The following is a 114,332-nucleotide window of genomic DNA, read 5'->3' on the forward strand; positions in this document are numbered from 1 at the left end:
CACCGTCAGATCATCGGCGAAGCGCCGGTCACCCGTGGCATCGGGCACATACTTCACACAGACAACGATCCTCAAGCTCACGCCGGCTCTCCTACTGCATCGTCATTTCCGGGGCTGCCCTGTTGCACGCAGCATAGGCGCCTGATGGGGCGATTTCCGGTCGGGGCGACCCGCGCTCCGACAGAAATATTACTAGCCAGTACACCCAGTGGCCCACCCGTGGGCAAGCGCTCGGAACTGTGATCTGCCCAACGCGCGCCCTCGATATCCCGCAGCGGAGTTCTCAGTCCCGCAGCGCGTTGAAGCGGCCCTGGTGATAGAGGAGCGGGCGCCCGCCGCCCGCCGGGTCCCCGGCCACGGCCTCCGCGATCACGATGCGATGGTCCCCCGCCGGAACACGCGCCACCACTCGGCAGACCAGCCACGCCGACACGCCGTCGAGCACCGGAACCCCCTCGGGCCCACTGCGCCAGGAGGTGGCGGGTCCGAACCGGTCGGCACCGCTGCGGGCGAACGTGGCGGCCAGCTCCCGCTGGTGCTCACCGAGTATGTGGACGCCTATGTGCTCCGCCTCGGCGATGACCGGCCAGCTGGAGGAGGCGGTGCCCACGCCGAAGGAGACGAGCGGGGGTTCGGCCGCGACGGAATTGAGGGAGGTGGCGGTGAAGCCGACGGGCCGGTCGCCCGTGGCGGTGATCACCGCCACGCCTGCGGCGTGCTGCCGGAAGACCGAGCGGAAGAGCTCGGGAGAGACCGTACGAGCGATGCCGAGCCCGGGCGATGCCGTCATGGGAATGTCCTTCTGCGCGAGGAATACAGGGGCTGTGGGTGCTCAGGCACCCGGACAGCGCGCACTCGCGTTGCGGGCGAGGTCCACATGGACCCGGCCGTGGAGAAGGAGTTCCGGCGGCATGCCGTCAGACTGACGATACGTGGTGGGTGCGGTCAAGGTCGGACCGCAATGTGGGAGATGCGTCACGGTCCGTCACATCGCCCGGCCCAGCGCGGCGACGACATCGGCGGTGCGCGGCTGTCCGACGGCGCGGCGGACGATCCGGCCGTCCGCGTCGAGGACCAGCACCGTCGGCGTACGGCTGATCTCCAGCTCGCGCACGAGAGTGAGATGTGCCTCGGCGTCGATCTCGACGTGGGCGACGCCCTCCACCATCCGCGCCACCTCCGCGAGCACGCGACGGGTGGCACGGCAGGGCTGGCAGAACGCGCTGGAGAACTGCACCAGGGTCGCCCTCTCCCCCAATTCCGCGCCGAGTTGGACGGCGTCCAACACGTTCCCTCGTATCCGCCCGTCCACGCTCGCCCTCCCGTCGGAACTCCCCCGGAAGTCAGCACCGCCGGACACCTGGGCATTCCCGGACCCATCGCACGTGACGAGAATCTCGCGCCCCACGCCCTCCGGGACTGGCCACCGCGTCGCGCATGGGGCACGATCGGCCCGATGCCGAAAACCTACGGCTGCGTAACTTCCGCCGGGAGACCCCTCCCCAGGCGCTGAAGAAGGGGCTCCCCTCAGATGGCAGAACTCGTCTATCGACCGGTCATCGGCGCCGCTCGCACGTTTTTCAAGGCGCTGGACCTGAAGATCGACGCTCGGGGTTCGGAGCACATCCCGAAGACCGGTGGCGCGGTCCTGGTCAGCAATCACATCAGCTACCTGGACTTCGTCTTTACCGGTCTCGCCGCGCTGCCGCAGAAGCGGCTGGTCCGCTTCATGGCGAAGGAGTCGGTCTTCCGCCACAAGATCTCCGGGCCGCTGATGCGCGGGATGAAGCACATTCCCGTCGACCGCAAGCAGGGCGAGGACGCCTACGCGCACGCGCTCGCGTCATTGCGCTCCGGCGAGATCGTCGGGGTCTTCCCCGAGGCCACCATCTCGGAGTCGTTCACGCTGAAGAGCTTCAAATCGGGAGCGGCCCGGCTGGCCCAGGAGGCCGGAGTACCGCTGATCCCGACAGCGGTGTGGGGAACGCAGCGGTTGTGGACCAAGGGCAGGCCGCGCAATTTCAAGCGCAACCACCTGCCCGTGACGATCCGGGTGGGCGAGGCGGTCGAGGCACCTGCCGACCAGTACGCGGGCGCCATCACCCGACGGCTGCGGGAACGGGTGCAGGAACTGCTCGAAGCGGCCCAGCGCGCCTACCCCGTGCGCCCGAAGGACGCGGGCGACACCTGGTGGGTGCCCACGCATCTCGGGGGTACGGCCCCGACGCCGGCCGAGGTGCGCGCCAGGGGCTGAGGCAACCGGTCCGCGGGCACAGCTGAAACGTCACTCCGGGTGCCGACGGTGCTCTTCGCCCCGGAGTCCGGTTCCGTGCGGGCCGTCGGCCGCCCCCGCCCGGGACATCAGAGCTCCATGGGAAGCGTGCGCCACAGTTCCGCGCGGTCGGCGGCGGCCCGCAGGCCCCTCAGCACCGCCGGATGCGGTGCCGCGTGGAGCACCGGACAGTCCGCCTCACCGCGCTCGGGCCGGACGGGCCAGGCAAGACGCTCGCCGTCGAGCGAGAAGTGGGCATCGACCCCGGGTTTGTTGCCGCGGGGGTCCTGGCGGTCCCAGCGATCACGGCCGGGCATCCGGACCGCGACGAGGCCGTGCACGGGCCCGGGCTCCCCGTCGTCCCCGACGAGCTTCTGGTAGCAGAAGGCGGTCGGGTTGCCGGCTGCCCGAAGGAGTGCGGCCAGAGCGTGGGACTTGGCGTGGCAGATGCGGTTGCGCGTCGCGAGGACGTCTGAGGCGCGCCAGGAAACCCGGACATCGCCGGAGTCGGCCAAGTGCGGGATGGCGTCCCGCACGAAGCCGTAGGCGGCAGCCGCGTATGCATATGCATCGACGGCACCTTCTTGAAGACGGGCTGCCGTCTCCCGGACACGTGCGTGCTCGTGGTCGACGACGTCATCGGCGGCGAGATAGGCGGACAGTTCCGGGACTTCCTGGATCAGCTCCATGGCAGCCGACCCTAGGTATGCAACCGACCGGAGTCAATGATTTTCCGATCAGCCGCATACCCATTCATCCCTCGAATCGGGCTACCCGGCCATCTCTTCCTTCAGCGCCAGGACGAACGCGTCGACGTCGTCCTCGGTCGTGTCGAAGGAGCACATCCAGCGGACGTCGCCGGCCGCCTCGTCCCAGAAGTAGAAGCGGAAGCGCTTCTGCAACCGTTCGCTCACCTCGTGCGGCAGCCGGGCGAAAACGGCGTTGGCCTGGACCGGGTGGAGGATTTCCACGCCGTCCACCGTCCGCACGCCCTCCGCGAGCCGCCGGGCCATGCTGTTGGCGTGCCGTGCGTTGCGCAGCCACAGGTCCCCGGCGAGCAGCGCCTCCAGTTGCACCGAGACGAAACGCATCTTGGAGGCGAGCTGCATCGACAACTTGCGCAGGTGCTTCATGGCACGGACCGCGTCCGGGTTCAGCACTACCACGGCCTCGCCGAAGATCGCACCGTTCTTGGTGCCGCCGAAGGAGAGGACGTCGACGCCGACGGTGTTGGTGAAGGTGCGCATCGGCACGTCCAAAGACGCCGCGGCGTTGGCTATCCGGGCACCGTCCAGGTGGACCTTCATGCCGTGGCCATGGGCGTGATCGCAGATGGCGCGAATCTCGTCGGGGGTGTAGACGGTGCCCAGCTCGGTGTTCTGGGTGATCGAGACGACCTGCGGCATGGCCCGGTGCTCGTCGTCCCAGCCGTACGCCTGCCGGTCGATGAGCTCGGGCGTGAGCTTGCCGTCCGGGGTGGGCACGGTGAGCAGCTTGAGTCCGCCCACCCGCTCCGGGGCACCGCCCTCGTCCACGTTGATGTGGGCGGTCTCGGCACAGATCACCGCGCCCCAGCGGTCGGCCATCGCCTGGAGGGAGACGACGTTCGCGCCCGTCCCGTTGAAGACCGGAAATGCCTCGGCGGTGGGACCGAAGTGGCTGTGCATGACGCGCTGGAGGTGCCCGGTGTACTCGTCCTCGCCGTAGGCGATCTGGTGACCGCCGTTGGCGAGGGCGATGGCCGCGAGGATCTCCGGGTGCGTGCCCGCATAGTTGTCACTGGCGAAGCCGCGTACCCGCGGATCGTGGTGACGTCGCGCGTCGGTCCTTACGGTTGCGGGGTCAGCCACAGGCGCTTTCCGTTCACTTCCGGGGCGGGCCGGTCCCAGACGCCGACGATGGCGTCCGCCAGGTCCTTGACGTCGGTGAAGCCCGCGAATTTCGCATTCGGGCGCTCGGCGCGCATCGCGTCGTGCACCAGTGCCTTGACGACCAGGATGGCAGCCGCGGTCCTGGGGCCCTCCTCGCCCCCCGCCTTGCGGAAGGCGTCCGCGAGGGCCAGCGTCCACGCCTCGGCCGCCGCCTTGGACGCGGAGTAGGCGGCGTTTCCGGCGGTGGGCTTGCTCGCGCCGGCAGCGCTGATCAGCACGTAGCGCCCCCGATCGCTGCGCTGCAAGCCTGCCTGGAAGGCCAGCGAGGTGTGCTGGACCGTGCGGATCAGCAGCTTCTCCAGCAGGTTCCAGTCGGCGAGGTCGGTCTCGGCGAAGCCGGCACTGCCGCGCCAGCCGCCGACGAGGTGGACCAGGCCGTCGATCCGGCCGAATTCCTTCTCCGTCTTCTCCGCCCAGTCGCGGGTCGCCGCGAGGTCGAGCAGATCCACCGTGTCGCCGGTGACGGTGGCTCCGCCGTGGGCGTAGCGCGCGGCGTCGACCGCCTCCGCCAGGCGGGCGGCATCCGCATCGGAGGCGACGACGGTCGCTCCGGCCTCCGCCAGCCGCAGCAGCGCGGCCCGGCCGGCCGGGCCCGCGGCCCCTGCCACCGCGACCACGGCACCTTCGAGGGCACCGCTCCTGTTGCCGTTTCCGTTCATGGCCACCGCCTCCTCGTGCCCGGCGCTCACGCGGCTGCCTGCTCTGCGTCCGCGGCGGTGATCCCCTTGGTCGAGGCGATCACGTTCTTCAGCTTCTTGGAGAGCGCCTCATAGAACATGCTCAGGGGAAACTCGTCCGGAAGCACATCGTCGACGAGCTTACGCGGCGGCTGCGAGAGATCCAGTGCTTCCGGACCCTTCGCCCAGCGCGAGCCCGGGTGCGGGGCGAGGTAGGTGGAGACCAGCTCGTACGCGGCGAACCAGTGCACGAGCTTGGGCCGGTCGATGCCGTCGCGGTAGAGCGTCTCGATCTCGGCGCAGAGCTGGTTGGTGACCTGCGGGGCACGGTCCCAGTCGATCCGCAGCGTGTTGTCCGTCCAGCGGACCACGTCGTGCTTGTGGAGGTAGGCGAACAGCAGCTGCCCGCCCAGGCCGTCGTAGTTGCGGACGCGCTCCCCGGTGACGGGGAAGCGGAACATCCGGTCGAACAGCACGGCGTACTGCACGTCGCGGCCCTGCGGGAAGCCGTCGGCCTCCAGCTTCACGGCCTCCTTGAAGGCGGTGAGGTCGCAGCGCAGCTCCTCCAGCCCGTACATCCAGAACGGCTGCCGCTGCTTGATCATGAAGGGGTCGAAGGGCAGGTCCCCGTGGCTGTGCGTCCGGTCGTGGATCATGTCCCAGAGCACGAATGCCTGCTCGCAGCGCTGCTGGTCGGCGACCATCTCACGGATGCTGTCGGGCAGCTCGACACCGAGGATCCCGACGGCCGCGTCGGTGACGCGGCGGAACCGGGCGGCCTCGCGGTCGCAGAAGATGCCGCCCCAGCTGAAGCGCTCGGGCGCCTCGCGCACGGCGACGGTCTCCGGGAAGAGCACCGCGGAGTTGGTGTCGTAACCGGCCGTGAAGTCCTCGAAGGTGATGCCGCAGAAGAGCGGGTTGTCGTAGCGCGTGGCTTCGAGATCGGCCAGCCACTCGGGCCAGACCATCCGGAGCACGACTGCTTCGAGATTGCGGTCCGGGTTTCCGTTCTGCGTGTACATGGAGAAGACGACGAGGTGCTGCATCCCGTCGGCACGGTCCCTGGCCGGCTGGAAGGCGAGCAGCGAGTCGAGGAAGTCCGGTATGCCGAAACCGTCCCCGGCCCAGCGGCGCAGGTCCGCGACGAGCGCACGGTGGTAGGCGGCGTCGTGCGGGAGCAGCGGGGAGAGCTCCTCGATCGCGGCGACCACGCGGTTCAGCGTGGCCTCGACGATGGCGGCAGACGGCGCGCCGTCGGCGTCGAAGTCGATGGAGCCGTCCTTCGACTGCCAGGGACGGATCTCCTCCACGGCATTCTTGAGCAGCGGCCATGCCGGGTGGTCGACCACCCGCCGGGCCGTAGCCATGTCGCCTGCGGCAACGTCGTGCACAAGAATTTCCGTCATAACACTTCCTCCACAGGAGAACCTTCCGTCAAATAACCGTATCCATGCTCGGTTCCTCCAGACAAGTGGGTCTCAGTAAATTATCCTGCGCCACCTCAAGGAGACCGTGATTCTTCCTGCATGAAACCGTGATGACAGCCACTTCCGTCAGCTGGCGTGAGTGCGGCGCTCGGCGGCCACGGAGTTCGCACGCGCGAGCGGCAACCCGCGCGCACGGCTCGCCCACCCATGGGTGAGAGGTCTCGCGGGCGCGGATGCCCGCCGGTAGGACGGACCGTGTCCGCCCTCCGTCCCACCTCGGGAGATCCGCCGCGTGAGTATGCGCGCCGTTCTTGTCGCCGCTGTCGTCACCGGGTTCCTGCTCGGCGCCGCCCAGGTCCGCGGACACGCCCACGCGGCCGTGCCCGCGGACGGCCGGTCCCCCGCGTCGGCCGGCCGGACCGCCGGGGCTCCGTGATGGCGCGGCGCCTCATGGGTAGGAGGCGCCCAGGGGGAACACCGCCGACGAAAGCGAGTCGCCTTGTCTTTTCTCACCATCGGTCATCGCGGAGTGATGGGTGTCGAACCGGAGAACACCCTGCGGTCGTTCGTCCACGCGGAACGGGTCGGGATGGACATGGTCGAACTGGACCTCCATCTGAGCAAGGACGGCGCGCTGGTCGTCATGCACGACGCCGACGTGGACCGCACGACGGACGGCAGCGGCCCGATCGCCGAGAAGACCCTCGCGGAGCTGCATGAGCTCGACGCCGGCCGGGGCGAGCGGGTCCCGGTCTTCGAGGAGGTCCTCGACGCCGTGCGGTCCCCCGTGCAGGCGGAGATCAAGGATGCGGCCGCCGCCCGCGCGCTGGCGGACGTGATGCTGCGGCGCGGCCTCGTCGGGCGGGTCGAGGTGTCGTCGTTCCACGACGAGGCGGTTGCCGAGATCGCACGGCTGGTGCCGGACGTACGGACCGTGCTCATCGCGAGTCGCTGGCGGACCGACGTGGTGGACCGGGCGAAGGCAGTGGGCGCGGCGACGCTGGCGCTGAACATCCGCCGCCTCACCCTGGAGGTGGTCGAGCAGGCACACGCCGAGGGCCTGAAGGTCATCGGCTGGGTGGTGAACACCCCGGACCATCTGCGGCTGGCGCACGCGCTGCGGCTGGACGGCGCCACCACGGACCACCCGGAGATCCGCCGCGCCGGCCGGACCCCGGTCCGGCCGGACTCCTGATCAACGCTCCGACGCGACCAGGTCCTTGACCAGGAGTTCGAACACGAGGCCGTCGCGCTGGGGGATACCGAAGCGCTCGTCGCCGTACGGGAAGGGACTGAGCTTCCCCGTACGGCGATAGCCGCGCCGCTCGTACCAGGCAACGAGCTCCTCCCGTACGGAGATCACGGTCATATGCATCTCCGTCACCCCCCAGCCCTCCCGGACGCTGCGCTCGGCCTCGGCGATGACCACCTTGCCCAGACCGGCGCCCTGCAGTGCGGGGCGGACCGCGAACATCCCGAAGTAGGCCGCGTCACCACGGTGTTCCAGCTGGCAGCAGGCGACGAGGGCACCGTCGCGCTCCACCAGGAGCAGACGGCTGCCGGGGGCCTCGACGACCTGACGGACGCCCTCCGGATCGGTTCGCTGCCCCTCCAGGATGTCCGCCTCGGTGGTCCATCCGGCGCGACTGGAGTCGCCGCGGTACGCCGACTCGATCAGCTGGACGAGGGCGGGCACATCGGCGTCGACCGCGTCGCGGAACGTCAGCCGCCCCGATTCCCGGGCAGGGGCTATGTCCATGGCGTTGGCTCTCCGTCTCTGCGCTGTGGCCGTGCCGCAGCAGCGTATCCCGGGCGTCGCCACGCCGGATCGCGCCCTCGAACAGCCGCTGCGGGACAATCCTCGCGTTCCCGCCCGTGACGGGCGGCGACATCGCGGCACTCGGCGACTGCACCTCGAAAGCGCGAGCCCCGGACACCACCGCTCGCTCCGCCGCCCGCGACGGGGGAAGTCATGACGGCCCGGGGAGCAACAGGGAACGGATCGGCGAGCGACGCGCCCCATTTCCCACCAGGCCACCATTGCCCACCAGGTCGTTAGAGTCCCGCTCATGGTTCACGTACTGAGCAGCCGGATCCTGTTGCGCCCGACCGATCCCGATCGGTCACGGACCTTCTACGGCGACTCCTTGGGACTTCCCGTCTACCGGGAGTTCGGGACCGGGCCCGAACGGGGCACGGTCTATTTCCTCGGCGGCGGCTTCCTGGAGGTCTCCGGGCGGGCGGCCGAGCCGCCGGTACCCGGTCTCGCGCTGTGGCTGCAGGTCGCGGACGTCCGGGCGGCGCACGAGGAACTGTCGGCCCGTGGGGTGGAGGTGTCGAGGCCGCCGTTGCGCGAGCCATGGGGACTCGTCGAAATGTGGATCCGCGATCCGGACGGACACCGGATCGTCGTGGTGGAGGTGCCGGAGGACCATCCCCTGCGCCACCGCGCCTGAGAGGACCTGCCCGACCCCTTCGCCACGCACCGGACGGAGGCCCGTCGTCACACATTGGCATATGCCAATCGACAACCATGGTTACCAAATGAGGCGGCGACAACTACAGTTGTCATCATGGTGAACGGTGAGATCACGAACACGGAAATCCGGTCCCTCGACAAGGCCCTCCTCGACGCACTCACGCCTCTGGTGTCGGCGATGCGTGCCGAGGAGACGGGGCTCTCCGCGGACCGCATGTGGGATGCGGACCCCGTGGAAGTGACGTTGTCCGTCGTCGCCGCCTGGAAAGTGGTGGCCTCGGCGGTCGAGCGGTTGACGGCCGATTCCGCACGGACGGCCGGCTCCTACGGCGCGAGCTACGAGCAGTTGGGGGCCGCCTGGGGCATCACCCGGCAGGGGGCGCGCAAGAAGTGGCCGGACGCGGTAAGGAGACCGACCACGGGCAAGGAACCCAGCACCCTCGAACTGTTCGGCGGGACAGCCGAGTTGTCCTGGGAGCCGGTCCCCGGCGGCTGGCGGTGGACCGGGCACGGGGCCGACGGGATACCCGGCGGGACCGAGGGCTCACTCCGACTCGGCACGAAGGAGGAGGCCGCCGCCCATGCCGGCGCCTTCCTCAAGGAGCATGCCGTCGAGCAGGGGTAGGCGTTCGGTCCGCAATGCTCCGATGCCCTCGCCCCGTCGCGGTCCGGATCGTGCGCCCGTCCCGCATGCCACGGGTCACCGGGCCGGGGGGCAGCGTCGCGCGGGGCGCGGGATCAGTGCGGGGCGCGGCTTCGTTCGGCGCAGTCGACGAGCACGGGCAGGGCCTTCTCCAGGCGGCCGTCGTGATCGGCGAAAGGGAGGCGGAGGTGGTGCCGGAAACCGTCCACGGCGGAGAACGCGGGTCCGGGAACGACGAGCACGCCCGCGCGACGGGCCAGCTGGGCGGTGGCCTCGGCATCGGCACCGGGCATCTCCACCCAGAGCGCGGAACCTCCGGCGGGCCGTTCCCACCGCCATCCGGTCGGCCGTGCGCGCAGAAGCCGTTCGGTCTCCGTGAGGCGCTCGCGCAGCCGGGACCGGCGGCGGGCGCGGGCCTCGGGCAGTTGCTGGAGCAGTTTCACGGCCAGCATCTGCTCGACGACCGGGCAGGACAGGTCGACGGACCTCTTGATGTCGGCAAGTCGGCGGATGACCGTGGTGGAGGCACGGATCCAGCCCAGCCGCAGGCCGCCCCAGAAGAGCTTGGACAGGGTGCCGACGGTGGCGGCGCCGGCGGCGGGCAGCCGGGCGGCCAGCGAGACCGGTGCCTCGTCGTGGTCCAGTGACAGTTCCGCGTAGGCGTTGTCCTCGACGGTGTACAGGCCCTGCTCGGCGAGTACGGTCGCCCAGGCCCGGCGGGTGCGTTCGTCCATGCTGCGTCCGGTGGGGTTGTGGACGGACGGTTGCAGGTAGACGAGGCGGGGGCGGATGTGCCCGGCCAGCCGGGCCAGGGCGGCGGCGCTCTCGCCGTGGGCGGTGTCGGCCGTCAGCGGGACGAGGCGGGCGCCGCGGGCTCGCAGCGCCTCCAGCGCGCCCCGGTAGGTCGGGTCCTCCACGATCACGGTGTCGCCGGGCTCGATCAGTCCCTGCGTGATCAGCCAGACGGCCTGCTGGGAACCCGCGGTGACCAGAATCTGTTCCGGTGAGGTCGGCAGGCCGGCCGCGCGGTGGTATTCGGCGACGGCCTCGCGCAGTGCGGGCAGGCCGTACGGCTGGTACCCGTCGTCGGCCAGGGCCGGGGCAAGATCTCGGGCGGTCAGCGAGCCGACCGCCGCCGCGACCGACGGCAGGCCGTCCAGCGCGCCGCTGGACAGATCGATGACCCCGTCCCTGGTCCCGAAACTGGCCAGGCGGCCCTCGGTCGCCGGTTCCCCCATGCCTCCCGATCTCCGCAGCCGGGAACCGCTGCCCTGCCGGCTCTCCAGCCATCCATCGGCCTCCAGCAGCCCGTACGCGGCCGTCACTGTGGAGCGGCTGACGCCCAGCGCCGTCGCGAGGGCACGCTGGGAGGGCAGCACGGTGCCCGGCGCGACGTCCCCGCACCGGGCCAGCTCGCGCAGTGCCTGGGCGAGAAGCTGCGGCAGCGCCTCCGCGCCGCCCTTGGACCACCCGGTCAGCAGGCGCGACAGACGAGTGGGAGGAATGCGGTCCATGCCCCCATCATCACCCGCCACAGGCCAATTGCCGCCAAGTGGCCTTTGCCGCCCCCGGACCCCGGGCACATGATCGGGAGAAGGCCATTGCAAAGGAGCAAGAACATGGCGACGGTGGTACTCGTCGGGACACTCGACACCAAGGGGGCGGAGTACGCGTGGCTGTCCGCCCGGCTGCGCGAGGCGGGATGCGAGGTCGTACTCGTCGACGCGGGTGTGCTGCCGCCGCCGCAGGGCAGTCCCACCGGTGACGTCGATGCCGCCGCCGTCGCGCGGCGGGCCGGGCACGATCTGGACGCACTGCGCGCCGCCGGGGACCGCGGCGCCGCCGTGACCGCCATGGCCGAAGGGGCGGAGCTGGTCGTCGGGGATCTGCACCGGGAGGGCCGGCTGCACGCGGTCCTCGCGGTGGCGGGCAGCGGAGGGTCCTTCATCGCCGCCCGCGCCATGCAGGCCCTGCCCGTCGGCGTTCCGAAACTGCTGGTATCCACCATGGCGAGCGGGGACGTCTCGCCGTACGTGGGCAGCAGCGACATCACGATGATGTACAGCGTGGTGGACGTCGCGGGCATCAACTCGGTGTCGTCCCTGATCCTGGGGAACGCGGTGGCGGCGGCCGTCGGCATGGCCGCCCACCACGAGCGGAGCACGAGCAGTCCGCATCCGCAGGGGCGGCCGCTGATCGGGGCCAGCATGTTCGGCGTGACCACGCCCGCGGTCGACGCCGCCCGTCGGCGCCTGGACGAACTGGGCTACGAGGTCCTGGTCTTCCACGCCACGGGAGCGGGGGGACGAGCCCTGGAGAGGCTCGCCGCCGGCGGGTTCCTCGCAGGCGTCCTGGACCTGACCACCACCGAACTCGCGGACGAACTGGTCGGCGGCGTGCTGAGCGCCGGTCCGGATCGGCTGACCGCGGCCGGCTCGGCGGGGCTGCCGCAGGTCGTCGCCCCGGGAGCCCTGGACATGGTCAACTTCGGTGCCCGGGAGACGGTTCCGGAACGCTTCGCCGACCGCCATCTGCTCGTGCACAACCCCACCGTCACCCTGATGCGCACCACGGCCGACGAGATGACGGAGCTCGGCGCCCTCATGGGCCGGAAGCTGGCCGCGGCGCGCGGCCCCGCAGCGGTCCTGTGGCCGCTCGGAGGCGTCTCCGCCGTGGACGCACCCGGCGGCCCGTTCCAGGACCCCGAGGCCGACGCGGCCGGGCTGGCCGCGCTGCGCGGGACGCTGGAGGGCGGCGCGGTGGAACTGCGCGAGGTCGACGCGCATCTGAACGACCCGGCCTTCGCCGTGGCCGCCGCCGACCTTCTCCACCGGCTGATCGGCGACCGCGGGCGCGCCCACCCGAACACCTGATCCTCGACACCGCACGGCACGGGCACCCGGTCCCTACGGCCGTCCGTGCTCCCCCACCACACCATTCCGATCGAACGGGAGCCTTCCGTGAACCGCAACCAAGCCCTGGCACGCCTCACCGAACAGGTACGTGCCGGCAAGGCCGTCATCGGCGCAGGCGCGGGCACCGGCCTGTCCGCCAAGTGCGCGGAGGCCGGTGGCGTCGACCTGCTGATCATTTACAACTCCGGGCGCTACCGGATGGCCGGCCGCGGCTCGCTGGCGGGTCTGCTGCCCTACGGCGACGCCAACGCCATCGTGCTGGACATGGCCGGAGAGGTCCTCCCCGTGGTGCGGGACGTCCCGGTGCTCGCCGGGGTGTGCGGCACCGACCCGTTCCGGATCATGGGCAACTTCCTCGACCAGTTGAAGGCCGTCGGCTTCACCGGGGTGCAGAACTTCCCGACGGTCGGTCTGTACGACGGGAAGTTCCGCGAGAACCTGGAGGAGACCGGGATGGGCTTCGGCCTGGAGGTCGACATGATCCGCCAGGCCCACGAGCGAGACCTGCTGACCGCGCCCTACGTCTTCGATCCCGCGCAGGCCGCCGACATGGCGCGGGCCGGTGCGGACGTCCTCGTGCCGCACGTCGGGCTGACCACCAAGGGGTCCATCGGCGCCGCCACCGCGCTCACCCTCGATCAGGCGGCGACGGCGGTGCAGGAGATGCACGACGCCGCCAAGCGCGTCAATCCCGACATCATCGTGCTCTGCCACGGCGGGCCCATCGCCGAGCCCGAGGACGCCCGCTACGTCCTGGAGCACACCACCGGAATCGCCGGGTTCTTCGGCGCCTCCTCGATGGAGCGGCTCCCCACCGAGCGCGCCATCACCGAGCAGGCCCGCGCCTTCAAGGCCCTCACGACCGGCTGACCGAAGCGGGGCGGCACGTCCCCGAGCCGGAACCGGTGGAGCGCGCGGCGGGAAACACCCCGTCCGCGCGCTCCCCGTTTGCCCCAATGCGCCGCGTACGCGTGTGCGTGCCCGGGCATCGACCCGGGAGACGACTGGTACGTCCAGGGGGAGGTGCACCGTGCACGGACCGGTGATGTCCGGCTGGCTGCTGATGGCGTTGTGCTCGGCGACGGGCGCGTACTGCCTGCTGCGCACGCGCGGCGAGACCGGGGAAAGACGCAGGACGGCCCGTGCGGAGGCGCTGATGGGCTTCGGCATGGCCGCCATGGCGGTGCCTGCGGCCGTCATGACACCGCCCGCGTGGGGATGGGCGGTGTACGCGGTGCTGTTCGGCGCCGCCTCGTTGCGCGCGTTGTGGTTCTCCCGGCGCAGCAGCCACCATGTGCATCACCTGGTCGGCTCGGCGGCGATGGTCTACATGGCGGTGGCGATGGCACCGGGCATCGGGGGCGCCCCCGGCGGCCACGCGGGTCACGGCGGTTCGGCACCGGCCGGGGGCATACCTGTGCTGACCGGTCTGTTGCTGGCCTACTACGCGGCCTACGTGCTCCACTCCGGGGCCCGGCTGATACCGGTGGCCGCCACGGCCGGCGACGTGGCCGGGGAGTCGGCCGGGGGCGGCTGGGCCGCACGGCCCGAACTCGCTCTCGCCTGTCGGCTGACGATGGGCATCGCGATGTTCGCGATGCTGCTCACGCTATGAGGCGCGGCTCGGGCCAAACCGTGGCGTGCGTCACTTGCCGTGCATGGCCATACCCGTGGGTACCGCACCGCTCATAGGCTGACGCCATGTTGGTCTCCCTCGCGCTGCTTCTGCTCGGTGCACTGGCCGCTGTCGTGACCCCGCGGCTGATGGCACGGGCGCGGTGGCCGGAACGGGAGCCCGTCGTCGCGCTGTGGGTGTGGCAGTGCGTGGTGGCCGGGGTGCTGCTGTCCTTCGCCCTGTCCATGACGTTCAGCGCGGCTGCCGCGTGGCAGGCGGTGCGCGGGCACGTGTTCGCCCCGGCACCGCGTGCCGTGGTGGAGGCGTACGCACTGGGCGGGCACGGGCGGTGGTCCGCGGCCATGGCCGTCCTGCTGGCTCTCGGCGGGGTGTGGACGGTGGCGATGCTGGCCCGCGAGATCCACCGCGCCCAGGTACGTCGCAGGCGACGCCGGACCGAATTGCTGGTGCGTTCCCCGCTCCTGCCCGGGGAGGAGCCCGGCGGCGGACGGCTGGTGGTGCTGGAGGGAGAGCGTCCGGACGCCTGGTGGCTTCCGGGTGCGGCACCTCAACTGGTCATCACCACCGCGGCGCTCGGCCGGTTGAAGGGCCGTCAGCTGGATGCGGTGCTCGCTCATGAGCAGGGGCACGCGAAGGCCAGGCACGATTGGCTGCTGCACTGTTCCGACGCGCTCGCCACCGGATTCCCGCAGGTACCGGTGTTCGCGGCCTTCCGCGACGAGATGCACCGACTTGTCGAACTCGCAGCGGACGACATGGCGTCGAAGCGGTTCGGGCGGCTGACGACCGCGCTGGCCCTGGTCGAACTCAACGAGGACCGGGGAGTGTTCGGGCCCAGCCCGGCGCCCGATGCCCAGTTGCCGCAGCGGGTGAACCGGCTTCTGAGTCCGACGGAACGGCTCACCGCGGGCCGTCGGCTCCGGCTGACCGCCGCGGCGTCCCTGGTGCCGGTGATTCCGCTTCTCGTGGCTTTCCTTCCGGGACTCAGCGCTCTGCGATAGCCGGGGACCGCGGTCTTCCGCGAAGATCCCCTCATGTCGTCCTCGTCATCCGCCCCGCCGCCCCGTACGAGCACGCGCGTGACGCCGTTCGGCACGGCGGTGGTCTGCTCCGTTCTCTTCACCGTGCTGCTTGTCCTGGTCACCACACGTTGGTCGCCGCTGATGGCGCTGGACCGTTCGGTGGCACGGAGTCTGCACCGCAACGCCGTCGCGGAACCCGGTCTCGTCCGCGCGAACCGGATCCTGACCGACTGGGTGTGGGATCCGTGGACCATGCGTGCGCTGGTCGCGGCGGCCGTGGTGGCGTTGTGCTGCCGTGGGGCCCGGATGCTCGCGGCATGGATCGCCGCGACCGGTGTCCTTGCCGCCGTTCTTCAGCAGGGCCTGAAGTCCGCGGTCGGCCGGGAGCGCCCTCGCTGGCCGGATCCGGTGGATTCGGCCCACTACGCCGCGTTCCCCTCGGGCCACGCGATGACCGCGATGGTGAGCTGCGGTCTGCTGCTCTGGCTGCTGCATCGGCACGGCGCGAGCCCTGTGGTGTGGCGGGCCGCGCTGGTGGCGGCGGGAGTCTCGGTGGTCGGGGTCGGCGTCACCCGGCTGTATCTCGGGGTGCACTGGCCGAGCGACGTCCTGGGGGGCTGGCTCCTGGGAGCAGCCCTGGTCGGGTTCGCCGCCGCCGGGTACGCCCGGTACGAGGGGCGTGCGGGGGCGGTCTTGTCGCGTCGCCCCTGAACCGGGGAGGATCGCGGTCATGCGGATCAAGGGTGCGCTCTTCGACTTTTCCGGAACTCTCTTCCGTATCGAATCGGTCCGGTCCTGGCTGCACGCGGTCCTCGCTGAGCGGGGGCCGATGATGGACGAGGCCGAGTTCGAACGGTGCGCGCGGGAGCTGGAGGCCGCCGGGGCCCTACCGGGCGGCCCGCTCCCCCAGCAGGTTCCCACCTCGCTCGCCACGCTCTGGGCCGCCCGGGACGAGAGCGCGGAGCTCCACCGGCAGGCGTACACGGCACTGGCCCGACAGGTGTCGCTGCCGGATCCGGAGCTGTACGACGCACTGTACGAGCGGCAGATGTCGCCCGATGCCTGGCAGCCGTATCCGGACGCGGCGGAGGTGCTGAGCGCGCTGCGCGGGGCCGGCACCCGCATCGCCGTGGTCAGCAACATCGGCTGGGACCTGCGCCCGGTCTTCCGTGCACACGGCTTGGACTCCCTGGTGGACGCCTATGTGCTGTCGTACGAGCACGGCATCCAGAAGCCGGACGCACGACTCTTCCACACGGCCTGCACACTCCTGGGGCAGAAACCGGCAGATGTGGTGATGGTCGGTGACGACCGTCACGCGGACGGCGGGGCGGCCGCACTGGGCTGTGACGTGCGGTTCGTACGCCATCTTCCTGTGGCGGAGCGGCCCGATGGACTGCGGATGCTCGGACTGGTGCCCGACGTTGCCTGAGGAACATGTGAGAGATGTCCCTGACACACAATGGGTCGGATTTTCACATCGTGGCCTTAGCCTGTATGCATGTCCCGTTCTCCTTGCCGCTCCGATGCCACGCGTACCGCCGCCGTGGTGAACAAAGAGATCCGTGAGCTGTGGCAGCGCTCGGGCGGCTGCCTGTCCCCGGAGGACGAGGAGCAGTATCAGCGGCTGCTGGTGGAGTGGGCCGCGGCGACCGGCGGGAGTTCCCGGCCCGCCGCATGACATGTGCCGGTGCCCCGAGCAGCGCCCGGGCGACTGCCGGGCAGTGGCGTTCCGAGTCGCTGCGCCGAGGCGGGCGTCCCGCCCACCGCTTTTCCGTGATCCCGTAGCCGATCTGCACCCGGAGTGCATCGAAAGGGTCTCAAGACCTGTCGTCGCACGCGGATCGTCGGGACCCTCGCTTCCTTTCCGGGGCGCGAACCCGGCATCGGACTCGACCGCCGTGGCCGGTGACCGTCCGTGCCCGTCCTGTGCCCGGTCCCGTCGGGCAGTACCGTCCGCACATGGCCATTGACCAAGAACTTGTGGATGCGGCGATTGAGCTGACGCGCACGCGCTTTCCGGGACAGGACGGGGCCGGGGCCGCAGCACTCCGTCTCGACGACGGCTCGGTCATCACCAGCACGGCGCCGTACGTGCCCAACACCGTCGTGAGCCTGTGCCACGAGACGGGAGCGATATGCGAAGCGTTCAAACGTGGGCGTCGAGTGGTGGCGTCGGTCTGCGTGACTGCCGTCGATGACCATCGCGGGTACTGGGTATTGGCCCCGTGCGGCGTCTGCCAGGAGCGGTTGTTCGCATACGGCCCCGACGTGGAGGTCGCGGTGCCCGAACCGGCGGATCCGCGCCGTTGGCGCACTCTGCGGCTGCGGGATGTCCAGCCGCATTGGTTCGCACGGGTCTTTCCGGACGATGTCTGGCCCTTCACGCCGGGCCACTCGTAGCCCCAGCACGCCCGCTCCTGCACCCGAACCCGGACCTGGGACCTGCGCGTCCAGTAATGGGAGTCACGAACCCGGGGCTGCCGGCGGAGTCTCGTGAGCCGCCCCTACGATCGGCTTCGTGGCCACCGATGCTCCTGTACCCACCGACATCGTCCGATACGTCGCCGAGGTCTCGGCTGCCCTTGCCGGAGTACGCCCCGACCTGGTCGGTGTCTACTTGCACGGCTCCGCCGTACTCGGGGGGTTCCACGGCGCCCGCAGTGATGTGGATGTGCTGGCCGTTGTCGCCGAGCCGGGCACCGAGGCCGACCAGCAGGCCATGGGCGCGGCGGTGACAGAGGTCGAGGCGCGGTGTCCCGGCACGGGGCTGGAGATGAGCGTCATCACCGCGGCGACCGCGGCCGACCTCGGTTCCTGCCCGTTCGAGGTACACATCCGCACCACCGCTGCCGAGACCGTCGTCATTCCCGGGGCCGGCCATGCCGGTGACACGGACCTGGTCCTGCACAGCACCGTATGCCGGGAGCACGCGCTCGCCGTCTGCGGTCCACCGGCCCCTGCGGTCTTCGGACCGGTTCCCGCCGACCGAGTCGGCGCCGCGATGGTCGGTGAGCTGCGGTGGGCGCTGGACCACGCGACCCCGACGTATGGGGTGCTCAATGCCTGCCGTGCGCTGCGATTCGCCGATGACGGGCGGCTGTGCTCCAAGCTCGACGGCGGCCGTTGGTACCTGACCCGGCACGGTGACGATGCAGTCGTCGCGGCGGCCGTCGCTCACCAACGCGATGGACACGCAGGGCCGACGACGCCCGCCGCCGCCGCATTCGTCGCAGCAGCATGTGACCGACTGAGCACGCCCGGCCCGGCCTCGGACTCCCGGTAGGCGCGGCCGGCCCACGCCGCCCTGGAAATGCTCTCGGTTGCGGCCGGCGACGGTGTCCGCCACCGCGTGCTCGGCATCTCCCGCCTGGGCAACCAGAAAGGAGCAGGCCGACAAGCACATCCGAGATCGTTCACGAGGCAGCCCATCAGTAATGGGACGCCACCACGACGTAGAGGCAGGCGAGCACGGCGACCGCACAGATGACGGCCGCGGCGATCAGCACACAGCCGAGCCCTCCCGCGATCCCGGCGATGGCCGCCCAGCCGAACCGCGTCGCTCGTTCGGCCTGCCGGACCGCGTCGTGGTGGTCACTGTCGTCGTACCAGCCTCGATCAGCCATGATCAAATCCTTCCATGGCCTGTGGCCCGGCCGACACGTCCGGAAGCCGACGGAGCCGGTCCGAGGGCGATGGCATGATCGTCCGGACGGCTCCCCGTGGTGCGGACCAGCGGACTACCGAGTCCCGTCGCCCCGGTGTGCCTGCCTGTTCGCGGCGTCGAGAACGCTGTCGAGAAGCCCCGGGAACAACGCCTCCAGATCGTCGCGGCGCAGACCGTTCATCTTGGCCGTGCCGCGGTAGAACTGCCGCACGATGCCGCTTTCGCGCAGCACGCGGAAGTGGTGTGTGGACGTGGACTTGGACACCGGCAGATCGATGTGGGAACAGGTCAGCTCGGATTCCGCCGCGGCCAGCTCGCGGACCACGCGCAGCCTCATGGGGTCGGCGAGCGCGTGAAGGACGCCCTCGATACGGATCTCGTCCCGTGCGGGGTGATCGAGCACGCGACCGCCGACCGCGGCACCGGCGGTGGGGATGCTTGTTGGGGTCACGACGACTTCACTCCCTGGCTCGCTCCGGCCCCGCCTCGGGTCCGGCGGCCATGATACGAGATCCACCGTAATATGACGTTCACCGTACGACGAGCCCGCCGCACATCGGCGGGCGCCGCAGCGCCGGACACCGGAACGCCGCGGGGGCCGCATCCCGTGCAGGTCCTCGGTCGCGTGCAACGTGCCGGACATGATCCGCGGGTGGCCCGGCCTCCGCCGCTCTCCGCGGCTCACGCGTGCCGCAACGCCACGGACGGCAAAAGGCCGGTCGGCCGCCGAGCAATTCCGGGTCTTCCACGAGCGGGACGACGCGCCCGACCGGTTCGGCGCTCGGCCTGCGACTCCGGACATGGCCGGAGCCGCAGGGCACGCCGCTGTCAGACCGCGCGGAGGTACTGCTCCGGCCTGCGGAGCTCGGCACCCAGTCGACGGGCCGCGTACTGGGCCCACGACGGGTTGCGGAGCAGCTCGCGACCGAGGAGGACGGCATCCGCCCGGCCCTCGGTGATGATCTTCTCGGCCTGCTGCGGCTCGGTGATCAGACCCACGGCCGCCACCGGGAGCGAGGTCTGCGACCGAACGCGTTCGGCGAAGGGGACCTGGTATCCCGGAGCGGTCTCGATACGGGCGCGAGGGGCGTTTCCCCCACTGGACACGTCGAGCAGGTCGACGCCGTGCGCCCGGAGCTCCACCGCCAGCCGCACGGTCTCGTCGACGGTCCAGCCCTCCCGCTCGTCCTGGTCGTTCTCGGTGAGCCAGTCCGTCGCGGAGACCCGGAAGAAGACGGGCAGCCCGTCCGGCCAGACCTCGCGAACCGCGTCGACGACCTGGAGCGCGAAACGGATGCGGTTCTCGAAGCAGCCGCCGTACTCGTCCGTGCGGCGGTTGCTGTGCGGGGAGAGGAACTGGCCGATGAGATAGCCATGCGCTCCGTGCACCTCGGCCACCTCGAAGCCCGCGTCGAGCGCACGACGGGCGGCCTCGCGGAACTCGCCGACGATGTCCTGGATCTCGTCCGCGGTCAGCTCGTGCGGCACGGGGTAACCGTCGTCGAACGGCAGCGGGCTGGGGGCGACGGGCGTCCAGCCGTGCTCGTCCGGGCCGACGGGGCCGCCGCCCAGCCAGGGTGCCGCCGTCGATCCCTTGCGCCCGGCGTGGGCGAGTTGAATGCCGGGAACCGAGCCCTGGCTCTTGAGGAAGTCCGTGATCCTTCGGAGACCCGCCACCTGGACGTCGTTCCAGATGCCGAGGTCCGCGGGGCTGATCCGGCCCTCGGGACCGACGGCCGTCGCCTCGGTGAGGACGAGTCCGGTCCCGCCGACGGCTCGGGCCGCGAGGTGGGCGAAGTGCCAGTCGGTCGCGACGCCCGTGTTCGGCCCCACCGGTTCGGCGCTGTACTGGCACATCGGAGCCATCCAGACCCGGTTGGGAATGACGAGCGACCGCAGGGTGTAGGGCTCGAAGAGGGCACTCACGTCGGACTCCGTTTCGGCAGGCGCGAAAAGACCACTAGTACGATACAACTCGTACTACGAGACTCGTCAAATTACCGTGCGCCTCGACGTCAGGAGCGGACGCGGTCGTCCGGTGCAAACGCGGTCGTCCGGTGCGGACATGCGAGAGAGCCGACCCCGGCCCCGACCCCGGCCCCGGCCCCGGCCCCGACGGGAAGCCGGACCGGCAACCGGCCCCGCACATCCTCCGGCCCGTCGCTCGCGCTCAGGCAGCACGCTTCCTGAGCGCGATGGCGGCGTCCGCGTCATACGCCTGGGTCCAACTGCGTCCGGCGCCGGACCTCCACGTGATGTGGGCGGTGGCTCCGTCGACGCGCACCCCCTGCACCGTCATCGCCCGGTCGTCGTCCCGCACGTCCCCCCGGCGCAGCTCACGCGCCGCGACGGTCACCGGCCCCGACGCGTGCGCGCACTCCGCCTCGTCCGCCGCGCGGACGAGGGCCGTCGCCAGCTCCCGGGCCCGGTCGGGAGTGCAGACCAGGGACAGCTCCCCCGATCTCGCCGCCGCCCGGACCTCGACCCCCGGCCCGGCGGAGGCCACCTCCAGCATCGCCGGACGTCCGTCACGGTCCTCGACACCACTCGTCATCGCTCCGCGCTCCTCACCGATGCGTCCCCATGCCCCGGCCCGGCGCACTCTGCCACCCGGCGCCCTGCCCGCGGTCCCCGACTCCGGCGCCGGGCAACGCCGATCGACCGGCACCGCGCCGCGTCGTAGCCGGACCGGCCACCCGGAATTCCAGCACACACCCGCCGGCCCCGCGCATCCGATGTGCCGCGCCGACGCCCCGGATCGGCCGTCCACACCCCGCCCGCCCGGGCCACGTCACCGCTGCCGGTTTCCGGCGGATCAATTCCGTTGCAGGCCGGAGTAGTGCGATCTACCGTCCCATGACATGTCGACCCCCACTGTGCGCACCGAGCGGCTCCTCCTGGAGCCCTACTCCCCCGCGGACGAGAACGCCTTCGTGAGCCTCTTCCAGGATGTCCGGGTGTCCCGGTGGATAGGCGACGGGCCGAAGACGGAGGACGAGGACCGCGCCCTGTTCGGACGCGTCTTCAGCAAGGTGTACGCCCAGGAACTCTTCGACGTGTGGGCGGTACGGCACGATGGCCGTCTGATCGGGCACGCGGAGATCAAACCGTCCTCGGACGTGGACGGTCACGAGATCGTGTATGCCCTGGCTCCGGACGCGTGGGGGCGCGGTTTCGGCACCGAGATCGCCCGGACCCTCACCTCGTACGGGTACGACGTGCTCGGACTGTCCGAGGTGCATGCGACGGTGGCCGCCGAGAACACGGCGTCACTGGCGCTGCTGGACCGGATCGGTTTCCGGCACGTGCGCGACATGGCGGAGGACGACGGCAGCACGACCCGGGTCCTGGTCCGGCCCGCCTCCGACACCTCCCTCGGCACCGGCCCGGGGGCGGCCGTTCAGCCGCGGTAGACGTCCAACCGGCCACACATGCCGAACCTGCCGTACGCGGAGGGGCGTTCGGCATGGACGACGGCATCGGCGAGGTGTCCGCAGTCGCCGCACTCCAGGGCGTCGAGCCGACCGCCCGTCGCCGCGGAGGCGGCAGCCGCACCCCTACGCCAGCGCTGTCGCCACTCCCCGACCCTCGGGCGCACCAGAGCGGCGGCGGCCCGGTGGAAGGCCGCGAGCGGTGCGGGATCACCGGCCTCGGCGGCCCGGCGCAGTTCGAGGAAACCCTCGACGGCCAGATCCCGTCGGGCACGAGCGGCCCGCTCCTGCTCCGCTTCGTCGCCGTCGGCGGGAAGAGCGGTCACGGCCCGGTAGCGGTCGGCGTCCGCCAGGTGGCGCGGCGGCAGCGTGAGAACGGCGTCCCCCGCCTCGGGCAGTCCGCTGTTCTCCATGAGGACGACGATCCGCAGGTCGTCGTCGTTGACGAGGCGGTGGATCGTGCCGGGCGTGAACCGGACCAGGGCGCCCGGGGTCAGCGGCGTCTGCCGGAATCCCGAGGCGGTGAGCGTCTGCACCGAACCCGCGCCTCCGACGACCACATACGCCTCGGAACAGGCGAGATGGAGATGGGGCGTGCCGCCGCGCAGGCCGTCCGCCGCGGGCCAGTCGTAGACGCGCAGGTGGGAGACGGCGACGCCGCCGGGCAGTCCCTCGAAGGTCGGCACGGATGCTCCTCGGTCGATCGGTCGTCGCGCCCTCGTTGCGCAAGCGCTTTCTGTCCTGCCGCACCGTACCCCCGCGGCCCCGGGAACAACAGGGCGGATCACCCGGCGCCGCCCTGCGGGTCTCTGTCAGTGGCGAGGTGCAGACTTTCCCGTATCCGACACAACGGCGTTTCGGGAGGTTTCAGCCATGACCGACGTACTGCTCGCCGCGGGCACCCGCAAGGGACTCTTCATCGGCCGGCGCCATGGGGGCACATGGGAGTTCGACGGCCCGCACTTCAACGCCCAGGCGATCTACTCACTCGCGATCGACACCCGCCGGAAGGTCCCCCGGCTGCTGGCCGGCGGGGACAGTTCGCACTGGGGGCCGTCCGTCTTCCACTCCGACGACCTGGGTCGCACCTGGATCGAGCCCAAGCAACCAGCGGTGAAGTTCCCGCAGTTCACCGGCGCATCGCTCGAACGGGTCTGGCAGCTGCATCCGGCGGGTTCCGAGGCACCCGATGTCGTGTACGCGGGAACGGAACCGGCCGCGCTCTTCCGCTCCTCGGACGGCGGGATCTCCTTCGAGCTGATCCGTCCCCTGTGGGAACATCCGACGCGCTCGGCCTGGATTCCGGGCGGCGGCGGCGAAGGGCTGCACACCGTCCTCACGGACCCGAGGGACGCCATGGCCGTGACGGTCGCCGTCTCGGCGGCCGGGGTCTTCCGCACCGCGGACGGCGGCGCAAGTTGGACGCCGTCGAACAAGGGCGTGTCGGCGGTCTTCCTTCCCGACCCGGAGCCGGAGTTCGGCCAATGCGTTCACAAGGTGGCGCGGGACGCGGTCGATCCCGACCGGCTCTACCTCCAGAACCACTGGGGCGTGTTCCGGAGCGACGACGCGGGGAACAACTGGACGGACATCGGCCGGGGCCTGCCCTCCGATTTCGGCTTCGCCATGGCCGCGCACCCGCACCGCGCGAACACCGCCTACGTCTTCCCCATCAACGCCGATGCCGATCGGGTACCGGCCGGGCACCGTTGCCGGGTGTTCCGCACCCAGGACGCGGGCCACAGCTGGGAGCCGCTGTCGGCAGGGCTGCCCGCGGACGCGCATTACGGCACGGTGCTGCGGGACGCGCTCTGCACGGACGACGCCGACCCGGCAGGGGTCTACTTCGGGAACCGCAACGGCGAGGTGTACGCGAGCGCCGACGACGGGGACAGCTGGCAGCAGCTCACCCACCACCTGCCGGACGTGCTCTGCGTCCGGGCGGCGACGGTGGGGTGATGACGGCCGGTCGGTGACCCTCCCGGTTTCGCCCTGCACGGATCGGCTCCTGCCGGGCGGGCCGGGGCCGCTTCGACGTCCCCCGCTGCCGACCGGTTCATCACACGGCCGGGAGCCGATCGGCCGCCGGCCGTCGCGCGCCAGGAGCCCGCCGGGACGGTCTGCCGTACGGTCCCGGCGGCTGTCGCCTACGGCAGCTGCCAGTCCACCGGCTGGGCTCCCTGGCGGAGCAGGAGTTCGTTGGTGCGGCTGAAGGGACGCGAGCCGAAGAAGCCGCGGTCCGCCGACATGGGCGAGGGGTGCGCGGACTCGATCGCCGGGTAGTCGCCGAGGTGCGGTCGCAGATTGCGCGCGTGCCGTCCCCACAACACGGACACCAGGGGCTTCTCGCGCGCCACCAGGGCTCGGATCGCCTGCTCGGTGACTTCCTCCCAACCCTTTCCCTGGTGCGCGGCGGGCTTGCGGGGTGCGGTGGTGAGCGCCCTGTTCAGCAGCAGCACGCCCTGGCGCGTCCAGGGTGTCAGGTCGCCGTTGGACGGCCGCGGAAGACCCAGGTCCGTGTGCAGTTCCCGGAAGATGTTCTCCAGGCTGCCCGGCAGCTGGCGTACTTCGGGAGCCACGGAGAAGCTCAGCCCCATGGCCATCCCCGGTGTCGGGTAGGGGTCCTGACCGACGATCAGGACACGTACCTCGTCGAAGGGCTGCTGGAACGCCCGGAGGACGTTCGCACCGGCCGGCAGATACGTGCGGCCGGCCGCGACCTCCGCACGGAGGAAATCGCCCATCGCCGCGATGCGTCCCGCCACGGGGGCCAACGCCTCGGCCCAACCGGACTCGACTACTTCATTCAAGGGTCGTGGTGCCACGGAACGTCACTCTACCGGCCCAACGGGCACCCGCCGGACGCCGATCCTCGCCGGTCCGACGCCCCCACCGCCGCCTTCCCCCTCCGCCCCCTCCCTCCTCCCACTTCCCATTTCCCGGCTCCCGGCTCCCGGCTCCCGGCTCCCGGCTCCCGGCTCCCGGCTCCCGGCTCCCGGCGATCTTGCGTACGGCCGGTTCCTTCGCCAAGGGCTCGGGATAGGCTGCCGCCGTCATCTCCCCTTGCACAGGAGCCGTTCCATGAGGTCACACGGGCACACGCCGGAACACAGCGGCACTCGTCGCGCCCGGGGACGGCGCTCGTGACAGCCGGGTCCGCCGCGTCCGGCGGCAGGTCGAGGTCCTTCGTGCTCGGCGTGGACTCGGGGGGCTCCGGGCTGCGGGTGGCACTGGGCACCCTGGACACGGACGAGGCCGTGGACACGGCGGTCTGCGACCAACCGGTGCGCACCGGCCCGGCCGGGATCGACGCCGGGCATCTGCTGGAGCAACTGCTGCCCGCCGTCCGCCGCATGAGGGAACGGCACGGCGCCGGGAACGGACCCGAGATCGTCTCGGTCGCGATCGGCGCCGCCGGGATGGCCACGCTCGGCCGCCAGTTGCGCACCGAACTGCCCGCGGCCCTGGAACGGGAACTCGGGGTACGGCAGCTCGCCCTCGCCGCCGACGCGGTGACCGCGTACGTCGGTGCGATGGGACAGCGTCCGGGCGCGGTCGTGGCGGGCGGCACGGGCCTGATCGCGCTGGGCACGGATCTGAGGGACTGGCGCCGCGCCGACGGCTGGGGGCACCTGCTGGGCGACAGCGGCGGCGGAGCCTGGATCGGGCGGGCCGGTCTCGACGCGGCCATGCGTGCCCACGACGGCCGGCGCGGCGGGTCCCCCGCACTGCTGGCCCGGCTGGAGGCGGTGTTCGGCCCGGCGCCGGAGCTGCCGGGGCTCCTGTATCCGCGCACCGACCGGCCTGCCGTACTCGCGTCGTTCGCCCCCGAGGTCGCGGCGTGTGCCGGTCAGGATCCGGTCGCCGCGGACATTCTGCGGGAGGCCGCCGGGCACATCGCGGCGGCGGCCGCGGCCGTCCACCCGAAGGCCGGACTTGACGACGATCCGTACGAAGTGGCCCTGGCGGGCGGCCTGTTCCGCATGGGCGAGGCACTGCTCGGCCCCCTGCGCGAGGAACTGTCCCGGCAGGTCCCGCAGGCACCGCTGGTCCCCGGTTCGGGTGATCCGTTGAACGGCGCACTGTCCATCGCACGCGCGTTGGCCAAGGGGGACCTGCGACTGCCCCACCATCCGGCACTGCTGTGCGTACTCGGTGACGGGCCTGCACAGTGACCTCGGACAGGCGTCGACAGAGCGGGACAGTCGGGCGTAAAGCCTCCCATCGGATAAAAGGGGACAGATGACGCCCGACTGGGCCCTCCCCGAACGGAGGGGCACTCAAAACCAGTAGCATGCGGCGCCATGAGCACCCCCACTGGGCCCGCTTCCGGCCTGCCTGTACGAATGCCGCGACCTCGCCAGTCCGGACGGCACCGCCGCCCGGAGCCCGTGGTCGCGCCCGAGGGCGCCGCCGCGCTCGTTCTCGCCGTTCCCGGTACCCCCACCTCGGCCACGCGGAGCCTGGCCGAGGACGTCATCAGCATCGCCCGTTCCGAGCTGCCCGGGCTGAACGCCCGGATCGGCTACCTCGACGGCGACGACGCCGAGTTCCCCACGCTCTCGGCCGTGCTCGCCGACAATGCCGCGGAGCGGATCGCGCGCTACGAGCAGGCGCAGGCCGCGGGCCGCGAGGTCGCCGAGCCCGAGGGTCCGTCCGCTGTCGTGGTGCCGCTGCTCGCGGGGCCGGACAGCGCCCTGATCCGGCGGATACGGCAGGCCGTGATGGACAGCGGTACGCAGGTGGAACTGACGGACGTGCTCGGCCCCCATCCGCTGCTGGCCGAGGCACTTCACGTCCGCCTCTCCGAGGCGGGTCTGGCCCGCGCCGACCGCGCCCGGCTCTTCACCGTGGCGACCGCCGCCGACGGCATCATCCTGGCCACGGTGGGTGGCGAGGAAGCCGTGCAGGCGGCCGGGATCACGGGCATGCTGCTCGCCGCCCGCCTGGCGGTTCCGGTGATGGCCGCGGCGCTCGACGTGGAGGGCTCCGTCGCCTCGGTGGCCGCGCAGCTGACGGGATCGGGATCGGCGCAGCTCGCCCTGGCCCCGTACCTCGTGGGCCCCGAAGTGCCCGAGGGGCTGCTCGACGCCGCGGCGAAGGAGGCGGACTGCGCCACTGCCCAGCCGCTCGGCGACTATCCGGCGATCGGCAAGCTCGTGCTCTCGATGTACATGACGGCGCTCGGCATCACGCCGGCCATGCCGCAGGGTGTTCAGGCACGCTGAACCGGATGCCGGGCGGGCCCCGGCCGCAGATCGTGTGCGAACGCCGGACGGACCGGGAGGAACCGGGTCCGTCCGGCGTTCGCGCTGTGCGGGGCGTGACAGGTTCTCAGGCGAAGACCACGCAGGACGCGGCGGGGGCGGTGAGTGATCCGGCTCGGCGCGGGACGCCGGTCTCCGGGTCGACGGCGAACCAGCTGACGTCCCCGGACCGCTCGTTGGCCGCGTAGAGCCACCGTCCGGTGGGGTCGAGCGCGAGATCGCGCGGCCAGTGTCCGCCGCAGTCCACGGTCGTGACCGGGGTCACGCTCCCGCCGGTCGCGTCGAGGGCCAGGACGGAGATGCTGTCGTGTCCCCGGTTCGCGGTCCACAGGAAGCGGCCGTCGTGCGAGACGACCACTTCGGACGGGTAGGTCACCGTGTCCGCCCCGATCTCCGTCCCCTCGGGCAGCACGGCCGTCTCGCCGATCGGCTCCAGGGTTCCCGCACCGGCGTCCCAGCTGCACACGGTGACGGTCGGTTCGAGTTCGTTCAGGACGTAGGCGTGGCCGCCCGCAGGGTGGAAGGCCAGGTGCCGCGGGCCGGTGCCCGGCCGGAGGAACGTCTCGCCGTGCAGGCGCAGCGCCCCGGTGGTGCCGTCGAGGGCGCAGATCCTCACGGAGTCGGTCCCGAGGTCCACACTGAGCACCCAGGTGCCCGAGGGGTCGGGCAGCACCTGGTGGGCGTGCGGGGCGCGCTGGCGGTCGGATACCGGGCCGCTGCCCTCGTGCGCGAGGACGGAGTCGACGGGGCCGACGGAGCCGTCCGACAGCACGCCGAGGGCGCTGACGCTGCCGGAGCCGTAGTTGGCGGTGAGCAGGTGGCCCCCCGTGCGTGCGAGGTGGGTCGGCCCCTCACCGTCCACGGGCTGCGTCCCGCCGATCAGCCGGGGCACGTCGTCCGTGACGTCGAGAGCCGCGGCGGCGCCGTGCTCGGTCTCGCTGACCGCGTAGAGCACCTTGCCGCCCGGCTCCGGCCCGTCCCCCAGTGCCAGGTACGACGGGTCGGGCACGATGTCCGTCGCGCCGAGGACGGACAGTTCCCCGGTCTCCCGGTCCACGGTGGCGGTGATGATTCCCCGCCCTCCCGCCGAGGTGAACGACCCGATGTATGCCCGCCCCGTGCCGTCTTCCCGGTCCGTCGTAGCGTGTGTCATCGCACTGCCCCTTTCCGGCCTTCCGCCGACCGAATCACGGCCCGCTTGCCGTCACGGTCTCCCTGGGGGCGACGGTAGCAGTCGACCGGTCAAGGTCTGGACCAGGGTTTCGATGCGTCGGGCGCGGGGACAGGAGCGGCTCAGGCACCGATCAGCGGGGCTCCCGGTGCGCTGCGCAGCGGTGCCGCGAGTTCGGCCAGCGCCCGTTCGAGGCCGTGGAGATGGGCGAGCGCGGGCTCCGTCGCGGCACTCCGCGGCGGGATGCCCGATACGTCCGCCCGTCGTTCCGGGTCCGGGGCGGTCAGTGCCTCGACGGACGTCTCGACGCGTCGGCACGCGGTAGTGAGGCGGACGTCGTGGGACGCTTCCGGGTCCGCGGCGACGGAGGCCAGTCCGCGCACCTCGTTCGCGCACGCGTCGAGGAGGGCGAGCACCTGCTCGGCTCTGGCCCTGCGGGCTCGCAGCGGGCTCAGCGGGTGCACCAGCGGCGCCAGCGACATCCGGACCCGGCCGAGCAGCACCTCCAGTTCGGCGATGCGGGGCGCGGGGTCGGCGTGCGGTGTGCCCGCGAGGCGGGCCGTCGCCTCCGCGATGCAGGCGTGCACGCAGCGCAGGGCCCGCTGGATCCACGCATCGGTCGTGGCGTGGGTGGTGACCGGCAGCACGAGGAGCACGGCGAGGGCCGCACCGAGTGCCCCGGCGGCCGTCTCCGTGAGTCGCAGCAGGAGCAGGGCCGGGTCGAGCACGCCGAGGAGCCCGTAGAGCGCTCCGGCCAGCACCGTGACGGAGAACATCATCCAGGTGTACGAGACCGCGGCGGTGTAGAAGATCCCGAAGACGCCGAGTGCGACGAGAACCGCGCTCGGTACGGCCGCCCCGTGCAGCGGCACGACGACGGCCAGGCCGACGGGAACGCCGATCAGCGTGCCGAGAACCCTGCGGAAGCCGCGCACCAGCGTCTCGCCGCGCGACGTGGTGTTGACGAAGGCCCACCACGTCGCGCCCACCGCCCAGTACCAGCGCTGTTCGGACAGGAGCAGCCCCGCCGCGAGGGCGACGGCCCCGCCGGCCGTCGCCTGGACGGCCTGACGTGTGGTCACCCGGGCCAGTCCCCGGCCGGGCACCGAAGCGGGCACGAGGGCGGGAGGGCGCCCCCGCTCGTAGCACCACAGTCCGAAGCGGACGGTCGACGAGGCGAGCAGGGAGAGGGCGACGGCTGCGTACAGCTCGGGGAGCTGGGCCGGCACTGTGTGGAGGAACTGGGTGGTGAAGAAGGCCATGAACGCGAAGACGCCCAGCGAATGGCCTCGCGGCCCCCACCGCCGCGCGTACACCCCCAGCCCCATGACGGCGAGGAACACCATGCTCCGCGCCACCGGACGGTCGTGCAGCAGTGCGGCGAGGGCGAGCACGGGGAACCCGACGACGGGCAGCAGCACCGTGGTGACCGCCTGGCCCCGCACCGTCGGGTCCAGCACCGTGAACAGGGCGAGCAGCGCGGCGAGCCCGCCGGTGATCGCCGCGACGAGCGAATGGCCCGCCAGCCCGCACACGGTGACGGCCAGGCCGATGCCGAGGACGGCCCGCAGACCGCTGCGCAGTCGCAGCCGCCCCGGATCCGGGGAAACGAACATCCTCTTCAGCACCGCATGCTCCCGTTTGCGCACCGGCCCCACACACACCGGCATGAAAAAGGCGCCGCGGAGATCCGCAGCGCCATCGACGGGACACATCACAGCACCCGCGCGGCCCGTGGCTCAACCGCCCGTTGATTGAGTGAGCCATTGGCCCATCCGAGAGGCGTCATGGTGTGCCATGAGTAGGCCAACGGACTGGAGCCGGTGTCCCCGGACGTCCCGGCCGTCCCACCGGATCGGCCCGTTCCACAAGGTGCGCCTCAGGCAGCGTCCCCGGCCTGACGCCGTTCGGCCGGGCCTCGTACGGCGGACAGGGACGCGGACGCCTCTCGCGCCTGCCGGTCCGCCACGCGTCGAGGCGTCGGCGGGCCCGGACGTCCCTTCCGCACGACCGCGCCCCCGCGCGGCGGTCGCCGCTGCTCGTATCCGCGGAACGCCGCCCAGCAGATCAGCAGCACCGCGGCGAAGACGGGCAGCCAGGCCAGGCGCGCGAGTATCCAGCCGGGGGTGTCGGGGGCGGTGTGCAGGCCGGGCAGCGGCCCGCCCGGCAGCAGGCCGACCGCGGTGACCGCGATCAGCGCGGTCTGATGCCACAGGAACACGGTCATCGCGGAGAGGTTCGTCATCGCCACCGGTGCCCAGAGCACTGGCCGGCGCAGGAGTCGGCGCAACGGGGCGAGGAGCAGCAGGGCCGCCCCGCACTGGGCGAGGCCGAAGGTGACCGCGGCCAGGGTCGGCGGGTCGAGGTTCGAGATCTTCTCGCCGGGCACTCCGACCATGGCGGCGGGGTAACCGGCCCACAGGACGAGTCCGGCGGTGGCGGCGGTGCCGCCGAGCAACAGGGTCCAGCCGGTCCTGCGGCCGCACAGTTCACCCCGTGCCCAGGCCGCCCCCAGGCAGTACGGAACCAGCCAGCCCGCCGGAACATTGATCCAGGCGAGGCCGGCGGATCCGTCCAGGCCGAACCGGTAGACGTCCGTGACCAGCACTACGGCGAACGGCCACAGCGGATGCAGTGCCGCCACCAGCGGCGTCGTCGCCGTCAGGGCCGCGAAGACCACCAGGAACCAGAGCGGGGACCATACGAGTCCGCACAGCGCACGCACGGTGTCCGGATCCGTGCCGGAGGCGAGCATCGCTCCCGCCGCCAGGGCCCACACGAGCAGCACGACGACCACCGGCCGCAGCAGCCGCAGCAGCCGTGCACGCAGCCACCGGCCGTAGCTTTCCCCGCGGGCGCGGGCGGAGGCATGGCTCCTGGCACCGACGTGTCCGCCGACCAGGAAGAAGACCGCAAGGGTCTGGAACACCCAGGAGACCGGGGCGAATTGCGGCATGTGGCGCAATGGGCTCGCACCGTACAGGGTGCCGCTGTCGGACACCATCGCGGTCACCAGCCAGTGGCCGAGGACCACTCCGGCGATGGCGAGCGCGCGCAGGGCGTCGACGGCCCGGTCTCGGTCGGCGGGAGTGGCGGAGTCGATCCGCCGGACGAGTTCACGCATGGCTGTCTCCGGGGGTTGTCGCGGACGGGCCGGTTCCGGCCACGATCCGGGCGATGTTCCGCAGTGGGACGGAGCCGGGCAGCAGATAGTCGCTGTGGCCGCCGTCGCCCGCGGCGAAGACCCGGGCGCCGAACGCCGGCGCGACCGGATCGGCGCCGAATCCGATGTCGGTGAAGGGCAGTCGGAGCTTCGTGTGCGGCACGTCGGCGATCCAGTCGTCGCCGCCGCGGCCGGCCCAGACGACGGCCCTCGCCCGCAGGCCGGCGGCGGTCCGGTATCCGGTGCCGGGGCTTCCGTACAGCACGATGTCCGCGACCCGCAGCCCGTGCGCGGCCCGGGCGCAGGCGACGGAGCCGTAGGAGTGGCACAGGAGGCTGGTCCTGGCCCCGGGTCTCAGTGCGCGCAGTTCGTCCACGAAGTGCCGCAGCGCGGGCGCGGCCTCAAACGCCCTTCCCGGCGTCAGCGCGGCCGGGCTCACCGTCGCCGGTGTCCGGTAGCCGAGCCAGGCGACGACGGCCGAGCGGTCGCCGAGTTCCTCGCGGAGCGCGGCGGCGCCGTTGCGCAGGCGCCAGTAGTGGTCGAGGTCGATGCCCGCGCCGGGCACCAGCACGGCGATCCGTTCGGCGCGGGACAGATCTCCGAACACTTCCGCGCCGCGGCCGCCGTCGCGGCCGTCGAACGAGAGGAAACGGCGTCCCGGCTCCGCCATGGCCGCCAGTGCGGCGGCCCGCCTGCGGTCGCCGTGGGCGGCGGCCACCCGCTCGGCGGCCCGGATGTCCGCCCGGGTCGCGGCATAGCGCTCGGCGAGGGCCGCGGGCGCGGCGATGCGCAGCGGGCCCCGGACGGCCGGAGCCGGAGCCGGTACGGCCGCCGGACCGGCTGCTCCCACCACGGGCACGGCCACCGAGGCGGCGACCGCCGCGGCGAGCACACCGCGGCGCAGGCGGGAACCGCGCGGAGGGGACGACATGACGGTGCTTCCTTCCGTACCCGATGGCCGTGGTGCCATCGGGTACCGAAGCTAGGGACGCGTGCCCGTAGTCGGCGTCCCACCGGAGCGTGAAACTCTTCCGTAGCTCCCGGGGACTACGGGTATGAGAGGAGCCTTCGCCGCGGTCCCGTTCGGACCCGCCGAACCGTCCGGCTCATCGGGACTGTCCGAACGATCCGGCACGTCCGGGCTGTCCGACCTGTCCGGCAAGGGCCCTGACGGGGCATTGGTACAGTCGCAGCCCGGATCGTTCTGGAGGAGGCCGACGGAGCCATGGCGGTGGACGCCCTCGACACCCGCATCCTGCGGTTGCTCATCGAGCAGCCGCGCACGAGCGTCCGGGAGTACGCGCGCATCCTCTCCGTCGCCCGGGGCACCCTGCAGGCCCGTATCGACCGGCTGGAGCGCAACGGGGTGATCACCGGCACGGGACCGGTCCTGTCCCCCGCCGCACTGGGTCACCCGGTGCTGGCCTTCGTGCACCTGGAGGTCACCCAGGGGCATCTGGACGAGGTCGGTGAGGCGCTCGCCGCGGTGCCGGAGATCGTCGAGGCGTTCTCGACGACCGGGGGCGGCGATCTGCTGGCGCGGGTGGTGGCCCGCGACAACGGGCATCTGGAGGATGTCATCCAGCGACTGATCCGACTGCCCGGAGTGGTGCGGACACGCACCGAGGTGGCGCTGCGCGAGCGGGTGCCGCACCGGTTGCTGCCGCTTGTCGAATCGGTGGGCGGCATGGCCGCGAACAGCGGGGCCGCCGCACCGGCGCAGGCGCCCAGAAGACGCTGACGCCCGCCCGTGCCCGGGTCGTCCGGTCCGTACCGGACGGCCTGAGGGAACCTCGGCGCCGGACGCGGCGGCCGTGTGCCGACGTCCCGCGCGAGCCCCGCGGGACCGCTCCGATCACGAGTGGGGTGCGCGGCGTGCCGTCGTGGTCCGGCGGCCCGATATCCTGATCACGCTGCGCGCCCCCCACCTCGTCCCGATCCGGTCGGGTCGCGGCCGTGGCAGTCCGAGCGGCCCACAATTCGAGATTGGTGCACAGGTGCTGGTAGCTGGTCGGTACCGCTTGACCTCCCCCATCGGCCGTGGCGGCATGGGCGAGGTGTGGCGTGCCGAAGACGAAGTGCTCGGCCGCGCGGTGGCCGTGAAGCTGCTGCTGGGCGACCACGCCGACGAGTCGTCCACGGCGCGGTTCCGGCTGGAGGCCCAGACCGCGGCGCGTCTGAGCCACCCTCATCTCGTGGCCGTGTTCGACTTCGGGGCCTGGGAGAACCGATTCTTCCTCGTGATGGAACTGGTCGAGGGCACCAGCCTGGGCAGTGTGCTCGCGACCGAGGAGCGGCTCGGCGTCGAGCGGGTCGCCCGCATCGCCGGCCAGGCCGCCGCAGGACTGGCCGCCGCCCACCGGCAGGGCATCGTGCACCGGGACATCAAACCCGGGAACCTGATGCTGGACGCCGAGGGGTCCGTGAAGATCGGCGACTTCGGCATCGCGCAGTTCGTCGACGACCCCTCCGCCGCACTCACCACCACGGGGCAGATCGTCGGCACCAGCCTCTATCTCGCCCCGGAGCGGGCGCTGGGCCGCACGGCCGGCTCGGCGTCCGACATGTACTCCCTCGGCTGCGTGATCTACCAATTGCTGCTGGGCGAGCCGCCGTTCCGCTCCGACACCGCGACCGCGACGCTCTATCAGCATGTCGACACGGCGCCCGTGCCGCTCAGGCAGCGCGGGGTCGACCTTCCGCCGGCCTTCGACTCCTACCTGTTGGGGCTGCTCGCGAAGCAGCCCGAGGAACGGCCGAGCGCCCAGCAGGTCGCCGACTGGTTCCAGAGCGACGCATGGCGGGGACAGCCAGAGCCCCTGCCCATGTACGCCCAACCGCCCGCTCCGGCGGCAACCGGCCTCCCCTACGCCCCGCCGGCCGTCCACCCGTCGGCGCCCGCTCCGGCACCCGGCGCGGGACAGGAGGCCGGGGGCATGGCCACGTACCGCCTGCCGCAGGCCGGCGGGCACCGCAAGCGGTCGGCGCCCGCGCCGGCCCGGCGGAGCACCAGTGCCCGTGCGGCGATCAGACGCCGGCCCCGGGTGGCCAGCGCCATCGCCGGCACGATCGCCTTCCTCGCCGCCGTGTACCTGGGGATGAACCTGTTCGCCCCGGACTCCGACACGTCGGGCACACCGGACACCGGCCCCACCACGCACACCGGGCCCGCGTCGCCGCCGGGACCCGGGGCGGACGGCGGGAACGGCGCAGGGACGGACAGCGGGAACGGCGACGGCGAGGACGAACAGGACTGAGCCGCTTCCCGCCGCCCGGGGCCGACGTTCACGTCGGGCCCCGGGCGCGGCAGTTGTGCGATCCCACCACCGGGGCTTGACCAAACTTGCCAAGTCCCGCGGCGGGCACCGCAGTTCGTTGACGAGGTCATGGCGACATGTGAGTGTTCGGTCGCTCGATCACGGGCGACGGCTACGCGGGCTGTCCAAGCGGAGGCGTCACCGTCCGCCGCTGCCCGTGGTCGAGGCCCCCGACTCAAGGAGCCTCGATGAAACGCAGACCGTTGACGGCCGGGACAACCCTGGCCGTCCTCGCCGGAATGCTGGTCGTCACCGGCGGCCAGACCGCTTCCGCCGAACCCTCCCCACCCGCACCGACCGCGCTCCAGGCCGCGGTGTCGGCGGCCGACCGGGCCGCCGCCAGCGGCCTCGACACCCTGGCGAAGGGTCCCGACGAGCGCTACGAGCGCCAGATGGTGACCCCCTGGGTCAAGGGCATGTACTCGGTCGCGTACCAGCGCACCTATCGCGGCCTGCCGGTCGTCGGCGGGGACGCCGTCGTGATGGCCGACTCCCGCGGCCGGGTGCGCGGCACCCAGTCGGCCCTCCCCCGGCAGATCAACGTACCGACCACCCCCACCGTCTCCGCCGCGAAGGCCGAAGCCGTCTCGCGGAAACGACTCGCCACCGTCGAGCGGGTGGAATCGCACCGCCTGGTGGTGCGCGCCTCGGGCCGAACCCCGCGCCTGGCCTGGGAGACGGTGCTCGCCGGACGCACCGCCAAGGCCCCCAGCCGCCTGCACGTCTTCGTCGACGCGGGCACCGGCAAGGTGCTCGACAGCTACGACGACGTCAGGGCCGGTACCGGCAACAGCCAGTGGAACGGCCCGAACCCGCTGACCATCGACACCACCGCGTCGGGCGGCAGCTACTCGCTGCGCGACCCGAACCGGCCCGGACTGAGCTGCGCCGACTACGGCACCGGTGGCGTCTTCACCAAGTCGAGCGACTCCTGGGGCACCGGAAACGCCTCCAGCAAGGAGACCGGCTGCGTCGACGTCATGTGGGCGGCCCAGCACGAGTGGAACATGCTCAAGGACTGGCTCGGCCGCAACGGGCACGACGGCAACGGCCGCAGCTGGCCGGTCAAGGTCGGCCTGAACGACGTCAACGCCTACTGGGACGGCACCTCGGTCTCCATCGGCCACAACAACGCCAACCAGTGGATCGGCGCGATGGACGTGGTGGGCCACGAGTTCGGCCACGGCATCGACCAGTACACGCCCGGCGGCGCCAACCACGAATCCGGTCTCGGCGAGGCCACCGGCGACATCATGGGAGCGCTGACCGAGGCGTACGCCAACGAGCCTGCCCCGTACGACGACCCCGACTACACCGTCGGCGAGAAGATCAACCTGGTCGGCAACGGTCCGATCCGGGTGATGTACAACCCGTCGCAGACCGGCGACCCGAACTGCTACAGCTCCTCGATACCCAACACCGAGGAGCACGCCGCCGCCGGACCGCTGAACCACTGGTTCTACCTGCTGGCCGAGGGCTCCAACCCGGGCGGCGGCAAGCCGTCCAGCCCGACGTGCAACAACTCCGCGGTCACCGGAGTCGGCATCCAGAGCGCGGGCAAGGTGTTCTACGGCGGCATGCTGCTCAAGACGAGCGGCATGACCTACAAGCGCTACCGCACCACCACGCTGACCGCAGCCAAGAGCCTCGACGCGAGCTGCGCCCTGTTCGACCGCACCAAAGCGGCCTGGGATGCCGTCGGCATCCCCGCCCAGAGTGGTGACCCGACCTGCACGAGCAGCGGCAACAACGACTTCACGCTGTCCCTGGACCCGTCGTCCGGTTCCCTGAAGCCGGGCGGTTCGGTGACGGCGACGGTGCGCACCACGGTCAGCTCGGGGAACGCGCAGGCGGTGCAACTGTCGGCGAGCGGACTGCCCAACGGTGTCACCGCCTCCTTCAGCCCCGCCTCCGTGCAGTCCGGGGCGTCCTCGACGATGACCGTGTCCGCGACGTCCGCCGCCGCGCCCGGCTCCTACACCTTCACGGTGAAGGGTGACGGCGCCCAGAGCCACACCGCGCAGTACACCCTGACGGTGAACGACGGCGGCGGCACCCCCGGCGGCAGCGCGCCGGACATCGATGTCGCCGCCGTGCAGGCCCACCTGACGCAGCTGAACACCATCGCCTCGCAGAACGGCGGCAACCGCCGGGCCGGCAGCGCCGGTTACACCGCCTCGGTCGCCTATGTGAAGGGCAAGCTGGAGGCGGCCGGTTACACCGTCTCCGAGCAGACCTGCACCAGCTGCACGTATCAGGGCAACAACCTGATCGCCGACTGGCCGGGCGGCCCGTCCGACCAGACGACCATGTTCGGCGCCCACCTGGACGGCGTCTCGGCCGGGCCCGGCATCAACGACAACGGCTCGGGCTCCGCCGTCCTGCTGGAGAACGCGCTCGCCCTGGCCAAGGCGAACCCGACGATGACCAAGCACGTCCGCTTCGCCTGGTGGAACGGCGAGGAACAGGGACTCCAGGGGTCGAAGTACTACGTCCAACAGCTCACCGCCGCCCAGCGCAGTGCCATCAAGGCGTACTACAACTTCGACATGGTCGCCTCGACCAATGCCGGCTACTTCATCAACAATGTCAACTCGGCCGCCTCGGCGCCGATGAAGGCGTACTGGGACTCCCTGAACCTGGCCCCGGAGGAGAACGTCGAGGGACAGGGCCGGTCCGACGACTACTCCTTCCAGCAGGGCGGCATCGCCACCTCGGGCTACGCGACGGGGGCCGGCGACACCAAGACGGCCGCGCAGGCCGCCAAGTGGGGTGGCACAGCGGGCCGTTCCTACGACTCCTGCTACCACTCGGCCTGTGACACCACGGCCAACATCAACGCGACGGCGCTCGACCGCAGTGCCGACGGCGTCGCGTACACGGTGTGGAAGACCTCCGTCGGCAGCACTGCCCCGGCCGACGACTTCTCGGTCTCGGTGAACCCGGTCTCGGGCAACGTCCAGCCGGGCGGCTCGACCACCACGACCGTGTCGACCGCGACCACCACGGGCTCCGCCCAGCCGGTGAAGCTGACCGCCTCGGGCGCGCCGAGCGGCGTCACCGTCTCGTTCGCCCCGGCCTCCGTGCAGTCGGGTACGTCCTCGGCCATGACCGTCTCCGTCGGCGCCCAGACCGCGGCGGGCACGTACACCCTCACGGTGACCGGCACCGGTACGGCCGCCCACAGCACCACGTACTCGCTCGTCGTCGGTGGCGGCGGCACCTGCCAGGCGCGTCAGGCCGTCGCCAACGGCGGCTTCGAGGAGGGTGTCGCGCCCTGGACCCAGACGGACGGTGTGATCAACAACCGGACGTCGGAGAAGCCGGCGCACGGCGGGGCGTACATGGCCTGGCTCGGCGGCTGGGGCTCCACGCACTCCGACACCGTCTCGCAGTCCCTGACCGTGCCGTCGGGCTGCTCGACGTACAAGCTGTCGTTCTACCTGCGCACCGACACCGACGAGGCGGCGGGCGACCCGGCGTACGACACGCTCACCGTCAAGCTCGGTTCTCAGACGCTCGCCACGTACTCCAACGTGGACGCCATGAGCTCCTACGTCCAGAAGACCTTCGACGTCGGCGCGTTCGCCGGGCAGACGGTCGCCCTCGGGTTCACCAGCAGCGAGGACGCCTACCTGCAGACCAGTTTCGTCGTCGACGACGTGACGCTGAACGCGAGCTGACCGTGCGTCAATGACCGGCCGGGGCGGGGCGTGTGCGTACATGCCCCGCCCCGGGCCGTTCAGCGGACGACGGCCGCCAGCCTGCGCAGGAACGCGTCGGCCTCCGGGCCGGCCCCGCGTCCGACGGCCAGCCTGCTGTGCAGGCCGCGCAGTTCCCGGCCGAGCAGCGTCGCGGCGGACACCTCGGTGGTGTCCAGCACGGGTCCGGCGATGGCGAGTGCCGTCTGCGGGTCCCTGGCGCAGGCGTGGGCGTCGGCCATCCGTACCGTGAACAGCGTCCGCGCCGAATGCATCCCGGGCGGGAGCAGTTCCAGCGCGCTGCGGGCCGCCGCGGCCGCGCGCAGGGCCAGCCGACGGTCCCCGGTCGCGGCCGCGAGGTCCCGCAACGCGCCCGCGGCACCGGACTCCACCCGCAGGCGCACCGAGGCCACGGACAGCCAGGGCGCCTCCGCCTCGTCCCGCTCGCCCACCCGGTCCATCTGCGACCAGGCGCGCTCGACGTGCCGCAGGGTCTGGCGTGCGTCGCCCCGCACCGCGTGCCCGCGCGCCAGGTACAGATCGCTCAGTGCCCCCGCCCAGTACCGCCCCGCGGCGGCCTGCCGGATCGCTCCTCCGTAGGAGAGTGCGGAGGGGCCGTCGCCCTCCAGCCGTGCCAGGGTGCTCATGTCGCTGAGCGCGGCCACCTCCGTTCCGACGTGACCGGCCAGGCCCGCCCAGACCAACGACCGGTCGAGCCAGGCCATCGCCGTGGCGTTGCGGCCCCACTGGAGCCGCAGGCAGCCCGCCGACTGCGCGTACTCGGCGGCCAGCGGCGCGAGTTGGCGGTGGTACGGCGCGGCGGGGAGGGCCATCCAGCGCAGCATGGCGTGCAGCGTGCGTTCGACCACCGCGGTCGCCCCGGGCCAGGCCCGTTCCTCGTCGGCGCGCAGGCACACGGCGAGGAGCACCGTCAGGGCGTGCACGGTGTCGACGTCCAGCGGCGGGTACGGGACGGCGGCCGGGTCCAGTTCGCAGAACGCCGAGTGCAGCGCGACGACATCGGCGAGCGCGGGCACGGCACAGCCGTCACGGCCGTGGACCGGGCACACCAGCCCGTACGAGGGCAGTCCGGTGGGCGGGACGATGTCCGACGGCAGCGGGGAGAGCAGATCGCCGCCCATCGGTTCTCCGGGCAGGGGCCCGGTGCGCCCGGGAACCGTGGCGCCGCGCGCGGTCCCGCCGTCCCTCGCCCCGCCCGGCGCCTCGGCCTCCGCCGCCTCGCAGGCGTCGAGGAGGTCGCCGCCGGCCGTGAGCAGGTCGTCCAGTCGGCGGGCGAGCGGCAGCGGCGTCTTGCGAGTGCCGTGCTCCAGCTTGCTGATGGCGGTGTGGTCGTAGCCGACACGGGCACCCACCTGGGCCTGGGTGAGCCCGGCACGCCTGCGCCACCGACGCAGCCGGGTTCCGAAGGCCCTCCACACCTCCGCGGTACGGGCGTCCGGTGCGGCGCCCACGCCTTCGGTCACCCGGAACTCCGCAGGACCGCGCGGGACGCCCCTCCCGTGCCATGTTCATGGCTCATGGCGGGAGGATAGCGAGCACGTGCGCGCGTTGTCCCCGTTGCGGCGGGAACATGACGCCTTCGCGCTCCCGGTGCGACGCGCCCCGCCGTGAACCGCGGCGTCCCGGCGGCCGGTTGCGGGGCATCGCACGCCGCCCCCGGTCGGCTCGTTCCGGTCGAAGACGGCCCGCACACGCACCCCGTCCGCACAACTCCCTTGTGAAAATCGGGGGTTGAAGCGCCCTGCGTCGCATGAAAGGGCAGCTCGCCGGGCATAGGGACGGTACCCGAGTGGAGGTGGTGGCAATGGGCCGCATCAGGATCGTCCGACGTCCGCAGTCGCCGTCGAGGCCGCACCCGCTCGACCTCCGGACCCCGTCCGGGCGCCCGCTGCCGTACTGACCGCGTCGCGGTCGCCCGCGGCGCACGGCGTCGGCCCGTTCGCGCATCCGTACCCCGAGGAAAACCGCGGCGTGGAGGGTGCGCTCGACCGGACCGTTCCCGGTGGGATTTCGCGTACCGGCCCCGGTCGGCGCTTTCTGGCGTAGCCGGTGGGGCGTGAAGGACTTCTCGCGCCCGCCCCCGACCGGCCGGGAGCACGTTCATGGATTTCGTACTGCTGGGTCTTCCCCAGGAACCCGCGGGCGGCATCGCGGGCCGGGCAGCCGATCTCGTCGACACCATGGGGGTCCGGGCGCCGGACTCGCCATCGCCCCGGAGAACCTCTTCCCGCCGCTGCCCAGCGAGGTCATCCTTCCGCCGACCGGAATCGCGGCGGGTCAGGGGGGCGTCGGGCCGGCCTCGGCACTCACCTGGACCACACTCGGATCGGCGGTGGGCGCGGTGGCCCTCCACCGGATCGGACTCCTCCTCGGACGCACCGACGCGGCCATCGCTCAGCACCTGCACCTCTCGGTCGGTTCGGTCGAGAAGCATCTCGACTCCGTCCTCGACGAACTCGGCCTGACGCGCACCACCGGATACGGCAGGCGAGTGCCGGCGGTCCTGCGGAATCCGGAGTCGTGGGCACGGCGGAAGGGCGGCGTCCACGACCTCCCCGTACGGCGGTTGACGCCACGTCGGCAGGTCGTCGGGCGGCGGGCCCCGTTCCGCAGCGGCCTCCCCTGATCGATGATGATGTCCAGGGCCCGCCGTCCTCGGGACGGCACCGGCCGTCCCAGGATCAGGAAGAGGGGTTCCCGATGAGCGAAACGACGCCGGACCGGTCCGGGCCGGACGAACGCGCCGTTCCCGGCCGGGGCGAGGAGGCCCAGGTGATCGTGGTGGGGGCGGGACCGGCGGGCTCGGCCGCGGCCTTCCATCTCGCCAGGGCGGGGGTCGACGTGCTTCTCCTGGAGAAGTCGCGCTTCCCCCGGGAGAAGGTGTGCGGGGACGGTCTGACGCCGCGGGCGGTGTACCAGCTCATCAGGATGGGCGTCGACATCTCGGCGCCGGGGTGGACCCGCTCGCGCGGGATGCGCTGGATCGCCGGGGATCACCGGGTGCACATCGACTGGCCCTCGCTCGGCCGCTACCCGGACTTCGGACTCTCGCGCAGCCGGCACGACTTCGACGACATCCTGGCCCGGCACGCCGTGGCCGCCGGTGCCCGCCTGCGCACCGAGGTCAAGGTGACCGGTCCGCTGACCGACCGGTCCGGCCGGGTCACCGGCGTCACCGCCACGACCGGGACGAAGGAGTCCCTGACGTTCCGCGCACCGCTCGTCGTCGCGGCCGACGGCGCCTCGGCCCGTCTCGCCCTCGCCCTGGGCCTGCAACGCGACAGCCGTCGGCAGATCGCGACCGCCGCCCGCCGCTACTACCGCAGCCCGGATCGTTCCCGGGAGGAGTACCTGGAGCTGTGGGCCGACCTCCGCTTTCCTGACAGCGATCACTATCTGCCCGGATACGGCTGGATCTTCCCCATGGGCGACGGGCGGGTCAACGTCGGTCTCGGTGCGCTGCCGCACCGGCGGCACGGCAAGGCCGATCTGCGCGCGGCCCTGGACCGGTGGCTGTCCCGCACCCCGCACGCGTGGGGGCTGCGCGAGGAGAACGCCGAGGGTCCCGTCCGGAGCGCGGCACTTCCGCTGGGGTTCAACCGTCACCCGCTCTACACCCGCGGGCTTCTCCTCGTCGGCGATTCCGGCGGCATGATCAGTCCGTGGAACGGCGAGGGCATCGGTCAGGCCATGGAGGCCGGCGAGGTCGCGGCCGAGACCGCCACGCTCGCGCTCGCGCTTCCCCGCGGGCCCGGGAGGGAGCGGGTGCTGCACGGCTATCCCGTCGAGATGAACCGCCGCTGGGGGCGCTACTACCGCCTCGGCAACACGGCGGCCGATCTCGTCTTCGGCCGGTCCGGGTTCCAGCCGGTGCTCAACCGCTACGTCATGGGGTCGCCGTTCCTGCTCAACGCCCTGGCCCGGCTGCTGACCAACCTCACGGACCGGCCCTCGCGCGATCTGACCGACCACCTGCTCAACGGCGTGATGCGTGTCGTACCGGAACCGCAGGTACGGCGGGTGCGCTGAAGTCCTCCGGGCGGCGCCGCACTCCCCCGCGGCCCCTGCCCGACGCCGCGCGCCGGTCCACCGCGGACGGCGGACCGGCCCTCAGGACCGGCGGCGGGGTTTTCCGCGCCCGGCGCCGCCGGATGCGCCGCGTGCGCTCCGGCCGCCCGACCCGCCCGCGGCGGGCTTGCGTCGCGCGGTGCCCGAGCCCGGCTGCCTGCCCTTCTGCTGCTTGTCCTTCGACTGCCTGCCCTTCTGCTGCTTGTCCTTCGACTGTGCCGAGGGCCTGGGACGCCCCCGGGTGCTGTTGACGGTCCGCCCGCGGACGATCCCGATGAAGTCCTCCACCAGGTCGGTGGTCTCCTCCTCCGGCCACGACAGCGCGACGCGCGACTGGGGGGCGTCGGACACCGTCCGGTAGGTGAGGTCCTTGCGGTGGTGCAGGCGTGCGAGCGACTGCGGAACCACGAGGAGCCCCACCCCCGCCGCCACCAGCTCGACGGCGTCCGCCGTGGTGGCGGGACGCTCGATCGCGGGCCGCCCCGGCAGCCGTTCCCATACGAGGGTGTCATCGAGCGGGTGCAGCACGATGTCGTCGGCGAGCTCCTCGACGGACACCTCGTCCACCGTGGCGACGACGTGGTCCTTCGGGACCACCACGACCGTCGTCTCCGTGTAGAGCGGGATCGCGCTCAGGCCCGCCCGGTCGGTCGGCAGCCGCAACAGGCCGGCGTCGGCCCCGCCGTCGCGCAGCGTGTCGGCCGCCTCCGCGGCGGGCACACCGACGAGGGCGAGCGGGACATCGGGCTGCCGCTCGTTCCAGATCCGCACCCACTTGGCGGGCGTCACCCCTGGGACGTACGCGAGCCGGAACGAGGGGGATTCTTCCGAGCTGGTCACCCGGCCAGGTTACCGGCCCTGGTCAGAGGTGGTGCACATGCTCGATACCCTTGACGCCATGACGTCGCACAAGACCGCCCAGACGATGAAGCCCGCGACCGCGGCGAAGAAGCTGGGTGTGTACCTAGAGGCCACCCCCGCGGAGTTCCGGGAGGGTGTCGTCTCGCGCACCGAGCTCGACGCGCTGCAGTCCGATCCGCCCGAGTGGCTGCGCGAACTGCGACGCGACGGACCGCACCCCCGGCCCGTGGTCGCGGCGAAGCTGGGCGTCTCCATCTCGGGCCTCGCCCGGGGCGGGATCACCGATGCCCTGACCACGGTGCAGATCGAGGCGCTGAAGCAGGAGAGCCCCGAATGGCTCCTGCGGGAGCGCGCCACGCAGGCGGAGGTCCGGAAGGAGGCGGTGCGCATCAAGGAGAAGCAGGCCCAGAAGGCCAAGGAAGCGGACCGCGGTGGCGAGACCCGCGAGTCGCGCGCCTGACCTCTTCCGTCTCCTCCCGGTCCTCCCCCACCGGGCATGTGCCTCCACCCGCCCCGGCGCCCACGCCGGGGCGGTTTTGTCGTCGGGCCCGTAGCCGTGGTCCGGCGGCCGGTTGGAGCCGGGGTGTCGTTCCGGCGGCCCGTCGCCCGTGTGCCGGGCGGCACGGTTATCGCTCACGGCCCGACCGGGCGGCCCCGATGCCGTCGCGCCGGGCGCCGCACCCCGCCGGGGACGACTTCTCGTGCGCCCCGACACCCTCCCGCGCCCCGGTCGCCGTCCGCCCTCGGCACGATCACCCATTTGGAATACCATTTCGTCATGACCCATGTGACTCTGACGAACGTCCGCCCCTGGGGTGCGGAACCCGCGGACATCGTGATGTCCGGCGCCGAGATCGTCGCCGTCGTCCCTGCCGGCCGCGCGAGCGACGACGGTGAGCGTGTCGACGGCAGCGGGTTCCTGGCACTGCCCGGCCTCGTCAACGCCCATGCCCACGTGGACAAGAGCTGGTGGGGAAAGCCGTGGGTCTCCTACGCCGGCGAGGCCACCACGCAGGGCCGCATCGCACATGAACGCGCCATGCGGGACGGTCTCGGTATCCCGAATGCGGAATCGACCACCGCGGTGCTCCGCGAGTTCCTCCGGCACGGAACGACGGCGGTGCGCACGCACGTGGACGTCGACCTCGGTGTCGGGCTCCGGGGCATCGAGACCGTCCGTGAAGCGGTGGACGCCCTCGACGGTGCGATCGAGGTGGAGATCGTCGCGTTCCCGCAGGACGGCGTGGTGCGCCGCCCGGGCGTGCTGGACCTGCTCGACCGGGCGGCCGGGGCGGGGGCGACGAGCATCGGCGGAATCGACCCGGCGTCCATCGACCGTGATCCGGTCGCCCAGCTCGACGGCCTGTTCGCCGTCGCCGAGCGTCGCGGGGTGGGGCTCGACATCCACCTGCACGACGGCGGGGAACTCGGGGCCTTCCAGTTCGAGCTCATCATCGACCGCACCCGGCGTTCCGGCCTGCACGGCAGGGTGACGATCTCCCACGGCTTCGCTCTCGGGGAACTCCCGGCGAACCGGCAGCAGGAACTGCTCGACGGTTGCGCGGAGGCCGGCATCGCCTGGACGACCGTGGCACCGCCCCGTACCGCCCCGCTCCCCTGGCGCGGGATGCGGGACCGCGGCGTGCCGATCGGTCTCGGAACCGACGGAATCCGCGATCTGTGGTCGCCGTTCGGCGACGGCGACCTGCTGCGCGTCGCACTCGGTTTCGCACGCCTGCACGGGCTGCGCACCGATGAGGAACTGGCCCACGCGGTGGAGCTGGCCTCCACCCGCGCCGCCGGCTTCGTGCACCGCGAGGTCCACGGCATCGCGGCGGGAGCACCCGCCGACATCGTCCTGGTGGACGCCGAGAACGTCCAGGACGCCCTCGTGCGCACCCCGCGACGGCAGCTGGTGGTCTCCGGCGGCCGGATCGTCGTCCGGGACGGCGAACTCCAGGTCTGAGACCGACGCCCCGACGTCGGTTCCCGGAACGTGCTCCGCGGGCTCCGGGACTTCGGCGGCCCGCGGTTCGTCGGCGGGCCGCCGCGCACGGCGGTGTGCGCGCGGCCCCCGGTCTCCGCACCGACGGTCTCCGCGGCATCGGGGACGCGGCCCCAAGGCGGTTCCGGCCCGCGGGCGTTCGACTCGTGCGGGACTCCGGCGGGCGTCCGGAGGAGTCAGGGCTTGCGCGCCACCCCGGCGTACATGTTCGTCGTGGTGTCGGGCAGTTCCTCGCCGGCCGGGGGCCGCCAGGACGTCATCGGGACGATGCCGGGTTCCAGCAGTTCCATGCCCGTGAACAGCCTCTCGACCTCCGCGTGGTCGCGCAGGTACATGGGGATGCCCCGCTCGGTGTACTCGCGTGCCAGGGCCTTTGAGCCCGGCGCCAGGTCGGCCGTGGCCAGAGTGACCGCCACGTGGCTGCCGGGGGCGAGCGGCTCCATCAGCGTCTCGATCAGGCCCTGCGCGTCCGCGACGAACTGCAGCATGGCGATGACCGTCACGGCGACGGGCCGGTCCAGGTCGAGCGCCCGGTGCAGGGTGGGATCGGAGAGGAGGGCGTCCGGGGTGTTCATGTCGCTCTGGATGTAGGCGGTCCGGCCCTCGGGAGTGCTCCGCATCAGCGCGTCGGCGTGCGCCAGGACGACCGGGTCGTTGTCGACGTACACGATCCGGGCCTCGGGGGCCACGGCCTGCACGACCTGGTGCAGATTGGGTTCGGTCGGAATGCCGGTGCCTATGTCGAGGAACTGGCGCATTCCGGCCTCCGCGGCCAGCCAGCGGGCCATGCGGCGCATCGCCGCGCGGTTCGCCAGCATGCTCGTCCGCAGCCCCGGCCAGGCCCGGAGTGACGCCTCGGCCGCCCGGCGATCCACCTCGTAGTGGTCCTTGCCACCCAGGATGCAGTCGTACACGCGTGCCGAATGGGCCCGGCTGCCGACCCGTTCGGCCTCCTGCTGGTTCATACTCCACCGCCTGAATCGTTGTCGGTCTCCGTGCGTGGTCAGCGTCACGGACGATACCTGTTCGGTCGATCGCACGGTCCACGCGCGGTGCCCGGTGGGGGACTTGGGGTTCGGTGGCGCGATTCCAGGGCGTCCGTCCGCCCTCCGGAGACGCGTGGCACATCCTCGCGCCCCGCGCCATCCGTTGCGGAATCGGTGACATGTGTTGCCGGCACCGGGACGGAGGATGTGGGATGGGGGCATGGACGCGCGCCCCCCGACCGACGAGGTCTCCCCCATCGCCGACACGCTGGCCCGGGTCGGTCCCCGCCTGAGACACATCCGCACCCGGCGCGGCCTGACCCTGACGGCACTGGCCGAGACCACGGGCATCTCGAAGAGCACGCTCTCGCGGCTGGAGTCGGGGCAGCGCCGCCCGAGTCTGGAGCTGCTGCTGCCGATCGCCCGAGCCCATCGGCTGCCGCTGGACGAACTCGTCGGTGCGCCGGAGGCGGGTGATCCGCGGATCCGGCCGAGGCCCCGCGTGCACAAGGGGCGCACGGTGGTTCCCCTGACCGCCCGACCCGGCCCGCTGCAGGCGTGGAAGTCGGTCATCCCGGCCGAGCAGAACCGGCCCGAACCGTGCGCGCACGAAGGTTACGAGTGGCTGTACGTCCTGTCCGGGCGGCTGCGGCTGGTCGTGGGCGACCGCGATCTGGTCCTGGAGCCGGGCGAGGCCGCCGAGTTCGACACCCGGCTGCCGCACTGGTTCGGTGCCGCGGGCGAGTCGCCGGTGGAGGTCCTCAATCTGTTCGGCCGCCAGGGCGAGCGGATGCATGTGCGTGCCAGGCCTCGCTCCCGGACGGAAACGGATTCCTGAACGGCGCCCGGCGCGATGTCCCGGGCATCGGGCGGGACGGGTCGGAGGTTCGCCGGGCGCTGCGTTCAGCCGTCGACGAGGTCCCGGGCGGCCCGCACGATGTGGGCGCGGGAGATGCCCGCGGCGTCGAGGAGTTCGGCGGTGGTCCCGGACCCCGGCATGTTGCGCACGGCGAGGTGGACGAGAGCGGGGGCGAGCCGCTGCGCGGCCAGTGCGGACAGCACGGCCTCCCCGACGCCTCCCTCGGGGTGGTGGTCCTCCACGACGACCAGCGCGCCGGTCTCCCGGACGGCGAGCGCCAGTACGTCGAGGTCCAGGGGTTTGACGGAGTACAGGTCGACGACGCGTGCGGCGATGCCATCGGCGGCCAGCAGTTCGGCGGCGGCGAGGCATTCGTGGAGGGTGACCCCGGCGCCGACCAGGGTGACCCGGTCGGCGCCGCTCGTGCGCAGGGTCTTGGAGCCGCCGACGGGGAAGGTCTCGTCGGGGTCGTAGAGGACGGGATAGGCGCCCCGGGTGGTGCGCAGGTAGGAAATGCCGTCCAGATAGGCCATGGAGGCGGTCAGGGCCGCGGTCGATGTGGCGTCGCAGGGGTAGAGGACGGTGGAACCGTGCACGGCCCTCATCATGGCGAGGTCCTCCACACCCATCTGGGAGGGTCCGTCCGCGCCGATCTCGACACCGCAGTGGGTTCCGCACAGGCTCATGGAGATGTCGGAGACCGCCGCCATCCGGATGAAGTCGTGGGCCCGGGTGAGAAAGGCCGCGAAGGTGGTGGCGTAGGGGCGGTAGCCGCGTGCGGCCATGCCGACCGCGGTGGCGATCATCTGCTGCTCGGCGATGTAGGTCTGGAAGTACCGCTCGGGGTGAGCCTTGCCGAAGTCCTCCGCGTGGGTGGAGTTGCCCACCTCGGCGTCCAGGGCGACGATGTCGGGCCTGGCACCGATGGCGGCGAGCGCCTTGCCGAACGCCACGCGGGTGGCGACGACCTCGCCGGGCCGGAACCGCGGCAGCTCGACCCGCACGGGGACGGCCGGGGCGGCGGCGGGGGCCGCGGGCGGCAGGGGGCCGCGGACGGTGAGGTGGCGTACGCCGCCCAGTTCGGCGACGGCGCGTGCGGCGAGCTCGTCGGGCAGTGCCTTGCCGTGCCATCCCTCGGCGTCCGCGACCTCGGAGACGCCCCGGCCCTTGACGGTCCGGGCGACGACGACGGTGGGGGCCTGTCCGTCGGCCGCGACGGACAGCGCCCGTTCGATGTCCGCGAGGTCGTGGCCGTCGGCGACGACGGCCCGGCAGCCGAACGCCTCGGCCCGGCGGGCGTAGGCATCGGTGTCCCAGCCCAGTTCGGTGGGGCCGCGCTGGCCGAGGCGGTTGACGTCGATGATCGCGACGAAGTTCGCCAGCCGGTGACGGCCCGCCTTGTCCAGGGCCTCCCACACGGACCCCTCGGTCGTCTCGCTGTCGCCGCACAGCACCCACACACGGTACGGACGACGCTCCAGATCGCGTCCGGCGAGCGCGATGCCGACCCCGTACGCGATGCCCTGGCCCAGCGAGCCGGTGGCGACGTCCACCCAGGGCAGCACCGGGGTGGGGTGGCCCTGGAGGCGGGCTCCGGCACGCCGGTAGGTGGTCATCAGCTCCTCCTCGCCGATCGCGCCCGCGGCGAGGAACATCGCGTAGAGCAGCGGGGAGGCGTGTCCCTTGGAGAAGACCAGGTGGTCGTTGGCGGGATTTCCGGGGTCCTGCCAGTCGTAGCGCAGATGGCGGGTCATGAGGACGGCCATCAGATCGGCCGCGGACAGGCTGGAGGTCGGATGGCCGGAACCGACGGCGGTACTGGCCCGGACGGAGTCCACGCGCAGTTGCTGGGCCAGTTCGCCTACCTCGTCCAGACCGCTGTCCGGCCCGAGCACGACGGCGTGGGTGTTCTCGGCCGTCATCGCGGCCTCCTCTCGTCCGGGCCACCGGTGTTCCCGGGCCGGGCCTCGCCCTCGACACCCGTGCGGGCCGGCCGTCGGCCCGCGCCGCGGCTGTCCGGGGGGTGCTGGGGCGGGGGCACGGTGCCGTGCCCCTCGCCGACCGTATGCCGACGGCGCGGGGGCCGCGATTCAGGCGCGTGCCGCTCCGAGGGTGCGGTCCAGGAGTGCCAGCAGCGCCGTCCAGTGGCGTTCGTCCGCGGTGCGGTCGTAGGCGGCGGTGTCCGCCTGGGTGAATCCGTGGTGCGCCCCGGCGTAGACCTCGCCTCGATGGCGTACCCCCGCAGCGGTGAGGGCCTCGTCGAGGTGGGCGATCTGGTCCGGGGGCAGCGCGGGGTCCTGGTCGGCATGGCCGAAGTACAGCTCCGCGGTGATCCGGTCGGCGAGCAGGTGCGGGCTGTCGTCGGCTTCGGTGGCCAGCCGTGCGCCGTGGAAACCGGCCGCCGCCGCGACCCGGTCCGGGTACGTTCCGGCGGTGCGCAGGGCGAGGCCGGCGCCCATGCAGTAGCCGGTGAGACCGACCGGCCCGTCGGTGGCCACCGGGCACTTCGCCAGCCAGTTCAGGTACGCGTCGGCGTCGCTCATCGCCGCTTCGGGGGTCAGCGACCGCAGGATCGGGCCGAGGCGTTCGAAGATCTCCGGGCGCCGGGCCGGATCGATGAAATCGGGCAGTTCCACGACCGGCGCCCGGCCGTGGCGGTGGAAGACGTTGGGGACCAGGACGGTGTAACCGGCTCCGGCGAGCCGGTCGGCCGTCCTTCGCAGCTGCGGGCGCAGTCCGAAGGCGTCCATGTAGAGGAGGACCGCGGGGTGCGGCTCCCCGTCGTCCGGATGGACCAGGTAGGCGTCGGCGACGCCGTCCTGCGTGCTGATGTCCACGGACGTTCCGTGCACGGCGGTCATGGGCGGTTCCCTTCTCTCGTCCGCGGTCCTTCCGCGCCCGGACGGGAGCGGCTCGCGGCGGTGGACCGGCGGTGGTGAATGTCGCGGTGAATGGCGGGTCGGGGGGCGTGCGGGCGCCGTCCGGACCGGCACGGGCGACGACGACCGCGTGATGAACGATATGCCGGTCCGTCCACTCGGTATCGTCGTGCGGCGGCCTCGGTGCACGAACAGCTCGCGGGCGGGGGTGGCGGGTGCGGCCCCGGCAGGGAAACAAGACGGTGTAAGGATGCGGAACCCCGATGACAGACAACTCCGACATGATTGATTTTGTCCGGGCGCGTCTCGCCGAGGAGGAGCGGATCGCCCACGCTGCGGGCGGGGACAACTGGCGGTGCCCCGACGGGGTGCCCGGCGAGATCCACGACCGGTCCGGCGCCATCGCGTTCACCATCCGGGGTCACGGCTTCGACCAGTACATCGCCTTCCAGGACCCCGCGCGCACCTGCCGCCGCATCGAGACGAGCCGGGTGCTCCTCAACGAGTACGCGGAGATCGCGGACAAGGACACCGACCGCCCCGATTCCGACTTCGTGTCCGGCCGCGCCGTCGGACTCGGCTTCGCCGTACGGCAGATGGCCGCGGAACACGCCGGCCATCCCGACTACCGGGCCAGATGGCTGCCGCGGTTCATCCACTGAGGGCCGTCCCGCGATCCGTGGCCCGTCAGGCGTTACGGGGCAGCCCCCCACCTGGAGGAACGTGACCGGCTCACCCGCCACCCGCCGAATCGCGTCGTCGCGCACGCCGAGGAACTGCGCACCGAGTACACCGACCGCTGCCGCGGGCTGTCTCCGACCACTTGGAGCACCGCGGTGACGGCCATCGCGGCGGCGACCGGACTACTCCGCCTTGACCCAGCGCTGACAACACGCCGGTTCCCGTCGATCCGGCCCGGAGTGCGCCGCATGTCGGCACCGGACAACGGACCGGGGCCGGTCGGCAGGGTTCGCCGGCCGCCCCGGCCCGTCCGCTGTGCATCCGGCGCCCTCTCGCCCAGCGCGCCGAGCGCGAGACCCCAAAGTCACCCATCTCCCCGGATGTGGGGCCGTCGACGGCCGCCCGGGAGAAGTCCACGGCGTTCGTGCCGCGGAGCCCTGCGAGGAGGGCCTCTCGGCGCCGGCGGAACACGGTTGGTCACGTAGTCGCCTTCACAATGGGGCCGGCGCTCTTTATGGCTGCCGCATACATAGGTGCGACAGTGTCGGGTCCCTACTGTTTCCGGCCATGACGAGCGAGTTTCCCTTCCGATCCCGCCGGGTGGCGGTGGAAAGCGGGGACCTGACGTCCCGTTCCGCCCTGGTCGCCGGTGGTGACAGCGGTGTCGGCATGGTGTGCGTCGTGGCGACGGCCGGTGCCGACGTGCACGTCGTGGGCCGGGACGACGGCACCGATCGCGGCCGAGGCGGTCGCGGCCGGGCCCGGTGGCGGGGCGCGGATGACCGATCCGGCCGACCGTGCCGCGCTCGGCATCTCCCGTGCACGGGCCGCGGGCCGGCCCGTGCAAGACCGCCCGCGTCGTCGCCGGGCACGCCCTGGAGGGGCTGAGCGGGGTCGCCGCCGTGGCCGTCGGACGGTTGTACCCGGACCACGCGATTCGCACCACGGCGCCCGCTGCCCCGGAACGGCGGCCGCAGAGCCAACTGATCGTTTCTGTACCGCACCTCACCCCATTTCCCGTACACACACGAGAAGCCGGTGACTGACCCGATGACCGAGACCACCCCCGCCCCGTCCGGCGCGCCCCGTTCCGGCGGCATCGCCCGGATCGTCAGTGCGAGTCTGATCGGCACCACCATCGAGTGGTACGACTTCTTCCTCTACGGCTCCGCTGCCGCATTGGTGTTCAACACCTTGTTCTTCCCGTCCGGCGACCCGCTGGTGGGAACCCTGATCGCCTTCGTCACGTATGCGATCGGGTTCGCCGCCCGGCCGCTCGGTGGCGTGGTCTTCGGACACTTCGGCGACAAGGTGGGCCGCAAGAAGCTGCTCGTGGTCAGTCTGCTGATGATGGGCGGCGCCACCTGCGCCATGGGGCTGCTGCCCACGTACGACACCGTCGGCATCGGCGCCCCGATCCTGCTCACCGTGTTGCGCCTGGTCCAGGGTTTCGCGCTGGGTGGCGAGTGGGGCGGCGCCGTGCTCATCGTCTCCGAGCACGGCGGTGACAAGCACCGCGGCTTCTGGGCCTCCTGGCCGCAGGCCGGCGCACCGGGCGGCAACCTGCTTGCCACGGGTGTCCTCGCGCTGCTGGCCGCCGTACAGTCCGAGGACACGTTCCAGGCATGGGGCTGGCGCGTTCCCTTCCTGCTCTCCGGCGTCCTGGTCGTGATCGGGCTGTGGATCCGCATCTCGGTGTCCGAATCCCCGGTCTTCCTCGCCGCGCAGGCCGAGTCCGGGGCGGACACCGCGCAAGGGGCCGAGGGGAAGCCGCCGGTCGTCGAGGTGTTCCGGCACAGCTGGCGCGAGGTGCTCGGCGCCATCGGTACCCGGTTCGGCGAGAACGTCTCCTACTACATCCTCACCTCCTTCATCCTGGTCTACGTCACCACTCACCTGGAACTGCCCAAGAGCACCGCCCTGAACGCCGTGCTGATCGGCTCGGCGGTCCACTTCGTCACCATCCCGCTGTGGGGCGCGCTCTCCGACCGGCTGGGCCGCAAGCCCGTCACCCTGATCGGCTCGACCGGCATGGCCCTGTGGGCCTTCGCGTTCTTCGCCCTCGTCGACTCGGAGTCGTTCGCCGTGATCACCGCGGCGGTCACCGTCGGGCTGCTCCTGCACGGCGCCATGTACGGGCCCCAAGCCGCCTTCATCTCCGAGATGTTCGACACCCGGGTCCGCTACTCGGGCGCCTCCATGGGATCGCAGCTCGCCTCGATCGTCGCGGGCGCGCTCGCGCCGATCATCGCCGTCGAACTGCTGAAGGACTACGGCTCCGGGACACCGATCGCCCTGTACCTCTGCGCCGCCGCGGTGATCACCACCATCACGGTCGCCGTGATCAAGGAGACCCGCGGCCGTGACCTGACCCGCCCGACCACGCCCCGGACGCGAAGCGGGCGCGAAGCGTCGGTCGCAGGCGTCGACCGGGGCTGATCGAGGCACGCGCACGGGCCGTACGGGCGGCGCTTCGCACCACGCGGGATGTGGGGCGAAGCGCCGCAGCGCTGCCGAGTCCGCGAGAGACCTCCCGCTTCCGCGCCCCGGCCGGGCCCGCTGCCGCTCACCCCCGAGCCGCGTCCGGGCCGTCCCCTCCGAGGCCGGCCCGGACATCATTGATATCCACGACATCTCAATAGCCTGTAACTAGGTATTTGTGTCGTATGGGAGCCACTCCTACGCTGAGGCGTATTCGAGGGCCCCGGCAACAAGAAAGGGGCTGTCCGATGGAGCTCAGGCACCTCCGGTATTTCGTGGCCGTCGCCGAGACACGTCACTTCGGCAAGGCCGCGGAACAGCTGCACATGGCCCAGCCTCCCCTCTCCCAGGCGATCCGTCGGCTGGAGAACGAGCTGGGAGTGGAACTGCTGCGCCGGACGACCCGGCAGGTCTCCCTGACAGGGGCCGGCGAGGTCTTCCGTACCGATGCGGAGCGCATCCTCAAGGCCGTCGACGAGGCGGTCGAGCGGGTGGGGCGCTTCGCCTCGGGGGCGGAGGGGGTGCTGCGGATCGGTCTGACCGGATCCGCTTCGTACCGACAACTTCCGTCTCTCGCACGGCTGGTGAAGCGCGAGATGCCCCAAGTGATACTGGAGGTGCACACCGAGATGCTCACACCCGCTCAGGAGGCCGGGCTGATCGAGCGCCGCCTCGACATCGGCGTCCTCAGGCCGCCGATCCGTCAGGAGGGCATCGCCCACCGCTCCTTGGCGGCCGAGACCCTGGTCGTCGCGGTCCCCGAACGCCACTGGCTGGCCGGGGCGGATACCGTCCGGGTCGAGCAGCTCCGGCACGAGGACTTCGTCATGTACGGCGCCACACTCGGCTCCGTCGTCGACGACGCCGTCGTCCGCAGCTGCCTGGCCGCCGGGTTCTACCCGAAACGCGCCTACGAGGTCACCGAGACCTCCGCCGCGCTGGCGCTGGTCGCCGCCGGACTGGGCATCGCCGTCCTGCCCGACTCGATCCGCTCCGCGCCCCGTGAGGGCGTGCTGTGCAGGGACATCGAGGACGCCCTGTCCATTCCCCTGTCCCTGGCCTGGCGCGAGGACGACGAATCCCCTCTGCTGCGCAACCTTCTCGAGGTGCTGGAGCAGAACGACATGTTTCTCGAAGGACCGGCATGAAGATCGTCCAGGTGGAGGCCATCCCCTTCGCCATTCCCTACGCGAAGCCGCTGAAGTTCGCGAGCGGCGAGGTGCACACCGCCGATCACGTCCTGGTCCGGGTGCATACCGACGAGGGGCTGATCGGCACCGCCGAGGCGCCGCCGAGGCCGTACACCTACGGCGAGACGCAGGAGTCGATCGTCGCGGTGATCGAAAAGATCTTCGCCCCGCAGATCCTCGGGCTGACGGCCCTGGAACGCGAGGCGGTGCACGAGCGCCTCGACCGGACCGTCGGCAATCCGGCCGCCAAGGCCGCCGTCGACATGGCGCTGTGGGACATCCTCGGCCGGGCCGCCGGCCTGCCGGTCTCCGGACTGCTCGGTGGCTACACCGACCGCATGCGGGTCAGCCACATGGTCGGCTTCGCACCGGCCCGGGAGATGGTCGCCGAGGCCGAACGCGTCCGGTCGGCCCACGGCGTCACCACGTTCAAGGTGAAGGTCGGACGCCGCCCGTACCGCGACGACGTCGCGGCCGTCCGGGCCCTGCGCGAGGCACTCGGCCCGGACGTCGAGCTCTACGTCGACGGCAACCGCGGCTGGACGGTGTCCGAGTCGGCCCGCGCCCTGCACGAGATGGCCGACCTCGGCCTGACCTTCGCCGAGGAGCTCTGCCCCGCCGACGACGTGCTGGGCCGCCGCTGGCTGGTCGCACAGAGCCCGGTGCTGTTCATCGCCGACGAGAGCGCCACCCGTACCGGCGAGGTGACCCGCGAACTCCTCGGCGGCTCCGCCACCGCCATCAGCATCAAGACCGCCCGCACGGGCTTCACCGCCTCCCAACGCGTCCTGCACGAGTGCGAGGGCCTGGGGGTCGAGGTGGTGATGGGCAACCAGGTCGACGGCCAGATCGGCACGTTGTGCTCGGTCGCGTTCGGCGCCGCCCACCGCTCCAGCTCACGCCATGCCGGCGAACTGTCCAACTTCCTCGACATGACGGACGACCTCCTCACCGAACCGCTGACCATCGAGGCCGGCACCCTGCGCGTACGCCAGGGTGCCGGCCTCGGCATCGACATCGACCCCGACAAGCTGGCGCGCTACCGCCAGGACCGCTGACCCACTCTCAGAAGACGGGACGATCATGACCGACAACCTCACCGAGCAGGCCACCGCCGCCGCCTCCGGAGCCGCCGCCACCGAGCAGTTCCGCAACAAGCAGCGCCAGGAAGCGGCCGCCGTCGCCACCGAGCGCGTCGACACGCTGGTCACCGAACTGCTGACCTCCGCCCACGACATCATCCGCCGCCACGGGTTGACCTACGCCGAGTACGACGCCCTCAAGGCGTGGCTCATCCGGGTCGGCGAGGACGGCGAGTGGCCGCTCTTCCTGGACGTGTGGGTCGAGCACGTCGTCGAGGAGGTCGCCAACGAGAACCGCGAGGGGACCAAGGGCACCATCGAGGGTCCGTACTACGTGCCGGACGCACCCGCGCTGCCCGCCGAGGCGGCCCTGCCGATGCGGGAGGACGAGGCGGGGGCTCCGCTGCTCTTCCAGGGCCAGGTCACCGGCGTGGACGGAACACCGCTGCCGAACGCCACGGTGGAGATCTGGCAGGCGGACGCCGAGGGCTACTACTCCCAGTTCGCACCGAACCTGCCCGAGTGGAACCTGCGGGGAACCGTGATCGCCGGCGAGACGGGCCACTTCAAGATCCACACGATTCAGCCCGCGCCGTACCAGATCCCCACCGACGGCGCCTGCGGCAGCCTCATCCAGGCAGCGGGCTGGCACCCCTGGCGCCCGGCCCACCTGCACCTGAAGGTCTCCGCGCCCGGGCACCGGCTCATCACCACCCAGCTGTACTTCCGGGGCGGCGAGTACGTCACCGACGACATCGCCTCCGCGGTCAAGCCCGAACTCATCCTCGACCCCACCCCGGTCGCCGACGGCACGGGGCGCGAGGTCACCTACGACTTCGTTCTCGACAAGGCGTGATCGGCCATGCTCTTCGCCGTACGCATGGACGTCGACATCCCGCGCGACCTCGCCCCCGAGGTCCGCGGGGACCTGGTGGCGCGCGAGAAGGCGTACTGCCGGGAACTGCAGAAGTCGGGGGAATGGGTCCACATCTGGCGCTGTGTCGGGCAGTACGCCAACATCAGCGTCTTCGATGTCGCCGACAACGAGGCACTGCACCGCATCCTGTGGGGCCTGCCGCTCTTCCCCTACATGACGATCGAGGTCACCCCCCTGGCCCAGCACCCGTCCGACCTGGCCGCCGACGAGGTCGTGGCGTGATGGACAAGGTGGTTGCCACCGCCGCGGAAGCGGTGGCCGATGTGCCGGAGGGCGCCTCGCTCGCCGTCGGCGGGTTCGGGCTGAGCGGTGTGCCGAACGTACTGATCCAGGCGCTGTACGAACGGGAGGTCAGCGGTCTGAGCGTGATCTCCAACAACTGCGGGGCGATGGATTCCGGCCTCGCGGTCCTGCTGGCGGCCGGGCGGATCGCTCGGGTGACGGGCTCCTACATCGGCGCCAACAAGGAGTTCGCGCGCCAGTACCTGGCCGGGGAACTGGAGGTGGAACTGATCCCGCAGGGCACCCTCGCCGAGCGGCTGCGCGCCGGCGGCGCCGGGATCCCCGCCTTCTACACCCCGGCCGGGGTCGGCACCCAGGTCGCCGACGGCGGGCTGCCGTGGCGTCATGACGGCTACGGCGGGGTGGCACTGGCCTCGCCCCCGAAGGAGGTGCGCGAGTTCGACGGCACCGAATACGTGCTGGAGCGGGGCATCCGCACCGACTTCGCCCTGGTCCGCGCGGCCCGGGGCGACCGGCACGGCAACCTCGTGTTCAACAAGTCCTCCCGCAACTTCAACCCGCTCGCCGCCATGGCCGGCAGGGTCACCGTCGCCGAAGTGGAGGAACTGGTGGAGCCCGGTGCCATCGAGCCGGACGCGGTCCACCTGCCGGGCGTCTTCGTGCAACGGGTGGTGGCGCTCACCCCGGAGCAGGCCGCGGACAAGAAGATCGAGCAGCGGACGGTGAGCAGCTGATGGCCTGGACGCGACAGGAAATGGCCGCCCGTGCGGCACGTGAGCTGGAGGACGGGCAGTACGTCAACCTCGGCATCGGCCTGCCCACGCTCATCCCCAACCACCTGCCGCCGGGGGTCGAGGTGATCCTCGAATCGGAGAACGGAATCCTGGGCACCGGCCCCTACCCCACCGAGGACCGGGTCGATCCCGACCTGATCAACGCCGGAAAGGAGACGGTCACCGTTCTGCCGGGCGCGTCCTTCTTCGACTCCGCCCTGTCCTTCGGCATGATCCGCGGCGGGCACATCGACGTCGCCGTGCTGGGCGCCATGCAGGTCTCCGAGCGGGGAGACCTGGCCAACTGGGCCGTTCCGGGCAAGCTGGTGACCGGGATCGGCGGCGCCATGGACCTCGTCCACGGCGCCCGGCGGGTGATCGTGGTGATGACCCACACCGCGAAGGACGGCTCGGCGAAGATCGTCCCCCGGTGCACACTGCCGCTGACCGGCAGGGCGTGCGTGAACCGGATCATCACCGATCTGGGCGTCCTCGACGTCGCCGACGACGGTCTGGTCCTGGTGGAGACCGCACCCGGCGTCACCACCGCGGAGATCATCGACCGGACCGGCGCCGGTCTCCGCGTCTCCGAAGGAGTTCCGTCGTGAGAGACGTCTATCTCGTCGACGCGGTGCGCACGCCGATCGGCCGCTTCAACGGCGCCCTCGCAGGCGTGCGCCCGGACGACCTGGCCGCCCACGCGATCCGCGAACTCCTCGCCCGAACAGCCGCGTTGGACCCGTCCCGGATCGAGGACGTCTACTTCGGCAATGCCAACGGCGCGGGCGAGGAGAATCGCAACGTCGCCCGGATGGCCGCGCTGCTGGCCGGTCTGCCCACCGGCGTGCCCGGCGTGACGGTCAACCGGTTGTGTGCCTCGGGCCTGGAAGCGGTCGTCCAGGCCGCCCGTGCCATCGCCGTCGGCGACGCCTCCGTCGCCGTGGCCGGCGGCGTGGAGTCGATGACCCGTGCGCCGTATGTGCTGTCCAAGAGCGACAGGCCGTTCCCGGCCGGCCACGCCGAGCTCTGCTCCACCACCCTCGGCTGGCGCATGGTCAACCCCGGGATGAACCCCGAGTGGACCATCCCGCTGGGCGAGTCCGCGGAACTCATCGCCGAGAAGCACCGGATCAGCCGCGAACAGCAGGACGAATTCGCCCTGCACAGCCACCGGAAGGCCGCCAGGGCCCGGGCCGAGGGGCACTTCGACGCCGAACTCGCGCCGGTGACCGTCCCCCGGCCCAAGGGCGGGGCGGTCACTCTCGCCGCCGACGAGTCCGTCCGCCCGGACGCCTCCCCGGAGGCCATGGCGAAGCTGAAGCCGTCCTTCCGCACCGAGAACGGGACGGTGACCGCGGGCAACGCCTCCCCGCTCAACGACGGCGCCGCGGCGCTCCTCCTCACCGACGAGGAGGGGCTGAAGGCGACCGGCCGGGAGCCGCTCGCCCGCATCCGGACCAGCGGGGTGTCCGCCCTCGACCCCCAGTACTTCGGACTCGCCCCGGTCGAAGCGGTGAACCGGGCACTCGCCAGGGCCGGCCGGTCCTTCGCCGACCTGGACGTACTCGAACTGAACGAGGCATTCGCCGCGCAGGTCCTCGGCTGCCTCGCCGAATGGCCCGAGTTCGACCCCGTCGTGCTCAACCCCCAGGGCGGGGCGATCGCGCTCGGCCACCCCCTGGGCGCCTCCGGCGCCCGCCTCGCCGGCACCGTCGCCCACCAACTCGCCCGCAGGGGCGGCGGGGTCGGCGTGGCCGCCCTCTGCATCGGCGTGGGTCAGGGACTGGCCCTCGTCCTCGAACGCTGAACCGCCCTTGGAGGCACGGTGTCCACGCCCCACCTGCTGCACCACCACCTGGTCGGCGCGACCGACGCTCCACCCCTGGTCCTCGGCCCGTCCCTGGGCACCTCCCGGGCGATCTGGGAACCCCACCTGCCCACGTTGAGCCGCCGTTTCCGGGTACTCCGTTTCGACCTGCCCGGACACGGCGGCTCACCCACCGCGCTGCTGCGCGATCCCGCTCCGGGCCGCACGACGGTGGAGGACCTGGCGTCCCTGGTGCTCGATCTCGCGGACCACCACGGCTGGGACGCCTTTCACTACGCGGGCATCTCCCTCGGCGGAGCCATCGGGACCCATCTCGCGGCCTTTCACCCCGGGCGGGTCGCCTCCCTGGCCGCGGTCTGTTCCTCCGCGCGCTTCGGGCCGCCCGAGACCTGGCGCCGGAGGGCGGAACTCGTCCGGCACGAGGGCACCGCCGCCCTTCTGCCGGGCATCCCGGACCGCTGGTTCGCCACGGCGGCCTTTGCGGTCACCCCCTTCGGACGCAGGCTGCTCGGCAACCTCGCCGAAGCCGACCCGGCGGGGTACGCGGCCTGCTGCGACGCCCTCGCCGCGGCGGATCTGCGCCCCGCCCTGGCACGGATCACCGCGCCCACGCTCGTGGTCGGCGGGTCCCACGACACCGCCACTTCCCCGGAGCACGCCGAGGAGCTCGCCGCGGGCATCCCGCGGGCCGCCCTGAAGGTCATCGGCTGCGGGCACCTCGCCGTCGAGGAACCCCGAGCGCTGCAGACCGCCCTGACCGCTCACCTGTCCGCGTGCCTCGCCTCCGAGCGGAGAGCTGTCCCGTAGTTCCCCGAAGAACGGCGCACGAAGCGCTCGGGCCCTACGCGGCCCACAGGCCCGGCCGGCCTGCGGGCCGCGTCGGCGTCCCAGCCCGTCGCGGTCGGCGCCGGAGAGTTCAGGGCGCCGCGGCCCGGGGGCCGCGGGCCTCGTCGCCGGATTCGTCGAGGGACACGATCCAGGAGGCGACCCGGGTGCGGGAGGCGAAGCCGAGCTTGCCCAGGATTCGCTCGACGTGGCCGTCCACGGTGCGGGGGGAGATCACCAGGTTCTCGGCGATGGCGCGATTGCTCAGCCCCTCGGCGATCAGGCGGGCCACCTCCAGTTCCCGGTCCGTGAGCGGGCAGCTCCGGGCGACACGCGTTGCGGCGGTGGGCTTGCCGGCCGCGGCGGTCTCCAGTGCGAGTCCGATCGCCTCGGCCTTGGTCAGCCGGGCCAGACGTCGGGTGACCTGCTCCACCCGTTCCGTGCCCAGCGCTTCGGCGACCTGCTGGGCCATGCGCCGGGAGTCGGCGGTGATGTGGGGGCCGAAGGCGTCGATGGAGGTGCCGAGCCGGTGCCACACGGCTCGGGCGGCGGCTCCCAGCATGGCGGCGTTGTCCGCTTGCTGATCGGACATGGCGATCCAGGACATCAGCTCCAGAACCAGGGCCGTGCAGACGCCGTCCGTGAAGTCGCGCTGGATCTCCAGAGCCGCCGTCGCGGCCTGCTTGGCCGCGGGCATGTCGCCCGCGCGCCAGTGCTGCAGGCCGCTGATCCACAGGGCGTAGGCATGGTTCCAGCGTTCTCCGTGCCGGGCGCTCACGGCGAGCACGTCCCGACAGGTCTCCAGAGCGTTTCCCGCGGGCTCCTGGAAGTTCCTCGCCATGGCCAATTGGAACTGCGCGGTGAGCACCGCGCCGGTGTTGCCGAGCGCCCGGTGTCCCCGTACGGCCCGGTGGTACAGGCCGATCGCCGCGGGCAGGTCGCCGCTGAAGAGGTGGTGGAGGGCCCGCCAGTTCGCGGCGTGCGCGGCCAGCTCCGGGTCGTCCAGTTCCGCCGCCACGTGCTCCAGTTCCGTCAGGCGGACGTCGGCGGCCTCGCGGTCGCCCTGCAGCAGGGTCGCCCAGGCGGCCACCCACAGCACAGATCCCCGTTCGGCGGTGTCGCCGTCCAGCACGCCGAGGATGCGGTCCAGCCATCGTCTTCCCTCGCTGAGCGAGCCGCCGGCGATCCAGTGGTAGCACAGGAGGGACGCGAGCCGCCCGCCTGCGGGACGTTCGCCGGGTGTGGTGAGGGACCATTCCAGGGCCGCGAGCAGGTTGGTGTGGTCGCGCCGCATGGCGGCGAGCATCTCGTGCTGTCCGGGCCCGCACCAGCGCTCCCCCATGGCACGGGCCCGGCACAGGTAGTGATCGCGCATGCGGCGCCGTAGCACCGGCGGTTCGCCGAGTTCGTCGAGCCGCTCGGCGCCGTATTCGCGTACGGTCATCAGCTGTCGGTAGCGGACCTGTTCACCTGTGTGCTCGGCTATCACGATCGACTTGGCGACGAGCCGGTCGAGAACGTCGACGACGCGCTCGCGGGCGAGGTCACCGAACCCGCAGACGTCCTCGACCGCCTTCAGGTCGCATCCGCCCGGGAACACCGACAGCCGTGCCCACAGCAGGCGTTCGTCGTCGGAGCACAGTTCGTGGCTCCAGTCGATCAGCGCGCGGAGGGTCTGCTGTCGCGGGCGAGCCACCCGGCTGCCGCCGGTGAGCAGTTCGAATCGATGGTCCAGACGCTCGACGACCTGGCCGACGGACAACGTGCGCAGCCGGATGGCGGCGAGTTCGATGGCGAGTGGCATCCCGTCGAGCCGTTCGCACAGCTGTTGGACGGCGGGGCGGCTGGCATCGGTGACGGCGAAGTCGGGGGCGACGCTCCGCGCCCGGTCGACCAGCAGCTGAACGGCTTCGCTGTGGTCGACGCCCGCGGCGTCGTGCACCTGCTCGGCCGTCGGCACCGACAGGGGCGGGATCACCTTGACCAGCTCGCCCGCGATGCCGAGCGGTTCGCGGCTGGTGGCGAGGACACGCAGGCCCGGGGCCGCTTCGAGGAGTTCGGCCAGCAGTTCGGTGGTGGCGGTCAGCACGTGCTCGCAGTTGTCCACGACCAGCAGCACCTGCTGGGTTCCCAGGTGATCGACCAGTTGCTGGGTCGCGGAGCGGTTCGACTGGTCCAGGACGGCGAGCGCCGAGGTGAACGCGGAGGCCACCTCGCGCACGTCGTCGAGGCTGGCCAGCTGGACGACCTGCGTGCCGTCCCGGAACGCTCTGCGGACCCGGTCCGCGACCACCAGGGCGAGCCGCGTCTTGCCGATGCCGCCGGGGCCGGTGAGCGTGACGAGCCGGGAGGCCGACAGGTTCCTGCGTACGTCGGCGATCTCCTGCCGGCGCCCCACGAAGCTGGTGAGGCCGCCGGAGCCGACCAGACAACCGCGTCCACTGTCGTCGTACATGGTCCTCGATGTCCTCGCCTCGGCCGTTCCACTGCCACTGACGCTATGCCGAAGGACACGCCATGCCAAGGACACGCACACGAAGAAGGACACGTCTCCCCCGGTCAGGACCCTGATCCATAGGTGCGCGGCCGGGGCTCATATCGCCCACGACTCAATCCGATCGCAGGTTCGAAGCAAGGGGTACCCGCAGAGGTGGAGGGGGTACCCAAGGGGGTCGTCTCACCCGAGACCGCGGACGCGCCCGCGCCGAGTCTTCTGTCACCACGACGAGAGCCGGGGCCGTGGCGGGCACGGCATCGGCCGCGTGCCACACCTCCGACAGACAGGAGCGGGGCAATGTCACCCACGAGTACGAGCCGCCCGGTGCGGGAACCCGGAAGGACGTCCGGCACGGTGATCGCCGGCGCGGGTTTCGCCGGACTTCGCGCGGTGCACAGGACGCACACCGGGACACCCCCATCGGGGTGCGCCCGGGATCGGACGTCCGGCGCCGGACGCGGGACGAGCGAGCACCTCGCGTCCGTCGGCTCTCCGGGGCGGGCCACATGAACCAGCGTCACCTCAGGAACGCCTTCGGCCGCTTCGCCACCGGTGTCACGGTCGTCACCTGCGCCACCTCCGACGGCGGACGCCACGGCGCCACGGTCAACGCCTTCACCGCCGTCTCCCTGGAACCGGCCCTGTGCCAGGTGACCCTCACCCGCCAGTCCAAGGCGTGCCGGTATCTGAAGGACACCCCCTTCGCGGTCAACATCCTGGCGGCCGACCAGACCGACGCCGCCTGGCACTTCGCCGGCCGGCCGGTGGATCCGGAACCGCAGTGGTCCGACGGTCCGCTCGGCCCCGTGCTCACGGGAGCGGCCGCCACGATCTCGTGCCGCCCCTGGCGCACCTACGACGGCGGCGACCACCTGATCGTCATCGGCGAGGTGGTCGCGGCCGACATCACCGACCTGGAGCCGCTGCTGTTCCACGCCGGGACCTTCCGCCACCTGGGCCGCCAGGACGCGGGCGTCCACTGGGGCGCCTGCCTGGACAGCCCCGAGAGCGGATGGTTCACCGGCGCGCCCGCCTTCACCGCGATGCACGCGGAGCACGTCGCGCGCCACGCCTCGTGATCCCCGATCACGCGGCTTCACCCACCTTCGAGACCAGCTAGGACGGACATGACTCAGGAAGACACCCGCTCCCCGGCCGCCCCGCCCGCGGAGGACGTGCGCAGGACCCGCCCGCTGACGGGCGACGAATACATCGAGTCCATTCGCGACGGACGGGAGGTATGGGTCTACGGCGAGAAGGTCAAGGATGTCACCGAGCACCCCGCCTTCCGCAACTCGGTGCGCATGACCGCGCGGCTGTACGACGCCCTGCACGACCCGGACAAGCAGTCGGTGCTCACCGTGCCGACCGACACCGGAAGCGACGGCTTCACCCACCCGTTCTTCCGCACGCCGCGCAGCCGCGAGGACCTGGTCGCCGACCGCGACGCGATCGCCGAGTGGGCGCGGATGACCTACGGCTGGATGGGCCGCAGCCCCGACTACAAGGCGGCCTTCCTCGGTACCCTCGGCGCGAACAGCGACTTCTACCAGCCCTTCGGCGACAACGCCCGGCGCTGGTACACCGAGTCCCAGGAGAAGGTCCTCTACTGGAACCACGCCATCATCAACCCGCCGGTCGACCGCGACCGCAACCCCGACGAGGTCAAGGACATCTTCGTCCACGTCGACGAGGAGCGCGACGACGGCCTGGTGATCAGCGGCGCCAAGGTGGTGGCCACCGGCTCGGCCATCACTCACTACAACTTCATCGCCCACTACGGCCTGCCGATCAAGAAGAAGGAGTTCGCGCTGGTCTGCACCGTCCCGATGGGCACGCCCGGCATGAAGCTGATCAGCCGGCACTCCTACGCGATGAACGCCGACGTCATGGGCAGCCCCTTCGACTACCCGCTGTCCAGCCGCTTCGACGAGAACGACACCATCTTCATCCTCGACAAGGTGAAGATCCCCTGGGAGAACGTCTTCATCTACGGCGACGCCGAGAAGGCCAGCACGTTCTTCCCCGGCTCGGGCTTCCTGCACCGCTTCACCTTCCACGGCTGTACGCGCCTCGCCGTCAAGCTCGACTTCATCGCGGGTCTGCTGATGAAGGGCGTGGAGGTCACCGGCACCAAGGACTTCCGCGGCATCCAGACCCGCGTGGGCGAGGTCATCGCCTGGCGCAACCTGTTCTGGGGCCTGACCGACGCCATGGCCAACAACCCGGACTCCTGGAAGGACGACGCCCTCCTGCCGAAGCTCGACTACGGCCTGGCCTACCGCTGGTTCATGACCCTGGGCTACCCGCGGATCAAGGAAATCATCATGCAGGACCTGGGCAGCGGACTGATCTACCTCAACTCCAACGCCAAGGACTTCTCCGTCCCGGAGATCCGCCCCTACCTGGACAAGTACGTGCGCGGGTCCAACGGTTACGACTCCGTCGAGCGGGTCAAGCTGATGAAGCTGATCTGGGACTCGATCGGCAGCGAGTTCGGCGGCCGTCACGAACTGTACGAGCGCAACTACTCGGGCAACCACGAGCAGGTGCGCGCGGAGATGCTCTTCACCGCTCAGGCCTCCGGCGCCGCCGACGCCATGAAGGGCTTCGCGGAGCAGTGCATGGCCGAGTACGACCTGAACGGCTGGACCGTGCCGGACCTGATCAACCCGGACGACGTGAGCATCCACCGCCGCTGACCCCTTCCGCCGGGGCGGCCCGCCGCCGCCCCGGCCCACCTTGGAGCCGCACGATGAACAGCACCCGTACGCCGACACCTCCCACCGCCGCGGCCGGCGCCGCGTTTTGGGCCCACGGGCAGGGCCGCGGCACGGCGGCGGCCTCCGCCGAACGCACCGACGCGATCCCGAGGGCCCTGCTCGACGCGGTGCACCGAGTCGTCTCCGACCACGAGGTCACCTATCCCAAGTCCCAGTGTCCCGAGTTCCAGGCGGCCAGGAACCGGCTGATGGAGGTCGACGAGTGGGTGGCCGACGACGTCGCCCGGGCGACCGGGCCCGAATTGATCCTGCGCCCCGTGGCGGACGGAGAGGACGGCCTCGTGCAGCGGTACGGCTTCGTCCTCGAACGGGCCTGAGATTGAGGACGCGGACGTGACAGCACGATCTTCCCCGATCCGGCCGGAGTCCATGTCACCGGTCCGGCAGCGCGGCACCGTGTGGACGGGGCTGCACGAGGTGCCCTCCGACTGGCGGGGCTGCGCCGTGACCATGGGCGTCTTCGACGGGTTCCACCGCGGACATGCCGCGCTGGTCCGGCGGGTGCGCGAGCGGGCGGCCCGGCACGGGCTGCCGTCCGTGCTGCTGACCTTCGACCCGCACCCTCTCGCGGTGACCTGCCCGGAGCGCGCGCCCAGGCGCCTGGCGTCCCTCGATGAACGGGTCCGCTCCGCCCACGGCCTCGGCATCGACGTCGTCCTCGTACTGCCGTTCACGCCGGTGCTGGCCGGCATGGCGGCCGCCGAGTTCGCCGATCGGGTCCTCGGCCACACGCTCGGGGCCCGCGCCGTGGTGGTGGGCGAGAACTTCCGCTTCGGCCGGGGCGGCGGCGGGGACACCGCCCTGCTCGGCCACGCGGGAAGGAGGCTCGGATTCACCGTGGACGCCGTTCCGCTCGTCTCCCACGACGGCCGGACCTGCTCCTCCACGCTGATTCGCAGCCGGCTGGCGGCCGGTGATCTCAAGGGCGCCGAAGAACTGCTCGGACGCCCGTGGCGTGCGACGGTCCTTGAGGTGCCGCCCGCAAGGCCGGAGCCGACGGCCGGAAAACCGGTCGACAGCACGTCACCGGGCCCAGCAGAGTGACCGTCCGTGACAAGCAGTGAGCTGTGGACCCGCGCGACCGCCGACCGCTACGACGCCGAGGAGAGCGAGAGGTCCTCGGCCGCCTTCCTCGCACCGACTCTCGCCTTTCTCGCCGACCTCGCCGGGGACGGCAGGGCACTTGAGTTCGCCATCGGAACCGGACGGGTGGGGGTGCCGCTCCGCGAACGCGGAGTGCCGGTCGTGGGCATCGAACTGTCCGAGCACATGGCCGCGGTGCTGCGGAGCAAGGTCGACGAGGCGACGCTGCCGGTCGCGCTCGGGGACATGGCCACCGCCGCCGTCCCCGGTGAGTTCACCCTGGTCTACCTCGTCTACAACACCATCTCGAACCTGCTCACGCAGGACGAGCAGGTCGAGTGCTTCCGCAACGCCGCACGCCATCTGGCGCCCGGCGGCCGGTTCGTCGTCGAGGTGGAGGTGCCCCCGCTGCGGTTCCTGCCGCCCGGGCAGGTGGCCGTGCCGTTCGACGTCTCCCGGCGCCACCTCGGCTTCGACACCTTCGACCTGGCCGAACAGACTCTCGTCTCGCACCATTTCACGCTCGACGGCACGGACGGCCGCTACCGCCGCGGTAGCTCCCGGCACCGGTACGTGTGGCCTTCCGAGCTCGACCTGATGGCACGGATCGCGGGACTCGAACGGGAACGGCGCGTCGCGGACTGGGACGGGGCGCCGTTCACCGAGAACTCCACGAAACACATCTCCGTGTGGCGCAAACCGGGCGGGGAGGACACCGTTCGCGGGCGTTGAGATGCCACCGGGCCGAGGGCGACGCCCATGTACGCCCGGACGTCCCGGGGCGGAAGGGCTTCGCGTCCTCACCGGACGGGCCGTCGCCGCCGGCTTCCCCGAGCGGGTCGCCCGCCGCGTGGTCCGGCCGCCCGGGGCGATTCCCGACACCGGTCTCGTCCGGGTGGGTCCGTGGAAGGCGGAAGGGTTCCTCGTCGCCGACAGCGCCGCGACGAGGGACCGCCGAGATGTCCGCACGGCGAGCGGGGCGGCCGACAGCCGGTGCCACCCGGGTCAGCCCGCCTTCGGCGGCTTCTGCGCGTCGAAGGCGAAGAGGGTGTTCTTGGCGGCGGCCACGATCACCACACGCCCCGCAACGGTCACGCGCGGGCTCGCGCCCTGCTCGCCCGTCAGCCCATCGGCCTGCGGGTCCGTCGTCCACAGCGGTTTGCCGTCGTCCGGCGACAGCGCGACCACCCGGCCGGTGGCCGAGCTGAAGTACAGCGCGTCGGCCCCCGCGGCAGGACCCGACGCACCCTCCACGCCGGTCTGCCGCGACCACTTCTTCCGGCCGGTCGCAGGGTCGAGCGCCGTGACGAGACCGGTCTGCCCGCTCATGTAGACCGTGCCGTCCGCCATGCCGGGCGTCCCCGCGTAGGTCTCGGCCAATCGGGAGTACCTGACCTTCCGCGAGGCCGGGTCGACCCGCGCCACCCCGTCGTAGCCGACCAGCGCCGGTCCCTCCCTGCGTCCCTGGAGGAGTACGAGACTGCCGTCGGCGACGCCCATGGGCACGGCGGGGCCCTTGACCTCGATGGGCTCGCCCAGCGTCCCCGAGGCGCGGTCCACCGTGTAGAGGGTGTGATGCCGCACCTCCAGGGCGTCCACCTCCGCACGTGCCGCGCACATCGCGAGGAGCTGCGGTCCCACCGGGACGGGAGCGCACTGCTCCCCCTCGGGGAACGACGCCGTCCAGGCGACCTCACCGCTGTGCGCGTCCCGGGCCTCGAAGAGGGAGTCGGAGGCGTCGACCGTCACGACGGCGGAACCGACCACGAGGGCGTCCTGAGTCCGCCCCGTGACGGCCTGCGACTGGGCGCCGGACGGCACGGACCACAGCTCCCGGCCGTTGTTCGCGTCGATGGCCACCACCTCGCCGGGAGGGTCCTGCGGGGCGTCCTCGGCGGCGAAGCGGTAGCCGAGCACCGTGTCGTCGGTGGCACCCACCAGGTGCATGCCCTGGACGGGGACGCCCGGGCTCTTCACCGTCCACACCGCAGAGCCGTCCAGGGCGCTGATACGGGTCGCGACGACACCGCCGCCCCCGCAGAACAGCGCGTCGCGGTGCGTGACGCACCGCAGCTCGTCGGGAATGTCCTCGCGACCGCCCTGCACGGTCCCGCGCCACGGCTTGAAGCCCTCCGGAAGCGCGGCACCCGGCACCGCGACGCCGTTGCCCCCGTTGTCCCCGTCGCCGCCGTTCCCCCCGAGGCCGCCCGCCGTCAGTGCGGCGACTCCCCCACCGATCGCTGCCACCGCGACCGCGGCTGCGAGCACAGGACGCCATCGGCGACGCAGCCGTCGACCGATGTGGGTGCCGGTGCTCCCCGCATCGGGATCGGCCGGGGCAGTGGTCGGCGAAGCCGGCGCCGGGGTGGCCCGGATCGCGAGGTGATGCTCGGTGTTCACGTCGCGGGTGCAGCCCGCGCCGGCCCCGTCGGCGGCCCCGTCCGCGGCGGTCCCACCGAGATCGGCCGGCAGGTCCCGGAGGAGCACGAGGAGTTCGTCCGCCGAGGGGCGACTCCCGGGCTCCTTGTCCAGGCACGGCTCGACGACCGCGCGCAAGGCCACCGGCACGGCATCCAGCGACGGTTCCTCGTGCACCACCTGATACGCCGTCATGTACGGGCTGTCCGCGTCGAAGGGGCCGCGGCCCGTCGCCGAGTACACCAGCAGTGTCCCCAGCGAGAAGACGTCGGACCGCGGCCCCACACCACGCGGTGCCTGCAACTGCTCCGGCGACATGAAGGGCGGCGTGCCGATGACCCGCCCGGTCATCGTCAGCGTCTGCTGGTCCACGGCGCGCGAAATGCCGAAGTCGATGACGCGCGGGCCCTCGGGCGAGAGCACGACGTTCGAGGGCTTCAGGTCGCGGTGGACGACTCCCACCCGGTGGATGTCGCGCAGCGCCTCCGCCAGCCCGATGGCGAGCCTCCTCAGCTCCGCCCCGTTCAGCGGGCCCTTCGAGGCGATGCGCTGGGCGAGCGTGGGCCCTTCGATGTAGGTCGTCGCCATCCACGGCTGCTCGGCCTCGGGGGCGGCGTCGACCACGGCGGCGGTGAACGCGCCGCTCACCCGCCTCGCCGCCGCCACCTCCTGCCGGAAACGGATGCGGAACTCGTCGTCCCCCGCGAACTGCTGGTGGATCAGTTTGATCGCGACAGGTCGCCCCGAACTCGTACGGGCCAGAAAGACCGTGCCCATGCCACCCGAGCCGAGCCGTTCCTCGAGCGGATAGCCGCCGATCTCGACTGGATCACCTCCGCGCAGCGACACTCTTCCCGACCTCCTGTCCCCCGTGCACCTCTGCCATCACGGGCCTGCGTACCTGTCCTGCACACAAACTAGCCGCAGGGCAGTACGGCAGATCGAAGCGGGTGACGAACAGGGGGCCCAGGGCCGTCCGGGACCGGACCGGATCGGCAGCACCACGGGCAATTCCACGCCTCGCCGCAGGTCGAAAGAGTCCGAGGTCGCCCACCGGCAGGGAACGAAGGGCCTGCCGGACACTTTCGCCCGCCATGCGACGGCGACGCGCGGCTCATGCGGTGCGGCCGGATGTCCCCGCCCCGGCCCGGCCGGGGCGATCGGCTGACCGACGAAGCCCGGACGCACCCGACGGCCGGGACGTCCTTGTTCGCGTCCGCCGGCCTCCGCGAGGACAACCCGGCCCCACCCCGCCGACGTGCGCATTCCGGAGGGGAGTCCGCGCAGGAGGGCACCCAGGTCGGCGAAGGGGAGGTCGAGTACGGAGAGCTCGCCGGGGCTCTCCTCCCCGGCGACGCCCAGGGCCGTGCCGCACGGGCGCAGCACGTACTCCCGCATGTTGGGGCTCTCCTGTCTCCAGGTCGAGAGATTTCCTGTTCCGGGTCGGATTCCACCGAACCGCGTCCTCGTGGCCTCACGCGGATGCGGGACCGCCCGGCGGGTCGTGGCGGATGTCGCCGCGGGCGAGGAAGTCCTGGAGCTCGCGGTGACGGAACTGGTAGGCGATCCCCGCCGTCCGCATCAGACCCGCGTCGCAGCACCAGTCGAGGAAGCGGCCGAGGCGCCAGGGCAGTGGCTGGTCGGACCACCAGCGGCGCGTACAGAGCAGGAGAGCCGCGTAGCGGGCCCCGGCGGCTCCGAGGGCCGGGCCGGCGCCTGTCCTGAACAGCGGTCCGAACGCGCGCCAGGGCCTGAACAGCGCGTCGAACGCGCCCCGGTAGCCGCATCTGAACAAGCGGTTGTAGACCAGCGCGAGCACCCGCCCGCCGCCGAGGCCGAACAGGGCCATGTAGATGAGCACCGCCCCGAACGCGAGGACGGGGCTCAGGGCGAACCAGTAGAAGGGGACGAACCCGAGCCCGACCACGAGGCCGGTGACGAGCCCGGTCACCAGGTCGTCCCGCACCATGTGGCGCGGCGACGCGCGCCGGTGCGGCCTGCGGATCTCGGGTGCGTCCGAGAGCACGCCCGCCAGTCCGGCCCCGACGGTCGCCCCTCCGGCGAGTCCCACCACCGATCCGTACACGAGTCCGACCGCCAGTCCGACGACGTTCCCGATGTCGAGCACGACGACGAGCCCTCCCCAGAAGAGCCCGCCCACGAGCCCGTTCACGAGCTGGCGTCGTCCGACGCGCGTGCCGACCGCGATGCGTTCCAGCCGGGACGGGGCCGGCCAGGGAGGGATTCCCACGAGAAGGCTGCCCGCCACCATGAGCATCACGTTCCTCGCGTACACGCTCCACGCGTCGAGCAGCCCCGCGGGCAGGTCGGCAACGGCCCACACCGCGATGGTCAGGAGGACGTGGACGGTACGGGCGCGACGGGCGCCGGCGAGCGGCCACAGTTCGTGGAGCACGAGGTCGGTGTTCGACAGACGACGTCCCGCCACCTCGCGGGCACCGGTGTTGGTACGCAGGTGGCGGGCGAGGACCGTCAGCCAGATGCGCACCTGCTGCCGTGTGTAGGGGGTGGCGGTGTCGTCCGTCGGGGAGGCGCCGCGGATGTACAGGTCCAGCAGGTGGTCCCGGATCTGCTCGGGGGTTCGCAGGCCGCATCGGCGGAGCTCCGCGGGGTCACGGACCCAGCCGTGCTCGGGGTCGCGTTCGTCGTAGACGGCGAGCGCCAGGGTCAGCCGCCAGGGGGTGGACAGGCCCCGCGCCAGCGGGCTGTCCGGGGCTGCGCGGAGTGCGCCCAGGACGGGTGCCCAGCGGTCCGGGTCGATGGCCCGGGCGGTGACGAACGCCTCGGCCGCGGCCGGGTCGACGGGGGCGATGTCGATGCGGGAGGCGTCCTGCGCCCGCACGCCCACGCGTTCGAGAGCGGTGTACGGGGTGCTGCGGCAGGTGAGGACGAGATGGCCCTTGACGACGCCGTGGAGGTAGCTGTTCACGGCCTCCAGGGCGGCCGCGGCGCGGGAGCCGAGCCCGGGAGCCTCCCCGGCGTCCATCTCGTCGAGGCCGTCGAGCACCGGAAGGACGAGCCGGGCTCCGACGAGGGCCGCTGCCGCGGCCGGGCGCAGCCGGTGTACGCGGCTGAGCTGGTCGACCAGCCAGTCGTCGAGCTTGGCCCGGCCGGGGTCGAAGGTGGACAACGACAGCCGTACGGGAACGGCGCCGCCCGGCGTCCGGTCGGCGAGCAGAAGCAGCATGAGGTGGAGGGCGAGCACGGTCTTACCGGCTCCGGGCGCGCCGGTGATGACGAGTCGGCCGGACTCGAGAGCGCGGTAGTAGGCGGCGATTTCTCCCAATGTGCCGTGGGGTGCCGCGTTCGCGGCCCGGTGGGCGCGGGAGGGCAGGTGGTCGAACTCGATGTCGATGGTGCGGTCGCTGCCGCCGAGAAGTCTCCGGCGGGCTTCCTCCTCGCGTTTCCTGATGTCGACGGCGAGGCGGTCGGCGAGCCAGGCGGCGTCGGTGTCCTCCCGGGCCTGGGCGGACCTGGCCTGGCCCAGGCCCGCTGCCGTCAGCATCAGGCCGACGATCCCGATCACCAACCCGCCCGGGTCCACGTCCCCGGTTCCCGCCCGGACGGCCATGGCGACCGACACCACCAGCGCCGACACCGTCAGCGCCGACCAGCCCCACCACGTGGGGCGTACGGTGTCGGAGATTCCCCTCGTCACCTGCTGCGTGAACGGAAGCGGAAGGCGGCGGCCACCGCGACCGCGCCCAGGACGACGGACCCCGCGGCCAGCGGAACCAGACTCCTGGTGCCCCGGCTGCCGGTCTCGGCCATGGCGCCGGAGGGGTCGGCCGAGCCTTCCTGGGCCGTGTCCGTCCTCGTGTCGTCGCTCGGTTTCCGTGACCCGGAAGTGCCCGAGGTGGCCGTATCAGCCGTTCCGGACGGGGCCGGACCGGTCGTCGTTCCCGCCCCGGCGACATCGAACGACGCCACGACGTTGTCCTGCCCGGGATCCAGCCCGCACGACACGTCGAGCGTGACGGTCACGATGGCGCCCCTCGCGGTGATGTGCGCGGTGAGGTCGCCGACGGTGATACGCGCCCCGCCCGGTCGGGTGAAGGTGCGCGTCGGTGCGACACCGGTCGCCTCGATCTGGAACGGTCCGGACGCCGGAACGCTGGTCCTGGCCACCTGGAACGGCACGCCGAGGCCGGTCTCGACGCCCGGCGCCGTCACATGCACCTTCGCGTCCACCGTGCCCGTGATGGTCTTGATGCGCGCCTCCCGCAGCTTTCGTGCGTCGGCCTCGTTGACCGGCACCGTCGCCCGGATGACGAACTTCGGTGTGGGCTTGCCGATCGCCGCCGACTTCGGGACGTCCGAGTCGATCCTCACGGTGCCTCGCAGCTCGTCGGCCATCGGGGCCGAGCAGGTGTACCGCAGTGTGCGCGACACCGGCTCCGCGGCCGCTGGTACGACTCCGAAGACTCCCCCGCTCGTGCCCACGACCCCTGCGGTCACCACAAGTCCCCAGGCCCCACGGGCCACCGGACCTCTCAGAACGGAGCGGGACGCCGCTCGATGCTCACACGGGTTCTGGATCGGTTCGACGTTCGCCATCTTGTTCCTCAGCCAGGTACTCGGGCCTCCGACACGAGGCACACGGATTCCTCCACCGGGTGGAACGATCACGGGACGCCCCATCTCCGTCGGCGAGGACCCGCCGCGCGCGAGCACGCAGTCGGATCCCGCGACCAACCATAGGACTGGATCGCACGCCCGGAATTGCGCGTGCGCGCAGGAAAGTTGACACCACGCGCAACACAACGATCTCCACGCACGCATGTGCGCATCGAGCCGTCTCCGAGAACCTCCTGGATCGCACCGCCGTCCACTACACTGTTGCGGCACTACCGGGCCCTCATACCATGGGCGCGAGAGCCGAATTCGGTTGTGCGCACTGTGAGAAGGCCGTGGTGAAAGGTGTTTCGATGGCCTTGGAAACCTACACGGTGAGTTCATGCACGACCCGGGACGTGACGTCGCGTGAGCGCGCCGAATTCTGGGGCGAGCACGTGACGTCGTATCAAAGCCGGATGGGCTACGGATACCCGCGCACCGACGACTTCCGGGCGGGGACGATCCGCCAGCGCACCGCCGCCTATCAGCTTGTCCAGTGGTGGTCGGACACGATCAAGTACACCCGGACCACGAGCCAGGTACGGCACAACCCGGACGAGGACTACCGCTTGCTGCTGCCGGTCGCCGGAGAGCTGCTGCTGCGCCAGAACGACCAGGAGCTGCGGCTGGTGCCGGACGCCGGGTGCCTGCTCACCTTCGGTGCGCCGTTCGAGGTCCTGCAGGCCGCCTCGGCGCGGGCGTTCATCATGTCGATCCCCGCCCAGGAGGTGAACGGGCGGTTGAACCGGTCGTCGCCGCTCGCCCTGGGCCTCGACTTCCGCTCCGGCCTGGGCCGGGTGGTGGGCGACATGCTGACCGGCCTGCACGAGGAGCGCGACGCCCTGACCAGCGGCCAGTTCGACGCGGTGTCGGAACGCCTGGTCGAGCTGTTGTGCCTGCTCGCCGCAGGGGACGACCGCCCCACCGCGCCCGGCCACCTCCCGGAGGTGGAGACCGTGGTCCGCCGGTACGCCCGCGAACACGCTGCCGACCCCCACCTGACCGGCGCCACCATGGCACGAGCCCTGGGCTGGTCGCTGCGCCAGGTGCAGTTGGCTCTGCAACGAGCGGGGACGACCCCCCGCGCACTGATCCGCGAGGAGCGGCTGCAATTGGTACGGGACCGGCTGCGGGCGCCCGCGTACCGGCACATGAGCATTACCGAGCTGGCATATGCGTCGGGATTCTCCTCCTCCAGCGCGCTCAGCACGGCGTTCCGGCGGCGCTTCGGGGTGTGCCCGCGCGACATGCGTCACGCGGGATTCCCGTCCGCCGGTGATAAGCGGCGGAGCTGACCGAAATCCGTTGGACTCCCGGTCCGGCCGGCCGAAGCGGCAGGTCACCGGGTTCACGGTGAATCATGGCGCCCCACCGCTTTTCGGATAGCCGGAGCGGTCTCGAACCGGATGCCTCCGAAGCCCGGTAATCCCTGCACAAAAACGATCACGGGAGAATTCCGCAATCCCGGCCCCCGGCATCTCGGTGTCGGACCGTCCCGCTCCCGGCTCGCGCCACGGCTCGGACGGCTTCGCCGCGTCGGGGCGATGGCGAGGCGTCCGGCAGTGCGCCGCACGACGTCCGGGAGCAGGACGACCCTCCGGCCTCGGGGCTCGCCGTACGAGAGAGGTGCGTCGCACAGCGACAGGGTCGTACGGACGATCTCCGGCGACGGAACGGGCCGCCTCCGGTCCTTCGGGAGTCGCCCGGTACGGCCAGTGACTCTTGCCGTGATATCGGCGAGGACCTAGCATCCCCTCTCGATCGACAAAATTGGTCCAGTCCAGTCTGGTTCGAGGCTGAACACCACGTCGGGAGAATCTTGTTGCCCCCGTTCCCGCTCGCTCCGGAACAACGGAGCATGCTCTTCCTGGAGGGCCTCTTCGGCCCCGGGATCTTCCGCAACACACTCATCTCCCTCCCGCTCCGCCCAGAGGTGACCGGGGCCCGGGTCCAGTCCGCGATCACGTATCTGCAGCACCGGCAGGAGGCGCTGCGCAGCGCCTTGGTCGGACGTGCGCCCTACCTGCAGCGGATCGAGGCCGTCGACCCTCGGCTGCGCACCGTCGTCGCGCGCCCCGGCGAGAGTGCGGGAGACCTGCTGGCCTCCAGGAAGGCGGCTTGCCTGGGATCGGAGCAGGTGCGCGAAATCCCCGGTCGCGCGGCGTACGAGCTGATCGAGGACTCGGCAGGGCGGGAGCGATTCCTGCTGGTGACTCTGGACCACCTCGTCTGCGACGGGCATGCCGAGCGAGTCCTGACAGCCGAGCTGACGACCCTGCTGGAGGACTCGCTCGGACGGCGCGGGAGCGATTCCGGCGAACATCCGGTGAGGTACCGGGAGTTGTGCGAGCAGCGGGTCGACGCCGCAGCGTGTGCCGAGCGCGAGACACAGTACTGGTCCCGCTCCCTGGACCGCCTCGAACCGGTTTCGGGACTGATCCCCCGGCCCGGCGGATCGGCCGCCGGGCGGGCAGGCGAACTGTTACTGGGCCAGGTGCAGAAGCTCTATCGCGGACCGGCTCTGCACACACTGGTCGGGGCTGTCTGCCGAGCCCGAGGGGCCACCGCTTTTTCGGTGTTGGCGGCGCTGACCGCGGCGGCGATCTGGCATCGTGGCGGGCCCCGTACGCTCGCGCTGTTCACGCCGGTCTCGACTCGGCAACGGTCCGGATTCGGCGTTGCGGCCGGCTGCTTCGTACACGACCGTCCGGTGGTCTGCCACATCGATCCCGCCCAGGCCCTGTCGGACTGCTTCAAGTCCGTCATGGGCCAGAATCTGGCCGCCCTCCGCTTCTCCGCGCTGAGCGTGGCGGATCTTGCCTGCGCCGTACCGCCGTTGGGTGCGGCGCTGCTTTCCGACGGCATCGACTACGTGCAACTGCACGTCGGGATGCCGGCCGAGGCCGCAGCCGGCCCCCCGGCCGCTACGCGTTCCGCCGCCGACACCACCGGTCCGGTGCCGACGCCGGACGAACGCGAGCCCCGTGATCTGGGGCCCTTCCGTCCGGCCCTGGACTTGAGTGTCACCACTCTGCGCTTCGAGTTCACCCCCGAGGCAACGACCGCGCGGGCCTTCTGCGGGGGCCCTCCCGGCGGGCTGGCCGTGGCCGAGAGCCTCGCCGACGACGTACTCGCACTGCTGGCCGGTGTGCCGCACAACGCGGATGGCACGGTCGCGGCCCTGGTCGAGAGCTCGTTGCCGCGGTGAGAGCGCGGGCGCGCTGCGGGTACGGCGGTGCCGCAGCGGCGAAACAGCGTGAACGGCGGCTGTGGTCCCGGGACTTCGGTCTGTTCTTTCTCTCCCGTGCCGTGGCCCGGCTCGGTGACACGATGCTACCGGTGGCGCTGGCCGCAGGGCTGCTGCAGCAGGGCCACAGCACCACGTCGGTCGGTGTGGCCATGGCGGTGCCCACGGTGTCCTGGGCCGCGCTGGTCATCTTCGCAGGGGTGATCGCCGACCGTGTGGATCCGCGGCGACTGATGATCGGGGCGGACCTGCTCCGGCTGGTCAGTCAGTCCTTCGCGGCCGGCATCTTCTTCTCCGGCCACGTGGCACTCTGGCAGGTCCTGGTGATCGGTCTCGTCAACGGTGGCGCCTCGGCGGTCTTCCAGCCCGGAGTGGCCGGCACGGTGCGCCAGTTGTCCGCGGATGCGCAACAGGGCAATGGGGCGATCCGCACCGTCGAGGCGGTGATGTCGCTCGTCGGCCCGGCGGCCGCCGGGCTTCTGGTCGCCGCGGCGTCGGCAGGCAGCGTCTTCGCCGTGCACGCCGGTACGTACGCGGCCAGCGCCCTGTGCCTGTGGGCGATGCGGCTGCCGGACCGGACGGCGTCGTCGGGAACGCGCGCCGAGGAGACGGGTACGACGCCGTCCGCGACCGGTGGCATGCGCCAGGGCCTGAGAGAGGGCCGGCGGGCGGTCCGGGCGCGGCCGTGGCTGTGGGGTGTGCTGGCCCTGTGGAGCTTCTTCGCGCTCACAGCACGTGGCCCCACCACCCCACTGATCGCGACGGAGATGGTCCAGCAGCACGGCGTGACCGACTACGGCCTCGTCAACTCGGCGCTCGGCTGCGGCACCGTCGTCGGCGGCATCCTCGCCATGCGGCTCCGGCCCACCTTCCAGCTGCGGGCCGGAGCCGTGGGCGTTGCACTGTTCGCCGTCTTCCCGTTCGCGGTGGGCAGCGGGCTGCCGGTACCGGTGATCGCAACGGGCGCGGTCGTCGGAGGTCTGGGGATGGCGTTCTGGGGGGTGATGTGGGCGACCAGCATCCAGACCCAGGTCCCGCACGAGGTACTCAACCGCGTGTACGCCTATGACATCGCCGGCTCGATCGCCTTTCTGCCGGTCGGCGAAGCACTGGCCGGGCCCGCCGCGGAGCTGTTCGGCCGACACACCATGCTGCTGGCCGGTGCGGTGAGCACCATGATCGTTTCGGCGGCGCTGCTGAGCGTGCCGGCGATCCGACGGCTGCGGCGGGTCGACGGTCGGGACCGAGGCGGGCCGCGCTCCGGCTGCCCGACTACGACTTGACCAGGCGGCTGTCGAAGCCGGCCCGCACCAGATGGTCGTAGGCCCCGCGCACCGGGGCAGGTACCCGCTGCTCCGTCGCGAAACCGAGCCGTGGATACTCCTGTATCCGCTGCAGCTCTCCTACCAGCATGTCGATGACGAGTTTGCGATCTCCGATGGCCACCAGGTAGTCCTCCAGGCCGATGCGTTCGGACGCACACTGCACAGCGACCTCCGGCCACACCTTGCGGCAGGTGGCGTAGGCCCGCCGCTCCATGTACGGCTTGCAGATGAGCATGACGGAGTCGACGGCAAGGCCCCGCCGGTCCAGCAGCGTTCGGGTGTAGGTGATGTTCTGCCCGGTGTTGGCGGCACGCGGCTCGACCAGCACGGCGTCCTCGGGCACACCGAGAGCGATCGCGTGCTCCCGGTAGTGCACCGCTTCGCCGCGCGGAAAACGGTCCTTGGTGGTGGGGCTGTTGCCGCCGGTGAACACGAGAGTCGGAAAGAGCCCGGCGTGGTAGTGGCCGACCGCGGTCGTCGCGACTCCGAGATCATGGCTGCCGAGTCCGATCGCAACCGAACAGGGGCGGAACGGGCGGTTCAGGAGCAGGTAGTCCCACATCTGCTGCGCGGCGTGCAGATCCTGGTCATGGATGGTGATGGTCATGGGTGTTCCACCTTCGCCTCAGGTTCGCGGGGTCAGCAGGCCGTCGAGCAGATTTCGCGGCCGGGCGGCGGCGCCGAGCAGTGCCCGGTGCAGGGGCTCCAGGCGTTCAGGGGCGAAGCCGCAGGCCCTCCAGTCGTCGTAGGACAGAGCAAAGCCGAGTTGCTGCCACAGCCGTCCGTTGGCGGCCTCGTGGCTGCCCGCCGGCTCCAGCAGGATCAGCGGGGTGGCCGTCCAGAGGCTGTCGAGCAAGGTGCCTCCGCCCGGCTTGCTGACGATGGCACTCGCCGACCGGGCGAGCTCGTACGACAGTTGCCGCCCCTGTCCTTCGGGGGCCGCGGGGACTTCGAGCAGCGGCGGCAGGCCGTCGTCGTGCCAGGGGTGCCAGTCGGGGTCGAGAGTGAAGCAACGGGCCCAGTCGACGGCCGCGGGCGCCTCCGGCACGATCAGATCGATCGGCAGGCCGGCCCCCGCCAGCTCCCGCGCCCGGTCCCGGTAGCTGCCGATGGCCCAGCCACCGCCGTGCACCAGCAACCGCCCCGCGCGTGCGGACCAGGGAATCGGCGGACGCGTGTCGACGGGGATGGTCCAGGGCAGGGTGCCGTCTTCGCGGGCCAGCCACACGTGCTCGGCCTCGGGTGCGTAGCGGCCCGCACGGCGGTACGACGGTGAGACCACGGCATCGACATGGCAGGCCACGGTGCGCGTCGGCCGACGGCCGAGGTAGCTGTCGAGGAGGCGCAGCCAGAAGCCGGAGAACACCACGAAGGTCTCCACCCTCCGCTCCTCCCAGTGCTTCTCCAGCGCTCCCACGGCCTGTGGCGTGAAGTCGTCGACCGGGTCGGTCGCCAGGCGCTGGGCGGCCACCGCGAAGCGCAGATCCCGCTGGAAGCACCGGCGGGACTCCACCACGGCCGCCAGCCGGTCGCCGGGCAGTCGGCGTTCCAGTACGTCGACCATGACGTCCGCGCCGCGCTCCCGCAGCCGCTGGGCAAGGCGCAGACCTGGCACATGGGCGCCGAGCGCCACCCCGGAGGTGAGGACGGCGATCACCTTGTGGGCACCTCCGTGCGTGTCGTGCTGATCCCGGCGGTCGCCGCGCAGTTCTCGGTGCGGGCACGCAGCGCCGGGAAGCCACCCGGTGCGCAGAATGCGGCGCAGACGAGGCGACCCCGCGGGGCACACAGACTGCCGCCGGACAGTGGCAGCACCCCGGGCCGTGCGCCGCCGCCGTACAGCAGTCCCGCCGCACGCAGCGCGGACAGCAGTGATGTCACGTCGGTTCCGTGCTCCACAGACATGTCCTGTTGCCACAGATGCGCCCGCAGGCCGTATGCCCGGACGCGTTCGTCGAGCTCCAGCGTCAACAACCCCATCGACATCCGCGCGTTGATCTCCAGGACGGGCAGCCAGCCGCCGTCGGCCAGCAGCATGGAGTCGATTCCGGCAGGACCGAAGTAGCCCGCCGCCGCCAGGGCACGGGCCACCTGCTCCAGTACGGCCGGATAGCCACGCCGGTCGAGCTCGGCCGGCAGGTCCCGCGGCACCGGGTGGGAGACCGCGTGCCGGTAGCCGCCGTTGGTCATGCCCTGCAGGCCGCGCAGGGACCAGGTGCCGTCACGGCACACCTCCAAGTGGGCGGAGAAGTCCTGGGCCCGCTCGTAGCGGCGCTGCACCACGAGTTCGGTGCGCAGGCCCTCGTCCTCCTGGGTCTGCAGTCTGCGCACCAGGCGACGCAGTGCCCCCGGCCCGGTGACCTCGACGGTGCCGCGGCCGGCCACCCCGTAGGGGTCCTTCACCAGGACCGTGCCCGGCAACCGCCGCACGGCGGCAGCCAGTTCGTCCGCGGAACGGACCACAGTGCCCGACCCGGGCAGTTCGAGCGCGGCCGCCAGCTCCGATGACCACGCCTTGCCATTCACCTGCTGCACCGCGGAGGGGTGCGGCAACTCATCGGCCGTGTCGGGATGTTGTCGCAGCAGCTGTGCGGTCGCCGGGAGCACCGCGTACGGCTGGACGTCCGCGGCCGTGGCCACCGCACGGCACAGTGCGGGATCACCGGCGATCGCCTCTTCCACAGCTGCGCCGGGGTCGCCCGTCGCGGTCGGCCCGGCAGCGACGGACCGAAAGGTGAGACCTGCCGCACCGAGGGCTTCGAGCTGGGCCGGGGCCAAGGTGCCGCGGGTGACCAGCAGGTCGTCCGGCCGACAGGCTGCGGCGAGCGTCTCGTCCAGGCCGGCGACCACCGTGTGGGCCTCGGTGCCCACCAGGCTCGGTAACCTGGCGAGGGAGGCGGGGCGCCAGAGCCGCTCCGCATCGAAGGTACCGAAGCGAGCGGTACCCCGGGGCCGCAGCGGGCCGGTGCCGACCGTCACCGGGAGGGTTCCCGGCGTGCGATGACCTCCGCGCCGAACGTACGGACCGAAGTGAGGTGCTGCAGGCTCAGGTTCTCGAAGTCCAGCTCGATGTCGAATTCATCCTCGATCTGCAGCAGGAATTCAATGGCCTCCAGCGAATCCAGACCGAGCACAGTCACCATATCGGCGTCGGGTGAGATCTGATCGGGTTCGATTCTGCGGCTGAGCACGTTGGCCAGCACCTTCATCACGCGTGTCTCGGTGTCGTTCATCTCGTGCACCGTTCACACCCCGTTCATGTAGAGAAGAATGCACTTCGAGCAGACCGGCATCATTCCCGTCTCCGCCAGGATCGTCCGGACGCGGCGGAACCGTTCGCTCTGCCACAGTTGCAGCGTCGGCGTCTCGTACAGATTCCCGACGACGAACTCCGGGAAGAACTTGCACGAACTCACATTGCCGTCCGCATGCACCTCCATGCGGTTGGTGACGGCCAGGCAGCGGGTGCGCCGCTGCGCCGGCTGCGAGGTGCCCAGGATGAACGACTCGACCTCGTCGTCCGCCAGTTCCGGCTGGTAGCGAATCCGCGGCGACCAGGTGCGCGAGGCCAGCCGCGCCATGGACTCCCGCAGCACCGGCAGCAGTTCCTCGGGAAGCCGGTACGTGTAGGAGTGCCAGGTGGGCCGGGCCGTGCCGGTATCGGGCTCCAGCCAGGCGAAGTGCTCGCGGTAGACCTCGTCCATCGCCTCGGCGACCTGCGGGCCGATGTACCAGGGGAACTGGAAGTAGACGGTGTTGACTCCGACTTCCTCCGCCCACTCCATGAACTCGTACATGCGATGCACGGTGACATGAGAAACCATGCATCCGACCGATACCTGGCCGCGGTACTCGCCTTTTCGTTGCAGGTCGAGCATGGCTTCCATGTTCTTCATCGTCCGTTTGAACGTGCCGCGGCCGCGCAGTTCGTCGTGGTCGGAGTCGAGTCCGTCCAGGCTCACGAGAAGATTGAGGTGTTCGCCCATACGCAGCAGATCATCCATGTTGCGCCGGAAAAGCAGGCCGTTGGTGCACATGGTCACGGTGCGCGGATGGCGTTCGATCAGGCGTGACACCTCGTCGAAGCGACTGTGCATCAAGGGCTCGCCGCCCCAGATGTACAGACGTCCGGGCACCCCCGACGTCGCCTGCAGTATGTTCTCGATCAGTTTCGGGTCGAGTTCCTGCCGCTGCTTGTCGATTCCCCAGTCCCGAAAGAACCCCTGCTCATTCCACTGATAGCAGTGCGTGCAGCGAAGGTTGCACTTGTAGGTGAGCTGCAGGCTGACCTCACGCGGCACGTCTGCCGCATAGGCGCGGTCGGCGCGTAACCCGGCCCGAGATTCAGAGCGAATTGCGACCGTATGCTTGATGTCCGCGAATTCTTTTGCGGTGAGCTTGCGGCTCGTCCTGGGGGACATCTCTCTCCTCGGTTCGGCTGGCAAGGCTAAGCGAATTCGTGGAGCAATGCGACGCATCGTGGCGCGCGCACACCGCCACTGTCAACCGTTACCGGATCGCCGGACATCAGCATCAACTTGCCTGCACCCATGGGATGTTCGGCGGCACGATCCCAGGTGGGGGCCTTGACACCCATAGATGGTCTAGGCCATTATTCCAGGGGCTCACCCTGCTCGCCCGGCATGGGCGAGCCGCTGGATCTGGATTGCCACCCCGGAGGTCGGCCGTGGAATCGATTGCGTCGAACAGGTCTGCCACCGCGGTAATTCAAACCGACTTCACCAGAACGACGACCGGCGCAATATAAACGGCGGAACAGACCGCCGTACCGGCCCATTTGAGTGGTGCCGCTCCCGGGTGAGGACGGCTCGGCCCATGGACGTCATTCGGTTCGGACAGCAGTGCACCCGGCGGAAGACGCGCCGGGTCTTCCGCCGGGCGACGTCGCGTTCGACGTGTCCTCGGGCCTCGGCCGAGCCCGGCCGGCGGTGCGTTCGGTCGGCGTGGGTTCGCCGCCGGACGACGACGAGGAGGCCGCCGGGAAGCTCACCGGCAGGCTGTCCCACCTGCCCGGAACACCCGCGAACGTCGAGGGGTCCGGCAGGGAACAGCACCGGGCGGCGACGCGGCCGTCATCCTCGCAGGCCCGGTCGTCGATGCCCGCGCGGAGCCGAGAGCCGGTGAAGGTCTTCGGCGGCATCCGCGCCTCTTCGCCTCTTCGCCTCTTCGCCTCTTCGATCGAGGCAGGATCCCCTCGTCCCCGCACCGCAATCCCCAGTCGCTCGACGAGCAGAACGTCGCCGCCACCGAGCTGCGCACCCACGGACGCGGCGGCGAGCACGTTCTCCCGCCGACGCCAGGGGACGACGTCGCCGGCTCCACGTGCGACAGGCACCGCACTCCGAGCAGGCGTTCACCGGATCCGCCGCAGGAACGTTCGGTCCCGTGTCGGGCCGTACCGAGCAGGATTCTCGCCGTTCGCGCACGCATGGTGCGGAGCGTCGGCGGCACGACTCAGGAACGATATCGGTCAGCCGAGGAAGCTCAGCCGCACCTGCCGCTCCGGGTTGTCCTTGTTCGTGTCGACCAGGCACACCGACTGCCACGTCCCCAGCGCCAACCGACCCCCGATCACCGGGAGTGTCGCGTGCGGCGGGACGAGGGCGGGGAGTACGTGATCGCGGCCGTGACCGGGGCTGCCGTGGCGGTGCTGCCAGCGGTCGTCGGCGGGGAGCAGGGCGTGGAGGGCGGCCAGGAGGTCGTCGTCGCTGCCCGAGCCGGTTTCGAGGATGGCGATGCCCGCGGTGGCGTGCGGCACGAAGACATTCAGCAGCCCGTCCCCGCCGCGGGCCGTCCGGTCCAGGAACATCGCGCACTGGTGCGTCAGATCGGTGACGGACTCCGCCACTCCGGTGGCGATGTGCAGAACGCTGGTGGTGAAGGCGTGGGGCATGGCTCCATCCTCTCGTTCCGGCCGCGAGACCGCGCGTGCACGGGCCCTGCCACCCGTCGCGGCCGCGGATCGTCGCGTTCGGCATCGTGTTCCGTTCAACTGTGCTCACTCCGCGCGGTCGCGTCGACCCGGCGCGGGTGGCTTCCGTGGCCCCGGTGAGGGACTGCGGGCCCGCCGGGCCGCATGCCCCGGGCGGCCGAGCGGCCGCGCTCCGCTTCACGATCGCGCCCGGGAAGATCCGCACGGGCGGAGAAGTTAGTAGAAGCATGAACAAATCTGGGGCGGGTGCGGCGCACACGGTCGATGTCGTCGTGGTGGGCGCCGGACAGGCGGGCCTGTCCGGCGCCCACCATCTGCGGCGCGTCGGTCTGGAGCCCGACCGGGACTTCGTCGTGCTCGACCGTGCCCCGCGCCCCGGCGGCGCCTGGCAGTTCCGCTGGCCCTCGCTGACGTACGGCACGGTGCACGGCATGCACGCGCTGCCCGGCATGGAGCTGACCGGCGCCGACGACGACCGCCCCTCCTCCGAGGTGATCGGCGCGTACTTCGACGCCTACGAGCGCGCCTTCGATCTGCGGGTCCACCGGCCGGTCGAGGTGAGCGCCGTGCGCGAGGGCGACGGCGGGCGGCTGCTCGTCGAGACGTCCGAGGGCGCGTACGCCACCCGCGCCCTGATCAACGCGACCGGCACGTGGGACAAACCGTTCTGGCCGTACTACCCGGGGCGGGAGACCTTCCGGGGGCGGCAACTGCACACCGCGGACTATCCGGGGCCCGCGGGGTTCGCCGGTCTGCGCGTGGTGGTGGTCGGCGGCGGCGCCTCCGGTACGCAGCACCTGATGGAGATCGCCGAGGTGGCGGCGGAGACGTACTGGGTGACGCGTCGGCCACCGGTCTTCCGGGAGGGCCCGTTCGACGCGGACCGGGGGCGGACGGCCGTGGCCATGGTCGAGGAACGCGTGCGGCAGGGCCTGCCGCCGCGGAGCGTCGTGAGCGTGACCGGACTCCCCCTCACCGACGCGGTACGGCACGCCCGTGAGCAGGGAGTGCTCGACCGGCTGCCGATGTTCGACCGGATCACCCCGAGCGGAGTCGCCTGGGACGACGGCCGCGAGATCGAGGCGGATGTCATCCTCTGGGCCACCGGATTCCGGGCCGCCCTCGATCATCTCGCGCCACTGGGACTGCGCGAGCCGGGCGGCGGCATCCGGGTCGAGGGGACACGGGCGGTGCGGGACGCGCGTGTCCACCTCGTCGGGTACGGGCCGTCCGCCAGCACCATCGGTGCCAACCGTGCGGGGCGTGCCGCGGTGCACGCGATCACGCGGCTGCTGAACGGGACCGAAGCCCGCGCGGAGACCGGGGAGACGGTGGGAGCGGGGGCATGAACGAGGCCCCCGGGGGCGGTCACCGCCGCCCCGGCCCGCTCGCCGGATGCCCGTTGCCGGTGAACGGCAATACGGGGCCGGACCTCCCGCCCCGTCCACCCTGGCGCCCCGCCCGAACCGCACGACGTGACCAGAACACACGAACAGAGGATCGGATGTTCGCTGGAACGCGTGATCGTTTCGCCATTCGTTGCTCAACCGCCCTGCGGCGGTTGATGATTACAGGGCGCAAGCGACGGGCTGCAGACCGCGACTGCGCTGTCCCACAAAAGCATCATGCTCAAGGAGAAACACCGAATGAACGTCATCACCAACCTGCTCGCCGGCATCGTCCACTTCGTGGGTTGGCTCATCTGACCGTTGCTCCACCCGGCGCCGTCGCTCCCCGTCCCACGGGAGCGGCGGCGCCGCCGCGTGTACGGTCCGATCCTCGGGGATCCCGCCCACGACGCCGATCAGCTCGCCGCCGGCTCCAGTGGGGTGTCCCGGCGGACGAGCGCGGCATAGCGGCCGTCCTGGCGGAGGAGTTCGTCATGGGTACCGCACTCCGCCGTCCGGCCGCCGTCCAGGACGACGATCTGGTCGGCATCGCGGACGGTGGAGAGCCGGTGCGCGATGGTGATGGTGGTGCGCCCGGCGGAGAGGGCGTCGATCGCCTCCTGCACGGCGAACTCGGTGCGCGTGTCGAGAGCGCTGGTCGCCTCGTCGAGCACCAGCACGGGCGGATCGCGCAAGATCGTACGAGCGATGGCGAGGCGCTGCTTCTCACCGCCCGAGAACCGGTAGCCGCGTTCGCCGACCAGGGTGTCGTAGCCGTCGGGCAGTGCGGCGATGTGGTCGTGGATCTGTGCCGCGCGGGCGGCCGCCTCGATCTCGGCGTCGGTCGCGTCCGGCTTGGCGAAGCGCAGGTTGTCGGCGACCGAGGCATGGAAGAGATAGGTCTCCTGGGAGACCACGCCGACGGCCCTCGCCAGGGTGTCGAAGTCCAGATCGCGTACGTCGACACCGTCGAGCGTGACCCTGCCGCCGGTGACGTCGTAGAGCCGCGGCACCAGATAGCTGAGGGTGGACTTGCCGGACCCGGTGGGGCCGACGACCGCCAGACTGCCGCCGGCCGGCACGGTCACGTCGATACCGCTGAGCGTCGGACCACTCGTCCCGTCGTAGCTGAAGTCGACGTGCTCGAAGCGGATCTCGCCGCGGATCCGCTCCAGCCGCACCGGGTTCTCGGGCTCGGTGATGTCCACGTCGAGATCGAGGTATTCGAAGATCCGCTGGAAGAGCGCGAGGGACGTCTGCATCTGCACCCCGGTGGAGAGCAGGCTCACCGCGGGCCGGAAGAGCGCCTGCTGGAGCGAGACGAACGCGACGAGCGTGCCGAGGGAGACGGCCGGGCCGTCCGCCCGGAGCGCCATGCCCGCCGCCCAGTAGATGACGGCGGGCATGGCGGCCATCACGATGCCGATCGTCGACATCCGCCACCGCCCGGCCATGCTGGAGCGGACTTCAAGATCGACAAGCTTCTCCGACTCCTCGGCGAAGCCCTGGGTGAGGGAGTCCGCCCGGCCCATCGTCCGGCCGAGCAGGATGCCGCTGACGGAGAGCGACTCGGTGACCGTGGCCGCCATGGCGGCCATCTGCTTCTGGCGCCGGGTGGTGATCTTCTTTCGCTCGCGGCCGACCCGGCGGCTGATCCAGACGAAGACGGGGAGCAGGAGGAGCGAGACGAGCGTGAGCCGCCAGTCGAGCGCCAGCATCGCGACGACCGTCGCGACGACCGCGGTGAGGTTGGAGACCAGTGACGTCGCGGTCGAGGTGACGGTCGCCTGCATGCCCCCGATGTCGTTGGCGATGCGGGACTGGACCTCGCCGGTCCGCGTCCGGGTGAAGAAGGCGAGCGGCATCCGCTGCAACTGCGCGTAGACCGCGGTGCGCAGATCATGCATGACGCGCTGGCCGACCGTGGTGGAGATGAGGGTCTGCAGAACGCCGAAGACGCCGGTCGTCACGGCCGTGAGGATCATGCCGAGGGCCAGCACCGACAGGAGTCCGGTGCGCCCCTGCGGAATTGCCGTGTCCAGGATCTCGCGCAGCAGGAACGGCGAGGCGACCGACACCAGGGACGAGGCGCCGACGAGCAGCCCCACCAGGGCGAGCCGGCCTCGGTAGGGACGGAACAGGCGCAGGATGCGGCGGACCTCTGCGGGCGGCTGGTTCCCGTCCCGGGGCGGCGGCGTCCAGGTGATTTCGTCGGGTTTCATGGGCTCCTTCGACAGGTGTGCGGCGGGCGGATTCGGGCCGCCCCAAAACCGGCGGCGTACGGCCGCGTGCCCGCTCGGCCCCGGACCGGCCCGGACCCCACGTCCTGGGTCCCGGAACGCGGGTCTCCCCATGCGCGAACAGGCCGGTCCGCGGGCAGGCGGGTTCGGGGGTCGCGCGGTCCGGGAGCTCCGGGCTTTCGAGAGCATAGCTCATTGTTACCTATACTCACAATGAACATCATCCTGATATTGTTCCCGCATGGAATCCTCCGACGCAGACGGCGTGCTCGCCGAGCAGTTGTTGCGGGTGACCCGCAGGCTCCAGCGGATCCAGGGCCGCCAACTGGAACCGATCGGGATCACCCCCGCGCAGTTCCGGCTGCTCCGCATCGTGGCGCACTACGACGGGCCGCCCCGGATGGCGGATCTGGCCCGGCGGCTGGATGTCGTCCCGCGCGCGGTGACGAGTCTGGTCGACGGCCTGGAGGCGAGCGGGCGGGTGCGCCGCGCGCCCGATCCGGACAACCGCAGGGTGGTCCGGATCGAGATCACCGAGGAGGGGATCGCCACCCTCCGGTCGCTGCGCGACGCGCGCCGTGCCGCCGCGGAGGAGATCCTGGCCCCGTTGACCACCGATCAGCGCGAGGTGCTCGGCGGCCTGTTGTCCGCCCTGGTCAACGGCATGCCGGAGCACCGCTGCTAGGGCGTGTGTCGAGAGTCCCGCCCGGCCGGGGCGTCTGGCACGCGCGCTCGTCGCGTTGTCGGTCGTCGGCGCAGCCCGCTGCACTCTCCTCCCTCCGCCTTGCGATCGCACGCACCGGACGTCCCCGGCCCCGCCCTCCGGGCGGACGACGCTACTTTCGATACACGCCCCAAACCTGTGGGCACAGATGTGCGCCCGGCGGTGCCCCTGCGACACCGTCGCGACGTACCGCACCGCACCGCACCGCACCAAACAGAACCGCCGAGGAGAGCCCGCCATGCCACTGCTGGAGCCCAAGCCGGAAGCACTCCGCCCCGGAACCGTGCGCACGCCGTCCCCGGACCGGGTCCCCGACGGGCGAGCCACGGGTACGCCCGAACCACTGCGCGGCGACCTGATCCGCCTGCTGGGGCCGGAGAAGGTGCTGTGGAAGGTCTCCGACCTGGTGAAGTACGCCTCCGACGCCAGCCCGTACCGGTTCGTCCCCCGGGTCGTCGTGGTCCCGGAGGACATCGACGACATCTCGGCAATCCTGTCGTACGCGCATGGCAAGGGGCGCGAGGTCGTGTTCCGGGCGGCCGGCACCAGCCTGAACGGCCAGGCCCAGGGCGAGGACATCCTGGTCGACGTGCGCCACCACTGGGCGGGCATCGAGGTGCTGGAGGACGGCGCGCGGGCCCGCATCCGGCCGGGCACGACCGTCGTGCGGGCCAACGCGGCACTCGCCCGGTACGGCCGCCTGCTCGGCCCGGACCCGGCCAGTGCCATCGCCTGCACGATCGGCGGAGTCGTCGCCAACAACGCCTCCGGCATGACCGCGGGCACCACCCGCAATTCGTACCGCACCGTCTCCTCCCTCACCTTCGTGCTGCCGAGCGGCACGGTCGTCGACACCGGCGATCCCGCGGCGGACGAGGACCTGGCCCGGGCCGAGCCCCGGCTCTGCGAGGAACTGATGGCGCTCAAGGCGGACATCGAGGCGGATGCCGCGCTCACGGCACGAATCCGCGCCAAGTACGAGATCAAGAACACCAACGGCTACCGGCTCGACGCCTTCCTGGACGGCTCGACGCCGGTGGAGATCCTCCGAGGTCTGATGGTCGGTTCGGAAGGCACCTTCGGCTTCATCTCCGAAGTCGTGTTCGACACGCTCCCGTTGGACCGGCGCGTGTCCACCGCCCTGTTGTTCTTCCCCTCGCTGACCGCGGCAGCGGCCGCGGTGCCCCGCTTCAACGAGGCCGGGGCGATCGCCGTCGAACTGATGGACGGCAACACCCTGCGCGCGTCGGTGAGCGTCCAGGGCGTGCCCGCGGACTGGGCCGAGCTGCCCAAGGAGACCACGGCGCTGCTGGTGGAGTTCCGGGCCCCGGACGAAGCGGGCCAGGAGACGTACGAGCGGGCCGCGGCCGCCGTCGTCGAGGGGCTCGACCTGGTCGCGCCCGTGGCCTCGGTAAGCAACGAGTTCACCCGCGATGCCAAGGTCATCGCGGGCTACTGGAAGGCCCGCAAGGCGTTCGTCACCGCTGTCGGCGGCTCCCGCCCCTCGGGGACGACGCTGATCACGGAGGACTTCGCGGTGCCGCCGTCACGGCTCGCCGACGCCTGCGAGGAGCTGCTCGCGCTCCAGGCGGAGCACGGCTTCGACGCCGCCGTCGCCGGGCACGCGGCGCACGGCAACCTCCACTTCCTGCTCGCCTTCGACGCGGCGAAGCCGTCCGACGTCGACCGGTACGCCGCGTTCATGGACGACTTCTGCCGACTTACCGTGGAACGCTTCGACGGCTCCCTGAAGGCGGAACACGCCACCGGCCGCAACATCGCCCCGTTCCTGGAGCTGGAGTGGGGCCCGAGGGCGACCGAGCTGATGTGGCGCACCAAGCAGGTCATCGACCCCGACGGGGTGCTGGCCCCGCGCATCGTGCTCGACCGCGACCCGAAGGCCCATCTGCGCGGGCTCAAGACGATCCCGAAGGTCGAACTGATCGCGGACCCCTGCATCGAGTGCGGCTTCTGCGAACCCACCTGCCCCAGCCACGACCTCACCACCTCGCCCCGCCAGCGCATCGTGCTGCGCCGGGAGATGATGCGGCAGCCGGGCGGCGCACCGGTCGAATCGCGCCTGCTGGAGGCGTACGGCTACGACGCCGTCGACACCTGCGCGGGCGACTCGACCTGCAAGCTGGCCTGTCCCGTCGGCATCGACACGGGCGCCATGATGAAGGACTTCCGCCACCGGCGGCACTCCGCCCGCGAGGAGCGGGTCGCGGCGCTCACCGCGAAGAACTTCAAGGCTGTGGAGGCGGCGGCACGACTCGCGGTCGCGGCGGCCGGGCGGATCGAGGACCGGCTCGGCGACGGCCCGCTGGAGACCATCACCGGGCTCGCCCGCAAGGCCGTTCGCCCCGATCTGGTGCCCGAGTGGCTGCCCGAGATCCCCGGCGCCGCCGCACGGAAGCTGCCCCGCACCTCCCGTGCCGGGGCGAGCGCCGTCTACTACCCGGCGTGCGTGAACCGCATCTTCGGCGGCCCCGAGGGCCATCGCGGCCCGTCGCTGCCGCAGGCCGTCGTCGCCGTGTCCGCCCGCGCCGGGAAGCCGGTGTGGATTCCGGACGACGTCGCGGGTACCTGCTGCGCGACGATCTGGCACTCGAAGGGGTACGACGAGGGCAACACCCTGATGGCCAACCGCATCGTGGAAGCAGCCTGGGGCTGGACGGCGGGCGGAAGGCTGCCCCTGGTCGTCGACGCGTCGTCGTGCACCCTGGGCATCGCCCACGAGGTGGTGCCCTATCTCACCGACGACAACAAGGAGTTGCACCGGGAGCTGACCATCGTCGACTCCCTGGTCTGGGCGGCCGACGAGCTGCTCCCCGAACTGACCGTGCTCCGGAAAATCGATTCGGCGGTGCTGCATCCGACGTGCTCCATGCAGCATCTGGGCGATGTGGACCAGCTGCGCACGGTCGCGGAGGCGTGCGCGCACGAGGTGGTCGTTCCCGACGACGCCGGATGCTGCGCCTTCGCGGGCGACCGCGGCATGCTGCACAAGGAGTTGACCGCGTCCGCCACGGCGAAGGAGGCCGCGGAGGTGAACACGCGGGAGTACGACGCCCACCTCTCCGCCAACCGCATGTGCGAGATCGGCATGGACCGGGCCACGGGACACTCGTACTACTCCGTGCTGATGGAGCTGGAGCGGGCGACGCGGCCGGGGCCCGTGGCGCGGTGATCGCCGCAGGCCGTCCGACGCCCCGGCCCGTCCCGGTCGTCCAACGGCCCCGGCTTTCCCGTTGATGTCCTCGTGCCGCGGCAGGCACGAGATGAGCCCGGCGGTTCGGTCGTCTCCGAGCCGCCGGGCTTTCGTACGCCCACAAAAGTCCATGGTTTCGGCCCGGGAGTCCAATCGCTCCCCTTGCGCATCAGCGGCCTCGACCACCAAGGTCCTGCACGAGGTTCATTCACCGGCCGCGCACGTCAGACCCCCCCCTTCTGGAGGATCGATGAACGACGCAGCACAGCAGGACGGCGGTATGCGGGAGGACGACGAGGGTTCGATGAGCCGTCGCTCGGTCCTGTGGACGACTGCCGGGGTGGCGGGGGCCGGGCTCGGCCTCGGCGGCCTCGGCGGCGGGAGCGCGTACGCCGCCGGACCCGCCCGGAGCCCGGACGCCGCCGCTTCGGACCGGTCGTCCGCTCCGAAGCGCCGGGGACGGACCATGGTCGGGGTGCCGTTCGACCGGCGCTCCACCGTTCGGGTCGGTCTCGTCGGCCTGGGCAATCGCGGTGGCAGCATGATCGATCTCTTCCTCGCCGTCGGCGGCGTCCGGGTCGTCGCGGTGTGCGACCCGGTCCGGGCCAAGGCGGAACGGGCGGCGGCGAAGGTGACCGCGGCGGGGCAGCCCACGCCGGCCGTCTACGCCAGTGGCGAGGACGACTACGAGAATCTCTGCAAGCGCGGGGACATCGACTTCGTCTACGTGGCGACGCCCTGGGACTTCCACTTCGAGATGGCGAAGACCGCCCTGCTGAACGGCAAGCACGTCGGCGTGGAGTGCCCGATCGCCCTCCGGCTCGACCAGCTGTGGGAGTTGGTCGACCTCTCCGAGCGCACCAGGCGTCACTGCATGCAGTTGGAGAACTGCTGCTACGGACGGAACGAGATGCGGGTGCTGCGGATGGCGCACGCCGGGCTCTTCGGTGACCTGTTGCACGGTGCGGGCGCGTACAACCATGATCTGCGCGGCCTGATGTTCGACCCTGACTACTACGAGGGCCCCTGGCGCAGGCTGTGGCACACCCGGCTGCGCGGTGACCTCTACCCCAACCACGGTTTCGGCCCGGTCGCCAACTACATGGACATCAATCGCGGCGACCGCGCGGTCAGCATCACCAGTGCCGGATCGCCGTCGCTGGGACTCGCCGAGTACCGCAGGAACAACATGCCGGCCGACGACCCGAGTTGGAAGGAGACCTACATCGAGAGCGACCGGACGATCAGTCTCGTCCGGACCGCCAAGGGGCGGGTCATCCGGCTGGAGCACGACGTGTCCACCCCGCACCCGTACTCCCGGATCAACAGCCTCGGCGGGACGAAGGGCGTCTTCGAGGACTATCCGGAGCGCATCTACCTAGAGCCGGACCACACCGACGACAGCTGGGGCGACTTCTCCGCGTACGCCCGGTGGGACCATTGGCTCTGGAAGAAACACGCCAACCCGCCGGGAGGGCACGGCGGCATGGACTACATGCTGGTATTCCGGCTGATGCAGTGCATGCGGCTCGGTCTCGTGCCGGACTTCGACGTGTACGACGCGGCGACGTGGACGGCGCCGGTGCCGCTCAGCCATCTGTCCATCAAGGCCCAGGGCGCGCCGCAGCAGATTCCGGACTTTACCCGCGGCGAGTGGAAGAAGGCACGTTCCGGGATGGATTCGGAGGATCCGGAGAAGTCCTGACCGATCCGCGAACGGGATTGTGGGGACCGGGCTGCGGAAAGGCTCCGCCGAGCCGGGGCCGGCCCGGTCCCCGCAGGCCCCCGGCAGGGCGCTCCCCCGCGAGCACCCACTCCTGGACGCAGGGGTTCCGCGGCCGGATCCTGCTGCTGCTCAACGTCATCATGGAAAAATTCAATTGCCCGGGTGAACCCATTAGGGCGAGCCTTGGACAGTTTGCGACATTCGCTGATCAATTCAGCACACCGAACCATGGGACGTCATGCAAATTCGCGATCTTCCGTACTCGGACCCCGGTGATCCCGATGTACGGTCGGGCCCCCATTTCCTGCTCTGGCTCGGCCGCAATCAGCTCGGCGGCCAGCTCAGGGCCGTCTTGTGGGGTCTGTTGCACCAGTGTTCCCTGGCAGGCCTTCCCCCCGCCGTCGGCCTCGCCGTACAGGCCGTCGTCGACCGCTCCGGCAGTCGGCTCGCGTGGGCGGGCGGTCTCATCGCCGTCCTGGGCGTCCTGATGGCGGTCGGCGACACCATGCTCCACCGGGCCGCCATCACCAACTGGATCACCGCCGCCGCACGCGTCCAGCAGCTGCTGGCGCGCAAGACCGCCGAACTCGGTTCGGCGCTGACCCACCGGGTCGCCGCGGGCGAGGTCGTCGCCGTGTCCACCGGTGACGTCGAGAAAATCGGCTGGTTCGTCGAGGCCCTCTCCCGCTTCGCCGCGGCGGCCGCCGCCCTCGTACTGATCTGTGTCGGGCTCGTCCTCTACCTTCCCTCGCTGGGCATCCTGGTGGCGCTCGCCGTGCCCGTGCTGGCCCTCGCCGTACTGCCCCTGCTCCCCCGGGCCACCCGGCGCGCCGACCTGCAGCGCGACAAGGCGGGCAGGGCCGCCGAACTGGCTTCGGACACCGTCGCCGGACTGCGCGTGCTGCGCGGGATCGGCGGCGAGCGGCTGTTCCTCGACCGCTACCGGCGTGCCTCGCAGGAGGTCCGCACCGCTGCGGTGCACAGCGCACGGATGTGGTCGCTGATCTCGGCGATCCAGGTGCTGCTGCCGGGCCTGCTGCTGATCTCACTGGTCGTGTACGGGGCGGTGCTGGCCCGCGACGGCCGGATCGGGGTCGGTCAACTGGTCACGGTCTACAGCGCGGCGACGCTGCTGCTGTTCCCCCTGCGCCACGTCGAGGAGATCGCGATGGCGTACTCCTTCTCCCGGCCCTCCGCCCGGCGCGCGGTCCGGGTGCTGTCGCTGCGCCGCGCCGACCGGCCCTCGACCATCGACGCCGCGCCGACCGGCGATCTGTACGACCCGGCCACCGGGCTGCTCGCCCCGGCGGGCCTGTTCACCGCGGTGGTCTGCGGCGATCCGGACGAAGCGGGCCGACTTGCCGAACGCCTCGGCGGACACGCGCACAACGACACGGCCCCGCACACGGGCCCCGACACCCCCGCCGGCAAAAACCCCGAGGCCGACAAGGACGGCAGCGGCACGGCGGAGAACGGTCCGGCCGACGGCCGGACGGGGCACGGACCGCCGTCCGTGCTGCTCGGCGACGTGCCGCTGGACGAACTCCCGCTGGACTCCGCCCGCACCGCCGTCCTGGTGCAGGACAAGGACCCGGTACTGCTCTCGGGCACCCTGCGCGGCCTGCTGGACGTGCCGTCGTCCGGCCGGGTGTCCGCCGAGGAGGCGCTGTCCGCCGCCCGGTGCGGGGATGTGCTGGACGCGTTGGCACAGGCGTCCGCCGCCACGGACGGGGACCCGATGTCGACGCGCATCACCGAGCGCGGCCGCTCGCTCTCCGGCGGTCAGCGACAGCGGCTCGCACTGGCCCGCTCGCTGGTGACCGACCCGGAAGCGCTGGTTCTCGACGAGCCGACCTCGGCCGTCGACTCGCACACGGAGGCGCGGGTCGCCGCCGGCATCAAGGAGCTTCGCCAGGGCCGCACCACCGTGGTGTTCGCCTCGTCGCCGTTGCTGCTCGACCTGGCGGACCGGGTGGCGCTGATGCACCGGGGCACGGTCGTCGCGGTCGGAACGCACCGGGAACTGCTGCGCGTGGAACCGCGCTACCGGGCGGTCGTGACGCGCGAGACGGAAGAAGAGATCGCGAACCCGATCGGCGGGAACGCACCCAGGACGATCGAGAAAGTCGAGGAACGGGCATGATCGGCGTCGCGGAACCGACGTACGACCCCGCGGCACCGGAGTCGGCGACGACCCTGCCGGTGGGCACCCCCGTCACCGTGCGGAGCTATGTGCGGGGGCTGCTGCGGCGTCACCGCGGACCGTTCGCCGTACTGATCGCGTTCAACGCCGTCGCCGTGATCGCGTCGATCGTCGGCCCGTACCTGCTGGGCGGGCTGGTCGAGGACCTCTCCGCCGGTGTCGAGGACCTCCATCTGGGACGCACCGCCGTCGTGTTCTCGCTGGCGCTGGTCGTGCAGACCGTGTTCACCCGGATGATGCGGCTGCGCAGCGCGATGCTCGGTGAGGAGATGCTGGCGGATCTGCGCGAGGACTTCCTCGTGCGGTCGGTCGCGTTGCCGCCGGGCGTGCTGGAGCGGGCCGGGACCGGTGACCTGCTGTCGCGGATGACCACGGACATCGACCGGCTGGCCAATGCGATGCGCGAGGCCGTTCCGCAGCTGGCGATCGGCGTGGTGTGGGCCGGGCTGCTGCTCGCCGCGCTCACCGCGACGGCCCCGCCGCTGGCCCTCGCGGTCCTGATCGCCCTGCCCGTCCTGATTCTGGGGTGCCGTTGGTACTTCCGACGGGCACCGTCCGCGTACCGTTCGGAGGCCGCGGGGTACGCGGCGGTGGCGGCGACGCTGGCGGAGACCGTGGACGCCGGGCGGACGATCGAGGCGCACCGCCTGGGCGCGCGCCGGATCGCGCTGTCGGACCGGCGGATCAAGGAGTGGACCGCGTGGGAGCGGTACACGCTGTTCCTGCGTTCCGTGCTCTTCCCCGTCATCAACACCACCTATGTGGTGATCCTCGGCGCGGTCCTGATGTTCGGCGGCTGGTTCGTCATCGAGGGCTGGCTGACGGTCGGGCAGCTGACGACCGGCGCGTTGCTGGCACAGATGATGGTCGATCCGATCGGCCTGATCCTGCGCTGGTACGACGAGTTGCAGGTGGCGCAGGTGTCGCTGGCCCGGCTGGTCGGCGTGCGGGACATCGAGCCGGACGCGGGCGATGCGCGGATCGTCCCAAACGGTCGGGACGTGCGTGCCGACGAGGTGCGCTTCGGCTACCGTGCCGGGCTGGACGTCCTGCACGAGGTGTCGTTGGACGTCGCACCCGGCACGCGTCTCGCGCTGGTCGGGCCGTCCGGGGCGGGCAAGTCCACGCTGGGCCGGTTGCTGGCGGGGATCTACGCCCCGCGCATGGGTGAGGTCACGCTCGGTGGCGCGGAGCTGTCGCGGATGAGGGCCGAGGACGTGCGGACGCACGTGGCGCTGGTCAACCAGGAGCACCACGTGTTCGTCGGGTCGCTGCGGGACAACCTCCTGCTCGCCAGGACGACCGCCCAGGACGCCGAGCTGTGGGCGTCCCTCGCGGCGGTCGACGCGGACGGCTGGGCGAGGGGCCTGGAGGAGGGGCTGGACACCGAGGTCGGTTCCGGTGGTCTGGCGCTGACTCCGGCCCAGGCGCAGCAGATCGCCCTGGCCCGGCTGGTCCTCGCCGATCCGCACACGCTGGTCCTGGACGAGGCGACGTCGCTGCTGGATCCGCGGGCCGCCAGGCACCTGGAGCGGTCGCTGGCCCGGGTGCTGGACGGCCGAACGGTCGTGGCGATCGCCCACCGGTTGCACACCGCCCACGACGCGGATGTGATCGCGGTGGTGGAAGGCGGCCGGATCAGCGAACTCGGCAGCCACGACGAGTTGGTGGCCGCGGACGGCGCGTACGCGGCGCTGTGGCGGTCCTGGCACGGCTGAGCAGCGATCGTGCCGCGGGTGCCGTGCGGCTCCCCGCCCGTCGGCCCGCCCTCGGCGGACGGCGGGCGGGCCGACCCCGCGGTGCCGGTGGGTGCGGCGCGGGTGACCGGGCGCCTCGGGAGGCGGCTCGGGGCGCGGACGGGCGGTCCCCGCGGCCGTCACCGGGCGCCGGGGTCAGTGGACGTTCAGCGCCACCACCCCGCCCAGGCCGCCGAGCACCATGAAGGCGGGCATCAGCACCTTCAGCTCCACCCAGCTGCCGGCCCGGAACCGCATGGCCTTCGGCGGCCCGATCGGGTACCAGCGCTTGCGGCCCACCGGTATCGGCCACAGGATCGGGCAGCCGGAGACGGTCAGCGCGTCGCCGATGTCGTGGACGAGGGCGCCGAGCACGATCGGCAGCCCGAGCCACAGGTATTCCTGTCCGGGATCGGTGAACAGCCAGTTCGATCCGTGCCCCGGCTGGTCCAGGATGCCCGCGAGTGTCCAGGCGCTGGTCGCACCGAGCAGCCACACCAGGACGTCGCTGGACATCCGGGCGGCCCGCCACAGCAGTCCTTCGACGGCCAGCACCAGGTGGACGAAGAGGATTCCCAGGACCGCCCACCGGCCGCCGGTGACTGCCGCGGCGGAGGCCCCGGCACCGATCAGGGCCGCCCACAGCCAGGTGTGCGTGAGAGTCCGGTGGCCGCCGTTCCTGCGCGGGTCGCCGGAACACCGGGTCGCCTTGTAGACGGCGTGCGAGAGCTTGTCGACGATCTCGCAGAGACCCCGGGAGACCGGCCCGAAGGCGCGCGAGATGGTCGCGGACTTGTGGTCGAGGTCCGGGGCGAGCGCGGCCCCCGCGGTGATCAGTGCCCCGACGACGAGCACCGGCCAGGGCATCGCGTGGTCGGTGCCCGCGGCCACCGCCCCCACCCCCAGCCAGGCCGCCGCCCCTGACAGTGAGTGTGCCGGTCCCATCATGGTGCTTCCCGCCCCCGGAGTCGTCCTGCCGCCATGACCGCCCAGGGGCGGCCGAGTTGAGTGGGCAGCGTATCGCCCATGATCTTCATACGGTCGTCCGGTTCCCTCATCCGGGCGGAAGACAGGCAAGATGGGGGGCGTGACCCTTATCGATCAGCTGCCCCCGACCGACGACCCCGACGCCCTCTTCGAGGCATTCTCGTCATGGACCGAGACCCGGGGCATCACCCTCTATCCGGCTCAGGAGGAGGCGCTGATCGAGGTGGTGTCCGGTGCGAACGTGATCCTCTCCACTCCGACCGGCTCCGGGAAGAGCCTGGTCGCGGCGGGTGCGCACTTCACGGCGCTGGCTCAGGACAAGGTCACCTTCTACACCGCGCCGATCAAGGCGCTGGTCTCGGAGAAGTTCTTCGACCTGTGCAAGCTGTTCGGCACGGAGAACGTCGGCATGCTCACCGGCGACGCCTCGGTCAACGCCGACGCCCCGGTGATCTGCTGCACGGCCGAGGTGCTGGCCTCGATCGCGCTGCGTGACGGCAAGTACGCCGACATCGGCCAGGTCGTGATGGACGAGTTCCACTTCTACGCCGAGCCGGACCGCGGATGGGCGTGGCAGATCCCGCTGCTGGAACTGCCACAGGCACAGTTCGTCCTGATGTCGGCCACGCTCGGCGACGTCAGGATGTTCGAGGAGGACCTGACGCGGCGCACCGGCCGCCCCACCTCCGTGATCCGCTCGGCGACCCGGCCGGTCCCGCTCAGCTACGAATACCGGCTGACCCCGATCACCGAGACGCTCACCGAGCTCCTGGACACCCGGCAGTCGCCGGTCTACATCGTGCACTTCACCCAGGCCGCGGCCGTCGAGCGGGCGCAGTCGCTGATGAGCATCAACATGTGCACCAAGGAGGAGAAGGAGAAGATCGCCGATCTGATCGGCAACTTCCGCTTCACCACCAAGTTCGGCAAGAACCTCTCCCGCTACGTCCGGCACGGCATCGGGGTGCACCACGCGGGCATGCTGCCGAAGTACCGGCGCCTGGTGGAGAAGCTCGCCCAGGCGGGTCTGCTGAAGGTGATCTGCGGTACGGACACCCTCGGTGTCGGTGTCAACGTCCCGATCCGCACGGTGCTGTTCACGGCCCTCACCAAGTACGACGGGACCCGCGTGCGCACGCTGCGGGCCCGGGAGTTCCACCAGATCGCGGGCCGCGCCGGGCGGGCCGGTTTCGACACGGCGGGCTTCGTGGTGGCGCAGGCGCCCGAGCACGTCATCGAGAACGAGAAGGCGGTCCGGAAGGCCGGCGACGATCCCAAGAAGAAGCGGAAGGTGGTCCGCAAGAAGGCGCCCGAAGGCTTCGTCGCCTGGTCGGAGACCACCTTCGACAAGCTGATCCAGTCCGATCCGGAGCCGTTGACCTCCCGGTTCCGGGTCACCCACACCATGCTGCTGTCCGTGATCGCGCGTCCCGGCAACGCCTTCGAGGCGATGCGGCGTCTGCTGGAGGACAACCACGAGCCGCGCCGGGCACAGCTGCGGCACATCCGCAGGGCGATCGCGATCTACCGCTCGCTGCTGGACGGCGGTGTGGTGGAGCGGCTCGACGAGCCGGACGCCGAGGGCCGCATCGTCCGGCTCACCGTCGATCTCCAGCAGGACTTCGCGCTCAACCAGCCACTGTCCACCTTCGCGCTTGCCGCGTTCGATCTGCTGGACCCCGAGTCCCCCTCGTACGCGCTGGACATGGTCTCGGTCGTCGAGTCGACGCTCGACGACCCGCGCCAGATCCTCGCGGCGCAGCAGAACAAGGCGCGCGGCGAGGCGGTCGGGCAGATGAAGGCGGACGGTGTCGAGTACGAGGAGCGGATGGAGCTGCTCCAGGAGGTCACGTACCCGAAGCCGCTGAGCGAGCTGCTGTGGCACGCGTACGACGTCTACCGCCGGAGCCACCCGTGGGTCGGCGACCACCCGGTGTCGCCGAAGTCCGTGATCCGGGACATGTACGAACGCGCCATGACGTTCACGGAGTTCACCTCCCACTACGAGCTGGCCCGGACCGAGGGCATCGTGCTGCGCTACCTCGCGAGCGCGTACAAGGCGCTGGAGCACACCATCCCCGACGATCTCAAGTCCGAGGACCTCCAGGACCTGATCGCCTGGCTCGGCGAGATGGTGCGCCAGGTGGACTCCAGCCTGCTCGACGAGTGGGAGCAGCTCGCCAACCCGGAGCTGGAGACCGCCGAGGAGGCCCAGGAGAAGGCCGACGAGGTGAAGCCGGTCACGGCCAACGCCCGCGCCTTCCGGGTGCTGGTGCGCAACGCGATGTTCCGCCGGGTCGAGCTGGCCGCGCTGGACAGGGTCGCCGAACTGGGCGAGCTGGACGGCGAGTCCGGCTGGGACGAGGACGCCTGGGGCGAGGCGATGGACGCGTACTGGGACGAGTACGAGGAGCTGGGCACCGGTCCGGACGCCCGTGGGCCGAAGCTGCTGAAGATCGACGAGGACGCCGCGCACGGAATGTGGCGGGTCCGGCAGACGTTCGCCGATCCGAACGGCGACCACGACTGGGGCATCGGCGCGGAGATCGATCTGGCCGCCTCCGACGAGGAGGGCCGGGCCGTCGTCCGGGTCACTTCCGTCGGTCAGCTGTGAGGGCGTACGCCGTGGGGGCGGCGCCGTTGCGAGAGTGGAGACGAACCGCATGACGAACCCCGCCGAACGCCTTGTCGACCTGCTCGACCTGGAGCGGATCGAGGTCGACATCTTCCGGGGCCGCAGCCCCCAGGAGTCGCTGCAGCGCGTGTTCGGCGGGCAGGTGGCCGGGCAGGCGCTGGTCGCGGCCGGCCGGACCACCGACGGGGACCGGCCGGTGCATTCGCTGCACGCGTACTTCCTGCGTCCGGGGCGTCCGGGGGTGCCGATCGTCTACCAGGTGGAGCGCATCAGGGACGGCCGGTCGTTCACCACGCGCAGGGTCACGGCCGTCCAGCAGGGGCGGACGATCTTCAGCCTGACTGCCTCGTTCCACCGGCCGGAGGAGGCGGGTTTCGAGCATCAGCTGCCGCCCGCGCGGGAGGTTCCCGGCCCCGAGGAACTGCCGACCGTGGCCGACGAGGTGCGGGAGCACCTCGGGGTGCTGCCGGAGGCGCTGGAGCGGATGGCCCGCCGCCAGCCCTTCGACATCCGGTACGTCGACCGGCTGCGCTGGACGCGGGACGAGGTGCGGGGCGCGGACCCGCGCAGCGCGGTCTGGATGCGCGCGGTCGGGCCGCTGGGTGACGATCCGCTGGTCCATACCTGCGCGTTGACGTATGCCAGTGACATGACGCTGCTCGACGCGGTCCGCATTCCGGTCGAGCCGCTGTGGGGTCCGCGTGGTTTCGACATGGCCTCGCTGGATCACGCCATGTGGTTTCACCAGCCGTTCCGGGCGGACGAGTGGTTCCTCTACGACCAGGAGTCGCCGATCGCAACCGGTGGGCGCGGCCTGGCGCGGGGCCGGATCTACGACCGCGCGGGCAAGCTGCTGGTGTCGGTGGTGCAGGAGGGGCTGTTCCGGAGCCTGAAGGGGTAACCGGCCATCGGTGCGGATGCCCTCAGATTCCGGGCAGCGGGTCCTGTTCGACCTCATGGCGGCGGGTGGGGATGTCCGGCGGCGCCGGATGGAGTTTGGCGTCGCAGGCGGGGCCGAGGCCGGTGCGGCGCGACTCCGTCCCGGTGAGCGGGCGACCGCACAGGCGGCAGCGCACCGTCGGCCGCCGGGGCGTCCGGTCGTCGGGCGAGTCGTCCTCGTACCCGTCCCCGGGGTCCGGGTCGAAGAGGGAGTCGGCGGGGTCCATCCGACGATCGTCTCAGGTCGGCCGTCTACTCGGCGACTGCCGAACAGCGCACGACGGAGGAGTTCACGGGTGGGCAGCGTACTGACACTGGCGGCGGTACCCCGGCCGGACGGCACCGGGCGGGGGCGGCAGGGCGCGAGGTCCGAGCCGGAGGCCGTGCCGGGCGCGGTCGCGCCCGTCGGCCATGTGATCGAGTTCGCCGACGCGCCCGGTGGCGAGTCGCGCGTGGTCGCCCATGTGGAGCGTGAGCTGCCGCCCGGCGGCATACCCGCCTATCTGGCGGCCCGCAAGACCGGGGCGCGTTCCTTCGTCCTGTGGGCCGGCCCCGAACGCCGGGCGCGCATCGCCACCCTGTCCACGGCGTCCGCGGCGGACGGGGTCGTCACCTATCAGGTGTGGGGCGCGCAGGGCGAGCTCATCGGCACGTTCGTCCGCGAGAAGGCCCTCGCCGGCAAGGGGCTGCGGACCCGGTGGACGGTCGCCCAGCAGGGGTGCCCCGAGGCGGTGGGGTTCAAGGGCCGGATCTGCTGGTGGTATGTGTGGTGGCTGCTGTTCCCCGTCCAGGTGGCCATCGGCGTGGGCAGTGTGCTGACCGGCGACGGCGACGCGGCGCGCGGGCCGCGGCGCGTCATCTGGCGGGCGGGCCGGGACGTCCCGCTGGAGTTCCGGTCGTCGGACGACGAGATCCATGCCCATGCGCCGTGGGTCGACTGGCGCCTCGCCGCCGCCCTGGTGGCGCTGGTCCGCAGCTTCGACGGCTGGCTGGGCACCCCGTGGGACGACAAGAGCCGGTGAGCGCCGGCCCGGGGCCGGTCAGGAGGCGAGAAGGCCGGCCTTCTGGGCCTCGAACTCGCTTTCGGACAGCACGCCCCGGCTCCTGAGATCGCCGAGTTCCTTGAGATGGGCGATCTTGTTGCTCATCTCCTCCTCCGGCGCGAGCGTGGTGGGGTGCGGCGCGGCCGCGGCGGCCTCGTCCTGCCGCGCCCAGCGGCCCGTCTGGCGCCGGGACACCCGGTCGGAGACGGCGGTGGGCGTGTCGGTGGCCTCCGCCGTACGGGCGACGTCGCGAAGCAGACCTGGCATGGTGCATCTCCTTTGACTGGCTCCGCGGGGCGGGGCCGGCTCTGCGGGGCGGGGACGGACCGGCCGGGCCCGCCGGGAAACCGTTCGGCGCGGGACGGGGCGTGCCCGCCGGGGCCGTCCGTCCGGTGCTGCCGGGCTCCGTCGGCCCGACCGGTTCAGACCTCGGCCTCGGCCGCATCGAGCGAGGCCAGGAGTTCCTGGACCGGGATGCGCCCGTCGGCAACGACGCGTCCGCCCGAACGGCGCAGGGCGGCCGCGAACGGGCCCGCCCACACGTTCTCGTAGACGAGGATCGCGGCGGTGCTTCCCGGTTCGAGAACCGCACTCGCCTCGCCGATGTCGTCGCGGTCGAGCAGCCCCGACGAGGCCCCTTCGAACACGGCGAGGCCGGTGCCGCCGTCGCCGGTCAGTTCGGAGAGTTCCACGCCTTCGACCGTGCCGTCCGGGTGTTTCCTGACGAAGGCAAGGTCCAGGACCCGGATGATGCCCCGGTCGACCAGGTCGACCAGCAGGGGCAGTCCCTCCCCCGTCCGGCTCCCCGCCGGGAACTCCACCACCAGGTAGTCGATCGGTCCCGTCTCGTCGCTCGCGCCGCTCATGCCGGCTCCTCGCCGTCTCGACCCGCCCCGGTCCGCCGGGGCCGTGCCTTCGCCATTGCAGCAGCGGGCGGGGCGGAACGCATCTCGGTCGTGGATGCGGCGGGTGCGCGGGCCGGTTGCTCCATCGGGCGGACTGCGCGGGCCCGACGGCTCGGTTCGGCGAGCCGTCCGCGGCCGGTCCCGTGCTGCCTCGGACGGTGGTCGCGCGGGGCGGGTCCGGGCCCGGAAGGCTCCGCGTCCGCGGCCGCGCGACCACGGCGGAGGGGCGGGCACCGGGGCACGTCACGTCGGCACGGTTGGGGCCCCGCCGCCGACGCTCCGCCCGCGCGAGCTCGTACCGCTCCCCTGCGTCGGCACCCGTCCCCTTCCCGAACGGCGAAGGAGAACGCCGCTCCGGAGAACCGCCCGGTGCCGCCGTCGGGCAACGTGCCGCTGGCCTGCCGTCCGACGGGCGCGGGCGGCCGGGCGTTCGAGTTCGTGCCGATCAACACGCGGGCAGGACAATGGCTGTTGGAAGCCACCCTCACAAGGAGCACTTCATGGCGCTGTACGACATCCCCCTGCGCACCCTCTCCGGCGAGCCCACATCCCTGGCCGACTACCGCGGCCGCGCCGTCCTGTTGGTGAACGTCGCGTCCCAGTGCGGGCTCACCCCGCAGTACGCGGGGCTGGAGCGGCTCCAGAAGACGTACGCGGACCGCGGCTTCACCGTTCTCGGGGTGCCCTGCAACCAGTTCGCCGGGCAGGAGCCGGGCAGTGCGGAGGAGATCCGTACGTTCTGCTCGACGACGTACGGGGTCACCTTCCCGCTGCTGGAGAAGACCGACGTGAACGGCGAGGGGCGCCACCCGCTCTACGCCGAGCTGACCGGCCTGGCGGACGCGGACGGCGAGGCCGGTGACGTGCAGTGGAACTTCGAGAAGTTCCTCATCTCGTCGACCGGCGAGCCGGTCGCCCGGCTGCGGCCCGGCACGGATCCGGAGTCCCCGGAGCTCGTCGCCGCCATCGAGGCGCAACTGCCCGCCTGACCGGTCGCGCGGTCGGCGCCGCGCCGCGGTCGTGCCGGGGGTCGCAACGGCCCCGGCGCGACCCGGCTTCCGGACGGGATGCCGGTACCGGGGCCGACGCCCCGCACCGCGTCAGCGGATCTGCATGCCCGAGAGGGTGCGGGCGATCACCAGGCGCTGGATCTCGCTCGTGCCCTCGAAGATGGTGTAGATCGCGGCGTCCCGGTGCATCCGCTCCACCGGGTACTCGCGCGTGAAGCCGTTGCCGCCGAGGATCTGCACGGCCTGGGCGGTGACCTTCTTCGCCGTCTCGCTCGCGTACAGCTTGGACATGGAGCCCTCGGCCGCCGTGAACGGCTTGCCGGTGGTGGCCATCCAGGAGGCGCGCCAGACCAGCAGCCGGGCCGCGTCGATCTGCGTGCGCATGTCCGCCAGTTGGAAGGCGACGCCCTGGTTGTCGATGATCGGCCGGCCGAACTGGGTGCGGGTCATGGCGTAGTCGAGCGCTACCTCGTACGCGGCGCGGGCGGTGCCGACCGCCATGGCGCCGACCGCGGGCCGGGATGCCTCGAAGGTGGCCATCGCCGCGTTCTTCACCCGCTCGCCGCCGGAAGTGGCGCGCTCCCGTGCCCTGGCCAGGCGCTGGTCGAGCTTCTCCTTGCCGCCGAGCAGGCAGTGGCCGGGAATCCGCACGTCCTCCAGCACGACCTCGGCAGTGTGCGAGGCACGGATGCCGTGCTTCTTGAACTTCTGTCCCTGGGAGAGGCCGGGCGTGTTCGGCGGCACGATGAACGAGGCGTGCCCCTTGGACCCGAGCTCCGGATCGACCACGGCGACGACGACGTGGACGTTGGCTATGCCGCCGTTGGTGGCCCAGGTCTTGGTGCCGTTGAGCACCCACTCGTCCTTCGCCCCGTCGTACACGGCGCGCGTGCGCATCGAGGCGACGTCGGAGCCGGCATCCGGCTCGGAGGAGCAGAAGGCCGCGACCTTGACATCGTCGGCGTCGCCGTACATCTGCGGGATCCAGGTACCGATCTGTTCCTCGGTGCCGTTGGCGAGGACGCCCACGGCCGCCAGGCCCGTGCCGACGATCGACAGCGCGATGCCCGCGTCGCCCCAGAACAGTTCCTCCATCGCCATCGGGATGCCGAGCCCCGTCGGGTCGAAGAACTGCTGGGCGTAGAAGTCGAGGGAGTAGATTCCGACCTTGGCGGCCTCCTGGATGACGGGCCAGGGCGTCTCCTCGCGCTCGTCCCACTCCGAGGCCGCCGGACGGATCACATCCGCGGCGAAGCCGTGGAGCCAGTCACGGACCTGCTTCTGGTCGTCGTTGAGTTCGAGCGTGAACTCGGCCATCGTCCCCTCCAGGTACTGCCTTGAAAAACCACGAGTTACTTGCGGTAACAGCAGTCTGTTACCGACAAGTAGCCCATGTCAACCGGCCCGGCACCGACCCGCGCACCACGCGGGCAGGGTGTTACGTTGCGCAGGCAGGACGCACGGGCACGCGTACGGGCAGTGGCGGGGAGAGGCGACATGGACACCACACAACAGGCCGAACGGCAGCGGACGGCGGCCGAGAACCGCCGCCGCGAACTGCTGGAGGCCGCCGACCGCGTGGTGCTCAGGGACGGGCCGGGCGCCTCGATGAACGCCATCGCGGCGGAGGCCGGAATCACCAAGCCCATCCTCTACCGGCACTTCGGCGACAAGGGCGGCCTCTACCGAGCTCTCGCCAAGCGCCACACCGACGCCCTGCTGACCGCGCTGCGCGCCGCGCTCGACGCACCCGCCGAACGCCGCCGCCGGGTGGAATCCACGCTCGACACCTACCTCGCGGCGATCGAGGCCCGGCCGCAGGTCTACCGCTTCCTGATGCATCCGTCCGACGATTCGGCGCACTCGGCCGAGCAGGGCTTCGACGTCGGACGGCACTCCGCCCCACTGCTCCGGCGACTGGGCGAGGAACTCGCCGCGGTGATCGCCGAGCGGGTGGACCCGGGTCCGGACGGCGAGGCCGCGGCCCGCATCTGGGGGCACGGCATCGTCGGCATGATGCACGCCGCGGGCGACTGGTGGCTCGGTGAACGCCCTTGCTCCCGCGAGCAGTTGGTGCGCAACCTGGCGGATCTGCTGTGGGGCAGGCTGGCCGCCGCCGACGACCGGCCGGGCGGGCCGGGGTTCTGACGCGCGCTCCGAGGGCGGCGCCGTCCGACCGGAGGCCGGACCGGATGCGCCGGGCCGGGCGCCCCGCGCACTCAGCCGCTGCGCCCCCAGGGTGCCCGGCGGGCCGCCCGCAGTGCCCTGGTCCGACGCAGCCCCGTGAGCCGGTCCGTGTAGACACTGCCCTCCAGGTGATCGCACTCGTGCTGGAGGCAGCGGGCGAAGAACCCGGTTCCGATGATCCGGACCGTCTCGCCCGCGACGGTCGTGCCCTCGACGACGGCCCGGTCGAAGCGCGGGGTGCCGGCCTCGATGCCGGGGAGCGAGAGACAGCCCTCCGGCCCGCGCACGACGACCCCGTCCGCCTCGACGAGTTCGGGATTGACGAGGTGGCCGAGGTGCCGGACGTCCTCGTCGTCCGGGCAGTCGTACACGAACACCCGCAGCGGGACTCCGATCTGATTGGCCGCGAGTCCCACACCGCCTGCCGCGTACATGGTGGCGTACATGTCCTCGACGAGACGGGCGAGCGAGGGGCCGAAGTCCGTGACCGGTTCGCAGGCGCCGTGCAGCACCGGATCACCGAGCAGACTCATGGCGCGAATCAGGCCGGAACTGCCGGGGATCGGGCGGTTTCGCATGGCGGCCATCGTACGTTCCCGAGGCCCCCGCACCGTCCCGGAGGTGCCGCGGTGCGGTCGCCCCGCCGGACATCGATAGGCTGGGCGTGGACCGATGCAAGGAGGATCTAGGACGATGGCAGGCAACACGGAGCCGCTGTCGCCGCGGGCCAAGCTGGCCGTGACGGCGGGTAAGGCCGCGGCGGCGGTGTCGCGCGCCGCGGGGCGCGGCAGCGGATCGGTGATCGGCGGCCGGGTGGCGCTCAAGCTCGACCCCGACCTGCTGGGGCGGCTGGCGCAACACCTGGACGTGATCCTCGTGTCGGCGACGAACGGCAAGACGACGACGACCCGGCTGATCGCCGAGGCGCTGCGCGCGGCGGGCCCGGTCGTGTCCAACGCGCTCGGCGCGAACATGCCGGCGGGCATCACGTCCGCCCTGGCGGGCGGCTCGGACGCGCAGTACGGCGTGATAGAGGTCGACGAGAAGTACCTCGCGGGGGTCGCCCGCGACACGACGCCCAAGGTGATCGCGCTGCTCAACCTCTCCCGGGACCAGCTGGACCGTGCCGCGGAGACCCGGATGCTCGCCGAGAAGTGGCGCGAGGGGCTGTCCGGCTCGAAGGCCGTGATCGTCGCGAACGCCGACGACCCGCTGATCGTCTGGGCGGCGTCCTCCTCCCCCAATGTGGTGTGGGTGGCGGCGGGCCAGGCGTGGAAGGACGACGCCTGGTCGTGCCCGTCCTGCGGCGGTGTGATGCAGCGCCCCGGTGACGACTGGTTCTGCGGCGAGTGCGGATTCCGCCGCCCCGCGCCCAGCTGGGTCCTGCACGGCGACTACGTCCTGGACCCGCACGGCTCCGCCTGGCCGATCCACCTCCAGCTGCCCGGCCGTGCCAACAAGGCGAACGCGGCCACCTCCGCCGCCGTGGCCGCCGTCTTCGGCGTGCCGCCGCAGGTCGCGCTGGAACGCATGTACCAGGTGCAGGCCGTCGCGGGCCGCTACGACGTGGTGGCCTTCCTCAACCGCGAACTGCGGCTGTTGCTGGCGAAGAACCCGGCGGGGTGGCTGGAGACGTTCTCGCTGATCGACCCGCCGCCCACCCCGGTGATCCTCTCCGTCAACGCCCGGGGCGCGGACGGCACGGACACCTCGTGGCTCTGGGACGTGGACTACACGCAGCTGGCCGGCCACCCGATCTTCGTGCTCGGCGACCGCAAGCTCGACCTCGCGGTCCGTCTCGAGGTCGCCGGGCTCGACTTCCGGGTCTGCGAGAGCCTCGACGAGGCAGTGCAGCAGGCCCCGCCCGGCCGCATCGAGGTCATCGCCAACTACACCGCCTTCCAGGACCTGCGCCGTCGTGTCGGCAACTGACCCCGGCCCCGGCCCCCTCCGGAGAGGACGAAGCATGAGCAACAACGGTCTGCGTGTCGTCTGGGTCTACCCGGACCTTCTCAGCACCTACGGCGACCAGGGCAACGTCCTGGTGGTCGAGCGCCGGGCCCGGCAGCGCGGTCTCGACGTGCAGCGCGTCGACGTCCGCAGCGACCAGCCGATCCCGACGTCCGGCGATATCTACCTGGTCGGGGGCGGCGAGGACCGTCCGCAGCGGCTCGCCGCGGAACGGCTGCGCCGCGACGGCGGGCTGAGCCGGGCAGCGTCCAACGGCGCGATCATCTTCTCGGTCTGTGCCGGGTACCAGATCCTCGGCCACGAGTTCATCAACGACCTCGGCGAGCGCGAGCCCGGTCTCGGCCTGCTCGACGTGGTCTCCACCAGGGGCGAGGGCGCCCGGTGCGTCGGCGACGTGCTCGCGGACATCGACCCGCGGCTCGGCCTGCCGCCGCTGACCGGCTTCGAGAACCACCAGGGCGTCACCCATCTCGGACCCACGGCACGCCCGTTCGCCCGGGTGCAGTTCGGCCGGGGCAACGGCACCGGCGACGGCACCGAGGGCGCGTACAACGACACCGTCTTCGGCACGTACATGCACGGTCCCGTGATGGCCCGGAACCCGCTGATCGCGGACCTGCTGCTGAAGCTGGCCCTGGACGTGAACGCGCTGCCGCCGACCGACGACCGCTGGTACGAGGCGCTGCGTGCCGAACGCATCGCCTCGGCGACCCAGCCCGCCTGACGAGAGGCGCCGCACGGCCCGCACGATGAGACGTTTTCCGCTCATCCGAGCGGCGTCCAGCAGGCGGACACACGGTTCGGCCCCGCCACCCCACGCCGGTAGGGTGGCGGGGATCCAACCGGACGACGGGGTCCGGTCGTCGGCCCACGTTGCAAAGGTTTTCCGGGCAATGCGAATTGGTGTACTCACCTCCGGCGGCGACTGCCCCGGCCTGAACGCCGTCATCCGCTCCGTCGTGCATCGCGCCGTGGTCGACCACGGCGACGAGGTCATCGGCTTCCACGACGGGTGGAAGGGGCTCCTGGAGTGCGACTACCGCAAGCTCGACCTCGACGCGGTGGCCGGCATCCTCGCCCGCGGCGGCACGATCCTCGGCTCCTCCCGGGTCCAGCCCGCCCATCTGCGCGGCGGTGTCGAACGGGCGAGGGGCCATGTCGCCGATCTCGGTCTCGACGTGATCATCCCGATCGGCGGCGAGGGCACGCTGAAGGCGGCCCATCTGCTGTCCGAGGCGGGGCTGCCCATCGTCGGGGTGCCGAAGACCATCGACAACGACATCGCGGCCACCGACGTGACCTTCGGCTTCGACACCGCCGTCGGTGTCGCCACCGAGGCACTCGACCGGCTGAAGACCACCGCCGAATCGCACCAGCGGGTGCTGATCGTCGAGGTGATGGGCCGCCACACCGGCTGGATCGCCCTGCACTCGGGCATGGCGGCGGGCGCGCACGCCATCGTCGTGCCGGAGCGCCCCTTCGACATCGACGAACTGACCGCGGTGGTCGGCGAGCGCTTCTCGGCCGGCAAGAAGTTCGCGATCGTCGTCGTCGCGGAGGGTGCCAAGCCGCGTGAGGGCTCCATGCAGTTCCAGCAGGGGACGAAGGACATCTACGGGCACGAACGGTTCGCCGGTGTGGCGACGCAGCTCTCCACCGAACTGGAGCGGCGCCTGGGCAAGGAGGCCCGCCCGGTGATCCTCGGCCACGTCCAGCGCGGTGGCACCCCGACGGCGTACGACCGTGTTCTCGCCACCCGTTTCGGCTGGCACGCGGTGGAGGCGGCGCACCGCGGCGAGTTCGGCCGGATGACGGCGCTGCGGGGCACGGACATCGCTCTGGTGCCGCTGGCGCGCGCGGTGGAGACGCTGAAGACCGTCCCCGCCGAGCGGTACGCCGAGGCCGAGTGCGTACTCTGAGGGCTCCTGGCTCGGACGAACCGCCCCCGGTCGCAGTCGCGGTCGGGGGCGGTTCTACTCTGGTCGGGACAACCGGCACGAATCGGGGATGTCCCCAGCGGGAGTGAACAGATGGATCACAGCGGGCACGGCATGAACATGGACCTGCCGCCGTTCACGCTGGGACGGGGGCTCCAGTTCTCCGCGGACCCGTTCTTCCTGATCGGCTGCATCCTCGCACTCGCCCTGTACGGGTACGGCGTGCTGCGGCTGCGCGGGCGCGGCGACTCCTGGCCGGTCGGCCGCACGGTCTTCTTCGTGGTCGGCGTCCTGAGCATCGCCCTGGTGATGTGCACCAAGCTCAACGACTACGGCATGGTCATGTTCAGCGTGCACATGGTGCAGCACATGGTGATCAGCATGCTGTCGCCGATCCTGCTGCTGCTGGGCGCCCCGGTGACCCTGGCATTGCGTGCGCTCCCGGTCGCGGGCCGCGGCCGCAAGGGTCCGCGCGAGCTGCTGCTCATGCTGCTGCACAGCCGGTACATGAGGGTCATCACGCACCCGGTGTTCACGATCCCGATGTTCATCGCCAGTCTGTACGCGCTGTACTTCACCCCGCTGTTCGACTTCCTGATGGGTTCGATGACCGGACACATCGCGATGATGGTCCACTTCCTCGCGGTCGGCCTGGTGTTCTTCTGGCCGATCATGGGCGTGGACCCGGGGCCGCACCGGCCCGGCTACGTGATGCGGATGCTGGAGCTGTTCGCGGGGATGCCGTTCCACGCCTTCTTCGGCATCGCGCTGATGATGGCCTCCACGCCGATGGTGGGGACCTACCAGCACCCGCCGGCCTCGCTCGGCATCGACGCGCTGAGCGACCAGAACTGGGCGGGCGGCATCGCCTGGGCGTTCAGTGAGATTCCGTCCGTCCTGGTGCTGATCGCACTGGTCTTCCAGTGGTACCGCTCCGAGCAGCGGACGGCGAAGCGGTCCGACCGTGCCGCCGAACGCGACGGCGACCAGGAGCTTCAGGCGTACAACGCCTACCTCGCCTCATTGCAGGCGCGCGGGCAGTAGCGGTGGACCCCTCCCCGGGGTGACGATGGCACCCACGGCCGTGTGGCCGGTGAGGAGGGTGCGGCATGTCCGGGTCCACGAAAACCATGGGCGTGATCACCGTGGCGGCCCTGGTGGCGGTCACCGCCTACACGGTGGCACTAGGGAGCAGCGGCTGGCTCTGGTTCGGCTGGGTGGTGCTCGGCCTGATCACCCTGGGCATGGCGGCGACGCGCCAGTCCTGAGCCGGGGGCGTGTGCCGTCCGACGGCGGCAGTGCGGTCCGGGACGGGTCGGGACGCCTGTGACGGCGCATTCCGGGACCGTCCCGGGCCGCCTCAGAACCGGAAGACCGGCCCGGTTCTCGCGTCCATCTCGCAGGCGTTGGGGAACGTCCGGTGCCAGGCGACGGGGCGCCCGCGCCAGGTGCCGGTGGCCGCGGCCGTCACCGGGGCGAACTCCTTGGTGCACAGGTGCGGGTCACCGGGCAGCGCGTCGAGGTCGCCGTCCGCCGCCGAGAGGTCCGCGCAGGCGGCGGCCGCATGGGGATGGTGGGTGTCCGGTGCGGGCGGGCAGACGAGTTCGACGCCGCGGATCCAGGTGTGGTCGCCGCCCGACACGGTGAGCCGGAGGCGGCTTTCCGGTCCCGGCTCCCCGGGCCGTTCGGCCGCGGCGGGGGTCGCGGCGGCGAGGGTGAGCAGCGTGGCGGCGGCGAGTACGGTGCGCGGGCGCATGGGGCTTGTCCTGTCACTCGGCGGAACGGGCGTCCTCGAACGGACCGGCACGAACCCGGTGGTCCGGATGCCGGCCGTACCCGGCCGTACGCGGACCCCGCATCGTGATCGCCGGGTCCACCCGGGGCAAGCAGCCGCGCCGCCGCCACCGCTTCCGGGGCGGCCGCCACGTCCGACCGGACCATCCGGACAGGATGCCCCCGACCGGCCAGGGACCGGTACCTCCGCTCCCCTCACCACGCCGGTCCGGCAGGCGATGGAAGCGGCCACGCTTCAAGCATTGGCAGGTACGCGCCACAGCGCCACTGTGGGATCGCTCCCACAACGCTGATCGACACGGCCCGCAACGGCTGGGGTGGTCCGGCGGCCCACCGGGGCCGGCCCGCCGACCGGGGTGGACGCCTACGTCGACGGGGCCGCGTCGGTCGGCGCATCCACGCGGGCAACCGGTGCATCCGGAGCGGCGCGGGCATCGGCGAGCGGCCCACCACCACCCCCCGAACCCGGGATCGACGCCCACGTGTGGGCGGAAGCCGCCGGGCGGGTCGGACGGCAGCAGCCAGGCCGTAGACAACGACGAGGGCAAGGGATTCGACCGGATGTGCGACCCCACGTACACCGGCAACGGCCACAACCTGACCGGCGTCCTGCCGAACTCCCCGCTCGCGGCCCACTGTCCTCCGCGACGGTGCCGGGGCGGGGCGGGGCGGGCGGAAATCCCGTGAGTTCCCGGCAGCATGACGCCGACGGCGAATCCGCGCTCGGTGAACTTCACTGTCGCGGGGGGCCGTTCCCGCCTAGCGTGCCCTCATGAACAGGGGACACGCATGGGTCATGGGAGCGACGGGACAGATCGGCCGAGTGGCTGTGCAGGCACTCGCCGAGGACGGCTGGGAGGTGACGGCCGCCTCACGCGGCGGCGGCAGGGACGCACGGTGGGACGACACGGTACGCACGGCGGCTGTCGACCGGAACGAGGAAGGGGCGCTCGCGGCGGCACTGGGCGACGGCTGCGACGTACTGGTCGACATGGTGGCCTACGGCGGGGATCACGCACGGCAGCTGACAGGTCTCGCGGACCGGATCGGTTCCGCGGTGGTCATCTCCAGCGGCGCGGTCTACGAGGACGACCGCGGGCGCGGCTTCGACACGCAGGACGAGCCCGACGGCGCTCCGCGCTACCCCGTGCCAATCCCGGAGACCCAGCGCACCGTGGCGCCGGGTGACACCACGTACGCGACACGGAAGGTGCACCTGGAGCGGGATCTGTTGGCGGCGGCGGACACGCTTCCGGTGACGTTGTTGCGGGCCGGGGCGATTCACGGACCCCACTGCCGCACGCCCCGGGAGCT

The 114,332-nt window shown here is 71.5% G+C and carries 101 protein-coding genes and 4 pseudogenes (1 of these 105 running past the window's edge); 62 read left to right on the forward strand and 43 right to left on the reverse strand.

From position 1 onward, the window contains the following. From ACFC79_RS25385 to ACFC79_RS25395, 3 genes and pseudogenes are all read right to left on the reverse strand, one after another. Positions 1-81 (reverse strand): annotated as a pseudogene (locus ACFC79_RS25385) (electron transfer flavoprotein subunit beta); the annotation flags it as partial. A gap of 202 nt (positions 82-283) precedes the next feature. Beyond that, positions 284-790, reverse strand: coding sequence for a flavin reductase family protein (locus ACFC79_RS25390; protein ID WP_376244035.1), 507 nt, complete (start codon positions 788-790; stop codon positions 284-286). A gap of 195 nt (positions 791-985) precedes the next feature. After that, on the reverse strand, positions 986-1,312 hold the full coding sequence (locus tag ACFC79_RS25395) for a TlpA family protein disulfide reductase (RefSeq protein ID WP_376244038.1): 327 nt from the start codon (positions 1,310-1,312) through the stop codon (positions 986-988). A gap of 219 nt (positions 1,313-1,531) precedes the next feature. On the opposite strand from ACFC79_RS25395, the gene ACFC79_RS25400 reads away from it, so the two are divergent. Continuing rightward, a complete protein-coding gene (locus ACFC79_RS25400) occupies positions 1,532-2,254 on the forward strand; it encodes a lysophospholipid acyltransferase family protein (protein WP_376244041.1) in 723 nt (240 codons plus the stop codon). A gap of 107 nt (positions 2,255-2,361) precedes the next feature. Here the strand turns inward: ACFC79_RS25400 and ACFC79_RS25405 are convergent, their stop codons facing one another. From ACFC79_RS25405 to ACFC79_RS25420, 4 genes are all read right to left on the reverse strand, one after another. Beyond that, complete coding sequence (locus ACFC79_RS25405) at positions 2,362-2,961, reverse strand: transglutaminase domain-containing protein (RefSeq protein WP_376244044.1); 600 nt, start codon at positions 2,959-2,961, stop codon at positions 2,362-2,364. 81 nt (positions 2,962-3,042) lie between these two features. Next, positions 3,043-4,122, reverse strand: a complete 1,080-nt coding sequence (locus ACFC79_RS25410) for a threonine aldolase family protein (protein WP_376244047.1) — start codon at positions 4,120-4,122, stop codon at positions 3,043-3,045. Next, entirely contained in the window at positions 4,101-4,862 is a 762-nt protein-coding gene (locus ACFC79_RS25415; protein WP_376244395.1) for an SDR family NAD(P)-dependent oxidoreductase, read from the reverse strand. The genes ACFC79_RS25410 and ACFC79_RS25415 overlap by 22 nt, the downstream gene beginning before the upstream one ends. Before the next feature lie 26 nt (positions 4,863-4,888). After that, positions 4,889-6,286, reverse strand: coding sequence for a DUF6421 family protein (locus tag ACFC79_RS25420; RefSeq protein WP_376244049.1), 1,398 nt, complete (start codon positions 6,284-6,286; stop codon positions 4,889-4,891). Positions 6,287-6,599: 313 nt separating this feature from the next. Here ACFC79_RS25420 and ACFC79_RS25425 point away from each other — a divergent pair, with 313 nt between their 5' ends. Both ACFC79_RS25425 and ACFC79_RS25430 read left to right on the forward strand, forming a co-directional pair. Then, a complete protein-coding gene (locus tag ACFC79_RS25425) occupies positions 6,600-6,743 on the forward strand; it encodes a hypothetical protein (RefSeq protein ID WP_376244052.1) in 144 nt (47 codons plus the stop codon). A gap of 63 nt (positions 6,744-6,806) precedes the next feature. After that, entirely contained in the window at positions 6,807-7,502 is a 696-nt protein-coding gene (locus ACFC79_RS25430; protein ID WP_376244055.1) for a glycerophosphodiester phosphodiesterase, read from the forward strand. Here ACFC79_RS25430 and ACFC79_RS25435 read toward each other — a convergent pair whose 3' ends face one another. Then, positions 7,503-8,066 (reverse strand): GNAT family N-acetyltransferase, encoded by a 564-nt coding sequence (locus tag ACFC79_RS25435; protein ID WP_376244058.1) that lies wholly within the window; start codon positions 8,064-8,066, stop codon positions 7,503-7,505. A gap of 310 nt (positions 8,067-8,376) precedes the next feature. Between ACFC79_RS25435 and ACFC79_RS25440 the strand changes: the two genes are divergently transcribed. Both ACFC79_RS25440 and ACFC79_RS25445 read left to right on the forward strand, forming a co-directional pair. Then, positions 8,377-8,763 carry a VOC family protein gene (locus ACFC79_RS25440; protein WP_376244061.1) on the forward strand — a complete coding sequence of 129 codons (387 nt, stop codon included), beginning with the start codon at positions 8,377-8,379 and terminating at the stop codon, positions 8,761-8,763. A gap of 117 nt (positions 8,764-8,880) precedes the next feature. Next, positions 8,881-9,411 (forward strand): hypothetical protein, encoded by a 531-nt coding sequence (locus ACFC79_RS25445; RefSeq protein WP_376244064.1) that lies wholly within the window; start codon positions 8,881-8,883, stop codon positions 9,409-9,411. 113 nt (positions 9,412-9,524) lie between these two features. Here ACFC79_RS25445 and ACFC79_RS25450 read toward each other — a convergent pair whose 3' ends face one another. Further along, positions 9,525-10,943 (reverse strand): PLP-dependent aminotransferase family protein, encoded by a 1,419-nt coding sequence (locus ACFC79_RS25450; protein WP_376244067.1) that lies wholly within the window; start codon positions 10,941-10,943, stop codon positions 9,525-9,527. 105 nt (positions 10,944-11,048) lie between these two features. Between ACFC79_RS25450 and ACFC79_RS25455 the strand changes: the two genes are divergently transcribed. From ACFC79_RS25455 to ACFC79_RS25495, 9 genes are all read left to right on the forward strand, one after another. Beyond that, complete coding sequence (locus ACFC79_RS25455) at positions 11,049-12,302, forward strand: Tm-1-like ATP-binding domain-containing protein (RefSeq protein ID WP_376244070.1); 1,254 nt, start codon at positions 11,049-11,051, stop codon at positions 12,300-12,302. 87 nt (positions 12,303-12,389) lie between these two features. Continuing rightward, positions 12,390-13,214 carry a phosphoenolpyruvate hydrolase family protein gene (locus ACFC79_RS25460; protein WP_376244072.1) on the forward strand — a complete coding sequence of 275 codons (825 nt, stop codon included), beginning with the start codon at positions 12,390-12,392 and terminating at the stop codon, positions 13,212-13,214. A gap of 160 nt (positions 13,215-13,374) precedes the next feature. Further along, positions 13,375-13,959 (forward strand): DUF5134 domain-containing protein, encoded by a 585-nt coding sequence (locus tag ACFC79_RS25465; RefSeq protein WP_376244075.1) that lies wholly within the window; start codon positions 13,375-13,377, stop codon positions 13,957-13,959. Positions 13,960-14,045: 86 nt separating this feature from the next. Then, the gene (locus ACFC79_RS25470; RefSeq protein ID WP_376244078.1) at positions 14,046-14,981 is read left to right on the forward strand and encodes a M56 family metallopeptidase; all 936 of its coding nucleotides are present in this window, start codon (positions 14,046-14,048) and stop codon (positions 14,979-14,981) included. Positions 14,982-15,014: 33 nt separating this feature from the next. Continuing rightward, complete coding sequence (locus ACFC79_RS25475; RefSeq protein ID WP_376244080.1) at positions 15,015-15,713, forward strand: phosphatase PAP2 family protein; 699 nt, start codon at positions 15,015-15,017, stop codon at positions 15,711-15,713. Positions 15,714-15,732: 19 nt separating this feature from the next. Next, entirely contained in the window at positions 15,733-16,434 is a 702-nt protein-coding gene (locus tag ACFC79_RS25480) for an HAD family hydrolase (protein WP_376244083.1), read from the forward strand. A gap of 69 nt (positions 16,435-16,503) precedes the next feature. After that, positions 16,504-16,683, forward strand: coding sequence for a hypothetical protein (locus tag ACFC79_RS25485; protein ID WP_376244086.1), 180 nt, complete (start codon positions 16,504-16,506; stop codon positions 16,681-16,683). Positions 16,684-16,964: 281 nt separating this feature from the next. After that, a complete protein-coding gene (locus ACFC79_RS25490; protein WP_376244089.1) occupies positions 16,965-17,405 on the forward strand; it encodes a cytidine deaminase in 441 nt (146 codons plus the stop codon). 118 nt (positions 17,406-17,523) lie between these two features. Continuing rightward, positions 17,524-18,288 (forward strand): aminoglycoside adenylyltransferase domain-containing protein, encoded by a 765-nt coding sequence (locus tag ACFC79_RS25495; protein WP_376244092.1) that lies wholly within the window; start codon positions 17,524-17,526, stop codon positions 18,286-18,288. A gap of 145 nt (positions 18,289-18,433) precedes the next feature. Here the strand turns inward: ACFC79_RS25495 and ACFC79_RS25500 are convergent, their stop codons facing one another. The 4 genes from ACFC79_RS25500 to ACFC79_RS25515 all read right to left on the reverse strand — a co-directional run bounded on the left by ACFC79_RS25500 (position 18,434) and on the right by ACFC79_RS25515 (position 21,223). After that, positions 18,434-18,628: a hypothetical protein gene (locus tag ACFC79_RS25500; protein ID WP_376244095.1), complete on the reverse strand. Its 195-nt coding sequence runs from the start codon at positions 18,626-18,628 to the stop codon at positions 18,434-18,436. 114 nt (positions 18,629-18,742) lie between these two features. Continuing rightward, positions 18,743-19,120, reverse strand: coding sequence for an ArsR/SmtB family transcription factor (locus ACFC79_RS25505; RefSeq protein WP_376244098.1), 378 nt, complete (start codon positions 19,118-19,120; stop codon positions 18,743-18,745). Positions 19,121-19,497: 377 nt separating this feature from the next. After that, positions 19,498-20,595 (reverse strand): NADH:flavin oxidoreductase/NADH oxidase, encoded by a 1,098-nt coding sequence (locus ACFC79_RS25510; protein ID WP_376244101.1) that lies wholly within the window; start codon positions 20,593-20,595, stop codon positions 19,498-19,500. A gap of 244 nt (positions 20,596-20,839) precedes the next feature. Further along, a complete protein-coding gene (locus ACFC79_RS25515) occupies positions 20,840-21,223 on the reverse strand; it encodes a hypothetical protein (protein ID WP_376244104.1) in 384 nt (127 codons plus the stop codon). Between the two features lie 307 nt (positions 21,224-21,530). Between ACFC79_RS25515 and ACFC79_RS25520 the strand changes: the two genes are divergently transcribed. Next, on the forward strand, positions 21,531-22,082 hold the full coding sequence (locus ACFC79_RS25520) for a GNAT family N-acetyltransferase (RefSeq protein ID WP_376244107.1): 552 nt from the start codon (positions 21,531-21,533) through the stop codon (positions 22,080-22,082). On the opposite strand, the gene ACFC79_RS25525 is transcribed toward ACFC79_RS25520, so the two are convergent. Beyond that, positions 22,070-22,786, reverse strand: coding sequence for a cupin domain-containing protein (locus ACFC79_RS25525; protein ID WP_376244110.1), 717 nt, complete (start codon positions 22,784-22,786; stop codon positions 22,070-22,072). The genes ACFC79_RS25520 and ACFC79_RS25525 overlap by 13 nt on opposite strands. A gap of 187 nt (positions 22,787-22,973) precedes the next feature. Between ACFC79_RS25525 and ACFC79_RS25530 the strand changes: the two genes are divergently transcribed. Continuing rightward, the gene (locus tag ACFC79_RS25530; protein ID WP_376244113.1) at positions 22,974-24,059 is read left to right on the forward strand and encodes a WD40/YVTN/BNR-like repeat-containing protein; all 1,086 of its coding nucleotides are present in this window, start codon (positions 22,974-22,976) and stop codon (positions 24,057-24,059) included. A 188-nt stretch (positions 24,060-24,247) separates the two neighbouring features. Here ACFC79_RS25530 and ACFC79_RS25535 read toward each other — a convergent pair whose 3' ends face one another. Next, entirely contained in the window at positions 24,248-24,925 is a 678-nt protein-coding gene (locus tag ACFC79_RS25535) for a uracil-DNA glycosylase (RefSeq protein ID WP_376244115.1), read from the reverse strand. 318 nt (positions 24,926-25,243) lie between these two features. On the opposite strand from ACFC79_RS25535, the gene ACFC79_RS25540 reads away from it, so the two are divergent. Then, positions 25,244-26,275 carry an N-acetylglucosamine kinase gene (locus ACFC79_RS25540; RefSeq protein ID WP_376244118.1) on the forward strand — a complete coding sequence of 344 codons (1,032 nt, stop codon included), beginning with the start codon at positions 25,244-25,246 and terminating at the stop codon, positions 26,273-26,275. Positions 26,276-26,404: 129 nt separating this feature from the next. After that, positions 26,405-27,328: a sirohydrochlorin chelatase gene (locus ACFC79_RS25545; RefSeq protein WP_376244121.1), complete on the forward strand. Its 924-nt coding sequence runs from the start codon at positions 26,405-26,407 to the stop codon at positions 27,326-27,328. Positions 27,329-27,434: 106 nt separating this feature from the next. On the opposite strand, the gene ACFC79_RS25550 is transcribed toward ACFC79_RS25545, so the two are convergent. From ACFC79_RS25550 to ACFC79_RS25565, 4 genes are all read right to left on the reverse strand, one after another. Next, a complete protein-coding gene (locus tag ACFC79_RS25550) occupies positions 27,435-28,520 on the reverse strand; it encodes a lactonase family protein (RefSeq protein WP_376244123.1) in 1,086 nt (361 codons plus the stop codon). A gap of 140 nt (positions 28,521-28,660) precedes the next feature. Further along, complete coding sequence (locus ACFC79_RS25555; RefSeq protein WP_376244126.1) at positions 28,661-30,166, reverse strand: FUSC family protein; 1,506 nt, start codon at positions 30,164-30,166, stop codon at positions 28,661-28,663. Positions 30,167-30,417: 251 nt separating this feature from the next. Further along, a complete protein-coding gene (locus tag ACFC79_RS25560; RefSeq protein WP_376244129.1) occupies positions 30,418-31,662 on the reverse strand; it encodes an acyltransferase in 1,245 nt (414 codons plus the stop codon). After that, entirely contained in the window at positions 31,655-32,632 is a 978-nt protein-coding gene (locus ACFC79_RS25565; RefSeq protein ID WP_376244132.1) for an alpha/beta hydrolase, read from the reverse strand. The genes ACFC79_RS25560 and ACFC79_RS25565 overlap by 8 nt, the downstream gene beginning before the upstream one ends. 294 nt (positions 32,633-32,926) lie before the next feature. Between ACFC79_RS25565 and ACFC79_RS25570 the strand changes: the two genes are divergently transcribed. The 3 genes from ACFC79_RS25570 (at position 32,927) to ACFC79_RS25580 (ending at position 38,701) form a co-directional block, all read left to right on the forward strand. After that, positions 32,927-33,442: an Lrp/AsnC family transcriptional regulator gene (locus tag ACFC79_RS25570; RefSeq protein WP_376244135.1), complete on the forward strand. Its 516-nt coding sequence runs from the start codon at positions 32,927-32,929 to the stop codon at positions 33,440-33,442. Between the two features lie 307 nt (positions 33,443-33,749). Beyond that, positions 33,750-34,958 (forward strand): serine/threonine-protein kinase, encoded by a 1,209-nt coding sequence (locus ACFC79_RS25575; RefSeq protein ID WP_376244397.1) that lies wholly within the window; start codon positions 33,750-33,752, stop codon positions 34,956-34,958. 248 nt (positions 34,959-35,206) lie between these two features. Beyond that, complete coding sequence (locus tag ACFC79_RS25580) at positions 35,207-38,701, forward strand: M28 family peptidase (protein WP_376244138.1); 3,495 nt, start codon at positions 35,207-35,209, stop codon at positions 38,699-38,701. Between the two features lie 59 nt (positions 38,702-38,760). Here the strand turns inward: ACFC79_RS25580 and ACFC79_RS25585 are convergent, their stop codons facing one another. Further along, entirely contained in the window at positions 38,761-40,203 is a 1,443-nt protein-coding gene (locus ACFC79_RS25585) for a helix-turn-helix domain-containing protein (RefSeq protein ID WP_376244141.1), read from the reverse strand. A 639-nt stretch (positions 40,204-40,842) separates the two neighbouring features. Between ACFC79_RS25585 and ACFC79_RS25590 the strand changes: the two are divergent. Together ACFC79_RS25590 and ACFC79_RS25595 are read left to right on the forward strand one after the other, a co-directional pair. Then, positions 40,843-41,117 (forward strand): annotated as a pseudogene (locus ACFC79_RS25590) (DedA family protein); the annotation flags it as partial. A 323-nt stretch (positions 41,118-41,440) separates the two neighbouring features. Continuing rightward, on the forward strand, positions 41,441-42,769 hold the full coding sequence (locus ACFC79_RS25595; RefSeq protein WP_376244144.1) for a geranylgeranyl reductase family protein: 1,329 nt from the start codon (positions 41,441-41,443) through the stop codon (positions 42,767-42,769). 81 nt (positions 42,770-42,850) lie between these two features. On the opposite strand, the gene ACFC79_RS25600 is transcribed toward ACFC79_RS25595, so the two are convergent. Further along, positions 42,851-43,648 (reverse strand): LysR substrate-binding domain-containing protein, encoded by a 798-nt coding sequence (locus ACFC79_RS25600; protein ID WP_376244147.1) that lies wholly within the window; start codon positions 43,646-43,648, stop codon positions 42,851-42,853. A gap of 58 nt (positions 43,649-43,706) precedes the next feature. Here ACFC79_RS25600 and ACFC79_RS25605 point away from each other — a divergent pair, with 58 nt between their 5' ends. Further along, a complete protein-coding gene (locus tag ACFC79_RS25605) occupies positions 43,707-44,129 on the forward strand; it encodes a DUF5997 family protein (RefSeq protein ID WP_376244399.1) in 423 nt (140 codons plus the stop codon). Positions 44,130-44,447: 318 nt separating this feature from the next. Continuing rightward, positions 44,448-45,635 carry an amidohydrolase gene (locus tag ACFC79_RS25610; RefSeq protein ID WP_376244150.1) on the forward strand — a complete coding sequence of 396 codons (1,188 nt, stop codon included), beginning with the start codon at positions 44,448-44,450 and terminating at the stop codon, positions 45,633-45,635. 215 nt (positions 45,636-45,850) lie between these two features. On the opposite strand, the gene ACFC79_RS25615 is transcribed toward ACFC79_RS25610, so the two are convergent. Beyond that, on the reverse strand, positions 45,851-46,639 hold the full coding sequence (locus tag ACFC79_RS25615; RefSeq protein WP_376244153.1) for an SAM-dependent methyltransferase: 789 nt from the start codon (positions 46,637-46,639) through the stop codon (positions 45,851-45,853). A 241-nt stretch (positions 46,640-46,880) separates the two neighbouring features. Between ACFC79_RS25615 and ACFC79_RS25620 the strand changes: the two genes are divergently transcribed. Continuing rightward, positions 46,881-47,498 (forward strand): helix-turn-helix domain-containing protein, encoded by a 618-nt coding sequence (locus tag ACFC79_RS25620; RefSeq protein ID WP_376244156.1) that lies wholly within the window; start codon positions 46,881-46,883, stop codon positions 47,496-47,498. Positions 47,499-47,563: 65 nt separating this feature from the next. Here the strand turns inward: ACFC79_RS25620 and ACFC79_RS25625 are convergent, their stop codons facing one another. Further along, complete coding sequence (locus ACFC79_RS25625; protein ID WP_376244159.1) at positions 47,564-49,441, reverse strand: transketolase; 1,878 nt, start codon at positions 49,439-49,441, stop codon at positions 47,564-47,566. 168 nt (positions 49,442-49,609) lie between these two features. After that, the gene (locus ACFC79_RS25630) at positions 49,610-50,380 is read right to left on the reverse strand and encodes a dienelactone hydrolase family protein (RefSeq protein WP_376244161.1); all 771 of its coding nucleotides are present in this window, start codon (positions 50,378-50,380) and stop codon (positions 49,610-49,612) included. A gap of 281 nt (positions 50,381-50,661) precedes the next feature. Between ACFC79_RS25630 and ACFC79_RS25635 the strand changes: the two genes are divergently transcribed. The 10 genes from ACFC79_RS25635 to ACFC79_RS25680 all read left to right on the forward strand — a co-directional run bounded on the left by ACFC79_RS25635 (position 50,662) and on the right by ACFC79_RS25680 (position 60,420). After that, positions 50,662-51,060 (forward strand): DUF6221 family protein, encoded by a 399-nt coding sequence (locus ACFC79_RS25635; protein WP_376244164.1) that lies wholly within the window; start codon positions 50,662-50,664, stop codon positions 51,058-51,060. Between the two features lie 1,069 nt (positions 51,061-52,129). Beyond that, a complete protein-coding gene (locus ACFC79_RS25640; RefSeq protein WP_376244167.1) occupies positions 52,130-53,518 on the forward strand; it encodes an MFS transporter in 1,389 nt (462 codons plus the stop codon). 290 nt (positions 53,519-53,808) lie between these two features. Continuing rightward, positions 53,809-54,708 carry a LysR substrate-binding domain-containing protein gene (locus ACFC79_RS25645; RefSeq protein ID WP_376244169.1) on the forward strand — a complete coding sequence of 300 codons (900 nt, stop codon included), beginning with the start codon at positions 53,809-53,811 and terminating at the stop codon, positions 54,706-54,708. Then, positions 54,705-55,808: a mandelate racemase/muconate lactonizing enzyme family protein gene (locus ACFC79_RS25650; protein ID WP_376244171.1), complete on the forward strand. Its 1,104-nt coding sequence runs from the start codon at positions 54,705-54,707 to the stop codon at positions 55,806-55,808. Before ACFC79_RS25645 ends, ACFC79_RS25650 begins: the two co-directional genes overlap by 4 nt. Positions 55,809-55,833: 25 nt before the next feature. Then, on the forward strand, positions 55,834-56,688 hold the full coding sequence (catA, locus tag ACFC79_RS25655) for a catechol 1,2-dioxygenase (protein WP_376244174.1): 855 nt from the start codon (positions 55,834-55,836) through the stop codon (positions 56,686-56,688). A gap of 6 nt (positions 56,689-56,694) precedes the next feature. After that, the gene (gene catC, locus ACFC79_RS25660; RefSeq protein ID WP_376244176.1) at positions 56,695-56,991 is read left to right on the forward strand and encodes a muconolactone Delta-isomerase; all 297 of its coding nucleotides are present in this window, start codon (positions 56,695-56,697) and stop codon (positions 56,989-56,991) included. After that, positions 56,991-57,746 carry a CoA transferase subunit A gene (locus ACFC79_RS25665; protein ID WP_376244178.1) on the forward strand — a complete coding sequence of 252 codons (756 nt, stop codon included), beginning with the start codon at positions 56,991-56,993 and terminating at the stop codon, positions 57,744-57,746. The genes catC and ACFC79_RS25665 overlap by 1 nt, the downstream gene beginning before the upstream one ends. After that, positions 57,746-58,393 carry a CoA transferase subunit B gene (locus ACFC79_RS25670; protein ID WP_376244181.1) on the forward strand — a complete coding sequence of 216 codons (648 nt, stop codon included), beginning with the start codon at positions 57,746-57,748 and terminating at the stop codon, positions 58,391-58,393. Before ACFC79_RS25665 ends, ACFC79_RS25670 begins: the two co-directional genes overlap by 1 nt. Further along, positions 58,390-59,592: a thiolase family protein gene (locus ACFC79_RS25675; protein ID WP_376244184.1), complete on the forward strand. Its 1,203-nt coding sequence runs from the start codon at positions 58,390-58,392 to the stop codon at positions 59,590-59,592. The genes ACFC79_RS25670 and ACFC79_RS25675 overlap by 4 nt, the downstream gene beginning before the upstream one ends. Before the next feature lie 18 nt (positions 59,593-59,610). Continuing rightward, positions 59,611-60,420, forward strand: coding sequence for an alpha/beta fold hydrolase (locus tag ACFC79_RS25680; protein ID WP_376244185.1), 810 nt, complete (start codon positions 59,611-59,613; stop codon positions 60,418-60,420). Positions 60,421-60,529: 109 nt separating this feature from the next. Here ACFC79_RS25680 and ACFC79_RS25685 read toward each other — a convergent pair whose 3' ends face one another. Beyond that, positions 60,530-62,893: a LuxR C-terminal-related transcriptional regulator gene (locus ACFC79_RS25685; RefSeq protein ID WP_376244188.1), complete on the reverse strand. Its 2,364-nt coding sequence runs from the start codon at positions 62,891-62,893 to the stop codon at positions 60,530-60,532. Between the two features lie 548 nt (positions 62,894-63,441). Here ACFC79_RS25685 and ACFC79_RS25690 point away from each other — a divergent pair. From ACFC79_RS25690 to ACFC79_RS25710, 5 genes are read left to right on the forward strand one after another with little or no spacing between them, the layout of a single operon-like run. Then, complete coding sequence (locus ACFC79_RS25690) at positions 63,442-64,014, forward strand: flavin reductase family protein (RefSeq protein WP_376244191.1); 573 nt, start codon at positions 63,442-63,444, stop codon at positions 64,012-64,014. A gap of 48 nt (positions 64,015-64,062) precedes the next feature. Then, on the forward strand, positions 64,063-65,637 hold the full coding sequence (locus ACFC79_RS25695; protein ID WP_376244193.1) for a 4-hydroxyphenylacetate 3-hydroxylase N-terminal domain-containing protein: 1,575 nt from the start codon (positions 64,063-64,065) through the stop codon (positions 65,635-65,637). Positions 65,638-65,690: 53 nt separating this feature from the next. After that, the gene (locus ACFC79_RS25700; protein ID WP_376244196.1) at positions 65,691-66,035 is read left to right on the forward strand and encodes a hypothetical protein; all 345 of its coding nucleotides are present in this window, start codon (positions 65,691-65,693) and stop codon (positions 66,033-66,035) included. A gap of 16 nt (positions 66,036-66,051) precedes the next feature. Further along, on the forward strand, positions 66,052-66,762 hold the full coding sequence (locus tag ACFC79_RS25705; protein ID WP_376244198.1) for a hypothetical protein: 711 nt from the start codon (positions 66,052-66,054) through the stop codon (positions 66,760-66,762). Between the two features lie 6 nt (positions 66,763-66,768). Beyond that, positions 66,769-67,533, forward strand: coding sequence for a class I SAM-dependent DNA methyltransferase (locus ACFC79_RS25710; RefSeq protein WP_376244200.1), 765 nt, complete (start codon positions 66,769-66,771; stop codon positions 67,531-67,533). A 273-nt stretch (positions 67,534-67,806) separates the two neighbouring features. Here ACFC79_RS25710 and ACFC79_RS25715 read toward each other — a convergent pair whose 3' ends face one another. From ACFC79_RS25715 to ACFC79_RS25725, 3 genes are all read right to left on the reverse strand, one after another. Next, positions 67,807-70,068: a serine/threonine-protein kinase gene (locus ACFC79_RS25715; protein WP_376244203.1), complete on the reverse strand. Its 2,262-nt coding sequence runs from the start codon at positions 70,066-70,068 to the stop codon at positions 67,807-67,809. A 625-nt stretch (positions 70,069-70,693) separates the two neighbouring features. Further along, complete coding sequence (locus ACFC79_RS25720; RefSeq protein WP_376244205.1) at positions 70,694-72,898, reverse strand: NACHT domain-containing protein; 2,205 nt, start codon at positions 72,896-72,898, stop codon at positions 70,694-70,696. After that, positions 72,895-73,632 (reverse strand): DUF6801 domain-containing protein, encoded by a 738-nt coding sequence (locus tag ACFC79_RS25725; protein WP_376244208.1) that lies wholly within the window; start codon positions 73,630-73,632, stop codon positions 72,895-72,897. The genes ACFC79_RS25720 and ACFC79_RS25725 overlap by 4 nt, the downstream gene beginning before the upstream one ends. A gap of 536 nt (positions 73,633-74,168) precedes the next feature. Here ACFC79_RS25725 and ACFC79_RS25730 point away from each other — a divergent pair. The 3 genes from ACFC79_RS25730 (at position 74,169) to ACFC79_RS25740 (ending at position 78,387) form a co-directional block, all read left to right on the forward strand. Further along, positions 74,169-75,152 (forward strand): helix-turn-helix domain-containing protein, encoded by a 984-nt coding sequence (locus ACFC79_RS25730; RefSeq protein ID WP_376244210.1) that lies wholly within the window; start codon positions 74,169-74,171, stop codon positions 75,150-75,152. A gap of 527 nt (positions 75,153-75,679) precedes the next feature. Further along, the gene (locus ACFC79_RS25735; RefSeq protein ID WP_376244213.1) at positions 75,680-77,065 is read left to right on the forward strand and encodes a condensation domain-containing protein; all 1,386 of its coding nucleotides are present in this window, start codon (positions 75,680-75,682) and stop codon (positions 77,063-77,065) included. Further along, on the forward strand, positions 77,062-78,387 hold the full coding sequence (locus ACFC79_RS25740; protein WP_376244215.1) for an MFS transporter: 1,326 nt from the start codon (positions 77,062-77,064) through the stop codon (positions 78,385-78,387). Before ACFC79_RS25735 ends, ACFC79_RS25740 begins: the two co-directional genes overlap by 4 nt. Here ACFC79_RS25740 and ACFC79_RS25745 read toward each other — a convergent pair. The 7 genes and pseudogenes from ACFC79_RS25745 to ACFC79_RS25775 all read right to left on the reverse strand — a co-directional run bounded on the left by ACFC79_RS25745 (position 78,377) and on the right by ACFC79_RS25775 (position 84,343). Then, positions 78,377-79,036, reverse strand: a complete 660-nt coding sequence (locus ACFC79_RS25745) for a YdcF family protein (protein WP_376244218.1) — start codon at positions 79,034-79,036, stop codon at positions 78,377-78,379. The genes ACFC79_RS25740 and ACFC79_RS25745 overlap by 11 nt on opposite strands. Positions 79,037-79,054: 18 nt before the next feature. Next, complete coding sequence (locus ACFC79_RS25750) at positions 79,055-80,086, reverse strand: hypothetical protein (protein WP_376244221.1); 1,032 nt, start codon at positions 80,084-80,086, stop codon at positions 79,055-79,057. Further along, on the reverse strand, positions 80,083-81,408 hold the full coding sequence (locus ACFC79_RS25755; RefSeq protein ID WP_376244224.1) for a hypothetical protein: 1,326 nt from the start codon (positions 81,406-81,408) through the stop codon (positions 80,083-80,085). The genes ACFC79_RS25750 and ACFC79_RS25755 overlap by 4 nt, the downstream gene beginning before the upstream one ends. Next, positions 81,405-81,662 carry an acyl carrier protein gene (locus ACFC79_RS25760; protein ID WP_376244226.1) on the reverse strand — a complete coding sequence of 86 codons (258 nt, stop codon included), beginning with the start codon at positions 81,660-81,662 and terminating at the stop codon, positions 81,405-81,407. Before ACFC79_RS25760 ends, ACFC79_RS25755 begins: the two co-directional genes overlap by 4 nt. Positions 81,663-81,674: 12 nt before the next feature. Beyond that, positions 81,675-82,850 carry a radical SAM protein gene (locus tag ACFC79_RS25765; protein ID WP_376244229.1) on the reverse strand — a complete coding sequence of 392 codons (1,176 nt, stop codon included), beginning with the start codon at positions 82,848-82,850 and terminating at the stop codon, positions 81,675-81,677. A 387-nt stretch (positions 82,851-83,237) separates the two neighbouring features. After that, positions 83,238-83,401 (reverse strand): annotated as a pseudogene (locus ACFC79_RS25770) (IS5/IS1182 family transposase); the annotation flags it as partial. Between the two features lie 519 nt (positions 83,402-83,920). Then, positions 83,921-84,343: a YjbQ family protein gene (locus ACFC79_RS25775; protein WP_376244232.1), complete on the reverse strand. Its 423-nt coding sequence runs from the start codon at positions 84,341-84,343 to the stop codon at positions 83,921-83,923. A 266-nt stretch (positions 84,344-84,609) separates the two neighbouring features. On the opposite strand from ACFC79_RS25775, the gene ACFC79_RS25780 reads away from it, so the two are divergent. Further along, a complete protein-coding gene (locus ACFC79_RS25780; protein ID WP_376244235.1) occupies positions 84,610-85,731 on the forward strand; it encodes an NAD(P)-binding domain-containing protein in 1,122 nt (373 codons plus the stop codon). A 455-nt stretch (positions 85,732-86,186) separates the two neighbouring features. On the opposite strand, the gene ACFC79_RS25785 is transcribed toward ACFC79_RS25780, so the two are convergent. After that, positions 86,187-87,992, reverse strand: coding sequence for an ABC transporter ATP-binding protein (locus tag ACFC79_RS25785; protein ID WP_376244238.1), 1,806 nt, complete (start codon positions 87,990-87,992; stop codon positions 86,187-86,189). Positions 87,993-88,251: 259 nt separating this feature from the next. Between ACFC79_RS25785 and ACFC79_RS25790 the strand changes: the two genes are divergently transcribed. The 5 genes from ACFC79_RS25790 to ACFC79_RS25810 all read left to right on the forward strand — a co-directional run bounded on the left by ACFC79_RS25790 (position 88,252) and on the right by ACFC79_RS25810 (position 97,592). Then, positions 88,252-88,695 (forward strand): MarR family winged helix-turn-helix transcriptional regulator, encoded by a 444-nt coding sequence (locus tag ACFC79_RS25790; protein WP_376244241.1) that lies wholly within the window; start codon positions 88,252-88,254, stop codon positions 88,693-88,695. Positions 88,696-88,972: 277 nt separating this feature from the next. Next, positions 88,973-91,924, forward strand: a complete 2,952-nt coding sequence (locus ACFC79_RS25795; RefSeq protein WP_376244244.1) for an FAD-binding and (Fe-S)-binding domain-containing protein — start codon at positions 88,973-88,975, stop codon at positions 91,922-91,924. Between the two features lie 271 nt (positions 91,925-92,195). Continuing rightward, complete coding sequence (locus ACFC79_RS25800) at positions 92,196-93,650, forward strand: Gfo/Idh/MocA family protein (RefSeq protein ID WP_376244247.1); 1,455 nt, start codon at positions 92,196-92,198, stop codon at positions 93,648-93,650. Between the two features lie 259 nt (positions 93,651-93,909). Further along, a complete protein-coding gene (locus ACFC79_RS25805) occupies positions 93,910-95,814 on the forward strand; it encodes an ABC transporter transmembrane domain-containing protein (RefSeq protein WP_376244249.1) in 1,905 nt (634 codons plus the stop codon). Beyond that, positions 95,811-97,592: an ABC transporter ATP-binding protein gene (locus ACFC79_RS25810; RefSeq protein ID WP_376244252.1), complete on the forward strand. Its 1,782-nt coding sequence runs from the start codon at positions 95,811-95,813 to the stop codon at positions 97,590-97,592. The genes ACFC79_RS25805 and ACFC79_RS25810 overlap by 4 nt, the downstream gene beginning before the upstream one ends. 174 nt (positions 97,593-97,766) lie before the next feature. On the opposite strand, the gene ACFC79_RS25815 is transcribed toward ACFC79_RS25810, so the two are convergent. Then, on the reverse strand, positions 97,767-98,558 hold the full coding sequence (locus ACFC79_RS25815; RefSeq protein ID WP_376244255.1) for a metal-dependent hydrolase: 792 nt from the start codon (positions 98,556-98,558) through the stop codon (positions 97,767-97,769). Between the two features lie 139 nt (positions 98,559-98,697). Between ACFC79_RS25815 and ACFC79_RS25820 the strand changes: the two genes are divergently transcribed. Continuing rightward, positions 98,698-101,211: a DEAD/DEAH box helicase gene (locus ACFC79_RS25820; protein ID WP_376244258.1), complete on the forward strand. Its 2,514-nt coding sequence runs from the start codon at positions 98,698-98,700 to the stop codon at positions 101,209-101,211. Between the two features lie 49 nt (positions 101,212-101,260). Continuing rightward, on the forward strand, positions 101,261-102,133 hold the full coding sequence (locus ACFC79_RS25825; protein ID WP_376244260.1) for an acyl-CoA thioesterase: 873 nt from the start codon (positions 101,261-101,263) through the stop codon (positions 102,131-102,133). A gap of 22 nt (positions 102,134-102,155) precedes the next feature. Here the strand turns inward: ACFC79_RS25825 and ACFC79_RS25830 are convergent, their stop codons facing one another. Continuing rightward, positions 102,156-102,398 carry a DUF6011 domain-containing protein gene (locus ACFC79_RS25830; protein WP_376244263.1) on the reverse strand — a complete coding sequence of 81 codons (243 nt, stop codon included), beginning with the start codon at positions 102,396-102,398 and terminating at the stop codon, positions 102,156-102,158. A 69-nt stretch (positions 102,399-102,467) separates the two neighbouring features. On the opposite strand from ACFC79_RS25830, the gene ACFC79_RS25835 reads away from it, so the two are divergent. Continuing rightward, positions 102,468-103,193: a hypothetical protein gene (locus ACFC79_RS25835; RefSeq protein ID WP_376244266.1), complete on the forward strand. Its 726-nt coding sequence runs from the start codon at positions 102,468-102,470 to the stop codon at positions 103,191-103,193. An 18-nt stretch (positions 103,194-103,211) separates the two neighbouring features. On the opposite strand, the gene ACFC79_RS25840 is transcribed toward ACFC79_RS25835, so the two are convergent. Next, positions 103,212-103,481 (reverse strand): SHOCT domain-containing protein, encoded by a 270-nt coding sequence (locus ACFC79_RS25840; RefSeq protein WP_376244269.1) that lies wholly within the window; start codon positions 103,479-103,481, stop codon positions 103,212-103,214. Positions 103,482-103,636: 155 nt separating this feature from the next. Continuing rightward, complete coding sequence (locus ACFC79_RS25845) at positions 103,637-104,080, reverse strand: DUF6325 family protein (protein ID WP_376244272.1); 444 nt, start codon at positions 104,078-104,080, stop codon at positions 103,637-103,639. Positions 104,081-104,619: 539 nt separating this feature from the next. Here ACFC79_RS25845 and ACFC79_RS25850 point away from each other — a divergent pair. Beyond that, a complete protein-coding gene (locus tag ACFC79_RS25850; protein WP_376244274.1) occupies positions 104,620-105,108 on the forward strand; it encodes a glutathione peroxidase in 489 nt (162 codons plus the stop codon). 111 nt (positions 105,109-105,219) lie between these two features. Here the strand turns inward: ACFC79_RS25850 and ACFC79_RS25855 are convergent, their stop codons facing one another. Then, on the reverse strand, positions 105,220-106,446 hold the full coding sequence (locus ACFC79_RS25855) for an acyl-CoA dehydrogenase family protein (protein WP_376244277.1): 1,227 nt from the start codon (positions 106,444-106,446) through the stop codon (positions 105,220-105,222). Between the two features lie 180 nt (positions 106,447-106,626). Here ACFC79_RS25855 and ACFC79_RS25860 point away from each other — a divergent pair, with 180 nt between their 5' ends. After that, positions 106,627-107,277 carry a TetR family transcriptional regulator gene (locus tag ACFC79_RS25860; RefSeq protein ID WP_376244280.1) on the forward strand — a complete coding sequence of 217 codons (651 nt, stop codon included), beginning with the start codon at positions 106,627-106,629 and terminating at the stop codon, positions 107,275-107,277. Between the two features lie 71 nt (positions 107,278-107,348). On the opposite strand, the gene def is transcribed toward ACFC79_RS25860, so the two are convergent. Continuing rightward, positions 107,349-107,894 carry a peptide deformylase gene (def, locus tag ACFC79_RS25865; RefSeq protein WP_376244283.1) on the reverse strand — a complete coding sequence of 182 codons (546 nt, stop codon included), beginning with the start codon at positions 107,892-107,894 and terminating at the stop codon, positions 107,349-107,351. A gap of 115 nt (positions 107,895-108,009) precedes the next feature. On the opposite strand from def, the gene ACFC79_RS25870 reads away from it, so the two are divergent. From ACFC79_RS25870 to ACFC79_RS25890, 5 genes are all read left to right on the forward strand, one after another. Beyond that, positions 108,010-109,248 (forward strand): MurT ligase domain-containing protein, encoded by a 1,239-nt coding sequence (locus tag ACFC79_RS25870; RefSeq protein WP_376244285.1) that lies wholly within the window; start codon positions 108,010-108,012, stop codon positions 109,246-109,248. Between the two features lie 34 nt (positions 109,249-109,282). Continuing rightward, positions 109,283-110,011: a type 1 glutamine amidotransferase gene (locus ACFC79_RS25875; RefSeq protein WP_376244288.1), complete on the forward strand. Its 729-nt coding sequence runs from the start codon at positions 109,283-109,285 to the stop codon at positions 110,009-110,011. A 169-nt stretch (positions 110,012-110,180) separates the two neighbouring features. Beyond that, positions 110,181-111,206, forward strand: coding sequence for a 6-phosphofructokinase (locus ACFC79_RS25880; RefSeq protein WP_376244291.1), 1,026 nt, complete (start codon positions 110,181-110,183; stop codon positions 111,204-111,206). A 111-nt stretch (positions 111,207-111,317) separates the two neighbouring features. Beyond that, complete coding sequence (locus ACFC79_RS25885) at positions 111,318-112,268, forward strand: cytochrome c oxidase assembly protein (RefSeq protein WP_376244294.1); 951 nt, start codon at positions 111,318-111,320, stop codon at positions 112,266-112,268. 65 nt (positions 112,269-112,333) lie between these two features. Next, positions 112,334-112,492, forward strand: coding sequence for a hypothetical protein (locus ACFC79_RS25890; protein WP_376244296.1), 159 nt, complete (start codon positions 112,334-112,336; stop codon positions 112,490-112,492). Between the two features lie 92 nt (positions 112,493-112,584). On the opposite strand, the gene ACFC79_RS25895 is transcribed toward ACFC79_RS25890, so the two are convergent. Continuing rightward, a complete protein-coding gene (locus tag ACFC79_RS25895) occupies positions 112,585-112,980 on the reverse strand; it encodes an SSI family serine proteinase inhibitor (protein ID WP_376244299.1) in 396 nt (131 codons plus the stop codon). Between the two features lie 327 nt (positions 112,981-113,307). On the opposite strand from ACFC79_RS25895, the pseudogene ACFC79_RS25900 reads away from it, so the two are divergent. Together ACFC79_RS25900 and ACFC79_RS25905 are read left to right on the forward strand one after the other, a co-directional pair. After that, a pseudogene (locus ACFC79_RS25900) lies at positions 113,308-113,705 on the forward strand (glycoside hydrolase family 6 protein); the annotation flags it as partial. Between the two features lie 85 nt (positions 113,706-113,790). Beyond that, positions 113,791-114,332, forward strand: partial view of an NAD-dependent epimerase/dehydratase family protein gene (locus ACFC79_RS25905; protein WP_376244301.1) — the 5' portion only. Its footprint extends 508 nt past the window's final position; 542 of the gene's 1,050 nt are visible here — the first part of the coding sequence; it begins with the start codon at positions 113,791-113,793; its stop codon lies beyond the right edge, outside the window.

Source organism: Streptomyces sp. NPDC056061 (assembly GCF_042266885.1).
In the GTDB taxonomy this organism is placed as follows: Bacteria; Actinomycetota; Actinomycetes; order Streptomycetales; family Streptomycetaceae; genus Streptomyces.

Bases quoted from the DNA above. Each gene is read 5' to 3' on its own strand.
- ACFC79_RS25390 (WP_376244035.1), bottom strand. From the start codon at position 790: ATGACGGCATCGCCCGGGCTCGGCATCGCTCGTACGGTCTCTCCCGAG.
- ACFC79_RS25400 (WP_376244041.1), top strand. From the start codon at position 1,532: ATGGCAGAACTCGTCTATCGACCGGTCATCGGCGCCGCTCGCACGTTT.
- ACFC79_RS25405 (WP_376244044.1), bottom strand. From the start codon at position 2,961: ATGGAGCTGATCCAGGAAGTCCCGGAACTGTCCGCCTATCTCGCCGCC.
- ACFC79_RS25415 (WP_376244395.1), bottom strand. From the start codon at position 4,862: ATGAACGGAAACGGCAACAGGAGCGGTGCCCTCGAAGGTGCCGTGGTC.
- ACFC79_RS25420 (WP_376244049.1), bottom strand. From the start codon at position 6,286: ATGACGGAAATTCTTGTGCACGACGTTGCCGCAGGCGACATGGCTACG.
- ACFC79_RS25435 (WP_376244058.1), bottom strand. From the start codon at position 8,066: ATGGACATAGCCCCTGCCCGGGAATCGGGGCGGCTGACGTTCCGCGAC.
- ACFC79_RS25440 (WP_376244061.1), top strand. From the start codon at position 8,377: ATGGTTCACGTACTGAGCAGCCGGATCCTGTTGCGCCCGACCGATCCC.
- ACFC79_RS25445 (WP_376244064.1), top strand. From the start codon at position 8,881: ATGGTGAACGGTGAGATCACGAACACGGAAATCCGGTCCCTCGACAAG.
- ACFC79_RS25450 (WP_376244067.1), bottom strand. From the start codon at position 10,943: ATGGACCGCATTCCTCCCACTCGTCTGTCGCGCCTGCTGACCGGGTGG.
- ACFC79_RS25455 (WP_376244070.1), top strand. From the start codon at position 11,049: ATGGCGACGGTGGTACTCGTCGGGACACTCGACACCAAGGGGGCGGAG.
- ACFC79_RS25470 (WP_376244078.1), top strand. From the start codon at position 14,046: ATGTTGGTCTCCCTCGCGCTGCTTCTGCTCGGTGCACTGGCCGCTGTC.
- ACFC79_RS25475 (WP_376244080.1), top strand. From the start codon at position 15,015: ATGTCGTCCTCGTCATCCGCCCCGCCGCCCCGTACGAGCACGCGCGTG.
- ACFC79_RS25480 (WP_376244083.1), top strand. From the start codon at position 15,733: ATGCGGATCAAGGGTGCGCTCTTCGACTTTTCCGGAACTCTCTTCCGT.
- ACFC79_RS25485 (WP_376244086.1), top strand. From the start codon at position 16,504: ATGTCCCGTTCTCCTTGCCGCTCCGATGCCACGCGTACCGCCGCCGTG.
- ACFC79_RS25490 (WP_376244089.1), top strand. From the start codon at position 16,965: ATGGCCATTGACCAAGAACTTGTGGATGCGGCGATTGAGCTGACGCGC.
- ACFC79_RS25500 (WP_376244095.1), bottom strand. From the start codon at position 18,628: ATGGCTGATCGAGGCTGGTACGACGACAGTGACCACCACGACGCGGTC.
- ACFC79_RS25515 (WP_376244104.1), bottom strand. From the start codon at position 21,223: ATGACGAGTGGTGTCGAGGACCGTGACGGACGTCCGGCGATGCTGGAG.
- ACFC79_RS25520 (WP_376244107.1), top strand. From the start codon at position 21,531: ATGTCGACCCCCACTGTGCGCACCGAGCGGCTCCTCCTGGAGCCCTAC.
- ACFC79_RS25530 (WP_376244113.1), top strand. From the start codon at position 22,974: ATGACCGACGTACTGCTCGCCGCGGGCACCCGCAAGGGACTCTTCATC.
- ACFC79_RS25545 (WP_376244121.1), top strand. From the start codon at position 26,405: ATGAGCACCCCCACTGGGCCCGCTTCCGGCCTGCCTGTACGAATGCCG.
- ACFC79_RS25550 (WP_376244123.1), bottom strand. From the start codon at position 28,520: ATGACACACGCTACGACGGACCGGGAAGACGGCACGGGGCGGGCATAC.
- ACFC79_RS25560 (WP_376244129.1), bottom strand. From the start codon at position 31,662: ATGCGTGAACTCGTCCGGCGGATCGACTCCGCCACTCCCGCCGACCGA.
- ACFC79_RS25565 (WP_376244132.1), bottom strand. From the start codon at position 32,632: ATGTCGTCCCCTCCGCGCGGTTCCCGCCTGCGCCGCGGTGTGCTCGCC.
- ACFC79_RS25570 (WP_376244135.1), top strand. From the start codon at position 32,927: ATGGCGGTGGACGCCCTCGACACCCGCATCCTGCGGTTGCTCATCGAG.
- ACFC79_RS25575 (WP_376244397.1), top strand. From the start codon at position 33,750: ATGGGCGAGGTGTGGCGTGCCGAAGACGAAGTGCTCGGCCGCGCGGTG.
- ACFC79_RS25580 (WP_376244138.1), top strand. From the start codon at position 35,207: ATGAAACGCAGACCGTTGACGGCCGGGACAACCCTGGCCGTCCTCGCC.
- ACFC79_RS25595 (WP_376244144.1), top strand. From the start codon at position 41,441: ATGAGCGAAACGACGCCGGACCGGTCCGGGCCGGACGAACGCGCCGTT.
- ACFC79_RS25605 (WP_376244399.1), top strand. From the start codon at position 43,707: ATGACGTCGCACAAGACCGCCCAGACGATGAAGCCCGCGACCGCGGCG.
- ACFC79_RS25610 (WP_376244150.1), top strand. From the start codon at position 44,448: ATGACCCATGTGACTCTGACGAACGTCCGCCCCTGGGGTGCGGAACCC.
- ACFC79_RS25615 (WP_376244153.1), bottom strand. From the start codon at position 46,639: ATGAACCAGCAGGAGGCCGAACGGGTCGGCAGCCGGGCCCATTCGGCA.
- ACFC79_RS25620 (WP_376244156.1), top strand. From the start codon at position 46,881: ATGGACGCGCGCCCCCCGACCGACGAGGTCTCCCCCATCGCCGACACG.
- ACFC79_RS25625 (WP_376244159.1), bottom strand. From the start codon at position 49,441: ATGACGGCCGAGAACACCCACGCCGTCGTGCTCGGGCCGGACAGCGGT.
- ACFC79_RS25630 (WP_376244161.1), bottom strand. From the start codon at position 50,380: ATGACCGCCGTGCACGGAACGTCCGTGGACATCAGCACGCAGGACGGC.
- ACFC79_RS25635 (WP_376244164.1), top strand. From the start codon at position 50,662: ATGACAGACAACTCCGACATGATTGATTTTGTCCGGGCGCGTCTCGCC.
- ACFC79_RS25640 (WP_376244167.1), top strand. From the start codon at position 52,130: ATGACCGAGACCACCCCCGCCCCGTCCGGCGCGCCCCGTTCCGGCGGC.
- ACFC79_RS25645 (WP_376244169.1), top strand. From the start codon at position 53,809: ATGGAGCTCAGGCACCTCCGGTATTTCGTGGCCGTCGCCGAGACACGT.
- ACFC79_RS25650 (WP_376244171.1), top strand. From the start codon at position 54,705: ATGAAGATCGTCCAGGTGGAGGCCATCCCCTTCGCCATTCCCTACGCG.
- catA (WP_376244174.1), top strand. From the start codon at position 55,834: ATGACCGACAACCTCACCGAGCAGGCCACCGCCGCCGCCTCCGGAGCC.
- catC (WP_376244176.1), top strand. From the start codon at position 56,695: ATGCTCTTCGCCGTACGCATGGACGTCGACATCCCGCGCGACCTCGCC.
- ACFC79_RS25665 (WP_376244178.1), top strand. From the start codon at position 56,991: ATGGACAAGGTGGTTGCCACCGCCGCGGAAGCGGTGGCCGATGTGCCG.
- ACFC79_RS25670 (WP_376244181.1), top strand. From the start codon at position 57,746: ATGGCCTGGACGCGACAGGAAATGGCCGCCCGTGCGGCACGTGAGCTG.
- ACFC79_RS25685 (WP_376244188.1), bottom strand. From the start codon at position 62,893: ATGTACGACGACAGTGGACGCGGTTGTCTGGTCGGCTCCGGCGGCCTC.
- ACFC79_RS25690 (WP_376244191.1), top strand. From the start codon at position 63,442: ATGAACCAGCGTCACCTCAGGAACGCCTTCGGCCGCTTCGCCACCGGT.
- ACFC79_RS25695 (WP_376244193.1), top strand. From the start codon at position 64,063: ATGACTCAGGAAGACACCCGCTCCCCGGCCGCCCCGCCCGCGGAGGAC.
- ACFC79_RS25700 (WP_376244196.1), top strand. From the start codon at position 65,691: ATGAACAGCACCCGTACGCCGACACCTCCCACCGCCGCGGCCGGCGCC.
- ACFC79_RS25730 (WP_376244210.1), top strand. From the start codon at position 74,169: ATGGCCTTGGAAACCTACACGGTGAGTTCATGCACGACCCGGGACGTG.
- ACFC79_RS25745 (WP_376244218.1), bottom strand. From the start codon at position 79,036: ATGACCATCACCATCCATGACCAGGATCTGCACGCCGCGCAGCAGATG.
- ACFC79_RS25760 (WP_376244226.1), bottom strand. From the start codon at position 81,662: ATGAACGACACCGAGACACGCGTGATGAAGGTGCTGGCCAACGTGCTC.
- ACFC79_RS25765 (WP_376244229.1), bottom strand. From the start codon at position 82,850: ATGTCCCCCAGGACGAGCCGCAAGCTCACCGCAAAAGAATTCGCGGAC.
- ACFC79_RS25775 (WP_376244232.1), bottom strand. From the start codon at position 84,343: ATGCCCCACGCCTTCACCACCAGCGTTCTGCACATCGCCACCGGAGTG.
- ACFC79_RS25780 (WP_376244235.1), top strand. From the start codon at position 84,610: ATGAACAAATCTGGGGCGGGTGCGGCGCACACGGTCGATGTCGTCGTG.
- ACFC79_RS25785 (WP_376244238.1), bottom strand. From the start codon at position 87,992: ATGAAACCCGACGAAATCACCTGGACGCCGCCGCCCCGGGACGGGAAC.
- ACFC79_RS25790 (WP_376244241.1), top strand. From the start codon at position 88,252: ATGGAATCCTCCGACGCAGACGGCGTGCTCGCCGAGCAGTTGTTGCGG.
- ACFC79_RS25795 (WP_376244244.1), top strand. From the start codon at position 88,973: ATGCCACTGCTGGAGCCCAAGCCGGAAGCACTCCGCCCCGGAACCGTG.
- ACFC79_RS25800 (WP_376244247.1), top strand. From the start codon at position 92,196: ATGAACGACGCAGCACAGCAGGACGGCGGTATGCGGGAGGACGACGAG.
- ACFC79_RS25805 (WP_376244249.1), top strand. From the start codon at position 93,910: ATGCAAATTCGCGATCTTCCGTACTCGGACCCCGGTGATCCCGATGTA.
- ACFC79_RS25810 (WP_376244252.1), top strand. From the start codon at position 95,811: ATGATCGGCGTCGCGGAACCGACGTACGACCCCGCGGCACCGGAGTCG.
- ACFC79_RS25815 (WP_376244255.1), bottom strand. From the start codon at position 98,558: ATGATGGGACCGGCACACTCACTGTCAGGGGCGGCGGCCTGGCTGGGG.
- ACFC79_RS25825 (WP_376244260.1), top strand. From the start codon at position 101,261: ATGACGAACCCCGCCGAACGCCTTGTCGACCTGCTCGACCTGGAGCGG.
- ACFC79_RS25830 (WP_376244263.1), bottom strand. From the start codon at position 102,398: ATGGACCCCGCCGACTCCCTCTTCGACCCGGACCCCGGGGACGGGTAC.
- ACFC79_RS25840 (WP_376244269.1), bottom strand. From the start codon at position 103,481: ATGCCAGGTCTGCTTCGCGACGTCGCCCGTACGGCGGAGGCCACCGAC.
- ACFC79_RS25845 (WP_376244272.1), bottom strand. From the start codon at position 104,080: ATGAGCGGCGCGAGCGACGAGACGGGACCGATCGACTACCTGGTGGTG.
- ACFC79_RS25850 (WP_376244274.1), top strand. From the start codon at position 104,620: ATGGCGCTGTACGACATCCCCCTGCGCACCCTCTCCGGCGAGCCCACA.
- ACFC79_RS25855 (WP_376244277.1), bottom strand. From the start codon at position 106,446: ATGGCCGAGTTCACGCTCGAACTCAACGACGACCAGAAGCAGGTCCGT.
- ACFC79_RS25860 (WP_376244280.1), top strand. From the start codon at position 106,627: ATGGACACCACACAACAGGCCGAACGGCAGCGGACGGCGGCCGAGAAC.
- def (WP_376244283.1), bottom strand. From the start codon at position 107,894: ATGCGAAACCGCCCGATCCCCGGCAGTTCCGGCCTGATTCGCGCCATG.
- ACFC79_RS25870 (WP_376244285.1), top strand. From the start codon at position 108,010: ATGGCAGGCAACACGGAGCCGCTGTCGCCGCGGGCCAAGCTGGCCGTG.
- ACFC79_RS25875 (WP_376244288.1), top strand. From the start codon at position 109,283: ATGAGCAACAACGGTCTGCGTGTCGTCTGGGTCTACCCGGACCTTCTC.
- ACFC79_RS25880 (WP_376244291.1), top strand. From the start codon at position 110,181: ATGCGAATTGGTGTACTCACCTCCGGCGGCGACTGCCCCGGCCTGAAC.
- ACFC79_RS25885 (WP_376244294.1), top strand. From the start codon at position 111,318: ATGGATCACAGCGGGCACGGCATGAACATGGACCTGCCGCCGTTCACG.
- ACFC79_RS25890 (WP_376244296.1), top strand. From the start codon at position 112,334: ATGTCCGGGTCCACGAAAACCATGGGCGTGATCACCGTGGCGGCCCTG.
- ACFC79_RS25895 (WP_376244299.1), bottom strand. From the start codon at position 112,980: ATGCGCCCGCGCACCGTACTCGCCGCCGCCACGCTGCTCACCCTCGCC.